Origin of the sequence: Pseudomonas sp. UBA5568, assembly GCF_002425525.1 — a bacterium.
Lineage (GTDB): Bacteria > Pseudomonadota > Gammaproteobacteria > Pseudomonadales > Pseudomonadaceae > Aquipseudomonas > Aquipseudomonas fulva.
Genome location: NZ_DIMK01000001.1, coordinates 177600 through 273254, shown reverse-complemented (window position 1 = coordinate 273254; position 95655 = coordinate 177600). Strand labels below are relative to the sequence as shown.

Annotated in this window: 87 protein-coding genes and 2 pseudogenes; 41 read left to right on the top strand and 48 right to left on the bottom strand. The window is 63.1% G+C overall.

Going from position 1 to position 95655, the window contains the following annotated elements; translation table 11 throughout:
• Positions 1-229: 229 nt before the first annotated feature.
• The 3 genes from recC to recD are packed head-to-tail and all read left to right on the top strand — an operon-like array spanning position 230 to position 9455.
• Positions 230-3709, top strand: a complete 3480-nt coding sequence (recC, locus tag B2S33_RS01295; protein WP_288649539.1) for an exodeoxyribonuclease V subunit gamma — start codon at positions 230-232, stop codon at positions 3707-3709.
• On the top strand, positions 3706-7383 hold the full coding sequence (gene recB, locus B2S33_RS01290) for an exodeoxyribonuclease V subunit beta (protein ID WP_288649538.1): 3678 nt from the start codon (positions 3706-3708) through the stop codon (positions 7381-7383). The genes recC and recB overlap by 4 nt, the downstream gene beginning before the upstream one ends.
• Complete coding sequence (gene recD, locus B2S33_RS01285; RefSeq protein ID WP_242810103.1) at positions 7380-9455, top strand: exodeoxyribonuclease V subunit alpha; 2076 nt, start codon at positions 7380-7382, stop codon at positions 9453-9455. Before recB ends, recD begins: the two co-directional genes overlap by 4 nt.
• Positions 9456-9476: 21 nt before the next feature.
• On the opposite strand, the gene B2S33_RS01280 is transcribed toward recD, so the two are convergent.
• The gene (locus B2S33_RS01280) at positions 9477-10439 is read right to left on the bottom strand and encodes a LysR family transcriptional regulator (protein ID WP_288649536.1); all 963 of its coding nucleotides are present in this window, start codon (positions 10437-10439) and stop codon (positions 9477-9479) included.
• A gap of 133 nt (positions 10440-10572) precedes the next feature.
• Between B2S33_RS01280 and B2S33_RS01275 the strand changes: the two genes are divergently transcribed.
• Positions 10573-12099 carry a CoA-acylating methylmalonate-semialdehyde dehydrogenase gene (locus tag B2S33_RS01275; RefSeq protein ID WP_027914371.1) on the top strand — a complete coding sequence of 509 codons (1527 nt, stop codon included), beginning with the start codon at positions 10573-10575 and terminating at the stop codon, positions 12097-12099.
• A 10-nt stretch (positions 12100-12109) separates the two neighbouring features.
• Complete coding sequence (mmsB, locus tag B2S33_RS01270; RefSeq protein WP_027914372.1) at positions 12110-12997, top strand: 3-hydroxyisobutyrate dehydrogenase; 888 nt, start codon at positions 12110-12112, stop codon at positions 12995-12997.
• 61 nt (positions 12998-13058) lie between these two features.
• Here mmsB and B2S33_RS01265 read toward each other — a convergent pair whose 3' ends face one another.
• The 7 genes and pseudogenes from B2S33_RS01265 to B2S33_RS01235 form a co-directional block, all read right to left on the bottom strand.
• Positions 13059-13403 (bottom strand): cupin domain-containing protein, encoded by a 345-nt coding sequence (locus B2S33_RS01265; protein ID WP_023534343.1) that lies wholly within the window; start codon positions 13401-13403, stop codon positions 13059-13061.
• 155 nt (positions 13404-13558) lie between these two features.
• On the bottom strand, positions 13559-14491 hold the full coding sequence (locus B2S33_RS01260) for a phosphatidate cytidylyltransferase (protein ID WP_023534414.1): 933 nt from the start codon (positions 14489-14491) through the stop codon (positions 13559-13561).
• Position 14492: 1 nt separating this feature from the next.
• A complete protein-coding gene (locus B2S33_RS01255) occupies positions 14493-15116 on the bottom strand; it encodes a lysophospholipid acyltransferase family protein (RefSeq protein ID WP_027914373.1) in 624 nt (207 codons plus the stop codon).
• Between the two features lie 10 nt (positions 15117-15126).
• A complete protein-coding gene (locus tag B2S33_RS01250; protein ID WP_028687611.1) occupies positions 15127-15558 on the bottom strand; it encodes a hypothetical protein in 432 nt (143 codons plus the stop codon).
• Positions 15559-17313, bottom strand: coding sequence for a bifunctional alpha/beta hydrolase/class I SAM-dependent methyltransferase (locus B2S33_RS01245; RefSeq protein ID WP_059183338.1), 1755 nt, complete (start codon positions 17311-17313; stop codon positions 15559-15561).
• Positions 17314-17343: 30 nt separating this feature from the next.
• Complete coding sequence (locus B2S33_RS01240) at positions 17344-17949, bottom strand: CDP-alcohol phosphatidyltransferase family protein (protein WP_088522887.1); 606 nt, start codon at positions 17947-17949, stop codon at positions 17344-17346.
• A gap of 113 nt (positions 17950-18062) precedes the next feature.
• A pseudogene (locus B2S33_RS01235) lies at positions 18063-18950 on the bottom strand (LysR substrate-binding domain-containing protein).
• A gap of 77 nt (positions 18951-19027) precedes the next feature.
• Between B2S33_RS01235 and B2S33_RS01230 the strand changes: the two are divergent.
• Positions 19028-19792, top strand: a complete 765-nt coding sequence (locus B2S33_RS01230; protein WP_288649532.1) for a sulfite exporter TauE/SafE family protein — start codon at positions 19028-19030, stop codon at positions 19790-19792.
• Here B2S33_RS01230 and B2S33_RS01225 read toward each other — a convergent pair.
• Positions 19782-20096: a putative quinol monooxygenase gene (locus B2S33_RS01225; RefSeq protein WP_288649530.1), complete on the bottom strand. Its 315-nt coding sequence runs from the start codon at positions 20094-20096 to the stop codon at positions 19782-19784. The two genes, B2S33_RS01230 and B2S33_RS01225, sit on opposite strands and share 11 nt — an antisense overlap.
• Before the next feature lie 155 nt (positions 20097-20251).
• Between B2S33_RS01225 and B2S33_RS01220 the strand changes: the two genes are divergently transcribed.
• The 3 genes from B2S33_RS01220 (at position 20252) to ggt (ending at position 23608) form a co-directional block, all read left to right on the top strand.
• Positions 20252-20842 carry an NAD(P)H-dependent oxidoreductase gene (locus B2S33_RS01220; protein WP_111475202.1) on the top strand — a complete coding sequence of 197 codons (591 nt, stop codon included), beginning with the start codon at positions 20252-20254 and terminating at the stop codon, positions 20840-20842.
• Positions 20843-20924: 82 nt separating this feature from the next.
• On the top strand, positions 20925-21830 hold the full coding sequence (locus tag B2S33_RS01215; protein ID WP_027914381.1) for a LysR family transcriptional regulator: 906 nt from the start codon (positions 20925-20927) through the stop codon (positions 21828-21830).
• Positions 21831-21940: 110 nt separating this feature from the next.
• Entirely contained in the window at positions 21941-23608 is a 1668-nt protein-coding gene (ggt, locus tag B2S33_RS01210; protein WP_104925841.1) for a gamma-glutamyltransferase, read from the top strand.
• 132 nt (positions 23609-23740) lie between these two features.
• Here ggt and B2S33_RS21505 read toward each other — a convergent pair whose 3' ends face one another.
• The 6 genes and pseudogenes from B2S33_RS21505 to B2S33_RS01185 all read right to left on the bottom strand — a co-directional run bounded on the left by B2S33_RS21505 (position 23741) and on the right by B2S33_RS01185 (position 30695).
• A complete protein-coding gene (locus tag B2S33_RS21505) occupies positions 23741-24604 on the bottom strand; it encodes a methyl-accepting chemotaxis protein (RefSeq protein ID WP_371259666.1) in 864 nt (287 codons plus the stop codon).
• A pseudogene (locus B2S33_RS21500) lies at positions 24596-25525 on the bottom strand (methyl-accepting chemotaxis protein); the annotation flags it as partial. The pseudogene B2S33_RS21500 and the gene B2S33_RS21505, both read right to left, overlap by 9 nt.
• Before the next feature lie 340 nt (positions 25526-25865).
• Entirely contained in the window at positions 25866-26747 is an 882-nt protein-coding gene (ypfJ, locus tag B2S33_RS01200) for a KPN_02809 family neutral zinc metallopeptidase (protein ID WP_027914384.1), read from the bottom strand.
• Positions 26748-26895: 148 nt separating this feature from the next.
• Positions 26896-27981 (bottom strand): tRNA (uridine(54)-C5)-methyltransferase TrmA, encoded by a 1086-nt coding sequence (gene trmA, locus B2S33_RS01195; RefSeq protein WP_197874396.1) that lies wholly within the window; start codon positions 27979-27981, stop codon positions 26896-26898.
• Positions 27978-29273 carry an NCS2 family permease gene (locus tag B2S33_RS01190; RefSeq protein ID WP_027914386.1) on the bottom strand — a complete coding sequence of 432 codons (1296 nt, stop codon included), beginning with the start codon at positions 29271-29273 and terminating at the stop codon, positions 27978-27980. Before B2S33_RS01190 ends, trmA begins: the two co-directional genes overlap by 4 nt.
• A gap of 201 nt (positions 29274-29474) precedes the next feature.
• A complete protein-coding gene (locus B2S33_RS01185; RefSeq protein WP_288649526.1) occupies positions 29475-30695 on the bottom strand; it encodes an MFS transporter in 1221 nt (406 codons plus the stop codon).
• A 355-nt stretch (positions 30696-31050) separates the two neighbouring features.
• Between B2S33_RS01185 and B2S33_RS01180 the strand changes: the two genes are divergently transcribed.
• From B2S33_RS01180 to B2S33_RS01170, 3 genes are read left to right on the top strand one after another with little or no spacing between them, the layout of a single operon-like run.
• Positions 31051-32487, top strand: a complete 1437-nt coding sequence (locus B2S33_RS01180) for a cytochrome ubiquinol oxidase subunit I (protein WP_027914388.1) — start codon at positions 31051-31053, stop codon at positions 32485-32487.
• Between the two features lie 3 nt (positions 32488-32490).
• Complete coding sequence (gene cydB, locus B2S33_RS01175; RefSeq protein WP_027914389.1) at positions 32491-33498, top strand: cytochrome d ubiquinol oxidase subunit II; 1008 nt, start codon at positions 32491-32493, stop codon at positions 33496-33498.
• Positions 33499-33509: 11 nt separating this feature from the next.
• Positions 33510-33662 (top strand): DUF2474 domain-containing protein, encoded by a 153-nt coding sequence (locus B2S33_RS01170; protein ID WP_033695023.1) that lies wholly within the window; start codon positions 33510-33512, stop codon positions 33660-33662.
• A 75-nt stretch (positions 33663-33737) separates the two neighbouring features.
• On the opposite strand, the gene B2S33_RS01165 is transcribed toward B2S33_RS01170, so the two are convergent.
• Together B2S33_RS01165 and B2S33_RS01160 are read right to left on the bottom strand one after the other, a co-directional pair.
• Positions 33738-34862 (bottom strand): methyltransferase, encoded by a 1125-nt coding sequence (locus B2S33_RS01165; RefSeq protein ID WP_288649524.1) that lies wholly within the window; start codon positions 34860-34862, stop codon positions 33738-33740.
• Positions 34863-34959: 97 nt separating this feature from the next.
• Entirely contained in the window at positions 34960-35667 is a 708-nt protein-coding gene (locus B2S33_RS01160; protein ID WP_288649544.1) for an autoinducer binding domain-containing protein, read from the bottom strand.
• Between the two features lie 205 nt (positions 35668-35872).
• Here B2S33_RS01160 and B2S33_RS01155 point away from each other — a divergent pair, with 205 nt between their 5' ends.
• The gene (locus B2S33_RS01155) at positions 35873-36649 is read left to right on the top strand and encodes a ferredoxin--NADP reductase (protein WP_027914392.1); all 777 of its coding nucleotides are present in this window, start codon (positions 35873-35875) and stop codon (positions 36647-36649) included.
• A gap of 78 nt (positions 36650-36727) precedes the next feature.
• Here B2S33_RS01155 and mscL read toward each other — a convergent pair whose 3' ends face one another.
• Positions 36728-37138: a large-conductance mechanosensitive channel protein MscL gene (gene mscL, locus B2S33_RS01150; protein WP_023534347.1), complete on the bottom strand. Its 411-nt coding sequence runs from the start codon at positions 37136-37138 to the stop codon at positions 36728-36730.
• 179 nt (positions 37139-37317) lie between these two features.
• On the opposite strand from mscL, the gene radA reads away from it, so the two are divergent.
• Positions 37318-38688: a DNA repair protein RadA gene (gene radA / locus B2S33_RS01145; RefSeq protein WP_023534442.1), complete on the top strand. Its 1371-nt coding sequence runs from the start codon at positions 37318-37320 to the stop codon at positions 38686-38688.
• 62 nt (positions 38689-38750) lie between these two features.
• Here radA and B2S33_RS01140 read toward each other — a convergent pair whose 3' ends face one another.
• The 3 genes from B2S33_RS01140 to B2S33_RS01130 all read right to left on the bottom strand — a co-directional run bounded on the left by B2S33_RS01140 (position 38751) and on the right by B2S33_RS01130 (position 41692).
• Complete coding sequence (locus B2S33_RS01140; protein ID WP_288649520.1) at positions 38751-40268, bottom strand: nucleobase:cation symporter-2 family protein; 1518 nt, start codon at positions 40266-40268, stop codon at positions 38751-38753.
• A 262-nt stretch (positions 40269-40530) separates the two neighbouring features.
• Positions 40531-40896 carry a PilZ domain-containing protein gene (locus B2S33_RS01135; RefSeq protein WP_027914394.1) on the bottom strand — a complete coding sequence of 122 codons (366 nt, stop codon included), beginning with the start codon at positions 40894-40896 and terminating at the stop codon, positions 40531-40533.
• A 61-nt stretch (positions 40897-40957) separates the two neighbouring features.
• Entirely contained in the window at positions 40958-41692 is a 735-nt protein-coding gene (locus B2S33_RS01130) for a lytic polysaccharide monooxygenase auxiliary activity family 9 protein (protein ID WP_206405974.1), read from the bottom strand.
• Between the two features lie 212 nt (positions 41693-41904).
• Between B2S33_RS01130 and B2S33_RS01125 the strand changes: the two genes are divergently transcribed.
• From B2S33_RS01125 to yjiA, 3 genes are all read left to right on the top strand, one after another.
• Positions 41905-43971 (top strand): carbon starvation CstA family protein, encoded by a 2067-nt coding sequence (locus tag B2S33_RS01125; RefSeq protein WP_288649518.1) that lies wholly within the window; start codon positions 41905-41907, stop codon positions 43969-43971.
• 13 nt (positions 43972-43984) lie between these two features.
• Entirely contained in the window at positions 43985-44182 is a 198-nt protein-coding gene (locus B2S33_RS01120) for a YbdD/YjiX family protein (RefSeq protein WP_023534469.1), read from the top strand.
• Between the two features lie 144 nt (positions 44183-44326).
• A complete protein-coding gene (gene yjiA / locus B2S33_RS01115; protein WP_028687618.1) occupies positions 44327-45304 on the top strand; it encodes a GTPase in 978 nt (325 codons plus the stop codon).
• On the opposite strand, the gene B2S33_RS01110 is transcribed toward yjiA, so the two are convergent.
• Positions 45264-46748, bottom strand: a complete 1485-nt coding sequence (locus B2S33_RS01110; protein ID WP_206405971.1) for a methylenetetrahydrofolate reductase C-terminal domain-containing protein — start codon at positions 46746-46748, stop codon at positions 45264-45266. The two genes, yjiA and B2S33_RS01110, sit on opposite strands and share 41 nt — an antisense overlap.
• A 228-nt stretch (positions 46749-46976) precedes the next feature.
• On the opposite strand from B2S33_RS01110, the gene B2S33_RS01105 reads away from it, so the two are divergent.
• Positions 46977-47849: a 5-methyltetrahydropteroyltriglutamate--homocysteine methyltransferase gene (locus B2S33_RS01105; protein ID WP_236165857.1), complete on the top strand. Its 873-nt coding sequence runs from the start codon at positions 46977-46979 to the stop codon at positions 47847-47849.
• A gap of 67 nt (positions 47850-47916) precedes the next feature.
• Here B2S33_RS01105 and B2S33_RS01100 read toward each other — a convergent pair whose 3' ends face one another.
• On the bottom strand, positions 47917-49095 hold the full coding sequence (locus B2S33_RS01100) for an acetyl-CoA C-acetyltransferase (protein ID WP_027914398.1): 1179 nt from the start codon (positions 49093-49095) through the stop codon (positions 47917-47919).
• 287 nt (positions 49096-49382) lie between these two features.
• Here B2S33_RS01100 and fabV point away from each other — a divergent pair, with 287 nt between their 5' ends.
• Complete coding sequence (gene fabV, locus B2S33_RS01095) at positions 49383-50594, top strand: enoyl-ACP reductase FabV (protein WP_027914399.1); 1212 nt, start codon at positions 49383-49385, stop codon at positions 50592-50594.
• Positions 50595-50696: 102 nt separating this feature from the next.
• On the opposite strand, the gene B2S33_RS01090 is transcribed toward fabV, so the two are convergent.
• From B2S33_RS01090 to B2S33_RS01065, 6 genes are all read right to left on the bottom strand, one after another.
• A complete protein-coding gene (locus B2S33_RS01090) occupies positions 50697-51038 on the bottom strand; it encodes a HopJ type III effector protein (RefSeq protein WP_027914400.1) in 342 nt (113 codons plus the stop codon).
• Positions 51031-51327: a DUF1244 domain-containing protein gene (locus B2S33_RS01085; RefSeq protein WP_027914401.1), complete on the bottom strand. Its 297-nt coding sequence runs from the start codon at positions 51325-51327 to the stop codon at positions 51031-51033. The genes B2S33_RS01090 and B2S33_RS01085 overlap by 8 nt, the downstream gene beginning before the upstream one ends.
• A 9-nt stretch (positions 51328-51336) precedes the next feature.
• Complete coding sequence (gene folM, locus B2S33_RS01080; RefSeq protein ID WP_027914402.1) at positions 51337-52074, bottom strand: dihydromonapterin reductase; 738 nt, start codon at positions 52072-52074, stop codon at positions 51337-51339.
• A 33-nt stretch (positions 52075-52107) separates the two neighbouring features.
• Positions 52108-52668 carry an antibiotic biosynthesis monooxygenase gene (locus tag B2S33_RS01075; RefSeq protein WP_059183330.1) on the bottom strand — a complete coding sequence of 187 codons (561 nt, stop codon included), beginning with the start codon at positions 52666-52668 and terminating at the stop codon, positions 52108-52110.
• Positions 52669-52840: 172 nt separating this feature from the next.
• Positions 52841-53458 (bottom strand): hypothetical protein, encoded by a 618-nt coding sequence (locus B2S33_RS01070; protein ID WP_023534363.1) that lies wholly within the window; start codon positions 53456-53458, stop codon positions 52841-52843.
• A gap of 58 nt (positions 53459-53516) precedes the next feature.
• Complete coding sequence (locus B2S33_RS01065; protein ID WP_288649542.1) at positions 53517-53945, bottom strand: PAS domain S-box protein; 429 nt, start codon at positions 53943-53945, stop codon at positions 53517-53519.
• 111 nt (positions 53946-54056) lie between these two features.
• On the opposite strand from B2S33_RS01065, the gene B2S33_RS01060 reads away from it, so the two are divergent.
• Positions 54057-54512, top strand: a complete 456-nt coding sequence (locus B2S33_RS01060; RefSeq protein WP_028687624.1) for a flavodoxin — start codon at positions 54057-54059, stop codon at positions 54510-54512.
• 224 nt (positions 54513-54736) lie between these two features.
• Positions 54737-55639, top strand: coding sequence for an alpha/beta fold hydrolase (locus tag B2S33_RS01055; protein ID WP_288649513.1), 903 nt, complete (start codon positions 54737-54739; stop codon positions 55637-55639).
• A gap of 250 nt (positions 55640-55889) precedes the next feature.
• On the opposite strand, the gene B2S33_RS01050 is transcribed toward B2S33_RS01055, so the two are convergent.
• Positions 55890-56672: an IclR family transcriptional regulator gene (locus tag B2S33_RS01050; RefSeq protein WP_206405980.1), complete on the bottom strand. Its 783-nt coding sequence runs from the start codon at positions 56670-56672 to the stop codon at positions 55890-55892.
• Positions 56673-56841: 169 nt separating this feature from the next.
• Between B2S33_RS01050 and hmgA the strand changes: the two genes are divergently transcribed.
• The 3 genes from hmgA to maiA are packed head-to-tail and all read left to right on the top strand — an operon-like array spanning position 56842 to position 60081.
• A complete protein-coding gene (hmgA, locus tag B2S33_RS01045) occupies positions 56842-58143 on the top strand; it encodes a homogentisate 1,2-dioxygenase (RefSeq protein ID WP_242810114.1) in 1302 nt (433 codons plus the stop codon).
• A 3-nt stretch (positions 58144-58146) separates the two neighbouring features.
• Positions 58147-59439 carry a fumarylacetoacetase gene (gene fahA / locus B2S33_RS01040; protein ID WP_028687626.1) on the top strand — a complete coding sequence of 431 codons (1293 nt, stop codon included), beginning with the start codon at positions 58147-58149 and terminating at the stop codon, positions 59437-59439.
• Between the two features lie 12 nt (positions 59440-59451).
• Positions 59452-60081: a maleylacetoacetate isomerase gene (gene maiA, locus B2S33_RS01035; RefSeq protein ID WP_280077773.1), complete on the top strand. Its 630-nt coding sequence runs from the start codon at positions 59452-59454 to the stop codon at positions 60079-60081.
• 40 nt (positions 60082-60121) lie between these two features.
• Here the strand turns inward: maiA and B2S33_RS01030 are convergent, their stop codons facing one another.
• Positions 60122-60463 carry a hypothetical protein gene (locus B2S33_RS01030; protein ID WP_027914411.1) on the bottom strand — a complete coding sequence of 114 codons (342 nt, stop codon included), beginning with the start codon at positions 60461-60463 and terminating at the stop codon, positions 60122-60124.
• Between the two features lie 159 nt (positions 60464-60622).
• A complete protein-coding gene (locus B2S33_RS01025) occupies positions 60623-61429 on the bottom strand; it encodes a SirB1 family protein (protein WP_288649509.1) in 807 nt (268 codons plus the stop codon).
• 122 nt (positions 61430-61551) lie between these two features.
• Here B2S33_RS01025 and B2S33_RS01020 point away from each other — a divergent pair, with 122 nt between their 5' ends.
• A complete protein-coding gene (locus B2S33_RS01020) occupies positions 61552-62571 on the top strand; it encodes a Glu/Leu/Phe/Val dehydrogenase family protein (protein WP_027914413.1) in 1020 nt (339 codons plus the stop codon).
• A gap of 37 nt (positions 62572-62608) precedes the next feature.
• On the opposite strand, the gene B2S33_RS01015 is transcribed toward B2S33_RS01020, so the two are convergent.
• Positions 62609-62872 carry a YebG family protein gene (locus B2S33_RS01015; protein ID WP_058604888.1) on the bottom strand — a complete coding sequence of 88 codons (264 nt, stop codon included), beginning with the start codon at positions 62870-62872 and terminating at the stop codon, positions 62609-62611.
• Between the two features lie 218 nt (positions 62873-63090).
• On the opposite strand from B2S33_RS01015, the gene B2S33_RS01010 reads away from it, so the two are divergent.
• Entirely contained in the window at positions 63091-63561 is a 471-nt protein-coding gene (locus B2S33_RS01010; RefSeq protein WP_027914415.1) for a phosphate-starvation-inducible protein PsiE, read from the top strand.
• A 3-nt stretch (positions 63562-63564) separates the two neighbouring features.
• Here B2S33_RS01010 and B2S33_RS01005 read toward each other — a convergent pair whose 3' ends face one another.
• Complete coding sequence (locus B2S33_RS01005; protein WP_027914416.1) at positions 63565-63855, bottom strand: DUF3509 domain-containing protein; 291 nt, start codon at positions 63853-63855, stop codon at positions 63565-63567.
• Positions 63856-64013: 158 nt separating this feature from the next.
• Entirely contained in the window at positions 64014-64361 is a 348-nt protein-coding gene (locus B2S33_RS01000) for an HPF/RaiA family ribosome-associated protein (RefSeq protein ID WP_288649507.1), read from the bottom strand.
• A 239-nt stretch (positions 64362-64600) separates the two neighbouring features.
• Here B2S33_RS01000 and B2S33_RS00995 point away from each other — a divergent pair, with 239 nt between their 5' ends.
• The 6 genes from B2S33_RS00995 to B2S33_RS00970 all read left to right on the top strand — a co-directional run bounded on the left by B2S33_RS00995 (position 64601) and on the right by B2S33_RS00970 (position 70891).
• Positions 64601-64906, top strand: coding sequence for a DUF3649 domain-containing protein (locus B2S33_RS00995; RefSeq protein ID WP_027914418.1), 306 nt, complete (start codon positions 64601-64603; stop codon positions 64904-64906).
• Positions 64903-66480 carry a PepSY-associated TM helix domain-containing protein gene (locus B2S33_RS00990; protein WP_027914419.1) on the top strand — a complete coding sequence of 526 codons (1578 nt, stop codon included), beginning with the start codon at positions 64903-64905 and terminating at the stop codon, positions 66478-66480. The genes B2S33_RS00995 and B2S33_RS00990 overlap by 4 nt, the downstream gene beginning before the upstream one ends.
• Complete coding sequence (locus tag B2S33_RS00985; RefSeq protein WP_088522899.1) at positions 66480-66806, top strand: DUF3325 domain-containing protein; 327 nt, start codon at positions 66480-66482, stop codon at positions 66804-66806. Before B2S33_RS00990 ends, B2S33_RS00985 begins: the two co-directional genes overlap by 1 nt.
• Before the next feature lie 4 nt (positions 66807-66810).
• Positions 66811-67380 carry an RNA polymerase sigma factor gene (locus tag B2S33_RS00980; protein WP_028687631.1) on the top strand — a complete coding sequence of 190 codons (570 nt, stop codon included), beginning with the start codon at positions 66811-66813 and terminating at the stop codon, positions 67378-67380.
• Positions 67377-68363 (top strand): FecR family protein, encoded by a 987-nt coding sequence (locus B2S33_RS00975; RefSeq protein ID WP_242810117.1) that lies wholly within the window; start codon positions 67377-67379, stop codon positions 68361-68363. Before B2S33_RS00980 ends, B2S33_RS00975 begins: the two co-directional genes overlap by 4 nt.
• A gap of 137 nt (positions 68364-68500) precedes the next feature.
• Complete coding sequence (locus tag B2S33_RS00970) at positions 68501-70891, top strand: TonB-dependent siderophore receptor (protein WP_288649502.1); 2391 nt, start codon at positions 68501-68503, stop codon at positions 70889-70891.
• Here the strand turns inward: B2S33_RS00970 and B2S33_RS00965 are convergent.
• Positions 70888-71775 (bottom strand): helix-turn-helix domain-containing protein, encoded by an 888-nt coding sequence (locus tag B2S33_RS00965; RefSeq protein WP_288649500.1) that lies wholly within the window; start codon positions 71773-71775, stop codon positions 70888-70890. The two genes, B2S33_RS00970 and B2S33_RS00965, sit on opposite strands and share 4 nt — an antisense overlap.
• A 181-nt stretch (positions 71776-71956) precedes the next feature.
• Between B2S33_RS00965 and B2S33_RS00960 the strand changes: the two genes are divergently transcribed.
• The gene (locus B2S33_RS00960; RefSeq protein WP_288649498.1) at positions 71957-72859 is read left to right on the top strand and encodes a DMT family transporter; all 903 of its coding nucleotides are present in this window, start codon (positions 71957-71959) and stop codon (positions 72857-72859) included.
• A gap of 59 nt (positions 72860-72918) precedes the next feature.
• Here B2S33_RS00960 and B2S33_RS00955 read toward each other — a convergent pair whose 3' ends face one another.
• Both B2S33_RS00955 and B2S33_RS00950 read right to left on the bottom strand, forming a co-directional pair.
• Entirely contained in the window at positions 72919-73893 is a 975-nt protein-coding gene (locus B2S33_RS00955; protein ID WP_023534454.1) for a 2-hydroxyacid dehydrogenase, read from the bottom strand.
• A gap of 71 nt (positions 73894-73964) precedes the next feature.
• Positions 73965-74894 carry a LysR family transcriptional regulator gene (locus tag B2S33_RS00950; RefSeq protein ID WP_027914427.1) on the bottom strand — a complete coding sequence of 310 codons (930 nt, stop codon included), beginning with the start codon at positions 74892-74894 and terminating at the stop codon, positions 73965-73967.
• A gap of 191 nt (positions 74895-75085) precedes the next feature.
• Between B2S33_RS00950 and B2S33_RS00945 the strand changes: the two genes are divergently transcribed.
• From B2S33_RS00945 to B2S33_RS00930, 4 genes are read left to right on the top strand one after another with little or no spacing between them, the layout of a single operon-like run.
• On the top strand, positions 75086-76615 hold the full coding sequence (locus tag B2S33_RS00945) for an efflux transporter outer membrane subunit (RefSeq protein WP_288649497.1): 1530 nt from the start codon (positions 75086-75088) through the stop codon (positions 76613-76615).
• A complete protein-coding gene (locus tag B2S33_RS00940) occupies positions 76612-78789 on the top strand; it encodes an FUSC family protein (protein ID WP_059183326.1) in 2178 nt (725 codons plus the stop codon). Before B2S33_RS00945 ends, B2S33_RS00940 begins: the two co-directional genes overlap by 4 nt.
• Entirely contained in the window at positions 78779-78979 is a 201-nt protein-coding gene (locus B2S33_RS00935; protein WP_027914430.1) for a DUF1656 domain-containing protein, read from the top strand. Before B2S33_RS00940 ends, B2S33_RS00935 begins: the two co-directional genes overlap by 11 nt.
• Positions 78980-78989: 10 nt before the next feature.
• Positions 78990-79844: an HlyD family secretion protein gene (locus B2S33_RS00930; RefSeq protein ID WP_027914431.1), complete on the top strand. Its 855-nt coding sequence runs from the start codon at positions 78990-78992 to the stop codon at positions 79842-79844.
• 85 nt (positions 79845-79929) lie between these two features.
• On the opposite strand, the gene B2S33_RS00925 is transcribed toward B2S33_RS00930, so the two are convergent.
• Positions 79930-80388, bottom strand: a complete 459-nt coding sequence (locus B2S33_RS00925; RefSeq protein ID WP_028687636.1) for a universal stress protein — start codon at positions 80386-80388, stop codon at positions 79930-79932.
• 179 nt (positions 80389-80567) lie between these two features.
• Between B2S33_RS00925 and B2S33_RS00920 the strand changes: the two genes are divergently transcribed.
• From B2S33_RS00920 to B2S33_RS00905, 4 genes are all read left to right on the top strand, one after another.
• The gene (locus B2S33_RS00920; RefSeq protein WP_023534365.1) at positions 80568-81473 is read left to right on the top strand and encodes a LysR family transcriptional regulator; all 906 of its coding nucleotides are present in this window, start codon (positions 80568-80570) and stop codon (positions 81471-81473) included.
• Positions 81474-81588: 115 nt separating this feature from the next.
• The gene (locus B2S33_RS00915) at positions 81589-83130 is read left to right on the top strand and encodes an MFS transporter (protein WP_028687637.1); all 1542 of its coding nucleotides are present in this window, start codon (positions 81589-81591) and stop codon (positions 83128-83130) included.
• Between the two features lie 27 nt (positions 83131-83157).
• A complete protein-coding gene (locus B2S33_RS00910) occupies positions 83158-84231 on the top strand; it encodes an HlyD family secretion protein (RefSeq protein ID WP_288649494.1) in 1074 nt (357 codons plus the stop codon).
• Complete coding sequence (locus B2S33_RS00905; RefSeq protein WP_081783964.1) at positions 84228-85736, top strand: efflux transporter outer membrane subunit; 1509 nt, start codon at positions 84228-84230, stop codon at positions 85734-85736. The genes B2S33_RS00910 and B2S33_RS00905 overlap by 4 nt, the downstream gene beginning before the upstream one ends.
• A 21-nt stretch (positions 85737-85757) precedes the next feature.
• Here the strand turns inward: B2S33_RS00905 and B2S33_RS00900 are convergent, their stop codons facing one another.
• The 9 genes from B2S33_RS00900 to B2S33_RS00860 form a co-directional block, all read right to left on the bottom strand.
• Positions 85758-86570 carry an SDR family oxidoreductase gene (locus B2S33_RS00900; RefSeq protein WP_288649492.1) on the bottom strand — a complete coding sequence of 271 codons (813 nt, stop codon included), beginning with the start codon at positions 86568-86570 and terminating at the stop codon, positions 85758-85760.
• A gap of 87 nt (positions 86571-86657) precedes the next feature.
• Positions 86658-87122, bottom strand: a complete 465-nt coding sequence (locus B2S33_RS00895; RefSeq protein ID WP_027914437.1) for a hypothetical protein — start codon at positions 87120-87122, stop codon at positions 86658-86660.
• Positions 87123-87291: 169 nt separating this feature from the next.
• Positions 87292-88746 (bottom strand): mannose-1-phosphate guanylyltransferase/mannose-6-phosphate isomerase, encoded by a 1455-nt coding sequence (locus B2S33_RS00890; RefSeq protein ID WP_288649490.1) that lies wholly within the window; start codon positions 88744-88746, stop codon positions 87292-87294.
• Positions 88747-88780: 34 nt separating this feature from the next.
• Positions 88781-89428 carry an alginate O-acetyltransferase AlgF gene (locus B2S33_RS00885; RefSeq protein ID WP_288501326.1) on the bottom strand — a complete coding sequence of 216 codons (648 nt, stop codon included), beginning with the start codon at positions 89426-89428 and terminating at the stop codon, positions 88781-88783.
• An 18-nt stretch (positions 89429-89446) separates the two neighbouring features.
• Positions 89447-90604, bottom strand: coding sequence for an alginate O-acetyltransferase (locus B2S33_RS00880; RefSeq protein ID WP_027914440.1), 1158 nt, complete (start codon positions 90602-90604; stop codon positions 89447-89449).
• Positions 90605-90614: 10 nt separating this feature from the next.
• The gene (locus B2S33_RS00875; protein ID WP_059183321.1) at positions 90615-92084 is read right to left on the bottom strand and encodes an MBOAT family O-acyltransferase; all 1470 of its coding nucleotides are present in this window, start codon (positions 92082-92084) and stop codon (positions 90615-90617) included.
• A 132-nt stretch (positions 92085-92216) separates the two neighbouring features.
• Positions 92217-93320 (bottom strand): mannuronate-specific alginate lyase, encoded by a 1104-nt coding sequence (locus B2S33_RS00870; protein WP_242810124.1) that lies wholly within the window; start codon positions 93318-93320, stop codon positions 92217-92219.
• A 7-nt stretch (positions 93321-93327) separates the two neighbouring features.
• On the bottom strand, positions 93328-94770 hold the full coding sequence (locus B2S33_RS00865; RefSeq protein WP_288649488.1) for an alginate O-acetyltransferase: 1443 nt from the start codon (positions 94768-94770) through the stop codon (positions 93328-93330).
• A gap of 13 nt (positions 94771-94783) precedes the next feature.
• Positions 94784-95655, bottom strand: an 872-nt coding sequence (locus B2S33_RS00860; protein WP_288649487.1) for a NosD domain-containing protein, incomplete at its 5' end; no start/stop codon positions are given.

Genomic DNA, 95655 nt, shown 5'->3' with positions numbered 1-95655 from the left:
TTCGCAAAACCCCTATCTGCGTATGCAGGTAGGGGTTTTGTCTTTAGGCTGGAAAAAATGACGTACTCGTGTTTGTACCGTCAAACGAGCAACCGCCGTGGGCGAGCCGGGGCAGGCGCGCGACTGCCTACCCCACACCAACGCCTCGAAACATCTCTACAACCCCGCCCTCGACCCGCTCCGTGATATCGTTCCTCCCCAAGTAAACGCGCCCGAAAGAGACCTGCCGATGTCCAGTACCCACCTCCAGCCTGGCTTCATGATCGTGCACGGCAATCGCCCAGACGACCTGCGCAGCCTGGTGGTGAGCTGGATGCGCCGTTACCCTCTGGCGCCTTTGGAGAATGAAATCGCGCTGGTCCAGAGCAATGGTATCGCCCAATGGCTCAAGCTCGCCTTGGCCGAGGATCCTCTAGAAGATGACCAGGGCGGTTGTGGCATTGCCGCTGCCATCGAGATGCAGCTGCCGGGTAGCTTCATGTGGCAGTTGTACCGCACCGTGCTGGGCCGCGATCAGATACCGGAAGTGTCGCTGCTCGACAAGGCGCCGCTCACCTGGCGCCTGATGCGCCTGTTACCCGAACTGGTCGAGCGGCCGCACTTCGAGCCCTTGCGGCGTTTTTTGACTGACGACAGCGATCTACGCAAACGCTACCAGCTCGCCGAGCGCCTGGCCGATCTGTTCGACCAATATCAGGTGTACCGCGCCGACTGGTTGAAAGAGTGGGCCACAGGGCGGCATGTGCTCAACACTGCCCGCGGCGAACGCAAGCCATTGCCTGTCGACAACTGCTGGCAGGCAGAACTGTGGCGTGCCCTGCTGGAGGATGTAGGCGAGGAAGGCATGGCCCAGAGCCGTGCCGGCGTACACCAGCGGTTCATGGCCTGCATCGACGACCTGGAGCAGGCTCCGGCAAACCTGCCCGCACGGGTGATCGTGTTCGGTATCTCCTCGCTGCCTGCCCAGACGCTCGAAGCGCTGGCCGGTCTCGCCCGTTTCAGCCAGGTCCTGTTATGCGTGCACAACCCTTGCCGCCATCACTGGGCCGACATTGTGGCCGACAAGGACTTGCTGCGGCACCAGTACAAGCGTCAGCAACGCCGGCCCGGCATGCCATTGGAACTGGATGACCAGTCGCTGCACCAACATGCGCATCCCCTGCTGGCAGCCTGGGGCAAGCAAGGCCGCGACTACATCAACCTGCTCGACAGCTACGACGACCCAGGCAGTTACCAGGGTGTCTTCAGTGATGGACGAATCGACCTGTTTACCGAAGGTTCACCCATCACGCTGCTCAACCAGCTACAGGACGATATCCTTCAATTGCGTCCGCTGGCCGAATCCCGTGAGCAATGGCCGCCGGTCAATGCACGCCGCGACCGTTCGGTGCGCTTCCACGTTGCGCACAGCCCGCAACGGGAAGTCGAGATTCTCCACGACCAGTTGTTGGCCCGCTTCAGCGCAGATCCCACGCTGCGCCCACGTGACGTCATCGTCATGTTGCCCGACGTCGATAGCTACGCACCGCACATACGGGCCGTCTTCGGCCAATTGCAGCGCAAAGACCCTCGCTACATCCCGTTCACCTTGACCGACCAGGGCCAACGTGGCCGCGAGCCGCTGCTGATCGCCCTGGAGCACCTGCTCAAACTCCCCGAAAGTCGTTTTGCCGTCAGCGAAGTGCTGGACCTGCTGGACGTACCGGCAGTGCGGGCTCGGTTCGGCATTCGCGAAGGTGACTTGCCAACCCTGCACCGCTGGATCGAAGGTGCCGGCATTCGCTGGGGGCTCAATGCCGAGCAACGGGCCAGCCTGGGCTTGCCGGACGGGCTCGAGCAGAACTCCTGGCGCTTTGGTTTGCGGCGGATGCTGCTGGGTTATGCCGTGGGTGTGGGTGATGCCTGCGATGGCATCGAGCCTTATGACGAGATAGGCGGGCTGGACGCTGCACTGATTGGGCCGCTTGTCGCGTTGCTCGATGCGCTTGAAGTGGCGTGCCAAACCTTGTCTTGCCCGGCCAACGCCGGCGAATGGAGCGAACGCCTCAATGCCCTGCTGCACGTCTTCTTCCTGGCCGAGGATGAGCAGGATGAGTTTCTGCTGATCCAGTTGCAGGACCTGCGCGAATCTTGGCTGGATGTCTGCGAAACCGTGGACCTGCAAGACCCACTGCCGCTAACGGTGGTGCGCGAAGCCTGGCTGTCGGGCCTGGACCAAGGCAAATTGTCCCAGCGCTTCCTGGCCGGCTCGGTGAACTTCTGTACGCTCATGCCCATGCGCGCCATCCCGTTTCGCGTGGTCTGCCTGCTCGGCATGAACGACGGTGATTATCCACGCGCGCAGCCACCGCTGGATTTCGACCTGATGGCCACCGATTACCGCCCAGGTGATCGTTCGCGTCGGGAAGATGATCGTTACCTGTTGCTCGAAGCCGTACTGTCGGCCCAGGACCAGCTCTACGTGAGTTGGGTGGGGCGCAGTATCCGCGACAACAGCGAGCGGCCTGCCTCGGTACTGATCGGCCAGCTTCGCGATCACATCGCTGCGGGGTGGCAACTGGCCGATGCGCAAGCTGATGTCAAACACGATCCGGGCCAGCAACTGCTTCATTCCTTGACCCAGGAACACCCCTTGCAGCCCTTCAGCCTGCGCTATTTCGAACAGGGCAGCGCGCTGTTCAGCTACGCACACGAGTGGCAAGTGCTGCACCAGGCCCACAGCGATGTCCCTCACGACCTGGCCGAGCTGCCGCCCTATCAGGATGATGAGCCGCTGACATTGAATCAGCTGGCCGATTTTCTCAGGCATCCGGTGCGGCATTTCTTCAGTCAGCGGCTCAAGGTCTATTTCGAAGCGCTCGAAGCGCCCACGCCGGACGAAGAGCCTTTCGTACTCGACGCCTTGCAGCGTTATGGTGCAAGTGAGGCGTTACTCAGCGCAGCCTTGAGCACACCCGAGGATGTTCCGCGCGCCCTGCATCAGCAGGCACGTCGCCTGCAGGCCCAGGGCTTGCTGCCCTTGGCCGGTTTTGGCGAACTCTTGCAGCATGACCTGATCGAGCCGCTGCCCGACTTGCTGCAACGCCATGGGCAGTTGCTCGAGCGCTGGCCGCGGCAGGTTGAGGGTGCACTGCCTGTGCATTTCGAGCACGGCCCCCATCGGCTGGAGGGCTGGCTGGGTCGCGTGTTCCAAGGCGATGACCAGAGCGTGCTGAGCATCAACACGGTCCCCAACACCATCAGTGCAGGGCGCAACAGCCTAAAATGGCATCGCCTCATCGCGCCGTGGGTGACACACCTTGCCGCCTGCGCGGCAGGTTACGCCTATCACAGTGCGCTGGTGGCCAGTGACGTGACCCTGCTACTGGCGCCTGTTGACCAGCAAGCGGCAGCGGACCTGTTGGGAGAACTGCTGGTGGCACGACAGGCGGGCATGTGTGCACCGCTCCCGGTGGCGCCCAAGACGGCATTCGCCTGGCTCGCCCAGGACGATCCGGACAAAGCCATGGCTGCGGCCGCCCGTGCTTACGAAGGCGACGAACGCACCAGTGCCGGCGAGCGCGGTGAAAGCGTTGCCCTGGCCCGACAGTTCCGCGATTTCGCCGCGCTCACGGCCGACGAAACCTTCGAGGGGTGGTGTGAGGCCTTGTACCGCCCCCTGTTCGACGCCCCCTGGCAAACCCTGGGCAACCCGGAGAAAAGCGCATGACCCAGGCTCGGCCACTGGCCCTGAATTTTCCCTTGCACGGCAGCCAGCTGATCGAGGCCAGCGCGGGAACGGGCAAGACGTTCACCATTTCAGCGTTGTACCTGCGCCTTATCCTCGGCCACGGTGGCGAGCAGGGTTTCGAACGAGAGCTGCTGCCGCCGCAGATTCTGGTAGTGACGTTCACAGACGCTGCCACCAAGGAGTTGCGCGAGCGTATCCGGACTCGGCTGGCTGAGGCGGCGCGGTTTTTCCGCGGCGAACTCGAAGCCGTCGACCCGCTGCTGGCGCAATTGCGTGACGATTATCCACAGCACGCGTGGGCCAGCAGTGCCGCCCGGCTGGAAACCGCTGTGCAGTGGATGGACGAAGCAGCCGTATCGACCATTCACGGCTGGTGCCAGCGCATGTTGCGTGAGCACGCATTCGACAGCGGCAGCCTGTTTACCCAGACCCTCGAAACCGACCACAGTGAACTGCTGGGGCAGGTGGTGCGCGATTACTGGCGACGTTTCTGCTACGGCATGCAAAGCCAGGCCCTGACGTGGGTGCGTAGCCACTGGGTCAGCCCTGCCGCGCTCTTGCCCCGCATTCGCCCGCTGTTTGGCAGGGTGCGTGCCGCCCACCAAGGGCCCGAGCCCGAGGCACTGATCCTTGAGGCGTTGCAGGCCCGCGACGAGCAGCTGGCCCGGCTCAAGGGGCCCTGGGCGGTCTGGGTCCAGGAGCTGCGACAGCTCTGTCATGACGCCGTGGCCGCCAAACAGGTAGACGGCAGGAAGATGCAGGCCCGCTACTTCGAACCCTGGTTCGACAAATTATCCCAGTGGTGCAACGACGAACAGTGCGGGGAACTTGACCTGGGTACAGGCTTCACCCGTCTGACCCCTGCGGGCCTCGCCGAGGCCTGGAAAGTCGGCGAGCCGCCAGCGCACCCTGCACTCGATGCCATGCAAACATTGCAACAAGACCTGCAGGCCCTGGCCAGCCCGGACGCAGCGCTGCTCGAACATGCCGCCAGCTGGGTTTCGGCGCAGTTCGAAGTGGAGAAGCGGCGCCGCGCGGAGATGGGGTTCGATGACATGCTCCTGCGGTTGCAGCAGGCACTGTACAGCGAGGCAGGCGAGCGATTGGCCGGATTGATCCGTGAGCAGTTCCCGGTGGCGATGATCGATGAGTTCCAGGACACCGACCCGATCCAGTACGGCATTTTCGAACGCATCTACCGCATCAGCGAGAACCACGGCGACACCGGCCTGTTCATGATCGGCGACCCCAAGCAGGCGATTTACGCCTTCCGGGGCGCCGATATCTACACCTACCTCGCGGCCCGTCGCGCGACCCAAGGCCGCTTGCACAGCCTGGACACCAACTACCGCTCCAGCGAAGGCATGGTCGCGGCGGTCAACCAGGTATTCCAGCAGGCCGAGGCGCGTCCCAGCGGGCGTGGCGCCTTCCTCTTTCGGGAGGCGGACGACAACCCTCTGCCCTTCGTTGCCGTGCGCGCCCAGGGCCGCAGCGAACAACTGATGCTCCAGGGTCAGCCCAGCGCCGCACTCCAGTGCTGGCAACTCCCCAGCGACGAGCCGGTTTCGATGGGCGTTTACCGGCAGCGGATGGCCACCAGTTGCGCGAGTCACATCGTGGGCCTGCTCAACGCCAGTCAACACGGCACGGCAGGCTTTGCGCACGCCAATGGCCATTTGCGCCCGTGCCTGCCATCGGACATCGCCATCCTGGTGCGCGATGGCCACGAGGCGCAACGTATCCGCGCAGAGCTCGCTGCCCGAGGCGTGCGCAGCGTCTACCTCTCCGACAAGGACTCGGTGTTCGCCGCCCAGGAGGCTCATGACCTGCTGGCCTGGCTCAAAGCCTGCGCAGAGCCGGACTCCGAGCGCCTGCTCAAGGCGGCGTTGGCCAGCTTGACGCTTGACCTGTCGCTGCCGGCGCTTGATCGCCTGAACCAGGACGAACGGGTGTGGGAAAGCTGGGTGATGCGGTTTCGCGCCTACCGCGACACGTGGCAGCGCCAGGGCGTGCTGCCCATGCTGCGTCAGTTGCTGCATGACTTCGAGCTGCCGCGAACGCTCATTCGTCGCACGGACGGCGAGCGCGTGCTCACCAACCTGTTGCACCTGGCCGAGTTGCTCCAGCAGGCCGCAGGCGAGTTGGACGGTGAGCAGGCGCTGATCCGCCACCTGGCCGATCATCTGGCCAGTTCAGGCCAGGCCGGCGAGGAGCAGATCCTGCGCCTGGAGAGCGACGAGCAACTGGTCAAGGTGGTCACCATCCACAAGTCCAAGGGCCTGGAGTACCCATTGGTCTATCTTCCGTTCATCTGCTCCAGCAAACCGGTGGACGGCAGCCGCCTGCCGCTCGCCTGGCACGACAGCCAGGGCAATGCGCACCTGACCCTGACGCCGGACGCCACGCAGGTCGAGCGCGCCGATGACGAACGCCTGGCCGAAGACTTGCGCCTTTTGTATGTGGCGCTCACCCGTGCCCAGCATGCCTGCTGGCTAGGGGTGGCCGACCTCAAGCGCGGTAATCACAAGCGCTCGAGCCTGCATCGCTCGGCCCTCGGCTACCTGCTAGGCGGCGGCGCCGAACTTGCCGATTCCAAGCAACTGACAGGCTGGTTGCAAGCACTGGCCGATACCAGCGCGCACATAACCTGCTCTGGGCTTCCGGAAGAGGACCGAGCGCTCTACCACACCCCGCAGTTGCAGCACCAACTGGTCCCAGCCCGTATGCCCCGGCGCGCGGCGGCCGAACAGTGGTGGATCGCCTCCTACAGCGCGCTGCGGATCGGTGAGCAGGCACTGGGCGTCGACAGCTCGCTGGCGCAACAACTGCTCGACGATGAGCCCGTCGATACCCAGGTACTGCGCGAGGTCCCCGCGGACAGCGGAGACATCCACCGCTTCCCGCGCGGCCCGAACCCCGGCACGTTCCTTCACGGGTTGCTGGAGTGGGCCGGGCGTGAAGGCTTTGCCCAGGTACACGATAACCCGCAAGCGCTGGCCCGCACCGTGGGCCAGCGCTGTAACCGGCGCGGCTGGGAAGGCTGGATACCGACGCTGACCCAGTGGCTCACAGGCCTGCTCGACACACCGATGCCCCTGGCACAAAACGGCCTGACCGTGACCCTCAGCCAGCTCACCCGCTACCAGGTCGAAATGGAGTTCTGGTTTGCCAGTCACCAGGTCGATGCCCAACAGCTCGACCGCCTGGTGGCCCACTACACCCATCCAGGGCTACTGCGCCCAGCCGCGCAGCCGACGCTGCTCAACGGCATGTTCAAGGGTTTCATCGACCTGGCGTTCGAGCTGGAGGGGCGCTACTACGTGACCGATTACAAATCCAATTGGCTGGGCCCCGACATTCAGGCGTATGACCCTGCCGCGATGCAGCGGGCCATCCTTGAGCATCGTTATGACCTGCAATACGTGCTGTACCTGTTGGCCCTGCACCGACAGCTGCGCGCCCGCCTGGCGGACTATGACTATGACCTGCATGTCGGCGGGGCCCTTTTCATTTTCCTGCGAGGGGCCAACAGCAGCGGGCATGGTATTTATCACGCCAAGCCCCCGCGCGAGCTGATCGAAACCCTCGATGCCCTGTTTCGCGGCGAGCACGCACCTGTTGCGCATGACCTGTTTGCCGGAGACGCCCCATGAGCCGAAGCCTCGTCGACCTGCTGCCCACCCCCCTGCAGGCCGAGCACCTGCTGGCCCTGGCCCCTCAACACCGCAGCAGTGACCTGCTGCAACTGCTCGATCGCTGGGTCGAACGCGGCTGGTTGCGGGCGCTGGACCGTGCTTTCGTATCCTTTCTGGAGACGCTTGCGCCGGGCAGTGACCCGCTGTTGCTGTTGGCAGCCGCCCTTGCCAGCCATCAACTGGGGCATGGGCACGTCTGCCTGGACTTGCAGCAGACCTTGGCCGAACCTGACTTCGCGCTCTCGTTACCGCCTGAGGGGGATGCGCTGACCGGCCCGCTGCTGTTGCCCTCCCAACTGCTGGCCGGCCTTGACCTGGACGCCTGGCGCCAGCGCATCGCCGCAAGCCCGCTGGTGGCAGCCGCCGATACGCCAGGGCAGCACACCCGGCCCTTGGTCCTCAGCGGCGAACGCCTTTACCTGCGCCGCTACTGGAGTTATGAGCGGCGCATCGACCGCACCCTGCGCCAACGCCTGACCCAGGCCGACGCCGTACCGTCAGACCTGACGAAGCGTCTGGATGCCCTGTTCGAGGGCGGCAGCCTCGCAGGGCAGGTGGACTGGCAGAAGCTTGCCTGCGCCCTGGCCACTCGCGCCGGGTTCAGCATCATCACCGGTGGGCCTGGCACCGGCAAGACCACCACCGTGGTACGCCTGCTTGCCTTGCTCCAGGCCCCGGCAGTGGAAGCGGGCAGGCCGTTGCGCATTCGCCTGGCGGCGCCCACGGGCAAGGCAGCTGCTCGCCTGACCGAATCCATTGGCCAGCAAGTCGAACGCCTGCATGTCAGCAGCGACGTGCGTGGCCATATCCCCACCGAAGTCAGTACCGTGCACCGCCTGCTCGGTAGCCGTCCAGGCTCGCGACACTTCCGTCACAATGCCGCCAACCCCCTGCCTCTGGATGTACTGGTGGTCGACGAAGCTTCGATGATCGACCTGGAGATGATGGCCAACCTGCTCGATGCCATGCCGCCAAAAGCACGCCTGGTGCTGCTCGGTGACAAGGACCAGCTGGCCTCGGTGGAGGCCGGGGCGGTGCTGGGTGATTTGTGCCGGGATGCCGAGCAGGGCCGCTACTCCCCAGCGACCCAGGCATGGCTGGAGCATATCGGCGGGCAATCGCTGTCTGAAAGCGGTCTTGAGCCTGGTGATGAACAGCGCCATCCGCTGGCTCAGCAAGTGGTCATGCTGCGTTTTTCCCGACGCTTCGGCGAAGGCAGCGGCATCGGTCAGCTCGCCCGATTGGTCAACCGTCAGCAAAGCCATGCGGCGCGCGACTTATTGGCCATGCCGCCGCCCGACGTCCACAGCCTGGCCCTGAAACAGGAGCATGACCGCGCCTTCGATCGCCTGCTGCTCGACGGCCTGGACCGCGGCGCGGAAGGCCCCCAGGGCTATCGCAGCTACTTGCGTACCTTGGGCAGTCAGCGTCCGGCACTAGACACTCCATTCGACGACCCTGCCTGGGAACGCTGGGCCGCCAAGGTCCTGCACCGTTTCGAGGATTTCCAGCTGTTGTGCGCCGTGCGCCGTGGCGCCTGGGGTGTAGAGGGGTTGAACGAGCGGGTGGCGCGGGTGCTGCACAGCGCCGGCCTGATCGACAGCCAGCAGCCTTGGTACGAGGGCCGGCCGGTGTTGGTCACCCGCAACGACTATGGGCTGGGTTTGATGAACGGCGACATCGGTATCGCCCTGTGCCTGCCGGATGAGCAGGGCAAGCCATTGCTGCGCGTGGCCTTTCCCCGCAACGATGGCAAGGGTGGCGTACGCTTCGTGCTCCCCAGCCGCCTGAACGAGGTGGAAACCGTGTTCGCTATGACCGTGCACAAGTCCCAGGGCTCGGAATTCGGCCATACCGCACTGGTCCTGCCCGACGCGCTCAACCCGGTCCTGACCAAGGAACTGGTCTACACCGGCATCACCCGTGCCAAGCACTGCTTCAGCCTGGTGGAACCTCGCCAGGGCATTTTCGAGGAAGCCGTGGGGCGCAAGGTTCGACGTATTTCGGGGTTGATGCTCGAGCAGGTGTGAGGGCGACGCTCGCCAGCGCCGTCAGGCCTGGTTGCAGGCCTTGGTAAAGCGCATCACCGTGTCCTGCCCCATCATCAGTGGGACATTGGCTTCGGTCACCTCGCGGATGTAGTCCCACAACAAGGTGATGCGCTTGAGCTTGCGCAGGTCTTCGCGGCAATACATCCAGAATTGCCGCGTCACTTCCACCTGCTCGGGCAGCACCGTCACCAGCCGCGGGTCCTGCGCGGCCAGGAAACACGGCAAAATCGCCAGCCCGCGGCCTTGAAGCGCAGCGGTGTACTGGGCAATCACACTGGTACTGCGCAGGTGGGCCGTGGCCCCAGGGATCAGGTTGGCCAGATACAGCAGCTCGGAGCTGAAGGCCAGATCGTCGACATAGCTGATAAAGGGATGCCCGGCCAGGTCGGCCACGGCCTGGATCGGCGCATGGCTGTCCAGGTATGCCTGCGTGGCGTACAGGCGCAGTCGGTAGTCGCACAGCTTGCAGCATACGTAGGGCCCGTGTTCCGGGCGTTCCAGGGCGATGACGATGTCCGCCTCGCGTTTGGAAAGGCTGATGAAATGCGGCAGCGGCAGGATATCCACTGAAATCGCCGGGTAGGCATCGACGAAGTGGCTCAGCTGCGGGGTGATGAAGAAACTACCGAAGCCCTCGGTGCAGCCCATGCGCACATGCCCCGACAGCGCCACCCCCGAGCCGGATACCTGCTCGCACGCCATGTGCAGCGTGCTTTCAATGGCCTCGGCATAACTGAGCAGACGTTGACCTTCTGCTGTCAGCACGAAGCCGCTGGTGCGCGATTTTTCGAACAGCAAGGTGCCAAGCGCGCCTTCCAGCGAAGTGATGCGCCGCGAGACGGTGGTGTAGTCCACGCTCAGCCGTTTGGCCGCGCTGCTGGCCTTGCGCGTGCGGGCCACTTCGAGAAAGAACTTCAAGTCGTCCCAGTTGAGCGCGCTCAGGGATGTGAGGTCTTTTTGCATGATGATCCGGAATTTTTATGCGTTCTTGTAGGATGTTTGCACATCTATACTCGAAACATGCCCTCTTACGCCACCCCGCGTTAGCGACGGCGCTGGCGATCTCGTCCTGACAATAATTCCAAGGAGAACGCAGATGAACGCACCCCAGTCCCCTGACCAGACCAAGGTCGAGCAGGCCAAGCTGCTGATCGATGGTCAATGGGTGGAGTCCCGAACGAGCGAGTGGCGCGATATCGTCAACCCGGCCACCCAGGCCGTGCTGGCGCGTGTTCCGTTCGCCACCGCCGAGGAGGTGGACGCCGCCGTGGCGGCGGCCCAGCGTGCCTTTCTGACCTGGCGCCATACGCCGATTGGCGCGCGCATGCGCATCATGCTCAAGCTCCAGGCGCTGATCCGTGAACACAGCAAGCGCATTGCCCAGGTGCTGAGCGCCGAACAGGGCAAGACCCTGGCCGACGCCGAGGGCGATATCTTCCGTGGCCTGGAAGTGGTCGAGCACGCGGCTTCCATCGGCACCCTGCAAATGGGCGAATTCGCCGAAAACGTGGCAGGCGGTGTCGATACCTATACCTTGCGTCAGCCGATTGGGGTATGCGCTGGCATCACGCCGTTCAACTTCCCCGCGATGATCCCGCTGTGGATGTTCCCCATGGCCATCGTCTGCGGCAACACCTTCGTGCTCAAGCCCTCCGAGCAGGACCCGTTGTCGACCTTGTTGCTGGTCGAGCTGGCCGTGGAGGCCGGGGTGCCCGCCGGTGTGCTCAATGTGGTCCATGGGGGCAAGGCCGTGGTCGATGCCCTGTGCACACACCAGGACATCAAGGCGATTTCCTTCGTCGGCTCGACCGAGGTAGGTACCCATGTCTACAACCTGGCCAGCCAGCATGGCAAGCGCGTGCAGTCGATGATGGGCGCCAAGAACCATGCCGTGGTGCTGCCGGACGCCAACCGTACGCAAACCGTGAATGCCCTTGTAGGGGCGGCCTTTGGCGCTGCAGGCCAGCGCTGCATGGCCACCTCGGTTGCGGTGCTGGTGGGCAAGGCCCGCGAATGGCTGCCAGACATCAAGCAAGCGGCGAGCAAGCTCAGCGTGAACGCCGGCAGCGAGCCAGGTACCGATGTGGGGCCGGTGGTGTCCAAGCGGGCCAAGGAGCGTGTACTGAGCCTGATCGAGAGCGGCATCCGAGAGGGCGCCACCCTGGAACTCGATGGCCGCGACGTCAAGGTGCCGGGCTATGAGCACGGCAACTTCGTCGGCCCCACGTTGTTCTCGGGCGTGACCACCGACATGCAGGTCTATACCCAGGAAATCTTCGGTCCGGTTCTGGTCACGCTCGAGGTCGACACCCTCGATGAGGCCATCGCCCTGGTCAACGCCAATCCGTTCGGCAACGGCACCGGTCTGTTCACCCAGAGCGGCGCGGCGGCACGCAAGTTCCAGAGCGAGATCGACGTCGGGCAGGTGGGCATCAACATCCCGATCCCGGTGCCCGTACCGTTCTTCAGCTTCACCGGCTCGCGCGGCTCCAAGCTGGGAGATCTGGGGCCGTACGGCAAGCAGGTGGTGCAGTTCTACACTCAGACCAAGACGGTTACCGCCCGCTGGTTCGATGACGACAGTATCAACGACGGCGTGAACACCACCATCAGCCTGCGCTAAGGAGCACGTCATGCGTATCGCATTCATTGGCTTGGGCAACATGGGCGCCCCCATGGCCCGCAACCTGATCAAGGCCGGTCACGCGCTTGCCCTGTTTGACTTGAACAAGGAGGTACTGGCAGAACTCGGCGCCCTGGGTGGGCAGGTCAGCGCCTCACCCCGCGAGGCGGTAGCCGAAAGCGACCTGGTCATCACCATGTTGCCGGCAGCCGCGCACGTGCGCAGCGTCTACCTCGATGACGATGGGGTACTGGCCGGGATCCGAGCTGGCACGCCCACCGTCGATTGCAGCACCATCGACCCACAGACCGCGCGCGAGGTGTCCAAGGCGGCGGCCGCCAAGGGCGTGGACATGGGCGATGCGCCTGTCTCCGGAGGCACGGGTGGGGCGGCGGCCGGTACGCTGACCTTCATGGTTGGAGCCAGCGACGAACTGTTCGCAGCGCTCAAGCCGGTGCTCGAGCACATGGGCCGCAATATCGTGCACTGCGGCGAAGTGGGGACGGGGCAGATCGCCAAGATCTGCAACAACCTGCTGTTGGGCATTTCGATGATCGGTGTGTCCGAAGCCATGGCGCTGGGCAATGCTCTGGGTATCGACACTCAGGTGCTGGCAGGCATCATCAACAGCTCCACCGGCCGCTGCTGGAGCTCCGACACCTACAACCCCTGGCCTGGCGTGATCGAGACGGCGCCGTCCTCGCGTGGCTACACCGGCGGCTTCGGCGCCGAATTGATGCTCAAGGACCTGGGGCTGGCCACCGAAGCTGCGCGTCAGGCCCGCCAGCCCGTGATCCTCGGCGCCCTCGCGCAACAGCTGTACCAGGCCATGAGCCTGCGCGGGGAGGGTGGCAAGGACTTCTCGGCCATCATCGAGGCCTACCGCAAGCCACAATGATCAAAGGCTGCACGTCATCGTTGTACAGGGGGCGGCTCATTGCGCCCCCTGCGTCTGCCAATCAGGCGAAGACGAAGTATTTGCGCACCGTCTCGACCACCTCCCAGGTGCCCTTCATCCCTGGCTCGATCACGAACACGTCACCTGCCTTGAGGTGTTTCGGTTCCTCCCCTTCCGGGGTGACGATGCAGTAGCCATCGAGGAAGTGGCAGTATTCCCACTTGTCGTAGTTGACTTCGAACTTGCCCGGGGTGCAGATCCAGGTGCCCATGATCTTGCTGCCGTCGGCCGACAGGTAGGCGTTCAGGTTCACGGTGTGCGGGTCGCCGCCGATGCGTTTCCACTTGGTCGCGTCCACGACCGGGGTGGGGCAGGTTTCACGCAGCACGGTGATGAAATCGGACATGGCACAACTCCTGTGACTGGTTGAATGACCCGTCACCATAGGCGTTGAAGCGCCCGCGCAGTTGCCTGAAGTCGACGTCCAGGTGTCTGGCCGCGCTGTTCGCGCAGGGTCAGCCCAAACTACCGGCTAACGCGCTACCAGGCCTTGGCGCCGTTTCAAGCCCACCAGTAGCGCACGAAGTGGAAAAACACCGGTGCAGCGAAGCAGACCGAGTCGATGCGATCGAGCATGCCGCCATGGCCTTCGATCATGTGCCCCCAGTCCTTGACGCCACGGTCGCGCTTGATCGCCGACATCACCAGCCCACCAAAGAAGCCCATGGTATTGACCGCCAGGGCCATCAAGGCGGCCTGCCAGAAGCTGAACGGCGTGATCCAGCACAGCAGCGCGCCGATCAGCGTGGCCAGTGCCACGCCGCCGACCAGGCCCTCGAGGGTTTTGGAAGGCGACAAGTTGGGCGCCACCTTGCGCTTGCCGAACAGCTTGCCGCACACGTATTGCAGCACATCGCTGAGCTGCACCACCACGATCAGCCAGGCGATGAGCAACAGGTTGCGCCCCTCGAAGCCGGGGATCTCCAAGGTCATCAGCGCCGGCACCGACGATACGCAGTACACCGCGATCATCAAGCCCCACTGGACCTTCGAAGCCCGCTCCAGAAAGCGCGTGGTGTCGCCCCCAAGGCTGGCGAGGATCGGCAGCAACAGGAACAGGTAGACCGGAATGAAGATGCTGAACAGGCCATACCAGTCCATGGCGATGAGCACGTACTGGACGGGCAGCGCGATGTAGAACGCCGCCGCCAGGGCGGGGTAGTCACTGCGCCGGGTGGGCGTGAGGGTCATGAACTCGCGCAAGGCATAGAACGACACACCATAAAACAGCACGATCACGCCGTATTTGCCGAAGACGAAGGCGATGCCGATTACCAGCACCATGACCCACCAGGCATTGATGCGGGCGTTGAGGTTGTCGATCACCGCATGGGGCCCGGGGCCTGCGCGCCACTTCAGCACACGGCCGATCACACTGGCGAGCAGCAGCAGGGCGCCGATGCCGGCGAACAGCGCGAGGGTATTGTCGTGCATGTCAAACGTCCTTGGGGGCTAGATCGAGCAGGGCTTGGCCAGCCCGCTCCAGAAAGGCTTGCTTGCTTTCGTCGGCCTGCAGGTGCAAGGGTTCGCCGAAACTCAGGGTGCATAGCAACGGCAACGGCAAGGCGCGTCCCTTGGGCATCACCCGATTGAGGTTGGCGATCCATACCGGCACCAGCTCGACCTGCGGGTGGGCCGCCGCCAGGTGATACAGGCCACTTCGCAACGGCAACAAGGGCTCATCGCTGAGGTTGCGCGTGCCTTCCGGAAAGAAGATCAGCGAATCGCCCTGGGCCACGGCGTCGAGTACCGGTTGCAAGGGGTGGCCCTGGCCTTCGTCGCGATGTCGCTGGATCAGCACGCCATTGAATACCTTGCGGATGAGAAAATCGCGAATCCCCGGCTTGGCCCAGTAGTCGGCACCGGCTACCGGCCGAGTGCGACGCCGAAGCGTCTGGGGCAGCGATGCCCATAGCAGGACGAAATCGCCGTGGCTGCTGTGATTGGCAAAGTACAGGCGCTGCACCGGAAGGGGCGTGCACCCCAGCCAGAGGGCTCGCGCCCCGGTAATCAGGCGCGCGGCCGAGGTGATCAGGTAGGCGGTCAGGTTGGCGAGCATGGAACGTTCATCATCCTTTGATAGACAGTATCAGCAGGGTAGCCAAGGCCACCGTGAGTTGCAGGCCCAGGCACAGGCCCTGGCGACGCAGCAGAGCAAGCGCAGCCCGGCTGCGGACCGGCCAGGTGCGCGCATCGACTGGCTGCGGCTTGAGCCCGTGATCGAACAACGCGCGGTCCAGTGCCTGGGTGTCTGCTGCCAGGTCCTGGCTGTTGGCCAGGTGCGCGAACAGGTCGGCATCGAGTGCAACGCGGATGGCCCAGTACTTGTGCAGCATGCCCAGGCCGATGAGCAGCAGGCACGGCACAAGCGACCAGGGTGACAGCGCCGCGCCAAGCAGCGGCACCAGGCCGAACCCGAGCGCCAGCAGGGTCATGCCGTCCGAGAGCCCTGCCAGTTGCCGGCCCCGGCGCAGCAGGCTAGCGACCAACACAAGGTCCACTCAGCGCACCCGTTGAGCGAGGCTGACACTGAAAATCCCCCACTCGTCGATGCGCTGGGTCACCTTGCGAAAGCCTGCCGCCTCCACCAGCTGGTCCATTTCTGCCTGGCTGCGACGACGCATCACCCAGGCCTCGCCACCCCGGTGGCTGGTCAAGGCACGCGCAATCATCTCCAGTTGCGGGTGCCACGGTTGACCGGTGTAGACCAGGTAACCGCCATCCTCCATTGCCTGTGCCAGGCCAGCCAATGAGTTGCTCACCAGGGTGTTGCTGGCGAACAGTTCGTACAGGCCTGATACCACTGCCAGCGTCGGAGGCTGTTCCAGCGTCGCCAGGCTAGGGCGGTCGAAGGCATCGCCCTGGACGAAACGGGCAATGTCCCCCAGGCCCTTTTCCTGGATCAGCGCGGTGCCTTGTTGCACGTTGAGCGGGCTGTAATCGCGCAGCAGGATTGATTCTGGGCGTTGATCGACCTGTTGCAGGGCTTCGAGAATGTAGCGGCCATGGCCGGCTGCGATATCCACGATGTGCACGGGTCGGCCGGCCTCGCGTAGACGATCCATGGCCAGGCGCAGCAGTGCTTCCACATTCAGCTTGCGCTGGCGAATGCCACGCCAGCCGATGGCATTGAGGTAGTTCTGGTCGACCAGGCGGCCCAGCGCGCCTTTGCCTGCAGGCTGGTTGCGGTACACGTAGTCCAGTGTGCTGCCCGAATCGAAACCCGTGTCGAAGCCTAGCCGCACGCCGTCCGCTACCTTGCTGCCCAGGCGCAGACCGGCTCGGGTGGCGCGCCAGTAAAGCCCGCGCAGCGAGTGGCGGGGCAAAGGCGCGGCCAAGCTTTCGGCCTCGGCGCAACTGGCGCCGGTCTTGTCCGCATCGAGCAGCGAAGGCCGCTCGGCAGGGCAGGCGAAGCAGTGCTCGACGAAACGCTCGATACGCCGTAAAGCGTGTGCTCGCTCACGCTCGCCCAAGGTGTCGTGGAAGAACCCCGGCAGCACGTGCATCTCCTTGCGCGCACTGCCCAGACGGTCGAAGAAGCGCTGCTGGGGTGCTCGCTCGACCACCAGGTCTGTACCGGAGACCAGCAGTTGCGTCGGTAGCTGGATGGCCTGGGCGTCGGCCACCACACGATCGGCGGCTTCGTACAGCCCTAGCAGCATGGTCACCGAAATGGGCCGGCTGATCAGCGGGTCTGCCTTGTACGACATGACCCGTTCCGGGTCATGGGTCAGCAGTTGTGGCTTGACGTAGCTGTTGACGAAGAAATTGCCGCGCACGGCCTTGAGCAGCTTCAGGCCAGGGCGTGCCAAGGGGACGTACAGCTTGACCTTGAACGCCGGAGACGCCAGTACCAGGCAACGCACCTTGGGTGCATAGTCATGCGCCCAGGTGGCCACCAGCACCGCGCCGACGCTCTGCGCCAGCACCACCAGGTCCTGTTCGGCCAGCCCGTGACGGGCCTGAATGTGCTCGATGAACGTCTGCACGTCGCGCACGCTGGTCGCGAAGCTCGGGCTGTCCCCGCGTGCGCCGGGCGACAGGCCATGACCGCGGGCATCCCAGGCGAAAAAGTCATAGCCCGGCATGTCCAGCTCATCGGCCAAGTGGGCGATTCGCCCGCCGTGTTCATGGCCACGGTGGAACATCACCACCGCCCGACGCGGCTGGTGTTCGTTGCGCGTGGCGGGCCAGTGGCGGTAATGCAGCTCGACACCGTCATGGGTGGAAAAATGCAGGCTTTGCGCTTGGCGCATGGTCGATATCCTTATGCGACGGGCGAAGACTCAGCGGGTTTCAGCCAGCCCGCGACGCACCCGGTTGTAGAGGGTATAGAGGCAGAGCGCCAGGACCACAAGCAGCAAACCATTGATCCAGGTACCGTCAAGCACATCCAGGGCGACACCGGTACCCAGTACACCAAAGGCGAAGGCGCGGTCGCTCTTGCCCATGGGCCCGTCATAGCGGCGCGAGGCACCTGCCAAGGGCCCCATCACGCCAGCGTATTCGCTGATCGTCGCCAGTAGCACCACCATCACCACCAGCGGCGGCCACACGCCTACCAAGAGGGCGAACGGCAGGTACAGGGCGGCATCGGCGATCACGTCGCACAGCTCGTTCAGATAGGCGCCAAGGGTGGATTGCTGGCCAAATTCCCGTGCCAGCATGCCGTCGATGGCGTTGAGCGCCATGCGCAGCAGCATCCATATGGGCACCAGGATGAACAACCCGTGAAGGTGGGGCAGGGCCGCCAGCATCAGCCCTAGCGCAACGGAGATGACGGCAGCGGTGAGCGTGACCTGGTTGGCCGTCACGCCCCTGTCGTACAGACGCTGCACCAGAGGCCGCAGCAGGGCCTGGAAACGGGGTTTGAGCTGGTAGATCGAGGCCACTGGCAAGTCCTTTTTGGTGGGGCGTTGTCGCGCATTCTGTTGCAGTCTTGGTGGCCGGTAAAGCCGCAGGCACCGGCGCTCTTGCCACTGACCTGGCTGCGCGACAAGAAGTTTCAGGCACACCCGGCGAATACGCTGACCAATGCCGCTGCGTAGCCTGGCAGGGCCGCAAAGTCGCGCGCGCACAACAGCAACTTCCGGTTAGCCCAGGGTTCCTGCAGTGCCATGGCCCGCAGCGGCAACACCCCTTGCCAGCGCCGCACCGCCGCCAAGGGCACGACCCCGACGCCGGCACCGCCTGCGACCATGCGCAACACGCCTTCGAAGCCCTCGGCACGAACCCTGACGCGCATGCGCTGGCCTGCACGCAGCGCCTGCTCTTCCAGGTAAAGCGCCAGGGCACTGGCCGGCCCGAGGCCGACGTGACCATGGGCCAGGCTGTCGACGAAGCGCGGCGAGGGAAGGTTGACGAGCGGGTGATCCGTTGGCGTCACCAGTACCAACGGGTCGTCGCGAAAGGGCTGCGTCTGTAGATGCTCGCCAGGTGCTGCGCTGGAGATGATGCCCAGGTCGGCCATGCCCTGGGTGATGGCCTGCACGATGCGCAAGCTCGGGTACTCCTGCACATCCACGCTCATGCCTGGGTTCTGGGCAAGGTAGGCCGCCAGCAGTTCGGGCAGGTATTGGGTCAGGGCCGCGGTGTTGCACAGCAAGCGCACCTGGCCTTAATGCCCCTGCGCGTACTGACCCAGGTCGAATTGCAAGCGCTCGACCTGCTGGGCGATGAGCCGGGCATGTTGCAGCAATGCCTGCCCGGCGGGCGTGGGGCTGACACCTCGGCGATTGCGCAGCAGGAGTGCAACGCCCAGGGACGCCTCCATGGCACGAATCCGGGCGCTGGCTGCTGGCAGCGACAAGTGGCTACGCCCAGCACCGGCGGTGATGTTTCCACACTCGACGGCGTGCCGGAATAGGGTCAGGTCAACAAGATCAAAATGCACGTGGCTCTGTCCAGGCAAGAGGCTGACCACGAATATGACAGATGTTCAGCGCGTCATGCATTGGCCATGATGGGCACATGATGACATTTACAGCGTTTTACCAAGACCTTGGCCTACTGCTGACTGCGCTGGTGTTTGCCACCTTTGTTCTGGCAGGTGCCGTCAAGGGCGTGATCGGGCTCGGCCTGCCGACCGTGGCCATGGGGCTGCTGGGCCTGGCTCTGCCGCCCGCGCAGGCTGCTGCGTTACTGATCGTCCCATCCACCGTGACCAATCTCTGGCAATTGGCGGCGGGAGGGCATTTGCGAGCGTTGCTACGCAGGCTGGGCCCGATGCTGGCCATGATCTTTATCGGCACCTTGCTGGGCAGTGCGTGGCTGGGCATCAGCAGTGGCCCCTGGGCCGCGCATGCACTGGGAGGCGCACTGATTCTCTATGCCGTTTATGGACTGGCTGGGCCGGCCTTGCGCATTGCCCGGAAACGCGAAGGGTGGCTCGGCCCTGTCTGCGGCCTGGCTACCGGAGTGATCAGTGCGGCCACGGGTGTGTTCGTGATGCCGGCAGTGCCGTACCTGCAAAGCCTTGGGCTTAGCCGTGACGAGATGATTCAGGCCCTTGGGCTGGCATTTACGGTGTCCACCCTGGCGCTGGCTGTGGGCCTTGCCGGGCAGGGCGCACTCGGCGGCCCGGCGCTGGGTGCTTCTTTACTGCTGGTGGTGCCCGCCCTGCTTGGCATGCAGGCGGGCCAGTGGCTGCGTCGACGCGTCAGCGCACAGGTGTTCCGCCGCTGTTTCTTCGTGGGCCTGATGCTGCTGGGCGTGCATTTGCTGATCAACGGGTAGCGGATGAGCCGCTGAGCATGTCGACCCGTTGGACCTCGAAGTCGCGCTCCAGGTAATCCATGCGCCGGTCGAAAAAAGCAGCCATGTGCGGCAGGGCCGAGTGCACATCCAGTGCCGCCTTGTTCGCCCAGACTTCGAAGAACACGAACAGGCTCGGGTCCTGCTGATCGCGCAGCATGTGGTATTCGACACAGCCGGGTTCTTGCCGGCTGGGCTCGACATAGGGCCGGAACAGTTGCTCGAAGGCATCTGCCATTTCCGGGCGTGTCTTGGCTTTGAGAATGAAGGCGTATTGCTCGTTCATAAGGGTCTCCTGCTTCGTAAGTGCCAAAGATTAAAGCAATAATCCCGGTCGATTCGTGATCTTGAGTCAAATGTATTTTGCTGTTGATTGGCTGTTTCCCAACTGCGCCTGACCTTAACCTGCCTGCAATCAGTGATCAGGTCCGGGAGGCCCCCATGAAAAACATCTTGCTACTCAACGGCGGCAAACAGTTTGCCCATTCCGCAGGCCAGCTCAATAGCACCCTGCATGAGGCCGCACTGGCGCACCTTGACCGTGCAGGTTTCGACGTGCGCCAGACCTTCATCGACGGGGGCTATGACGTCCAGGAGGAGGTGGAGAAATTCCTCTGGGCTGACGTGGTGATCTACCAGATGCCAGGCTGGTGGATGGGCGCGCCCTGGACCGTCAAGAAGTACATCGATGAGGTCTTCACTGCCGGGCACGGCAGCCTGTATGCCAGCGATGGTCGTACCCGCTCGGATCACACGCAGAAGTACGGCAGTGGTGGGCTCATTCAAGGCAAACAGTACATGCTGTCGCTCACGTGGAATGCACCGCAGCAGGCGTTCGACGAGGCTGACGACTTCTTCGAGGGCAAAGGTGTGGATGCGGTGTACTTCCCCTTCCACAAGGCGCAGCAGTTCCTGGGCATGAGCGGCTTGCCGACCTTCCTGGCCACCGACGTCATGAAGCGCCCGGATGTCCCGGCAGCGCTGGCGGCCTATCAAGTGCACCTGGAGCGGGTTTTTGGCAGGGCTCGGTAGACCTCTGCCTTGATGGCTCTGCTGGACTTCCCTTGCGCAAGCGGCTATCTAGACCCTGGCAACTCTACCCGCAGGCCTTGATGTGAAAACCCGATCCGAAGAACTCCAGGTGTTCGTCGCCGTCATCGACTGTGGGTCGATCTCTGCAGCGGCCGCGCAAATGGGCCAGACGCCCTCGGCGGTCAGCCGAACCCTGGCGCGCCTTGAGGCCAAGCTGGGCACCACGCTGGTCAACCGCACCACCCGGCGCATGGACCTGACCGAGGAGGGGCGGTTCTTTCTCGAACAGGCAAGGCAGGTGCTGCGGCAGATGGACGAGCTGGAAGAGCGCCTGGCGATGAACCGGCAGACGCCCATCGGTCGCCTGCGGGTCAACGCGGCCACGCCATTCATGCTTCACGCCATCGTGCCCTGGATAGGCGAGTTCCGGCAGCAGTACCCCGGCATCGACCTGGAGCTCAACACCGACGATTTGATCATCGACCTGCTTGAGCACAGTACCGACGTGGCCATCCGCATCGGTGAGCTGGCCGATTCCAGCCTGCACGCGCGCAACCTGGGTTGCAGCCCGGTGCAGGTGCTCGCCAGCCCGGCTTATCTGGCGCGTCACGGCACCCCCCAGCGGGTCGAGGATCTGGCCGATCACTGCCTGCTTGGCTTCAGTCAACCCGAAACGCTGAACCAGTGGCCCCTGCGCCATGCCCAGGGCGAACACTGGACCATTCGGCCTACGCTGGTCGCTTCCAGCGGCGAGACGCTGCGACAACTGGCGCTGGCCGGGGAGGGCATCGTCAGCCTGTCGCACTTCATGACCCACGAAGACATTCGCAGCGGCCGCCTTCAGGTCGTGCTGCCCCAGGCCAACAACGGCCATCGTCAGCCCATCCATGCGGTGTACTACCGCAATACCCAGCTGGCCCTGCGCATTCAATGCTTCCTGGATTTCATCCAGCGCAAGTTGGCCATCTACGCCTGTTCAGTTGCCTGAACGCGACATCTGCTGCCTAGGGGCGGCGCGTCATGGACGATGAGATTGCACAGGCCTGACGCTTGGGTCTTACTGACGGTCCCACAAGAACAACACCCAAGGAATGTGTCATGCGTAGCGTCCCTTTCCAGTACCTGGCTCTGGCAGCCGCGCTGTTGGGCAGCTCATCGGTGTACGCCGTTGCCCTGGAGGGCGGGGCTGTCGCCGCGCCTGATCAGTATGGCGCCCAGGTAGCCGCTGATATCCTGAAAAAAGGCGGCAACGCGGTCGATGCCGCGGTAGCCACCGCATTCACGCTGGCAGTGACTTACCCCGAAGCCGGCAACATTGGCGGTGGGGGCTTCATGACGTTGTTCGTGGACGGCAAGCCCTACTTCCTTGACTACCGTGAAGTGGCGCCCAAGGCGGCCACGCGCAACATGTACCTGGATGACAAAGGCGAAGTGATCGAGAACCTGAGCCTGGTGGGTGCCCGTGCTGCAGGCGTGCCAGGCACGGTGATGGGCTTGTGGGAGGCCCATCGCAAGTTCGGCAAGCTGCCCTGGAGCGAGCTGCTGACACCGGCCATCGGCTACGCCAAAAACGGCTTCAAGGTCGCCGACAAGCAGTATCAGTACCGCAACGATGCCCAAGGCATGTTCAAGACCGCTACCAACTTCAACGACTACTTCGGCAGCATGAAGGTGGGCGAGCTGTTCAAGCAACCCGAGATGGCCCAGACCCTCGAGCGCATCGCCGACAAGGGCGTGAGCGAGTTCTACCAGGGCAAGACCGCCGACCTGCTGGTGGCGCAGATGCAGGCCGACAAGGGGCTGATCACCAAGCAGGACCTCAAGGACTACAAGGCCGTGTGGCGTGAGCCCATGGCCGTCAGCTGGCGCGGCAATGTCGTGTACACCGCGCCCCCGCCAAGTTCCGGTGGCGTTGCCCTGGCCCAGCTGCTGGGCATCAAGGAGGACCGTGCCGCCGATTTCAAGGGTGTGGCGCACAACTCTGCGCAGTACATCCACCTGTTGGCCGAGATTGAAAAACGCGTTTTCGCCGACCGGGCCGACTACCTCGGTGACCCGGCTTTCACAAAAGTGCCCGTGGATCAGTTGGTGGCCAAGGATTACCTGGCCAAGCGTGCGGCTCAGGTCAATCCCAAGGCCATTTCCGCTACCGATCAGGTCAAGCCCGGGCTGGAGCCGCACCAGACCACGCATTTTTCCATCGTCGACAAGGCCGGCAATGCGGTCAGCAACACCTACACGCTCAACCTCGACTACGGCAGTGGCGTGGTGGTCAAAGGTGCCGGGTTCCTGCTCAATGACGAGATGGACGACTTCAGCGCCAAGCCGGGTGCCGCCAATGCGTTCGGCGTGATCGGTGGCGATGCCAATGCCATCGAGCCGGGCAAGCGCATGCTGTCTTCCATGAGCCCCAGCCTCATGACCCGTGACGGCAAAGTGGAGCTGGTGATCGGCACACCGGGTGGGTCGCGCATTTTCACCTCGATCTTCCAGGTGATGAACAACCTGTATGACTACGGCATGCCGCTGGACAAGGCAGTGGCTGCGCAGCGGGTCCACCACCAGTTGCTGCCCAAGGACACGATCTATTTCGACAGCTATGCGCCGCTAACCGGGCAGGTGGCTGCTGATCTGAAAAAGATGGGTTACGTGCTGGAGGACCAAGGCTGGGAGATGGGCGACATCCAGGCCATTCGGGTCAACGGACAGGCGCTTGAGACCGCGTCCGACCCGCGTGGCCGTGGGGTAGGGATGGTGGTGAAGTGAAGGGCTGATGGCGCGCCGGTTGCTGGCGCGCCGAAGTGCGAGCACTCAGCCAATGGCTGAGGCTTGCGGCAACAGCAGAGGCCGTTGTGCGGCCTCTGCTACGGGCCACCCCGCCCAACCCACTGCCTCAGGTCAAACGCGGAACCGGCTGACCAGCATCTGCAACTCGCCCCCCAGGCGCGCCAGCTCAACGCTCGACGCCGCCGTCTCGTCGCTGGCCGAGGCCGTCTGCTCCGACACATCACGCACATTCAGAATGCTGCGGCTGATCTCTTCGGCAACCGCGCTCTGCTGCTCGGCTGCGGCGGCAATCTGCTGGTTCATCGACTGGATGCTCGACACGGTGCCCGTGATGTTCTCCAGCGACTCACCGGCCTTGCGCGCCAGGTCGACACTGCTGTCGGTCAAGGCGCGGCTGCCCTGCATGGCATTGGCTACCTGCTGGGTGCCGTGCTGCAGGCTGGCGATCAGCTCCTCGATTTCCTCGGTCGACTTCTGCGTGCGCTGAGCCAGCCCGCGCACTTCGTCTGCCACCACGGCAAAACCGCGTCCGGCTTCGCCTGCACGTGCCGCCTCGATGGCCGCGTTGAGGGCCAGCAGGTTGGTCTGCTCGGCCACCGATTTGATCACGTCCATGACGCTGCCGATCTTCTGGCTTTCCTGCTGCAACGCAGTCATGGCCTCGGTGGAGCGGTGCATGTCCTGCGCCAGGCGCTCGATCTGGCTGATCGCCTCGCCTACCACCCGATCCCCGGCCCGCGCCTCGCCATCGGCACCTGTCGCCGCCTGCGAAGCCTGTTCGGCATTGCGTGCCACCTCCTGAACCGTGGCGGCCATCTCATGCATTGCGGTGGCCACTTGGTCGGTCTCGACTTTCTGGCTATTGGCACCGGCACTGGTCTGTTCGGTCACGGCCGACAGCTCCTCGGCAGCGCTGGCGATCTGGGTCACACTATCGCGAATGCCGCCGATCAGCTCGCGCAGGGTCGTGCCCATGCGGGCAATGCCTTGCTGCAGCACCCCCAACTCGTCGCGGCGGGTGACATGCAACTGTTGGGTCAGGTCGCCGCTGGCGATTTTCTCGACCGCCGCCAAGGTGTCCTGCAACGGCCGGGTGATCTGCCGTGTGATCAGGACGGCGGCCACGATACCCACCAGCAACGCCAGCAGGGTAGCGATGGTCTGCAAGGTGCGCGCCTGGCTGCTTTCGACATCGCGACGCTCCAGCTGGATCTTGTACAGCGCATCGCTGTGCTTGACGATGTCCGCGCCCTGGACCGTCATCTCGGCGCGAGCACCGGTAATGGTGGCCACGGCATCGCGGAATTGACGCGTAGCTTCACGGTAGTCGGTGACTGCGCGCTCGAGCTGTTGCACCCGGTCGCTCGGGCCGGACAGCTCGCGCTTGAGGCTATCGACCACCGCGAGCGCCGCATCGAGCTGGCGCAGAGCCGCCTGTTCATTGTCCGCCGTGTTGTCGGCGATGTAGCCGCGCACATCGATGCGCACCTGCATCAATTGCTGGCGGGCCTTGCTGATCAGTTGGTACTGCGCAAGGCGCACGCTGTCGGCCTCGGGCCGAGCCATGACTTCCTGGCTCAAGACCTCCATGGCCTGGTCGGCCTGGCTACCGGCGCGGGTCATGGCGGCGCGTGCGGCACGACTGGCGTCGTAACCCTGGCGCATCTTGGACAGCGACACCTTGTAGGCACTGATGATGTCGCCCAGTTCGCCCAGCAGCTTGACGTTTTCGGGGCTCTTGAACGTGTGCTCCAGGTAAGCTTGCTGCTTGCTGAAGGTATCGAGCTTGGCCAGGGTATTGGCAGCCGCGGCATCATCGCCGTTGGCGATCATGTATTGCAGGCGGGCAATACGCAGGTCGGTAAGGTCCTTGTTCAACTGGCCGATGTCGCTCATCCAGTTGCTGCGGTCGATGAGACCGCCCAGGCTCGTCCAGCCCACCAAGGCCAGCAGGCCGGTCAGGATCAGCACCAGGGCGAAGCCCAGGCCGAGTTTGAGGTTGACGCTGATATTGGCAAACCAGCTGTTCATGCACGCACTCCAGAAGTTGTTTTCGCTCTCTTGATCTCCGATCGCAAGGCGTTGTTATTCTGGCTGCCCGCTCAATCGTGCTGGAGTTATCGGCCGTTGGCGAGGAAGCTGAAACGCTTTTTCAGCCGTAGGGGCGATACGGCGCGTTTCAGCGACCACAGGTGCTGCAATGGACGAATCAATCAGGGCGCAACGCTGAGCACCTTCAGAGAGTACGCGCGCTGAAGGTGTCGCAGCTGTCGACGTCGCCTTCGGCGAACCCGGCCTTGAACCAGCGCACGCGTTGGGCCGAGGTGCCATGGGTGAACGAGTCCGGCACCACGCGCCCTTGACCCTGCTGCTGCAGTCGGTCGTCACCGATGGCGTTGGCGGCATTGAGCGCTTCCTCCACATCGCCAGGTTCCAACCAGTTCAGGCGTTTCTGTGCCTGGTAGGCCCACACGCCAGCAAAGCAGTCGGCTTGCAGTTCCTGGCGCACCAGTAGGCCATTGCTGCCTTCCATGCGCTGGCCGCTACGCCGTGCCGCGTCCACCTTGGCCGACACGCCAAGCAGCGTCTGCACATGGTGGCCGATTTCATGGGCGATCACGTACGCCTGGGCGAAGTCGCCAGCAGCCGAGAAGCGTGTTTCCATTTCACGGAAGAACGACATGTCCAGGTACACCTGCTGATCCGCCGGGCAGTAGAACGGCCCGACCGCCGCTGTGGCAAAGCCGCACGCAGAATTCACCTGACCGTTGAACAGCACCAGCTTGGGGTCCTTGTACTGTTTGCCGGACTGGGCGAACAATGCTTGCCAGGTGTCTTCGGTGTCGCCCAATACGGAGGCGACGAATTCCGCCTGCTGGTCATTGGCCGGAGGCGCCTTGCCATCGGTCACGGCAGGCGCTTGCTGCTGCATCTGGCCGGTCAATTGACCAAGGATCTGCAAAGGGTCCTGGCCCGTCAGCCAGCCGATCCCGACAATCAGCAAGATGGCGCCAAGTCCCAGTCCTTTGCCACCGCCAAAGCGCATACCACCGCCACCGCCACCTGCACCCCGTGCATCGACCACATTGTCGCTACGCCGGCCTTTTCGCCATTCCATGAGTGCTCTCCAGAGCGTGAAACAAGAAGACAAATATTAGTTCAACACAGCCTCAGGTGTCAGGGCACCTGCGGCTGTCTAGCGCATTGGAGATGGCCGGGGCGCCTGAATTCAATTTCATCGTCCCCGGCCTGCACAGGGTCCAGGCTCAGCGCCGCACCAGCAGCACACCGCTTTCCATGTGGTGGGTGTAGGGGAATTGATCGAACAACGCGCAGCGTTCGATCCGGTGGGTGTCGTGGAGCTGGGCAATGTTCGCCGCGAGTGTTTCCGGGTTGCACGAAATGTACAGGATCCGCTCGAAACGTCGGGTCAGCTCGCAGGTGTCCGGGTCCATGCCGGCGCGCGGCGGATCAACGAAGACCGTGCCGAATGCGTAGCTTTTCAGATCGATGCCTTCGAGGCGGCGGAAAGGGCGCACTTCGTTCAGCGCCTGGGTCAGCTCTTCAGCCGACAAGCGCACCAGGCGCACGTTATCCACAGCGTTCTCGGCCAGGTTGCTCAGTGCGGCGTTGACCGAGGTCTTGCTGATCTCGGTAGCCAGCACCTGGCGCACGCGGGTGGCCAGCGGCAAGGTGAAGTTGCCGTTGCCGCAGTACAGTTCCAGCAGGTCGTCATCGCGATCGCCCATGGCCTCGAAGGCCCAGCTCAGCATCTTCTGGTTCACGGCGCCGTTGGGCTGGGTGAATGCGCCTTCAGGCTGGCGATAGCTGAACACACGGCCGGCCACGTCGAGCTTTTCAACCGCATAGTCACGGCCGATGACCAGGCGCTTGCCCTTGGAGCGGCCGATTAGGCTCACGCCCAGATCTTGGGCCAGTTGCCGCGCGGCCACTTCCCACGCTTCGTCCAGTGGGCGGTGGTAGCACAGCGTGACCATCGCATCACCCGCCAGGGTGGTGAGGAATTCCACCTGGAACAGGCGATTGCTCAAAGCCTCGCTGGCCTGCCAGGCCGCCTTCAGGCGCGGCATCAGGTCGTTGATGCGCTGGCTGGCAATCGGGAAGTCGTCGATCAAGATAGCCTTGTGCTTCTCGCCCGGGGCGAACATCGCATAGTGGCGCTGGCCGTCCTCGCGCCAGAGGCGGAATTCCGCACGCAGGCGATAGTGCACGCGCGGCGAGTCGAAGACGGCGGGCTCCGGCGCACCGAAAGGTGCGAGCAGCTCGCGCAGGCGGGTGGTCTTATCCTGCAGTTGCGCGTCATAGGCGCTAGGGTCGAATGCAGCACTCATGCGTTGAACCAACCCAGTTTGATGACGAACAGGATGGAAAGAATCACCAGGGCCGCGTTCAGGTCATGGCGACGCCCGGAAATGAGTTTCACGGCGGTCCAGGCAATGAAGCCGAAGGCAATGCCGTTGGCGATCGAATAGGTCAGCGGCATGGCCAACGCGGTGACCACCACTGGGGCTGCTTCGGTGACGTCGTCCCAATTGATTTCCGCCAGGCCCGAAGCCATCAGCACGGCGACGAACAGCAACGCCGGCGCGGTGGCGAAGGCCGGTACGCTGCCAGCCAGCGGTGCGAAGAACAGGGCCAGCAGGAACAGCACGGCGACCACGATGGCCGTAAGGCCCGTACGGCCCCCGGCGCTCACGCCAGCCGCCGACTCGATATAGCTGGTGGTGGTCGAGGTGCCCAGCAGCGAGCCGGCCATGGCGGCGGTGCTGTCGGCAATCAGGGCACGGCCCATCTTCGGCATGTGGCCATCCTTGCCCATCAGCCCTGCACGTTTGGCCACGCCGATCAGGGTGCCGGAGTTATCGAACAGGTCGACGAACAGGAAGGCGAAGATGACGCTCACCAGGCCCACGTCCAGCGCGCCGGCGATGTCCAGTTGCAGGAAGGTCGGCGCCAGCGAAGGCGGCATGGACACGATGCCCCCGAATGGCGTGACGCCCATGGCAATGGCTGCCACGGTCACGGCCAGGATGCCGATCAACACGGCGCCGCGCACCTTCAACGCTTCCAGGCCAACGATCAGGAAGAAGCCCAGTGTGGCCAGAATCGGTGCCGGCTGACGCAAGTCGCCCATGCCCACTAGGGTTGCAGGGTTATCGACGACGATGCCCGCATTGTGCAGCGCGATCAGCGCTAAGAACAGCCCGATGCCCGCAGCAATGGCCGAGCGCAGGGGCAGGGGAATGCTGTTCACGATCCATTCCCGGATTCGGAAGATCGACAGCAGGAAGAACATCACCGCCGACAGGAATACCGCACCCAGGGCTACTTGCCAGGTGTGCCCCATGTGCAGCACCACGGTGTAGGTGAAGAACGCGTTCAGGCCCATGCCCGGCGCCAAGGCGATCGGGTAGTTGGCGATCAGGCCCATGGTGGTCGAGCCAATGGCCGCCGCCAGGCAGGTGGCGACGAACAGCGCACCCTTGTCCATGCCCGTCTCGCCGAGGATGCTCGGGTTGACGAAGAGAATGTAGGCCATGGCCAGGAAGGTGGTGACGCCCGCCAGTATCTCGGTGCGCACATTGGTGTTGTGTGCTTTTAGTTGAAACAGCCTTTCCAGCATGCCCGCTCCCCGAGGCGCCCCCGGCGCCATGAATATGTCGACCCCATCAGCAAAGCACAGACCGTACCGGCTGCCGTGATTTCTATGGGGCAGAAAAAAGCCGCGCATCATACCAGCATGCCGGGCAGGGGCCTATGGCCGTCTGGGAATAGGCTGGCCGCGCCCGGTGCGCCTGGCGTACAGGGCCGCTGGGGCGGCCTTTCAGTCTTCGTGCAAACGGTCCCGGTTGGCCAACGTGGGGAACAGTTTTATCCACACTCCCGTCACCACCAAGGTGCCCACCCCACCCATGACGACGGCTGGCACCGTACCAAACCAGTGCGCGGTGACCCCCGATTCGAATTCGCCGAGCTGATTGGAGGCACCGATGAACAGCCCGTTGACGGCGCTGACGCGCCCGCGCATTTCGTCCGGGGTATGCAACTGCACGAAAGCGCCTCGAATGACCATGCTGATCATGTCGGCAGCGCCCAGTACCACAAGGACCGCCAGGGAAAACCAGAAGGATGTGGACAGGCCGAACGCGATAGTGGCCACACCAAAGATGCCCACCGCCGTGAACATGGTTCGGCCCACCTTGCGCTCGAAGGGAAAGCGCGCCAACCACACCGACATCAGTAACGCGCCTACTGCGGGCGCCGAACGCAGCAGCCCGAGGCCCAGCGGCCCTGTCAGCAGGATGTCCTTGGCAAATACCGGCAGCAGCGCTGTGGCTCCGCCCAGCAGCACGGCGAACAGGTCCAGCGAGATGGCGCCCAGGATATCCGGCCGGCTGCGAATGAAGCGAATGCCGGCCAGCAGCGACTCGACGGTGGCACGGCCCCGTTGAACGACTTGTCCTCGCGCCTGCAGGCTCAGGGTCAGCACACAGGCTATGGCATACAACGCCACGGTCGGGCCGTAGACCCAGCCGCTGCCGAATGCGTACAGGAAGCCGCCCACGGCGGGCGCCACAATGGTAGCCGACTGGGTCGCAGAGGCCGACGCGGCGACCGCCCGTGGAAACAGGCCCGCGGGCACGACGTTGGGCAGCAGCGCCTGGGTCGCCGGCATCTCGAACGAACGGGTGGCGCCGAGCAGAAACGCCAGCACGAAAATCAGTTCGCGGCTGACCTGATCCGTGGCGCTGCCCAGCGCCAGGGCCAGTGCGATCAGCCCTTGCAGGCATTGGCACAGGGCGGCAACCTTGCGCCGGTCATAGCGGTCTGCCACATGGCCGGTGTGCAGCATGAACAGCACACGGGGTGCGAACTCCACCAGTCCGACAAGTCCCAGGTCCAGCACGTTGCCGGTCAGCTGATACAGGTGCCAGCCAATCGCCACGGTCAACATCTGGAATCCGCTGGCGGTGAAGACCCGTGCCAGCCAGAACGCCAGAAAAGGGCGATGGTGACGCAACAGCGGCGGTTCAGTCTCGGACATCGGACACCTGTGACCTCGATGCAGGGGAAGCTCCGCAGCCTATCATCTGCATGTAACAAATAGTTGCTGTTTACCGTGTCCGACACCGTTTCGGTGCCGCTGAACAGGGGGTGGGGCAACCGGTCACGCGGCAAACAACCACACCTCGCACCGGGCTATTCGGGGCTATGCTTGATTCATATCGTTGACCTGGATCAATCGTTGCGTTTGCAACGATCCCCGACGATTTCGGCCTTTGGCCGCAATCCCTGCACATCGAACAGAACAATTCCAACACGCCGTACTCGACTATGTGGGGGCAGTGGGCGACAGGGCCGAGTGCCCGACCGCCGGATTATCTGATGAGGTAGCACCTATGTTCGGTCTGGAGGCACTGGATCTTGCCCGGATCCAGTTCGCGTTTACCGTATCCTTCCATATCCTGTTCCCTGCCATCACTATCGGCCTGGCCAGTTACCTGGCGGTGCTCGAAGGGTTGTGGCTCAAGACAGACAGGCAGGTCTATCGGGACCTGTACCACTTCTGGTCGAAAATCTTCGCAGTCAACTTCGGCATGGGCGTGGTCTCGGGCCTGGTCATGGCCTATCAGTTCGGCACCAACTGGAGCCGTTTTTCCGAGTTCGCAGGTTCGGTCACCGGGCCCCTGTTGACCTACGAGGTGCTGACCGCCTTCTTCCTCGAGGCAGGTTTCCTGGGGGTGATGCTCTTTGGCTGGAACCGCGTAGGCCGTGGCCTGCATTTCTTCGCCACCTGCATGGTGGCGCTCGGAACGCTGATTTCCACTTTCTGGATTCTGGCCTCGAACAGCTGGATGCATACCCCGCAAGGTCACGAAATCATCGATGGTCGCGTGATTCCGGTCGACTGGTTCGCGGTCATCTTCAACCCTTCGTTCCCGTTCCGCCTGATGCACATGGCCACGGCGGCATTCGTCGCCACCGCCTTCTTCGTGGGGGCATCGGCTGCCTGGCACCTGCTGCGTGGACGCGACAACCCCTCGGTGCGCAAGATGCTTTCCATGGCCATGTGGATGGCGCTGATCGTCGCGCCCATCCAGGCAGTGATCGGCGACTTCCACGGGCTCAATACCCTCAAGCATCAACCGGCGAAAATCGCTGCCATCGAAGGGCATTGGGAGAACCCTCCTGGCGAGCCTACCCCGTTGATCCTCTTTGGCATCCCGGACATGCAAGCTGAAACGACACGGTTCAAGATCGAGATCCCAGTGCTCGGGAGCCTCATTCTCACCCACAGCCTGGACAAGCAGGTGCCGGCATTGAAGGAGTTCCCGCCTGAAGACCGGCCCAACTCCACCATCATCTTCTGGTCCTTCCGCATCATGGTGGCGCTGGGCATGTTGATGATCGCCGCTGGCGTGTGGAGCCTTGTATTGCGCAAAGGCGGCAAGCTGTACACCTCGCGGCCGTTCCTGCATTTCGTGACCTGGATGGGGCCTTCAGGATTGCTGGCAATCCTCGCCGGCTGGTTCACCACCGAAATCGGCCGCCAGCCCTGGGTGGTCTACGGGCTGATGCGCACGGCCGACGGCGTCTCCAACCACAGCTATGCCCAACTGGGGTTCACCCTGGTGGCGTTCGTGGTGGTGTACTTCGCCCTGTTCGGCACAGGGTTCGCCTACATGATGCGCCTGGTGCGCAAGGGCCCGCATACCGGTGAAGGCGATCAGCAGCGTCCGGGCGGTCCTGGCCGCAAACGCACGCCGGCGCGGCCATTGTCCGCCGCCGACGAAGGCAGCGATGCCACCACTGCAGACCTGAGCAAGGGGAACTGAGCCATGGGTATCGATCTTCCACTGATCTGGGCCGGCATCATCATCTTCGGCGTCATGATGTACGTGGTGATGGACGGCTTCGACCTGGGCATTGGCATGCTCTTCCCCTTCGTCAAACACGAGCGCGACCGCGACGTGATGATGAACACGGTCGCACCGGTCTGGGACGGCAACGAGACCTGGCTCGTGCTGGGTGGCGCGGGGCTGTTCGGCGCGTTCCCGATGGCGTATGCCGTCGTGCTCGAGGCGCTCTATCTGCCACTGATTCTGATGCTGATCGGTCTGATCTTCCGGGGCGTGGCCTTCGAGTTCCGCTTCAAGGCCACCGACGCTGGTCGCCATCTGTGGGACAAGGCGTTCATCTGGGGCTCTCTGGTGGCAACGTTCTTCCAGGGCGTGGCGCTGGGCGCCTTCATCGAAGGCTTCAAGGTCGTGGATCGGCATTACGCCGGTGGCTCGCTGGACTGGCTGACACCCTTCAGCCTGTTCTGCGGCTTGGGGCTGATCGTGGCCTACGCGCTGCTAGGGTGTACCTGGCTGATCATGAAGACCGAGGGGCCGCTTCAGGAACAGATGCACAAGCTTGGACGGCCGCTGGCGCTTGTGCTGCTGGCTGTAATGGGTGTGGTCAGCCTGTGGACGCCAATCGCCTATCCGCAGATTGCCGATCGCTGGTTCAGCATGCCCAACCTGGTGTGGTTCATGCCGGTGCCGATCCTGGTGCTGTTGACCTTCTACAACCTGTTCAAGGCAGTAGCCCGTAGCGCGAACTACATGCCGTTTTTGCTGACGCTGGGGCTGATCTTCCTGGGTTACAGCGGCTTGGGCATCAGCCTGTGGCCCAATATCATCCCGCCATCGATCTCGATCTGGGAGGCTGCCGCGCCGCCGCAAAGCCAGGGCTTCATGTTGGTGGGAACGCTGTTCATTCTTCCGCTGATCCTGGGTTACACCTTCTGGAGCTACTACGTGTTCCGCGGCAAGGTCACCCATGACCAGGGCTATCACTAGGAGGCTGCACCATGACCCATGAGCAGGACGTGGCAGGCAAGAAACCGCTGTGGCAGCGCCTGGGCTGGTTGGTGTTGATCTGGGCGTTGAGTGTGGCCGCGCTGGGTGTGGCGGCCTGGTTGATGCGCCTGTTCATGAGCGCAGCCGGGTTGACTACCCACTGAGCCCTGGCATCGACAGGTAGCGCGCTATACGCGTCTGCTGACCCTGACGCCGTGCGGTGCGCCACCTGTGGACAGTTACTTGCGTGCCTTGAGCACCACGAACTTGGGCGTTGCCGCCACCTGCTCCACGCCTCGGAACAGGCGGGCAAGCTTGCTGTGATAGCCCAGGTGGCGGTTGCCCACGATATACAAGGCGCCACCGACCACCAGCGCCTCGCGGGCCTGCTGGAACATGCGCCAGGCCAGCACATCACCCACCACTTGCTGCTGGTGGAAGGGCGGGTTGCACAGCACTACGTCCAGTGACTGTTTTTCGATGCCGGCCAAGCCGTCTGCGGCCAGAAAATCGGCTGGCCGATCGCCCAGCGCACGCTGCCAGTTTTCCCGTGCCGACTGTACGGCCATGTAAGACTCGTCCACCAGGGTGTACTGGGCGTCTGGATTTTTCAGGGCGCTGGCAATGGCCAGCACGCCGTTGCCGCAACCCAGGTCTGCGACCCGGGCATTGCCCAGGTTGTCCGGCAAATGCGGAAGAAACGCCCGCGTACCAATGTCCAGGCCTTCACGGCAGAAGACATTGGCATGGTTGAGCAGTTCCAGCGGTGGCGATTCCAGGCGATAGCGGCTGGGGTAGGGCGAGGTGAAGGCGGGACGCGCCTCCACCGCGGCGGTCAGCAGCCGGGCTTTTTTACGTGCCAGCGAGGCTTGCATAGGCCCGACATACTTCTCCAGCAGGTCGCCGGCGGCATGGGGAAGGTGCTTGATCATGGCCCCGGCGATCACCAGCGCTTCTGGGGCCAGGTGCCCTTGCAGCCGAATGAGTTGCTCTTCGAGCAAGGCAAGCGTCTTGGGCACTCTGATCACTACCCGATCGAAGGGGCCTTGCCAGGTGTGGCAGGCAGGCACGAACGAAACGCTGTCCGCAGGCAGGCCGTTACGTGCCAGGTTCTTGCCTAGCGCGAGTTGGGCAAGGTAGGAGTCGCCGCTGCTGGTCACCTGCATGTGCCCGGCAAGGCTCACCGCCAGCGCTCCGAAACTGTCGTTGAGCACCAGCACACGGCTGCCGCCTGGCAATGCCTGGGCATGCAATTGTTCAAGCAGGTACTCATCGGCGGCGTCAAAGGCCTGCAAGGGGTCGTTGGCCTGGTCTGGCTGGCGGATCAGATCGAGTTCGGCGAAGGGCGTGGTCAACAGGGGCATGGCAATCTGGCTCGGGTACAAAGCTGCCCGCAACCGTTCGCTGCAGGCCTGGTCGAGCGATTCTACAGGGCTTTGGCTGGGCTCGCAGGCCCTGGCGTCAGATCCAGCCGCGCAACGCGGCAATGGCGACGGCGCCTGCCTTGTTGGCGGCATTGGTCTTGGTGATCACGCTGCGAATATGAAAGTTCACCGTACTCTGCGACAGAGACAGGATGCAGGCGACATCGGCAGCCGTCTTGCCGGCCGCAGACCACTTCAGCACTTCCAGTTCCCGTTCGCTCATCTTGGGTTGGGATGGGCACAGTGCATCGAGGTGATGGGCGCTCAGCACCGCATGTACGGTATGGCACAACCACTGGATGGCACCGGCTTTTTCGAACAGCTCGGCGGTCTCGACCTTGCGTAGCGGCCGGGACACACTCATTTGGCTTTCGTTGTGCTGCAGATCATGCAAGGACTGGGTCCAGCCATGACGCAGGCCATGCTCGCAGGCCGCTTCGCGAAAATGCGGTGCCTCGCGGTAGACCTCGTCGCTCCATACCACAGGATTGGTCGAGTTGTGGCTGAGCGCAGCTGCGGCGTCCTGCTTGTAGAACTCTTCGTGCTGGTAGCGTTCGATCCAGGCCTTGGGATAATTGCTGTACAAGTAATGGCGAGGTGTCTGGGTGGCGATCTGGATGCGAAGCTTGAGGCCCAAAAATTCGAAATCCATGTCCTGAGCGAGATGCACCGCGATGTCGAACTGCTTCCGAGGACTACGCTCGCTCACCAGGGCGTGCAGGTGCTCGGGGTTCCAGTGAAACATGGCAATCTCCAAGGGCGACGCGGCCCAGTCCATATGGGTACGTGACCAGTGTAGATAGATCCAGATAACTGTGTTCATCTTTTTCGCTATAACTGTGCTGTATTTCTGATTACCTTTGTACAGCTTTCGAAGCCGCAAAAACCCAGTGGTTTTTATCCCGGGCGCTTTGCGCGACACTGTAGGGACCCAAGACATGGAGCCCGACATGACCGCCAGCGACGAAAAATTCACCCGCCAGACCTTGCTCGATGTTCAGCCGCTCACGCCGAACCTCTTCAGCCTGCGGGTTACCCGGGATGCGGGTTTTCGCTTTCGCTCCGGTCAATTTGCACGCCTGGGCGTGGCCAAGGCGGATGGCAGTGTGGTTTGGCGCGCCTATTCCATGGTCAGCGCACCCCACGATGAATACCTGGATTTCTTTTCAATCGTAGTGCCGGGCGGTGAGTTCACCAGTGAGCTTAGCCGACTGGGTGAGGGCGATACGCTATTGGTGGAGCGTCAGGCCTTCGGCTTTCTCACCCTTGACCGCTTTGTCGACGGACGCGACCTGTGGTTGCTGGCCACGGGTACAGGCATTGCGCCTTTCATGTCGATTCTGCAGGACTTCGAAGCCTGGGAACGCTTCGACAACATCAAACTGGTGTATTCGGTGCGAGAGGCCAGGGAGTTGGCCTATCTGAATGAAATCGCTGGCTTGGAACAGCGTGAGTACCTGGCCGAGCATGCCGGCAAGTTGCAGTTCATCCCGGTCGTGACGCGTGAGCGACATCCAGGCGCCCTGAATCAGCGCATCACCACATTGATCGAAAACGGCGAGCTGGAAAAAGCCGCGGGGCTTGAGCTGTCACCCGAGCACTCGCGAATCATGCTGTGCGGCAACCCTGAGATGATCGATGAAACGCGCAAGGTGCTCAAGGCCCGCGACCTGCAGTTGAGCCTTAGCAAACGGCCGGGCCAGGTGGCCGTCGAGACGTACTGGTAGCCGACGTGCCGCTACAGGCTACAGGGGTGAAGCGGTGCATGGAGGTTCGCCGCTTCCTGCAGCCTGTAACGGTGAGCTTCAGGGCCGGTTCTGAGCCTTGAGCAGGTCGCGGATCTCGGTGAGCAGGGTCTGCTCGGGCGACGGCGCCGGCGGCACGCTTGGCGCCACGGCCTCTTCGCGCTTGAGCCGATTGATGGCTTTGACGCCCATGAAGATCGCAAAGGCGATGATCACGAAATCGATCACGGTCTGGATGAACTTGCCATAGGCCAGCACCACGGCCGGGACGTCGCCTTGCGCCGCCTTCAAGGTGATGGCCAGGTCGCTGAAGTCAACGCCGCCGATCAGCAGGCCCAGTGGTGGCATGACCACGTCGCCGACGAAGGACGAGACGATCTTGCCGAAGGCCGCGCCGATGATGATACCTACCGCCATGTCGACGACATTGCCTTTGACCGCGAAGGCCTTGAACTCACTGATCATGCCCATGTTTCGATTCCTTTGTAACAAATGGTGAGGTAAACGCAGTGTAAGCCACTTAAACGCTTCATGCGCTGCATTCAGGGGTAGTGACTTCTGTCGCACCGAATAGTTTTGTCGCATCCCAAGGCATTCGGGACACGGTCAGGCTCGGGTATCATGCAGGTTTTGCCCGGAGGCACTCACCCATGGCCAAGGCCAAGCGCTTGTATGGCTGCACCGAGTGCGGCGCGACTTTTCCGAAATGGGCTGGCCAGTGTGGCGAGTGTGGCGCCTGGAACACGCTGGTCGAAACCATGATCGAGAGCGGCGGCGCCGCAGCCCCCAGCACGGGCCGCGCCGGCTGGACGGGGCAGCAGGCGCAGATCAAGACCCTGGCTGAGGTCAGCGTCGAGGAGATACCGCGCTTCACCACCAGCAGCACCGAGCTCGACCGTGTGCTGGGCGGTGGCCTGGTCGATGGCTCCGTGGTCTTGATCGGTGGCGACCCTGGGATCGGCAAATCGACGATTCTGCTGCAGACCCTGTGCAATATCGCCGTCGGCATGCCGGCGTTGTACGTCACTGGCGAGGAATCCCAGCAGCAGGTGGCTATGCGCTCCCGGCGTCTGGGCCTTCCCCAGGACCAGCTCAAGGTCATGACCGAAACCTGCATCGAAACCATCATCGCCACCGCCCGTCAGGAAAAGCCACGGGTAATGGTGATCGACTCCATCCAGACCATTTTCACCGAACAGTTGCAATCCGCCCCGGGCGGGGTGGCGCAGGTGCGTGAAAGTACGGCGCTGCTGGTGCGTTATGCCAAGCAAAGTGGCACAGCGATCTTCCTGGTGGGCCACGTGACCAAGGAGGGCTCGCTGGCAGGCCCGCGGGTGCTGGAGCACATGGTCGATACCGTGTTGTATTTCGAGGGCGAATCCGACGGTCGCCTGCGGCTGCTGCGAGCGGTGAAGAACCGCTTCGGCGCGGTAAACGAGCTGGGCGTGTTCGGCATGACCGACCGGGGTTTGAAAGAGGTCTCCAACCCCTCGGCGATCTTTCTCAATCGCACCCAGGAAGAAGTCCCTGGCAGCGTCGTGATGGCCACTTGGGAAGGTACCCGGCCGATGCTGGTCGAGGTCCAGGCCCTGGTCGATGACAGCCACCTGGCCAACCCGCGCCGCGTCACCCTGGGCCTGGATCAGAACCGTCTGGCCATGCTGCTGGCCGTTCTGCACCGGCACGGGGGCATCCCGACCCACGATCAGGATGTGTTCCTGAACGTGGTGGGCGGTGTGAAAGTGTTGGAAACGGCTTCGGACCTGGCGTTACTCGCTGCGGTCATGTCCAGCCTGCGCAATCGGCCGCTGGCCCATGGCCTGCTGGTGTTCGGGGAAATCGGCCTGTCGGGTGAGGTGCGGCCTGTACCCAGTGGCCAGGAGCGGCTCAAGGAGGCTGCCAAGCACGGCTTCAAGCGTGCCATCGTGCCCAAGGGCAATGCACCCAAGGAGGCGCCTGCAGGGTTGCAGGTCATCGCTGTGACGCGCCTTGAGCAGGCGCTGGATGCCTTGTTCGAATAGTTCACAGACGAAAAAAAGGGCCGACGATGCGCATCGGCCCGGTACAACACCCACGTGATAGGTCAGTGCTCGGCGACTGCTGCGCGCTTGACCGGCTCACTGCCATGCTCGTCCTGGCCCCTCATGGGCACCTCGTGGCCTTCGGCATCGAACAGCCTGCCATCCTTGAAATAGTCACCGTCGCGCAGTGCGGAGATATCCGAATAGCGAATGGTGCGTTCGTAGCCGGCAGCGAACACCGACTGCTGGTCCGAATTGCCTGCCGTGAAATGGTTGAAGATCAGGTTCAGCAGGATGGCCATGATCGCCGCCGAACTGATGCCTGAGTGGAAGATGGTTTCGAACCAGGTGGGGAACTGGTGATAGAAGGCCGGTGCGGCGATCGGAATCATGCCAAAGCCCAGGGAAGCGGCAACGATGATCAGGTTGACATTGTTCTGGTAGCTGACCTTGGACAAGGTGCGGATGCCGCTGGCTGCCACCGTGCCGAACAACACGATGCCCGCGCCGCCCAGCACGGGGGTAGGCACTGCGGCGATGATGCGCCCCATGATTGGCAGCAAGCCCAGTACAACCAGGATCAGACCGCCGGTGGCCACCACGTAGCGGCTGCGCACGCCAGTAACCGCCACCAGGCCGACGTTTTGGGCGAACGCACTTTGCGTGAACGAGCCGAACACCGGTGCCAGTATGCTTGAGGCCATGTCGGCGCGCAGGCCATTGCCCAGGCGCTTGGAGTCGACCTTGGTACCGATGATCTCACCCACGGCCAGGATGTCGGCCGAGGTTTCGACCAGCGTCACCATGATGACGATGCACATCGACAGGATGGCCGCGATGTGGAACTCCGGCATGCCGAAGTGAAAGGGCGTGGGGAAGGCGAAAACAGGGCCTTCGGTAACCTTGCTGAAGTTGGTCATGCCCAGTGCCCAGGCGATCAGCGTACCGACCACCATCGCCAGCAGGATGGACAACCGGGATATGGTCGCGCTACCCAGTTTGCTCAGCAGCAGCACGATGGCAAAGGTAAGCGCCGCCAAGCCGATGTTGGCCATGCTGCCGAAATCAGGTGAGGCGCTGTTGCCACCCATTACCCAACGCGCGGCTACCGGCATCAGCGTCAGGCCGATGGTGGTGATCACGATGCCGGTTACCAGCGGTGGGAAGAACTTGGTGATGCGCGAGAATACCGGGGTGATCAGCAGCCCTATCAGCGAGGCGGCCATTACCGCGCCGAGCACTCCCGGCAGCCCGCCCCCACTTTCACTGCTGAGAATGGCGCCCATGGTGGCGACACCGGCAAACGACACCCCCTGTACCAAAGGGAGCTGGCAGCCGAAAAATGGCAGACCCAGGGTCTGAAGCAAGGTCGCCAAGCCACCTGCAAACAGCGAAGCGGCGATAAGCATGCCGATTTCTGCGCCATTGAGGCCTGCGGCCTGCCCCAGAATCAAGGGTACGGCGACAATTCCCCCATACATGGTCAACACATGCTGCAGGCCATAGGCCAGGTTGGCACCCAGGCCGAGGTTTTCGTCCTCTGGTCGCTGGGCGGGAGACGTGCTTGTGGACGTAGTCATGGCGCAGGCTCTCTGTTTATTGTTGTGGAGCTACTGTAGTCAGTTATTGCCTACAGGTACTACACAAATTGTATACAATATTTTGATCCAAGCGCCGCAGGGTAAAGCCTCAGGGCGTATGCATCCTTGTTGCAGGAGGCATACCAACCCGAAGCGCTTATGAGAAAAGGGTGTATACAACGATGCCTGCACTAGGCAGGAAGCTGTCTAGATGGACAGGAAAGCACTAACGGTCAAGAAGATAGCCAGCTAATAGATCCTGTTATTCGATCAATTCGCGCAGCTCACGCATCATTTCGGTGCTGTCGGCAATGTTCAGTTCCACAAGACGGTGCAGGTGGCTCATGGAGTCGATGTCGATGTACAGGCACACGAAGCCCAGCCGCGTGGGTTCTTCATGGCGCAGTTCGACCTGCATTTTCACCCAGGTATCGGCGTCGAGCTGAATAACGGCCTCGTAGTTCTGGGTAGGGTCCGGGGTCCAGTCGGTCGGGCGCTCGACCAACAGGCCTTTGAGGGAGAGATCGATGAGTCTGGCAGGCCAGCGCTGTTCGCCTTGGCGAAGTTCGGCAGGTGCGTCGAAATCGATGCGTTGGAAGCGGCGGCGTTCGGAAGGTGGCGGGGTCATGGCGAGTCCTCATCTGATGTTCAGACTATAGACCAGCCATGATCCCGCACTCGTCCTTACGCTACTTGACGATATTCACGTCGCTGCAGTTGTAGAAACCCTCACCTGCAGCGTCATCGCGTTGCCAACGAGTGTAGACCACACGTCGGCCAGTGTGCTCTTTGAGATCGACATCGAACTCGTAATAACCATTGACAGGCTGGACATCTCCGATTTCCTGTACTAGCTCCAAGTCATCCCATTTCAAAGGCTGCTGGGTGGGGTTGTAGTCCGGCTTGGACACATAGATTTCCCAGTAGCTAGGGTTGTGCGGCGCCATGATTTTGTAGCGCATGTGGGCTTTGTTGTCGTCATCTTTTTTCCAGTCCTGGACGTGCCAATCGGCAGGGACGTCCAGGCCGCTCTTGTCATTGACCTGCGCAGCCTTCGTTTCCGTGTCCGTCAGGCTATTGCCTGCCGAGCACAGCTGACCATCTGGAATGGCTTTTTTGACAGCCTCCTTATTGCGGAAATCAACGACGTTCTTCGACACCTCATGCCATTGATTGAACTGGTAAACAGCCTGTTGCGCATTGTTGCCAAACTTTTTATAGACATGTTGGTAAGCAGCCTTGCACCCAGGGCTCTTGATGTTGGAACCGTCGACTGGCCAGTTGTAGTCACCCTGTTGATAACAGTAGTACTGCCTGGAAACAGGCATCTCCACTGCGCCATGCATCGGCTCCACAGGTGCGGCATTGACGTGCACACTGCCCGCCGCAAGGCTGGCTGCGATGATGAGATGAAGTGAGTTCATGGCGACTTCCTCGCTAGAGTTGGAAGTACCAAGGTCGGCCAATCGGCCCTGGCTCGACAACTGGCAGAACTACCAGGTAGTCGGTGGTGCAGTACCGCTCTACCACGTGAAGTTGCGCTGTAGATCGGCATGCAATTGGAGATGGTAAAGGCGACCAGCAGGCCCTAGACTCAGTGTGCTGACCATTCCAACCTCTCAGCTGGAAGCCAACTATGAACAATAACAACAGCCTGCTACGCCACCTCCCGTGGCTGGTGCTGGCAGTCCTGGGAGCCTGCGCGCTGGGTGTCGTCGCCCTGCGCCGTGGCGAAGCGATCAATGCCTTGTGGATCGTGGTCGCGGCAGTGGCCATTTACCTGGTCGCCTACCGCTATTACAGCCTGTTCATCGCCACCAAGGTGATGCAACTCGATCCACGCCGCGCCACCCCTGCGGTGCTCAACAATGACGGTCTGGACTATGTTCCAACCAACAAGCACATCCTCTTCGGCCACCACTTCGCGGCCATCGCCGGCGCAGGTCCCTTGGTCGGGCCAGTACTGGCGGCGCAGATGGGCTACCTGCCCGGCACCCTGTGGCTGATTGCCGGTGTGGTACTGGCAGGTGCCGTCCAGGACTTCATGGTCCTGTTCCTGTCCCCCCGCCGCAACGGCCGTTCACTGGGCGACATGGTGCGTGAAGAGATGGGCCGCATACCGGGCACCATCGCCCTGTTCGGCTGTTTCCTGATCATGATCATCATCCTCGCGGTGCTGGCGCTGATCGTGGTCAAGGCCTTGGCCGAGAGCCCCTGGGGCATGTTCACGGTGATGGCGACCATCCCGATCGCCATGTTCATGGGTGTCTACATGCGCTATATCCGCCCCGGCCGCATTGGTGAGATTTCCATCATCGGCGTAGTGCTGCTGCTTGCTTCCATCTGGCTGGGCGGCCAGATTGCTGCGGATCCGGTCTGGGGCCCAGCTTTCACCTTTACCGGTGTACAGATCACCTGGATGCTGGTGGGCTACGGCTTCGTCGCCGCCGTGCTGCCGGTCTGGCTGGTGTTGGCCCCGCGTGACTACCTGTCGACCTTCCTCAAGATCGGCACCATCGTGGGCCTTGCCATCGGCATCCTGATCATCGCCCCTGAGCTCAAGATGCCAGCGTTGACCCAGTTCACCGATGGCACCGGCCCGGTCTGGAAGGGCACGCTGTTCCCGTTCCTGTTCATCACCATCGCTTGTGGCGCGGTATCGGGGTTCCATGCCCTGATCTCGTCGGGCACCACGCCCAAGCTGCTGGATAACGAAACCAACGCCCGCTACATCGGCTACGGTGGCATGCTGATGGAATCGTTCGTGGCGATCATGGCCATGGTCGCGGCTTCGGTGATCGAGCCGGGCGTGTATTTCGCCATGAACAGCCCGGCTGCCGTGGTAGGTGCAGACACGGTTTCGGTGGCGCAGACGGTCAGCAGCTGGGGCTTCTTGATTACGCCTGAGCAGCTTGAGGCGGTTGCCCGTGACATTGGCGAGCACACCATTCTGGCCCGCGCCGGCGGTGCGCCGACATTGGCCGTGGGTATCGCGCAGATTCTTCACCAAGTGTTGCCAGGCGAGAACACCATGGCGTTCTGGTACCACTTCGCCATTTTGTTCGAGGCCTTGTTCATCCTCACCGCCGTGGACGCCGGTACTCGTGCCGGGCGCTTCATGTTGCAGGATTTGCTGGGCAGTTTCGTGCCGGCGCTCAAGCGCACCGAGTCGTGGGGCGCGAACCTGCTGGCTACTGCCGGTTGCGTGGCCATGTGGGGCTACTTGCTCTATCAAGGCGTGATCGACCCACTCGGGGGTATCAACACCCTGTGGCCGCTGTTCGGCATTTCCAACCAGATGCTGGCCGGTATCGCATTGATGCTGGGCACCGTGGTGCTGATCAAGATGAAGCGCCAGCGCTACATCTGGGTCACCCTGCTGCCAGCCACCTGGTTGCTGATCTGCACCACGGCGGCCGGCCTGATCAAGCTGTTCGATCCCAACCCAGCCGTGGGTTTCCTGGCCTTGGCCAAGAAATACAGCACCGCGCTGGACGCTGGGCAGGTACTGGCACCGGCCAAGGACATCGGGCAGATGCAGCACGTGATCTACAACGCTTATACCAACGCCGGGCTGACCATCCTGTTCCTGCTGGTGGTGTTCAGCATTCTGTTCTTCGCGATCAAGGTGGGTTACGCCGCCTGGGGTCGCAAAGAGCGGACCGACAAGGAAACCCCGTTCCAGGCACTGCCTGACGCTTGAGAGGACTGCTGCGATGTTCAATGACCTGGGTCGGCTGGGCAAATACCTGGGGCAGGCTGCACGCCTTATGGTGGGCATGCCTGATTACGACAATTACGTCGAACACATGAACAAAACGCATCCGGACAAACCGGTCATGACGTACGAAGCGTTCTTCCGAGAGCGCCAGGAAGCGCGTTATGGTGGCAAGTCCGGGCCCAAATGCTGTTAAGCCACAAGCGTTGAGCTGTACCGGCCTCACTGTCGGCAGCCTGCGTTCATCGACCAGCCTGCTCCCCTTGGGGGCAGCCACTGGCGGTCAACGCAGGCCTGTCGCGGTGGGGCCTGTGTTTTTTCCGAACAGGAGATGTTCTGCGTGCAGACCCCGATTCCCGTAACCGTACTGACCGGCTTTCTCGGTGCCGGCAAAACCACGCTGCTCAAGCACATGCTCAAGGCCGAGCATGGCCTGCGGCTGGCCGTGATCGAAAACGAGTTCAGCGAAGCAGGCATCGACAGCCAGTTGCTCGGCGACGAGCCGGTGCAGGTCATGACCCTGGCCAACGGCTGTGTGTGCTGCAGCATTCATGGCGACCTTACCCGTGCTCTGTTCCTGCTGCTGGAGCGGCTCGACGCCGGCGAAATCGCCTTTGATCGGCTGGTGATCGAGTGCACAGGGTTGGCCGACCCTGCGCCAGTGGCACAAACGTTCTTCATCGACGAAGAGCTGCGCGAGCGGTACATCCTGGACGGCATCATCACCCTGGTCGACGCCGCCCATGCCGACGTCCATCTGACCCAGACCATCGCCCAGGCCCAGGTGGGCTTTGCCGATCGCCTGTTGCTGAGCAAGACCGACCTGGTGGAGCCGGCCACCGTGCAAGCCCTGCGCGAGCGCCTGGCCCGCATCAATGGGCGGGCAGCCCTGCATGTGGTCGAACAAGGCTGCATCGACCTGGGTGCACTGCTCGATGTACGCGGCTTCAACCTCAACCCAGACCTGGGCGTCAACTTCAAACCCACCCTGCGTCCAGTGCTCAAACCCGCCACCCCGGACCGTATCGCCACCTTGGTGTTGCGCACCGACAAGGCGCTGGATATCGACCGCCTCAGCGACTTCATGAACGGCTTGTTGGAAACCCATGGCACGCAGCTGTTGCGTTACAAGGGCGTGCTCAATATCGCGGGCGAGGGCCGCAAGCTGGTGTTTCAGGGCGTGCTCAAGCTCTACGGGTTCGATTGGGATGCTGAATGGGCAGAGGCCGAACCGCGCGAGAGCGTCATGGTGTTCATTGCCGACGACCTTCCCGAAGCTACGATTCGGGCCGGCTTCGAGGCGCTGACGGCCGAGTGACGGGCTGAGCCTGGGCGCCGAACCAACCCGGCCAGGAGCTTCGATGGCGGGTGTGCTGCTCCACGCAAGGGATCAGGCGCTGGGCCAGCACGTCGGTTTGCCGCACCGCCTTGGCCGTGCGGTACTTGGCACTGTGGATGCACTCACGATCGCCAAACTCGCACCGGTTCAACGTGGTACCGCCGCAGGGCCCGTTCGCCAGGCCCTTGGGGCAGGTCTCGGGGCAGGTGTACAAGGTGTCTTCAAGGCGGCAACGACCGCAGGTGTCGCAGCCAAGCAGAGGCCGCTTTACGGCCCGCTCCAGGCTGTGCAGCACCTGGGCGCCCAGGCCTGTCGTCCACATCGGCTGGCGAACCGCCCACCCGAACAGCTGACTCACCGGATTGCTACGGCTGAACAGCAGGCCATGCATGCCATGCATGGCGTGGTAGCGGGCTTTCTGCGCAAACGTGGCCACGACACGTGACTCTCCCTCGCGCCACGCCGCCTGCGGTGGATGAAACGTCACCGCCGGTAGGCCAGGCATTTGCCAGCTGGCCTGCCAGGCAGGCGCCCATTGCTCCAGCGTGGTCACGTGCGCCTGCCAGTGCTCAAGGCGTGCCTCCAAGGCAAGCAGCTGGCTGGGCTCATGAATGCCCGACAGGTGCACGCCGGCGTAGCCCATCAGCTTCACCCCAATGACCTGCAGGGCCAGGCGGTCGATGCTGCGCGCCTGGGCAAAAGCCTTGGATTGCGCCGTCTCGGCTGCCAGCATTTGCCGCATCGACGGGGTGACGGTCACGCCTGCGACATGATCGAGCATGCCCGCGCGGCCTTGGGTAAGGCTCATGAGACAGGCCAGCAGGGGTTTAGGCGCGCGTTGGCGGCGCATCCAGTGCATGGCCTCCTGATGCTTGGCGGCATCGAAACCTAGCTGCAGGATGAAAAAGTCGGCACCGGCTGCCAATTTCTTTTCAGCCTTCAGGTACTGAGCGGCACCTTCCTCCTCTCGGTACTTGAACGGGTTGAGTGCTGCGCCCAGCCACCAGTGTGGATAGGCCTGGCGGGCGATCTGCAACGCTGCGACCGATTCCAGGTACCGCACCGGGCGCTCGCCTGGCGTATGGCCTGGCAGGCGATCCCCTGTGAGCATCAGCAGCTGGTGCTGGCCTGCAGCGTCCATGCGCCGCATCTGGGCGAGCAAATGGTGGCGCTCCCGGTCCTTGCCGGAGAAGTGAGGCAGGGCGGGCACCGGGTGCTCGAAACAGGCCAAGGCGTCCAGGGGAGACATGTCCAGCGGGCTGCTCACTCGGTCACCGATGGCAAGTGTCATCGGCCAGCCACACACTTGCCCTCGGGCCATTATTGCGTCCATCGCCGCAAAACGCTCTGCTGACGGTTTGGGAACGAACTCCATGACGCAAGCGAATTGCTGCTCTTGCAGGGCGGTTTTGAGCACGCTCATGACGGACACCGGGTGTGGGCAGGCTGGCATTGTGCGCCAGCCCTGCGAGCGGGTCATGCCCGGGTGCGCAGGGCACTGATCTGATCAAGACATGGCAATGAGCTGCGGGCGCGCCCAATGTGAGTGAACATGAGAAAAACTTGGGTTGATCTCAAATTTATTGAGTTTGTTTCAAACGCCAATCGATCTGAAAATGCCGCCATCATTTCTGCACACTGGGGAACACACATGGCACTGGCGCACAACCTGGGCTTTCCACGCACTGGCAACGACCACGCGCTGCGCGCACGTCATTGGCAAATGCAGAAAGACGCCGGGATCGAGCTGTTGCCTGTGGGCGATGTGGACTGGCAGGGTGGGGCCGTGCGCGACCCTTGCACGCCAGTGACGCAGCCTTTCACCCAGCTTGCCGATCAGCTGCTGAAGGAAGTGGCCCAGGCCAGTGCGCTTGGCCACACCGTCAAACCTGTTCTTGTCGGCCCTTTGACCTATTTGTGGCAAAGCGCGGCGCAAGACGGGCACAGCCTGGTGCTGGAATGTGTAGACGAACTGCTTCCGCACTATGACGACGTTCTCAATCGTCTGGCCGAACTAGGCGTGCAGTGGGTGCAGATCGATGAACCGATCCTTGCCCAGGCGCTGCCGCAGGACTGGAAAAACGCCTACGAGCGGGTTTACAACATTCTGCAGCGTGCCCCGTTGAAGAAGCTGATCGCGACATGGGCCGGTGGCTTGCAGGGCAACCTTGGCCTGGCCGCGAACTTGCCAGTGGACGGCTTGCACATCGACCTGGTGAGTGACCCTGAACAGCTGACGACCACCCTGGACCGTCTGCCTGCCTACAAGGTGCTGTCGCTGGGCCTGGTCGATGCAGAAAACGATGCCCAGCATGCCCTGGACAGCAAGTGGCACTGGCTGTGTGAAGCCAATGAGCGTCTGGGGGAGCGACTGTGGATCGGTACGGCCTGTTCACTGCTGCACAGCCCGCTGGGCGTCGCCGTGCAGGCCTGTGAGGATGTCGCCCGGCTGGCCAAGGCGCTCAATGACCCGATCAAGGCGACGCCACCCACGTTCGATGCCCTGCAGGTGGCCAGCGCCTGATCGTGCATGGCAGGTGCCGCTGCGCACTGGCGTGCTTAGCGGCCCCGGGTGCCCGTGGCTCGGTTGATCAGCGCTCGATCGCCAGGGCCACGCCTTGTCCACCACCGATACACAGCGTGGCCAGGCCTTTCTTGGCATCGCGCTTGATCATCTCGTGCAGCAAGGTGACCAGCACGCGGCATCCGGATGCACCGATGGGATGACCCAGCGCAATCGCCCCACCGTTCACGTTGACCCGCGAAGCATCCCACGCAAGCGCCTTGCCAACCGCCAGCGCCTGGGCCGCAAACGCCTCGTTGGCTTCGATCAGATCCAGGTCGGCCAAGTGCCAGCCTGCCTTGCCCAGGCAGCGTTCAGTCGCAGAGACAGGGGCGATCCCCATTACGGCAGGGTCGACTCCAGCGCTGGCATAGGCCGTGATCCTGGCCAGCACGGGCAAGCCCAATGCCTGGGCCTTTTCAGCGTTCATCAGCAGCACTGCCGCAGCCCCATCGTTGAGGCTGGAGGCATTCCCTGCCGTCACGCTGCCATCCTTCTTGAAGGCAGGACGCAGTTTGGCGAGGGATTCGACCGTGGTGTCCGAGCGTGGCTGTTCGTCTTGGGCGAAAACCTTGGGCTCGCCTTTTTTCTGGGGCAGCAGGATCGGGGTGATTTCAGCCTCGAAGCGGCCAGCGGCGATGGCTGCCACCGCCTTGCGCTGCGACTCGGCCGCAAAAGCGTCCTGCTGTTCGCGGCTCAGCCCGTATTCTTGCACCAGGTTTTCGGCAGTGATGCCCATGTGGTAATCGTTGAACGCGTCCCACAGGCCGTCGCTGATCATGCTGTCGATCAACTGACCATGGCCCATGCGCTGGCCGGTGCGGGCAGAAGGCATGACATAAGGGGCGAGGCTCATGTTTTCCTGGCCGCCGGCGATCACCACCTCGGCATCGCCGCAGCGAATGGCCTGGGCGCCCAGGTGCAGTGCCTTGAGCCCCGAGCCGCAGACCTTGTTCAGGGTCAAGGCAGGCACGCTGAACGGCAGGCCTGCCTTGATGGCTGCCTGACGAGCAGGGTTCTGCCCGGCGCCGGCCGTCAGCACCTGGCCCATGATCACCTCGTCGACCTGCGCCGGATCCAGCCCGGTTTGCTCCAACAGACGCTTGATCACGGCTGCCCCCAGGTCGACGGCCGGGACGCCAGCCAGGGCGCCCTGGAAGCTGCCGATGGCGGTGCGGGTCGCGGCGACGATCACCACTTCGTTCATGTTGTTGTTCTCCGTCTGAAGGTGAGGGCACCCAGCATCGGCGCATTTTGCTCATTTGTTAAGTTTGTTTTTGTTGCCTATTGATAGGAAAACCGAATCAATGCCTAGGCGCAGGAAGAGGGCGTCCGGACAGGGCGCTCTGTCGCCAGTCGGCCACCGATTTTGCATCGCTGCGCTCAACCCTTAAGATGTGTCGCCTGACCTGCGGGGTGAGTCTTACCCCTCAGTCCACTTTTGAAAACGCCCTGCGTGGCGTTATCGTGCATAAACCAGACGAGGTACAGACATTGGCCATCATTCATCCTAAGGTCCGCGGTTTCATCTGCACCACGACTCATCCCAAGGGCTGCGAGCTCAACGTCCGTGACCAGATCGAAGCCACCCGCAAACGGGGCGTACGCGAGGATGGTCCGAAGAAGGTGTTGGTCATCGGTGCCTCCAGTGGCTACGGCCTGGCGGCGCGCATCACTGCCGCCTTCGGTTTCAAGGCCGACACCCTGGGCGTGTTCTTCGAAAAGCCAGGCACCGAAACCAAAGCCGGCACCGCCGGCTGGTACAACGCGGCGGCGTTCGACAAGTTCGCCAAGGCCGAGGGCCTGTACAGCAAGTCGATCAACGGTGACGCCTTCTCCGACGAAGCGCGGGCCAAGGTCATCGAGCTGATCAAGAACGACATGGGCGGCAAGGTCGACCTGGTCATCTATTCGCTCGCCTCACCGGTGCGCAAGCTGCCACAGACAGGCGAACTGGTGCGCTCGGCGCTCAAGCCGATTGGCCAGCCGTACAAGTCGACGGCCATCGACACCAACAAGGACGCCATCATCGAGGCCAGCATCGAGCCGGCCACCGAGCAGGAAATCGCTGACACCGTGACCGTCATGGGTGGCCAGGACTGGCAGCTGTGGATCGATGCCCTGGCCGGTGCCGATGTGCTGGCCGAAGGCGCCCGCACCGTCGCCTTCAGCTACATCGGCACCGAAATCACCTGGCCCATCTACTGGCACGGCGCCCTGGGCAAGGCCAAGCAGGACTTGGACGACACTGCTCTGCGCCTGGACCAGAAGCTGGCGGCTGACGTGAAGGGCGGCGCCAATGTGGCTGTGCTCAAGTCGGTCGTGACCCAGGCCAGCTCGGCCATCCCGGTGATGCCGCTGTACCTGTCGATGGTGTTCAAGATCATGCAGGAGAAGGGCGTCCACGAAGGTACCCAGGATCAGCTCGATCGCATGTTCCGTGACCGTATGTATCGCACCGACGGCGCGCCAGCGCAGGTCGACGAGAAAGGCCGTCTGCGCCTGGACGACTGGGAACTGCGCGATGACGTGCAGGACGCCTGCAAGGCCATGTGGCCACAGGTGACTACCGAGAACCTGTTCGAGCTGACCGACTATGCCGGTTACAAGAAGCAGTTCCTGAACCTGTTCGGCTTCGAGCGCACTGACGTCGACTACGACGCAGATGTGGCGACCGACGTGCAGTTCGATTGCGTCCAGCTGTAATCGAGCGCTCTGGGTTCAGATTACCGGGGCTGCCAGGCAGCCCCGGTATTCATGCTGCGTTGCCGACCTCCAGGGCGCAGTCCACTGGATGGCAGCCCCTCATTAAGCCTTGCGCGACAGCGGGAGTGTCTCGAACTTGACGCCTGCCAGGCCATACGCGATCAGCGCACGGATATTCCCATGGTCATGGCCCTCGGGTGTGGCCTGCACATCTCGATAATGCTCGCCAAAAGCCAGCAGCGCTTCACGATCACTCAATCCCTCGAGCAACGCCAGGCCCAAGGTCTTGCATGAACCTTCGTTCTGCCCGGCTGCGTTTTCGACGTCACCGTTGCTGAAGGCCCGGGGCTGATAGGCGTAGTGTTCGGCAATGAATGCCAGGGTGTCAGCGAACACATGTTCACCACTGTCCAGGCTGGCGCGCAGGGTAGTCAGATCAGTCACGGGGTTTTCCTTGTTCGAATGCGGCCTGCTGCTGGGGGCTGGCCTCTTTCTGGTACTGGGCCTTCCACTCGCCGTAAGGCATGCCGTAGACGGCTTCGCGCGCCTCGTCCAGGCTCAGGTCCAGCTGGCGCTCGTCGGCTGCCGCCTTGTACCACTTGGACAGGCAGTTGCGGCAGAACCCGGACAGGTTCATCAGGTCGATGTTCTGCACGTCGGTGCGTGAACGCAGGTGTTCCACGAGCCGGCGGAAAGCGGCGGCTTCCAGTTCGAGCTGTTGCTGTGGGGTCATGGGCTTCTCTCAAATGATGCGGTTTTTCAGGTGGCGGCCACCATTGATGACCACTTGGCTGCCGGTGCTGTACTGACTGGCAAGCAGGTACTTGACCGTCTCGATCAGCGGCCCGGCGCCCGGTTCAAATTCCAGCAGTGCCTTCTTCAGTGTCTGTTGGCGATAGGCTTCGTCGCCGCCCTCCTTGAGGATCAGCAGCCCAGGCAGAATACCGTTGACGTGCACCGTGGGCGCGTACTTTTCGGCGAACGACAACACCATGTTCTGCAGCGCGGCCTTGGTGGCGGCATAGCCGATGTGGCTTTTGCTGCCGCGCGAGGATGTCTCGTCGCAGACGTGGATGATGTCAGCCTTGTCGACCTTGGCCAACAGCTCGCCCAAGGCCAGGTTGAGATGATAGGGCGCTTCGACATGAAGGCGGAACATGGTCTCGAGGTTGGCCAGGCCATCGTCGAGCCACAGCGAAGCGTTGTGGATGACGGCGCGCAGGCCATCGTAATGGCTGTAGAGGTAGTCGACCAATGCCTGGCGATCGGCCACCTGGCACAAGTCTGCCGTGAACGGGATGATGTTGGGGTGTGGCGATTGCGGCTGGACGCTGCGGCTGGCACTGACCACCGTATGGCCGGCCTGGGCCAGTTCCATGGCCAGGGCCAGCCCGACGCGTTGGCTGGCTCCGGTTATCAGGATAGGGCTGTTCATGTTCGGGGCGGTCAACTGTATCTGTCGAGGGTTGCCGCCCAGCATACCCCAACTGCCCAGCGCGTGTGAGGCCTGCGCCTACCGGCTACGCCAGGCGTGTTCACGTGTTGACGAACCCTGCAGCCAGCCCGCCAGCAGGTGCGTTGAAAGGGGGATGAACAGGTACACCATCAGGGGGGTGAGCGCCAGGGTGCTCACAAGCACGCGTGGCAACAGGTCCATGCCTGCCAACCAGTGACCGAACAGCATATTGAAAGCCAGTGACACCGGAAAGAACGCCAGCCAGATCGCCGTGGCCTGCTTCCAACGGGGTGGTTTACGCACCAAGGCAGTGCCGAACCAGTCGTTTATGCCACTGACCCGTGCCTCTCTGGGGCGCTCGAACAGCCCGTTGCCCCGCTTGAGCCAAGCGCGCCGGGAAGCCGAATGTTCCCAGGCATGCAGGGTCGGCTCATCACTGAAGCGGAAGATGATCTGAAACTCATCGCCGTCGCGCGGCGGTGCGAGAATCCCTGAGCCCAGGTAGCCGGGGAAGTCGGTGGCCAGCTGTTCGCCCTCATGGAGCCAGGCCAGCAATTCTTCGTAGCGGCCGTCGGCGGCGCGCCGCGACACCATCAAGGTGACGGGGGATCTAGACATCGTGTATCTCCTGACGACGAGGCTGGCGGGTAGCTGGCCCCTTGGCTGTGTCGGCCGGGGTGGTGGTCGACTCAGTTAGGCATGCAAGAAGTGGGCGCGGATTATGGCGTATCGCCCGGGCAGGCGTAAGTCATAGGGTGGGTAAACACGGCGCGTTCGTCGGGTGTGGGCTTCAGCCGGGCATTTGCGTATGCAACTCAGGGTGAGCCAGCCGGTGCTTGTGGAGAATGAAATCGCGCAGGCGTTCGATGTCTTCCTGGGCAGTGCCACTCAGGTCATAAGCGGCCTTCGATCCGTCGATACGCCGGCCGAGCTTGCCGTGAAGCTCGATTGGGCAGACCCCGTCCGGGGCGAATCGGAGCGTGAAGACATCAGGGGCGTCAGGTAGGTCGCGCACTTGCACAAGCACACCTTTGACAGAAATGTCACACACCCAGAGCCCGCTGTCGTCACCATGGGCGTCGAGCAGCGCACAGGGCGGATCAAGGGTCAGTCGCCAGGGTCGCAGCCTGGGGCCTATCTCGAAAATGTCGGGCGCGCCCAGTTGCAATTGCAGCGTATGGAACTCGTCTTCGATCAGCTGCAGCGGAATGCTGATTTGCTGGTTGTCGACATGGGCCTGCAAGGTGACTTGCTCATGCGCGACCAGGCGCGTCAACAGGCCCTGGATGCGGCTGTCCCCATTGACCAGGAGGCTCGTCATGGCTTCGGCCATGTCGAACTGCGGGGAGTGCTGGACATCCTGGATATAGTCCAGCTCATCCTGGGTCAAAAGCGTGTCGGGGGGCATCTCGAAACTCGATGTGGAGGGTTCTACAACTCAGTTGACTCCAAAAAACAACCGGGGTTCAGGTCTGGTCACCGGCTTTCTGACGAACGCGCAGCTCGGCCAATTCGCGTTCCATTTCCACTTGCCGGGTAACGTCCTTCTGAATGCCGATGAAGTACAGGCGCTGGTCAGCCGCATGCCTTAACGGGGTAATCGAAAGCTCGTTCCAGAACGCGGTGCCATCCTTTCGGTAGTTACGCAGCACTTCACGGCAGGCCTGGCCTTCTGCCAACGCCTTGCGGATGCGCGCGCGGCCCAGTTGGTCGCGGTCGTCTCCCTGCAGGAATCGGCAGTCCTGGTACAGGATTTCATCTCGGCTGTAGCCGGTGAGGCGCTCGAAAGCCGCATTCACGTAGATGAGGATGGTGTCGTCGCCTTCCTGTTCGGCGACCACGATACCGTCGTCCGAGGCATCGACCATCGATTGCAGCAACTGCGCAGTGATCATGTGTAGGTCATGCAGTGAAGGGATGAGGGCCACGGGCATTACCACGGCCTTGTGCCAGCGCTGGGTGCTAGTATCCTACGATTTCACTCAGTATCGGAAACCTTTTCCCTGATGAAAGTCGTCATTATTTCCGGATCGGTGTACGGCACCGCCGAAGAAGTCGCCCGTCACGCCGAATCGCTGCTCAAGGCTGCTGGCCTGGAGGCCTGGCACGCCAACCGAGCCTCTTTGCCCGACCTGCAGGCGTTCGGCCCGCAGGCAGTGCTGGCGGTGACCTCCACCACCGGCATGGGCGAGCTGCCCGACAACCTCATGCCCCTCTATAGCGCTATTCGCGACACCCTGCCGGCCGCCTGGCGTGGCCTGCCGGGTGCAGTCATCGCCTTGGGCGATTCCAGTTATGGCGATACGTATTGCGGCGGCGGCGAACAGATGCGCGAACTGTTTGCCGAACTTGGCGTGCACGAGGTGGTGCCCATGCTGCGGCTCGATGCCAGCGAGAGCGTGACACCGGAAACCGATGCCGAGCCGTGGCTGGCTGAACTGGCCCAGGCACTGAACGCCTGACGTTTTGCAGGACGGGAACGCAGCCGGCAACCAGACGGGCTGCGCCTACCGCTGGTGCAGGTGACTCGCTCAGTCATCAAGCTGGCTGGCAACGCAAGTTCAAGCGCCTCGGCCGCTGGCTAGACTGTGTCTCGACATAGAGAGCACATGCAAGTGCCGAGGTGACATGCAATGACAGCAGCCTTGCCCTATCGCGTCCATATTCCTTAACCCGGTGCCTTCCGATGCCCATGGCCGAAATTCCATTGTGCGTCTGGCGTACCCGGGGACAGAGTTTCACATTCCGGGGTCAGAGCATCCGCTACTGGACCGCAGGGCAAGGAACGCCCCTGCTTTTGCTACATGGTTTTCCTACAGGGAGCTGGGACTGGCATTACCTGTGGGGGCCTCTGGCCCAGCGCTATCGGGTGGTGGCCTGCGACATGCTAGGGTTCGGCGATTCGGCCAAACCGGTTGATCACGTCTATAGCCTGATGGAGCAGGCCGACTTGCAGCAGGCCTTGCTGGCTTACCTGCAGATCGAGCAGCCGGTGGATGTGCTGGCTCATGACTACGGCGGTAACGTGGCTCAGGAACTGCTGGCTCGGCATCATGAACAGCGTGCCAGTATCGCCAGCTGCGTCTTTCTCAACAGCGGCCTGTTTCCTGAAGGCTGTCGCATGCTGCTGCTGCAGAAGCTGCTGCTAAGCCACCTGGGGTGGTTGGTGGCGCGTTCGTTCAGCCGTGATGACTTGGTGCGTCACCTGACCCGTGTCTACGGGCCGTGTACCCACCCGAGCGAAAGCGTGCTCGACGACTTCTGGAGCATGCTGGCTGCCAATCGCGGCACGCGCGTGCTGCACAGGCTTGCCGGTTACGTGCCTGAACGCATGCGCCACCGTGATCGCTGGATACAGGCGCTGCAAGGGACGGTGCCGTTGCGTCTGATCGCGGGCGCAGTCGATCCCCTTTATGGCGCGCACATGGTCGAACACTACCGTCGGCACGTACCGACCGCCGATGCCGTGCTGTTGCAGGGTATTGGTCATCATCCGCATACCGAAGCGCCGCAACAGGTGTTGCGTCATTACCTGGCGTTCAGGGAGCCCGCCCAGGCGTTCGGCTCGCTCAAGGTGGCCCAGTCCTGACCCGTTGAAGCGGCAACCAGGCCCTTGAGCACTAAATCGCAGGCAAAAAAAACCGCTGCCTTTCGCAGCGGTCAATCGAGACGTCAGATCAAGGAGCTTCAAAATCTACGTCGATACACCTGGCTGACACCGCGAGCGGGGGGAGAGCCCTCGGTGGCAGCCAGTGATCCGATAATAAGCAATTGAATCCGCTGGAAAAACCGCATACGGCGACATTCACCGTTACATACCAGGCAACAGTCTGCAGTACTCAAGGCGCTGGGCAGTGCCCCATGCGCCAGCTTGTCTCGCGCGTGGCAGCCAGTAGCCGCTGCGCCGCAGGGCCTTGTTCATCGGCCTGGAACATCGACGTGGGCCCCACCACCGTCATCACCGCAGCGATCTGCCCCATGGCGTTGAAGATCGGTGCTGACAGCGCATCCACACCCGGCATCAGCAGCCCGTGGATGTGGTGCAGGCCGCGTTCACGTATACCTGCCAGTACCTGCTGATAATCATCAGGCCGCTGCTTGAGCTGGGTCAGCTCGCGCGCCATCAGGTCCACGGTTTCCCGCTCAGGCAAATGGGCCGCGAACACCAGCCCGGTGGACGAGGTCAGCAGCGGCAATACCGAGCCGATCTGCGTCACCACGGTGACGGCGCGCACGGCCGGTTCGATGCTTACCACGGTCGCCCCCTGGTTGCCCCACACCGCAATGAAGCAACTCTCGTTCAATTCATCACGCAGATGGGAGAGCGGCAACGCGGCGACTTTCAGTACATCGATGCTGCCCAGCGCGGCCATGCCCACGCGCAATGCTTCGCGCCCCAGACCGTAATGATTGGTGGCCGCATTCTGTTCGGCGAACCCGCTGGCAATCAAGGCTTGCAGGTAACGATGCACCTTGCTCGCCGGCATCTGGACATGCTCTGCGAGCCTGGACAGTGACGTAGAAGGCGAGAGTTCGGCCAATGCCTTGAGGATGTCGGTGCCCACCTCGGCTGAGCGGACCTTCTGCTTGCCGTTGTCGGTAGGGGAGCTGGCTTTGGCCATCGGTAGGGTCATCCGCGAGTCATCGAGTCGCGCCTTTATAGCTTGACGCCTGGCGCAGAGCAAATTACGTTATTCGTAATCTGATTACGATAAAAACAATGCAGATGCGCCGCCGTTCCCTCGGGCAGCGGCAACTGCTCCCACAGGCCGCCCCGGCCCGGAGGCATCGATGAATCGCGACCCTGCACCTGACCCTCACTACCTCAGCGGTTTCGGCAACGAATTCACCAGCGAAGCGTTGCCAGGCGCATTGCCGGTCGGGCAGAACTCGCCTCAGAAAACTCCCTATGGGCTCTATGCCGAGCTGCTCTCTGGCACAGCGTTCACCATGGCCCGTCATGAGCTGCGCCGCACCTGGATGTACCGCATCCGGCCGTCGGCCGCTCACCCGCGTTTCGAGCGCCTTGCGCGCCAGCCTCTGAGCGAGGCGTTGGGTACGATTACGCCCAACCGCCTGCGCTGGAACCCGCAGCCCATCCCGCAAACCCCGACCGACTTCATCGAGGGTTGGGTGCCTATGGCGGCCAATGGCCCTGCTCATGCGCCTGGCGGTGTGAGCATCTACATCTACTGCACCAACCGCTCCATGGAGCGCGTGTTCTTCAACGCCGACGGCGAGCTGTTGCTGGTGCCTGAGCAAGGTCGCCTGCGCATCGCCACCGAGCTGGGTGTCATGCAGGTCGGCCCGCTTGAAATTGCAGTGATTCCCCGCGGCATGAAATTTCGCGTCGAGCTGGTCGATGCCCAGGCGCGTGGCTACCTTGCCGAAAACCACGGCGCGCCCCTGCGCCTGCCGGACCTGGGGCCCATCGGCAGCAATGGCCTGGCCAACCCTCGCGATTTCGAAACGCCGGTGGCCGCTTATGAACAAACCACCGGGCCGGTGCAGCTGGTACAGAAATTCCTGGGGGAGCACTGGGCATGTGAACTCCAGCATTCGCCGCTGGACGTGGTGGCCTGGCACGGCAGCAACGTGCCTTACAAATACGACCTGCGCCGCTTCAATACTTTGGGCACCGTCAGCTTCGACCACCCGGACCCCTCGATCTTCACCGTGCTCACCTCACCGACCAGTGTGCACGGCCTTGCCAACATGGACTTCGTGATCTTCCCGCCGCGCTGGATGGTGGCCGAGAACACCTTCCGTCCACCGTGGTTCCACCGCAATCTGATGAACGAGTTCATGGGGCTGATCGACGGTGCCTACGATGCCAAGGCCGAAGGCTTCGTGCCCGGTGGCGCCTCCCTGCACAGCGTCATGAGCGCCCATGGCCCGGATGCCGAGACGTGCGACAGGGCCATCGCCGCCGAGCTTGCCCCGCACAAGATCGAGAACACCATGGCGTTCATGTTCGAGACCAGCCAGGTGCTGCGCCCGAGCCAGTACGCCATGGCCTGCCCGCAGTTGCAGACCGACTACGACAGCTGCTGGGCCACCTTGCCCAGCACCTTCAACCCGAACCGGAGATAACCCATGAACCAACACGCTATCGCCCGCAGTTGGGTGAGCCATGCCAATGGGCACAGTGACTTCCCGCTGCAGAACCTGCCCTTGGGTATCTTCAGTCGTGGCAGCGAGGCCAGACGCTGTGGCGTGGCCATCGGCGATGCCATCCTCGACCTTGAGGCGGTGCTGGGCTTGGGTTTGTTCGAAGGTCAGGCCAAGGCGGCGGTACTCGCTACGCAGGGCGGCACCTTGAATGGGTTCTTCGCACTGGGGCGCGGAGCGCGCGTGGCGCTGCGTGAACGGCTGCTCGAGTTGCTCGGTGAGCAGTCCGAGCACCAGGCAATGCTGGAAGGGGCGCTTTACCCCGCCAGCACTTGCCAGATGCACGTGCCGGCCCAGATCGGCGATTACACCGACTTCTACGTGGGCATCGAGCACGCCCGCAACATCGGAAAGTTATTCCGCCCCGACAACCCCTTGCTTCCCAACTACAAGTACGTGCCCATCGGCTATCACGGCCGTGCATCGACCATTCGCCCCTCCGGGACGGATGTTCGCCGGCCCAAGGGCCAGACATTGCCCGCCGGGCAGAGCGAACCGAGCTTCGGCCCGTGTGCGCGGCTGGACTACGAGCTGGAGCTGGGCATCTGGATCGGGCAGGGCAATGACATGGGCCAGGCCATCCCCATCGGCGATGCCGCCGAGCACATCGCGGGCCTGTGCCTGCTCAACGACTGGTCGGCGCGAGACATCCAGGCGTGGGAATACCAGCCACTGGGGCCGTTCCTGTCCAAAAGCTTCGTGACCACGATTTCGCCCTGGGTCGTCACGGCCGAGGCGCTGGCGCCCCTGCGCTGCGCTCAGCCGGCCAGGCCGCAAGGGGATCCCCAGCCGCTGTCCTACCTGCTCGACAAGCGTGATCAGGCAGCCGGTGCATTCGACATCGAACTGGAGGTGCTGCTGCTCACCGAACGCATGCGGGAGGAGGGGGCTACGCCGCACCGCCTGGCCCTGAGCAACACCCGCAGCATGTACTGGACGGTGGCCCAGCTGGTGGCGCACCACAGTGTCAACGGTTGCCAGTTGCAACCCGGCGACCTGTTCGGTTCCGGCACCCTGTCAGGTGCCACCCCAGGGTCCTATGGCAGCTTGCTGGAAATCACCGAGGGCGGTAAGCACCCGGTGGAGCTGCCCAATGGCGAAGTGCGCAAGTTTCTGGAGGACGGCGACGAAGTCATCCTGCGGGCACGGGGTGTGTGCGACGGCGAGGTGAGCATCGGGTTCGGCGAGTGCCGTGGCCGGGTCATCGCGGCCAACTGAGGAGACGCAGGCATGGAGCTGTATACCTATTACCGTTCCACCTCGTCCTACCGGGTGCGGATTGCCTTGGCCCTCAAAGGGCTGAGCTTCCGTGCACTGCCCGTCAACCTGCTGAAAGGCGAGCATCGGCAAGCCGGTTACCTGGGTATCAATGCCCAGGGCCGGGTACCCACCCTGCGTATAGACGGTGGAGAGCTGCTGGTGCAATCCCCAGCGATCATCGAGTACCTGGAAGAGGCTTACCCGCAGCCCGCCCTGCTACCGGAAGGTGCAGCGCAGCGCGCCCAGGCCCGCGGGGTGGCGGCGATCATCGGCTGCGACATCCACCCCCTGCACAACGTCAGCGTGCTCAACCGCCTGCGTGAAGCGGGCCAGGATGAAGTGCAGATCAACCAATGGATCGGTCATTGGATAAGCCAGGGGCTGGGGGCTGTCGAGCAGGTGATCGGCGAGGATGGCTACTGCCTGGGCGATACGCCCGGCCTGGCGGATGTCTATCTGATACCGCAGCTTTATGCCGCCGAGCGATTCGGGATCGACCTGGGGCGTTACCCGCGCATCCGCAGAGTGGCGGCGTTGGCGGAGCAGCATCCGGCGTTCATGCAGGCTCATCCTTCGCGTCAGTCCGATACACCGCGGTGAGCGCACCAAGCCGCGGTTGATCTGAGAAGTCGTTCATTGCCTAGCGTGGCTTGGATGACTGCTCAGGCGCCTCATCATGCGCATCGGCTTTGCGTTCCTTGGTTGCGCTCCTGTAGGCCCTGTCGTTGAGCGACTGCAGGAGGATTTGGTTAAGCGATAGCTGAGCTGCAAGCTGAGCCTGTTGCATAACCATGCTTTGAGCCTGTATTTCCTTGAGCTCCTTGAGTGTGGCATTGGCTTCCACAAGTTGACTGGCGATCTTTCTGAGTTGAACGTTAGACACTTTCGGCTGTTCGCTCTGTGTCGTCTGTCCGCACCCTGGCAATCCCATGAAAGTCAGCGTCAAAGTGGTTATGGCAGTTATGCGAGTCGGTATGTTCAAAGCTTGCTTTCCTTGCTAATGGGTGCGCTGAGCCTGTGAGGTTGCGCATTGCAGATAGTCCGTTGTGCCAGATCATCACTAATTCTGGTGATCCAATCCAGTTACTTGTGCCCCTGCGCCATTACTTTTAGAAAGACGTTAGCCCCCGCTCATCTGCCGTCAGTGAATCGAGCGATTGATCGAAGGCAGCTGACCCAGTCGCTCGCTCACTGCCAGTCGCTGCACAGGGTCTTCCGTGAGCAGCAACGCATGTTCCAGGTCGAAGCGTTCGGCGTGCGGGCAATCGAGTTGCCTGTACAGGCTTGCCCGGGCCAGGTAGTCGCCAACCTGGGCGGGCCCCAGTTGCATGACGCGCTCGGCATCGATCAGCGCCGCGAGTGGGGCATCATTACTGGTGTGCAGGTGGCGCAAGTTGCGTGACAGCCGTTGCAGCATCTGCATCGCGCTGGCCGGGCGCAGGAGCTCGGCGCTCAACGCGGTGCCAGGGCCGTACTGGCGGATCAGCAGCTCCCGGCAATCATTGGGGTAAAGACGCCGACCGCCGCAGGGGTCGAGCAAATGGTCGGCACCCGGCACGCGCAATAGGAAGTGCCCCGGGAAGCTGACACCTTCGAGTGGAATGGACAAACGTTGCGCAAACTCCAGTGCCAGGATGGCCAAGGCCAACGGTTGGCCGCGTCGCCTTGTCAGCACATGGTTCATCAAGGCAGCGTGCGGACGCAGCGGCAGGTATTCATCCTGTTGGAAACCCAACGCGTTGAGCTGGCGCAAAAGCGGCTGGGCAAGTTCAGTGGCCGCCACCATGGGCAGGTGAATGCTGATGGTGTGCTGCATGTTCTGGCAGATGGCCTGGCAGGCATCAGGGTCGACGCTTGGGTCATGTTCGACGGCGATCCACAGCGCAGCTTGCAGCAGGGCGGCAGGCTTGTTTTCAAGGCAGGCCAGGCAGGCTTGACGTGGCTTCATGGGCTTCTCCACTCACCCTTGAGTAATAGCCGGCCAGAGCGGTTTCGTCCAGTTGTCCGGTAGCCCGGCCTGCCCGGTTCAGGTGCCTATACTGGATGCTGCACCTCATGGGGAGCCAGGCCATGTTCGCACTGATGCAAAGCACCCGTACTCAGTCACTGCATGTGTTCAACGATCCGCAGACAGGCCTAGAAGCCGTCGTGGTCATTCACAGCGAGCGGTTCGGGCCGGCCATGGGCGGTTGTCGCTACCTGGCCTACACCGATCATGAGAGTGCCATCACCGATGCAGTCACCCTGGCCCAGGGCATGAGCTACAAAGCGGCAATGGCGGGCCTGCCGTTCGGGGGCGGCATGGCGGTCATTTTGCGCAGTCCGCATGTGAACGACCGCGCCGCCCTGTTCGAGGCACTCGGCCGCTGCATCGATAGCTTGCAAGGGCGACTGCTCATTGCCCTGGACAGCGGCACCTCGACGCTGGACATGGATTGCCTGGCGCAGGGCACCCCCCATGTTGTCAGCACGACGGCGCTGGGTGACCCTGCCCCACATGCGGCGATGGGGGTATTCGCGGGCCTGCGCGCCACCGCCCATGCACGGCTGGGCAGCCACAACCTGGAAGGGCTGCGTGTTGCCGTTCAGGGACTGGGGAGCGTGGGGTATGCGCTGGCCGAACATCTGCATGCATCCGGTGCAGACCTGCTGGTCAGCGACCTGGAGCCAGGCCGGGTGCGACTTGCAGTGGAGCAGTTCGACGCACAACCGATTGCCCACGATGCGCTACCCAGTACACCGTGCGACATCTTCGCCCCATGCGGCGTAGGCCCGGGATTGAATGGGCAAAGTGTGATGCAGTTGAGGTGCGCGGCGGTGGCAGGCGCTGCGAATAATCAGCTGGCATCGCTGCATGTTGCCGATCAGTTGGAGGGGCGAGGAATTCTCTATGCGCCTGATTACGTGATCAACGCAGGCGCCCTGATCTACTCGGCGTTGGCTCACAAGGGCGAAAGAGCGGAGGCGATCACCGCCCATATTGCCCGTATACCTGCCCGACTCACCGAAGTGTTCGGCCATGCCCAGGCTGAAAAGCGTTCACCTGCACGTGTGGCGCAGGCGCTGGCGGAACGTTTGCTGTACGCGTGATTTCCGCGCCCTTAGGCAATCAAGGCACCAGCGATCGCTATTGAGCAGCATCGCCCTCGAGCAGTTCACCCAGCGCGTCAGGCTGGCTCTTGAACGCCCTGGCAAACACGTCGCGGTTCTTCGCCATGTAGATACCAGCTTCTTCTACCTGCTGCTCGCTCAATGATGGCACGGCCTTGTGCAGCACCTCTGCCAGGCGCTCAGCCAGTTCGAGCATCTTGTCGTGACGGTCTGCTTCGGCTTTATCCATGAACAAGCGCTCCGGGTCGCGGCTGCTGCGATACACCACTTCGACGGCCATTCATCACCTCTATGCCTTTTTGCTGTTAACGATTTACTGTATCTATATACAGTAATGGCATTCTCCGAATCGCGCAACCCTGAATTTCCCGGGTGCTGCGCGTGTCCTGCGTCACTCGACCACCTTCCAAGCCCCTGTGCCTGGCCCTTTAACTGCATGGCACAAGCGTCATACGGGTAGCGCATCATTTTTTGGATAGCTTTGGGGAGTCGTTGATCGTGAACATCAAATGGGCAGAAAAACTGCGCAAAGGCTTGCATGGTTCAGCCGATTCGCTGGGCAACCTGTGCGTCGAAGGCTTTCACTACCTGGCCTTGTTCGGCATCGGTGCGATAACCGCCTATGCCGCTGTGGTGACCTTCCTGGACATGCTCGGCAAGGGTGGGATCAGTGTGGATGACATCCTGCTGCTGTTCATCTACCTGGAGTTGGGCGCCATGGTAGGCATCTATTTCAAGACCAACCACATGCCCATCCGCTTTCTACTGTACGTGGCCATCACGGCGCTCACCCGCCTGTTGATTGGCGACGTGTCGCACCACAAGGCGCCGGATGTAGGCTTGCTGTACGTGTGCGGGGGCATTCTGCTGCTGGCATTGGCCATTCTGGTGGTGCGCTACGCGTCGTATCGCTATCCGTCGACCAAGGCCCTGGATGCCAGCGGCAAGGATGTGGAAGAGGGCAAGTAACCCTCAGTTGGCCACGACGTTGCGTGCTTGGCCGCCACCGGGGCGCGTGAGGGCGGCGAGCACTTGCATGGGGTTCTGGCTGCGGTCTATCGCCAGACCCAGGCGGATGCTGTCGATGACCCGTTGCAAACGAGCAGGGTCGTTGCGTTGCGCCTGGCTGATCAAGCGTTTGGCGGCAATGCCCGCCTCGTCAGACAAGGTGAGCATGATGCTCCCGTCTAGCGCCTCTATGCTCAGGTTGACCCGGTACTGGGGGCTGAACGCTGCACTGATTTGATCGAATGGGTTGGTCATGATGGCGCTTCTGCAACGTGATGATGCAGAAATTGACTGGCGGGGGCGGGAGCAGGTTCCAACCGTTTATCGGTCGTGACAGGCGCAGTAGTGCAAGGCTGAGCCCCTGCGGCTGGATAAGGCAAGGGCCGCTGCGCGGCCCTATTCTGGTCAGGTGATCAAGCCTCCGGATCGCTCAGCTCCAGCACGCCACGCTTGCTGCGCAACTTGCCGTACAGATGCTCCAGCGCGTGGGTCAGCTTAATAGCCGCGCCTTCCACCGCCTGGTCAAGCGAATTGCCCGTATGGGTCACCGAGATCGGCTGATGGCCTTTGGGGCGAGCCTCCATCTGGCAGCGCTTGTCCTGTGGTCCGGGTTTGCCGCCGTTTTCATCGCGCAGGTGTACCTCAATACGGGTGAGGTCTTCCTCGTAGCGCTCCAGCGTGTCTTGCACCGTGTTGCGGACCCACTCGTCGAGCCGGGCATTGCCATTGATGTGGTTGCTGCTGTTGACCTGGATTTGCATGATTCAATCCTTATTCAGCTTGCTCGCGTGGAGACGCCAGGCCCTTGAGACCCTTGGAATTTCTGCGCCTCTTGACTCTAAGGTCAGGCAAGCGAACAGCGAATTCAACCCCCTCGAAAAAATAAATGTCTTGTAGCAAAGCCGATTGCTCACTTTTGCCCGGCATGCTGTCGGCCAGGCTTTGCATATGAGAATCCATATCATTATTATTGCTTGCCTGACCCTTTCCGGACTTCGTCATGACCCGTAAACCCGCCAGCCTCACGCCCAGCTATCGCCTGGCCGTGGCTTCACGCAGCCTGGCGGCGTTACTCGGCGGTTACCTGTTGGCGTCTACGGCCAGTTTCTGCGTGGCAGTGTCGCTGCCCGTGGCGCCGGTCGACGCCACGCTGATCGGCCTGATGCTGTCGTTCGTGTTCTACGTGCTGGCATTCATCGGTTGCTTTGCCTGCCGTGATGCCTGGCGAGCGTGGCTGGGCGTGTTGATACCGAGCCTGGTGCTCGGGCTGCTTGGCGCACTGGTCCATTGGATGAAATTGCCATGAAAGAAGGCTTCCGCCAGGCGATGGCCTGGCTGCATACCTGGACGGGCCTGCTGTTCGGCTGGCTGCTCTTTGCCATCTTCCTCACCGGCACCCTGTCGTACTTCAAGGAAGAAATCACCCACTGGATGCAGCCTGAGATAAGCCATCACGCCGCCAGCCCGCAGGCCGCACTGGAGGCGGCGCAGCGCTACCTGCAACGTCAGGCGCCCGCTTCGCAAAGCTGGTTCATTCGCCTGCCCAATGAGCGCGAAGCAGGTGTGAAGGTCGGGTATCGGGATGCGAACGGCGGGCCGCGCGGTTTCGTCACCCAGACCCTCGATGCCAAGACCGGCGAGCCCGTCACGGCGCGCGACAGTCGTGGCGGTGAGTTCTTCTACCGGTTCCACTTCCAGCTGCAAATGCCTTATCCGTATGGCCGCTGGCTGTCGACATTCTGCGCCCTGATCATGCTGCTGGGCCTGGTCACCGGCATCATCACCCACAAGAAGCTCTTCAAGGAATTCTTCACCTTTCGTCCCGGCAAAGGCCAGCGTTCCTGGCTGGACGGTCACAACGCCATTGGCGTGCTGGTGCTGCCGTTTCACCTGATGATCAGCTACAGCAGCCTGGTGCTGTTCATGTACCTGGTCATGCCCGCAGGGCTGATGGCGCATTACGGCGATGACACCTCGAAGTATTTCAATGATCTGTTTGGGGGAGGGGAGGCGCCCAAGGCAGCCCAGGTCGCCGCGCCGCTTGCACCACTGCCGGGTCTGTATGCCCAGGTCCAGGCGCTGCAACCAGGGGCGCGGGTGGGCAACATTCGGGTCGAGAACCCGGGCGACAGCAACGCCCGGGTCACCTTCACTCAATCTGCCGCCGACCACGTTGCCTATCGTCGCAGTGCCAACTGGACCTTCGACGGCGCCACAGGCGCGCTGCTCGAACAAGGCAAACCCGAAAGTGGCGCCATGCTGACGGCATTCAGTTTCGCCGGGTTGCACATGGGCAATTTTGCTGGCCCTTGGCTGCGATGGCTGTATTTCTGCTTCGGGCTGGCGGGCACCGCTGTAATCGGGACCGGCCTGGTGATGTGGTTGGACAAGCGCCAGCTCAAGCATGCCAAAGCCCCACGCGTTCCACGTGAGCTGCGTCTGGTGGAAGTGCTCAATATCGTCAGCATGAGTGGGCTGCTGTTGGCAGTGGCCAGCTTTTTCTGGGCTAACCGGCTGCTGCCGGTGGCGCTTGAAGCCCGTGCCGACTGGGAGGTCAACGCGTTTTTCATCACGTGGGGCCTGGCGCTGGCGCATGCCATTGCGCGTAGCGGTCGCCGGGCCTGGGGTGAGCAATTGGCACTCGGGGCGCTGGCCTTCATGCTGTTGCCCCTGCTCAACGCGCTGACCACGGCGCACGGGCTCGACCACGCCATCATCGATGGCGACTGGAGTATGGCGGGGTTCGACCTCACCGCACTGGGCTGCGGCGTATTCCTGGCCTGGCTGGCAAGCAAGAAGCTGCGCCCTGCGGTGGCCTCGGCCAAGCTTTCCCGTTCACGCGCCAGCCAGGTTGGCCATGAAACGGCGCAGGCCCGATGATGTTCGGTATCGCCTTGATCGCCTTTGCGGGTTTCGCCGCCTTGTGCCTGGCCATGTCCAAGCACTTCGAAACGCTGTTGGGGCGCACGCCTGGTCCAGGACAACCGCAGCTATTACGCGTGACCGGCTGGCTCATGCTGCTGGTCTCGTTGGTCCTTGCTGTGCAGTCGCGGGGCTGGGCTCACGGCCTGGTGGAGTGGACGGCCGTGGTGATGGCAGGTGTGACCTTGTGGGTGTTCGCGTTGCCGTATCTGCCGCGCTTGCTGGTCGGCATGGCCGCCGTCAGCGCATTGCTGGGGCCGTTGCTGGTCCTGTCAGCCGGGTGATGCCATGAGCCCCACGACGCAGAACGATGGCTCGGACGGTGAATCGAGCGCTCGTGCCCGCTTTATCCAGGTCTTCATGGCCCAGCGCGCGCGCATGGAGGCGCTGGTCAGTCGCCGGGTAGGCTGCCGGGCCACCGCGTCCGACCTGGTCCAGGAACTGTTCTTGCGCTTCTGGGGGCGTGCGCAGGTCAAGGTCGAAGCCCTGGACACCTACTTAATGCGCTGCGCCGGCAACCTGGCCATCGATCACTTGCGCAGCGAGAGCAGCCGACAGCGTGCTGTCGCTGATGCTTCACAGGACAGCGCGCACCTTGTGAGCCAGACGCTGGAGCAGACCCTGGAGGTGGATGACGATCTGCAACGTATCGAAAACGCCTTGCGTGCGTTACCCGAGCGTACCCGGCAGATCTTTCTGCTCAACCGTGTCCACGGTTGCACGTACAGCGAAATAGCACTCGCCATGCAACTGTCCCAAAGCGCCGTGGAAAAACATATGATGCGTGCCCTGCAAGCCTGCAAGGCCAGTGTCGCCCTGGCCGCGCCCATTCCACGACGACCACGGGGCACGCCGTGACGACCACGTTAGCTGCTGTCACCCAGGCACAATCCGATGCCGCCCTGCAGTGGCTTGTACGCATCAACGGGCAGCCCGAGCAGGCCCGCTGCGCGGCGTTCAGGCGTTGGCTGCTGGCCGATCCCCGGCACCCGGTTGCGTACGAGCAGGCGCAGGCGCTGTGGAACCACAGTGCTCCCGCTGCCGCGACCCTGGCCGATGAAGACCGGCTGGCCCTGCAACACTACCTCGACCGGATGACGCCGCCTGCTACGAGGCGCCCCAGGCGTTGGCGTGCAGGGGCGCTGGCCATGGCCGCTTGCCTGATCATGGCCATTGGCATGCTCGTTGGGTGGCAGCCCGGGCACTGGCTGCTGGATCTGCGCGCCGACTACAGTACGTCGGCCGAACGGCGCGAAGTGACCTTGCCGGACCACTCGGCGGTCACGCTGGACGCCCACAGTGCAATTGCCGTGCATTTCGACAAAGGCCAGCGACGCGTGCGGTTGCTGCACGGCGCCGCGTTCTTCAAGGTCACCCACACTGGCGAGCCCTTTGTGGTGCAGGCCGCGGATGGGCAGGTGCGAGTGCTGGGCACCGAGTTCGAAGTACGCGAGCAGGGCGCCGCCACCCAGGTCACCGTACGCGCCGGTCGCGTAGCGGTCCGCCCATCCAAGGGAGCCGTGGCCCGTGAGCTGATTGCCAACCAGCAGGTGAGCTACAGCGCGGGGCAGGTCAGCCACACGTTGTCGGTCGACAGCGAGCAGCGTCTGGCATGGCGCGAGGGTTGGCTGACCTACTCCCAGGCGCCGCTGGCGCAAGTGGTCGAGGAGCTGGGTCGCTATTACCCCGGTCACATCGTGCTGCTCAACGAAGCATTGGGGCACCGTGAAGTCAGTGGTAGTTTCCCCATTGCCGAACCGCTGCAGGCGCTGGACTCACTGGGTGCAGTGTTGGGCTTTTCGCGTCAGACGGTGCTTGGGCGGTTCACGGTTATCCGTTGAATGCTGGTCGTTATGCACCTGATGCCATGCCCTCAAAAAAACTTCATCCCGCAGGTGAGGTATCACCACCCCTCAACCGTGTAGTGCGTGGAAGTGCGATTCATTCGCACTCAACACCCTCTCTCAGGTCAGCGTCCATGAAGTCTACCTTGCGTTGCGTTCCCCTCTGGCTCGGTCTTGCAGTACTCCCGCCGTTCGTCTACACCCCAGCGGTGAGTGCGGCGCAACGCGCGCAAGCTTACACCTTCGACCAACCCGCCCAGCCACTGCTCCAGGCCCTGGACGCCTTCAGCCGCGTCACCGGTCAGAGCGTGGTCCATACCCTGACGCTGCCTGCCGTGCAGGCGCCTGCGCTGCGCGGGGCCTTGAGCGCCGAGCGAGCGTTGCAACGCTTGTTGGGTAATGCCGGGCTGATCTGGCGACGGGTCGATGCCCATACCTTCACCCTGGAGGCGCTGGACACCGCAGGTGCCTTGAACCTGCAGGCCACCACCGTGACTTCGCAGCTCGACAGCTCAAGCTATCAGCCGCCGGCCACCACCTCGATCATGCGTGGCCAGGGCCCCACTCAGGACATCCCCCAGGCGATCAACGTGGTGCCTGCCCAAGTGCTGCGCGACCAGGCGCCGCGCAACCTTGACGATGCCCTGGCCAATGTCAGCGGCATTACCCAAGGCAACAATTTCGGCGGTACCTCCGACACCGTCATGAAGCGCGGCTTTGGCGACAACCGCGACGGCTCGATCATGCGCGATGGCATGCCGTTGGTGCAGGGCCGCAGCCTCAGTGCCAGCACTGAGCGGGTCGAGGTGCTCAAGGGGCCGGCTTCGCTGCTGTACGGCATCCAGGATCCAGGCGGCGTGATCAACGTGGTCAGCAAGCGGCCGCAGTTGCAGGCCTACAACGCCCTGACTGCACGCGGCTCGACCTATGGCGATGGCAAGAACGGCAGCGGTGGCGGGTTCGATAGCACCGGCGCGCTGGGGGACAGCAACATGGCCTACCGCCTGATTGCCGACCATACGGACGAAGACTACTGGCGCAACTATGGCGTGCGCCGCGAGACGCTGCTGGCCCCCTCGCTGGCCTGGCTGGGCGAGGATACCCAAGTGGTGGTGGCCTACGAGCACCGTGAGTTTCTCTACCCGTTCGACCGCGGCACGGCCTTCGGTAACGACGGTCATCCGCTTGACATCCCAGCCACTCGGCGCCTGGATGAGCCGTTCAACGATATGCAGGGCCGCTCCGACCTCTACAGCCTGCAACTGGACCATCAGCTTGCCGACGACTGGAAACTGCACCTGGGCTACAGCTTCAACCGGGAAACCTATGACGCCAGCCAGGTACGCGTGACCGGGGTCAACCCGCGCACCGGAACACTGTCGCGCAGCATCGATGGCACGCGCGGTGCCATGAGCCGGGACCAGTTCGTCACGGCGAGCCTGGCTGGCACGGTCCAGTTGGCAGGCCTGCAGCATGACCTGCTGGTGGGCCTGGACCATGAAGACCGCAAGGTGTACCGCGCCGACTTGATCCGCCAGACGCCGCGCACCTCCTTCAACTACCTGAACCCTGTGTATGGGCGTGAAGTGGAAGGCAGCACGGTACGCGCCTCCGACAGTGACCAGACCGACAAGCTGCGCACCGACGCCCTGTTCATGCAGGATGCGCTGCACCTGGACGATCACTGGATCTTGGTGGCCGGTGGGCGCTTCCAGCAATATGACCAGTACGCCGGTCGCGGGCGCCCGTTCAATGCCAACACCGACATCAGTGGGCAAACCTGGGTCCCCCATGCGGGGGTGGTGTACAAGGTCGATGAGCAACTCTCGTTCTACGGCAGCTACAGCGAGTCGTTCAAGCCCAACTCGACCATCGCGCCACTGGCCGGCAACGTGGTGCTCGACGGCGCCATCGCCCCGGAAGAGGGTAAGTCGTGGGAGCTTGGGGCCAAGCTCGACGTGCCGGGGCGTATCACGGGTACCCTGGCCTTGTTCGACATCACCAAGCGCAACGTTCTGGTGTCCAACTTCGATTCGAGTACCCGCGAGACGGTTTACAGCAATGCCGGTGAAGTGAACTCCCGGGGCGTCGAGCTGGACCTGACCGGCCAGTTGAGCGAGCGCTGGAGCCTGATCGGCAGCTACGCCTTCACCGATGCCAAGGTCACCCAGGACCCGGCCCTCAAGGGCAACCGCCTGCAGAACGTGGCGCGGCACGGCGCTTCGTTGTCCGCCGTCTACGATTTCGGCAGCCTGTTCGGTGGCGACAACCTGCGCGCCGGTGCCGGGGCTCGTTATGTGGGCGAGCGTACCGGCAATGCGACCAACACCTTCGACCTGCCGTCCTACACGGTGGCCGACGCCTTCGCCAGCTACGAGATCCAGCTGGACGAGCACACCGTTCGCCTGCAACTGAACGTGAAGAACCTGTTCGACAAGGTGTACTACAGCTCGTCGGTGAACCAGTACTTCGTGGCGGTGGGCGATGCGCGGCAGGTGAGCGTATCGGGCACCTTCGAATTCTAGCGATCGGCCCTTCGGCCCAGGGCTTGGCGATACTCCCCAGGCGTGGCCGCCAGCACCTGGCGGAAGCGATTGCTGAAATGGCTGGCACTGGCGAACCCGCAGGCCAGGGCCACCTCGCCCAAGGGCGCATGGCCCAGCCGCAGCAGCAGGCACGCCCGGTGCAGGCGCCGGGCCAGCAGGTATTGATGGGGTGGCAAGCCGAAGCTCACGCGAAACATGCGTGCGAAATGGTACTCGGACAGGTTGCACCGCACGGCCAGCTCGCCAAGGGTAAGGGCATGCTCCAGGTGTGCCTCGATGTAGTCGATCAACTGGCGGCGCTGGCTGGGCGCCAGCCCGCCCTTCAGGCGCAGACCTTGGCGCAGGCCCACCTGGCTGAGCACGGCATGGTCGACGATCTCGTGCGCCAGGCTGCTGGCCAGCAAACGCTCGGCCGGCTCGTTCCAGTCAAGGCCTGACAACTGGCGAAAGCGCAGGGCCTGCCCGGGGTCGTCCAGGAAGGTCGCCTCCTGCAGTTGCAGCGCCCGCGGTTCCCGGTCGAGCAGGCGTACGCACCCCAGCGCAAACTGCGCTGGGCTCACATACAAGTGGGCCATGCGGATGGCCCCGTTGATCACCCAGTTCGACTCGTGCTCGGCCGGCAATACGCACAGCTTGTCCGGAGCACCTTTGTCGGCCGGGCGTTGGCGTCGAAAGGTGCCGGTACCGTCGGCCAGGTAGCAGGACAGGGTGTGGTGGCTGGGTGCCTGGTAGTCGCGGGCATCGTCGCGGTTGCGCCACAGCGCAGCCGCCAGCCCATCGCCCAGGTGCGCGCTGAGCTCCAGCCGGGCGTTGGGTGATGCGTGCATGACATTGAACACTTGCAGCTGGGTGAATGGCGTCATCGGGGCCTACCTCTGCTGCACATGCTACTGCGGCCAAGGACTGGTGACAGCGCCCTGATGCGCAAAAGCGCAAGTTTATGCAAGCAGGGCAGGGACACCGAGCGAAATACTGGCGTTGCCCGGTACCCAGGCACGCCTGCCTTGGCCGGGACACCCGTGGACGGCCCAAAGGAAACACACCATGAACCTGTCGCTCTACCTGCTCACCGTGCTGATCTGGGGTACGACCTGGATTGCCCTGAAATTCCAGCTGGGTGGGGTCGCCATCCCGGTATCCATCGTCTATCGCTTTGCCTTGGCAGCGCTGATCCTGTTTGCCGTGCTGTTGCTCACCCGGCGCCTGCAGCCCATGGGGCGGCGCGGCCACCAGATTTGCCTGGCCCAGGGGTTGTGCCTGTTCTGCATCAACTTCATCTGCTTTCTCAGCGCCAGCCAATGGATCGCCAGCGGCCTCATTGCCGTGGTGTTCTCCACCGCCACCTTGTGGAACGCGATCAATGCCCGGCTGTTTTTTGGCCGGCAGGTAGCCCCGCATGTACTTGGCGGTGGGGCCCTGGGTTTGCTGGGCCTGGGCCTGCTCTTCTGGCCGGAGCTGTCGCACCATGCGGCCAGCCGCCAGACCCTCTATGGGCTTGGCCTGGCACTGCTCGGCACCTTGTGTTTTTCGGCAGGCAACATGCTCTCGAGCGTGCAGCAGGCGGCCGGGCTCAAGCCCATGACCACCAACGCCTGGGGCATGGCGTATGGGGCAGGCATGCTGGCGATCGCCTGCCTGTTGGGTGGGATTCCCTTCGAGATGGAGTGGAGCACACGCTACGTGGGCTCACTGCTCTACCTGGCGGTGCCGGGCTCGGTGATCGCGTTCACGGCGTATCTGACCTTGGTCGGTCGCATGGGGCCGGAACGCGCGGCCTACTGCACGGTGCTTTTCCCGCTGGTGGCCCTGAACGTGTCGGCGGCCGTCGAAGGCTATCAATGGACGCCCACCGCCTTGCTTGGCCTGGTGGCGGTGATGGCGGGCAATGTGCTGGTGTTTCGCAAACCCAAGGCTGCGAGTAGTTCCGAGGTGCCACGGCCTGCCTAGGCCTGGTCATGAAGCCGGGCCGCACTGGTGGCGGCCCGTGCGCTCAGCAACGCCCGTGCTCAGCCTTTCCACACCTGAGGGTTGACCAGGTCCCTCGGCCGCTCGCCCAGCAGCGCCGCGCGCAAGTTGTCGATGGCGCGGTTGGCCATCGCCTCGCGCGTCTCGGCGGTCGCCGAACCAATGTGGGGCAGGGTCAGGGCATTGGGCAGGCTGAACAGCGGGGAGTCGGCCAGGGGTTCCTTTTCATACACGTCCAAGCCGGCACCTCGGATCGTGCCGTCCTGCAGGGCCTGGATCAATGCCGCTTCGTCCACCACTGGCCCGCGGGCGATGTTGATCAGAAACGCCGAGGGCTTCATCAGCTTCAGCTCGCGGGCGCCGATCAACTGGCGCGTGGCATCGGACAGCGGCACCACGATGCAGACGAAGTCGGCTTCGCCCAGCAGTTGCTCGAGGCTGCGCATCTGCGCACCCAGTTCCTGCTCCAGGGCCGTCTTGCGGCTGTTGCCGCTGTAGATGACCGACATGTTGAAGCCCAGACGACCCCGCCGCGCGATGGCGGCGCCGATGTTGCCCATGCCGACGATGCCCAGGGTCTTGCCATGTACGTCACTGCCGAACAGCGCAGGCCCTACGCTGGCCTGCCAATGGCCGGCCTTGGTCCAGGCGTCGAGCTCTGCGGTCCGCCTGGCGCAGCCCATGATCAAGGAAAAGCCCAGGTCGGCCGTACTTTCAGTGAGCACGTCCGGTGTATTGGTGAGGGCGATGCCCCGTTCGTTGAAGTAGTCCAGGTCGTAGTTGTCGTAGCCCACTGACACGCTGGACACCACTTCGAGCTTGCCAGCCCCTTCGAGCTGGGCACGCCCCAGCTTGCGGCCCACCCCAATCAGGCCGTGGGCATGCGGCAGGGCTTCGTTGAATTGCGCGTTGACGTCACCGCGTTTGGGATCGGGCATGATCACGGTGAAATCGTGCTGCAAGCGCTCGGCCATGGCCGGGGTGATCCGGCTGAAGGCAAGGACGGTCTTTTTCATCGTTCACCTGAAGGCAAAACCCTGAAGCTACAGGTTGTGCGCAGCAGGCTGCAACCCTTGCCGGTGGTGGCTCAATGCGCTTTCAGGTCGGCTTCATGGGCCGCGAGGATTTCCGGCAGCGAGTTGCGCAGGTACTCCACCCAGGTCTTGATCTTGGCGTCCAGGTACTGGCGCGACGGGTAAATGGCATACAGGTTGAGTTCCTGCAGCCGGTATTGCGGCAGGATTCGCACCAGGGTGCCGTTGCGCAAGCCTTCGATGGCCGAATAGATCGGCAATACCCCCACCCCCATGCCACTGCGAATGGCCGTGCGCATCGCATCGGCCGTGTTGACCATGAAGGGTGAGCTGGTGATGTTGACCATTTCCTGGCCTTCGGGGCCATCGAACAGCCATTTTTCAAGCGGTATCACCGGGCTGACCATGCGCAGGCAGGCATGCTTGAGCAGATCGGCCGGCTTCTGCGGCACGCCATGACGGGCAATGTAGGCCGGCGACGCGCAGACGATGCTGTAGGTGATGCCCAGCCGTTGTGACACGAAGCCTGAGTCCGGCAGCTCGGTGGCCAGCACGATGGACACGTCGTAACCTTCGTCGAGCAGGTCGGGCACGCGGTTGGCCATGGTCAGGTCGAAGGTCACGTCCGGGTGCGATTCGCGGTAGCGGGCGATCGCATCGACCACGAAATGCTGGCCCACCCCGGTCATCGAGTGCACCTTCAACTGCCCGGCAGGGCGGGCATGGGCGTCGCTGGCCTCGGCCTCGGCTTCTTCGACGTAGGTCAGAATCTGTTCGCAGCGCATCAGGTAGCGCTTGCCGGCTTCGGTCAGCGCGATGCGGCGGGTGGTGCGGTTGAGCAGGCGTGTTTGCAGATGCGCTTCCAGGTTGGAGACGGCCCGCGACACGTTGGCGGTGGTGGTATCCAGCTGGCCCGCTGCGGCCGTGAAGCTGCCGAGCTGGGCCACGCAACTGAAGGCACGCATGTTTTGCAGGGTGTCCATGGGTCACTCTCGATCTAGAGGACAAAATTGTGTCACGAAGTCGCGCAACCAGGATGAAAAGTTGCCTTCGACCAAAGGCTGATTATCGCCGTTTCAGTAACAAAGATTCGCAGGAATCAGCGCTTATCGCCAGTGTGGCCGCCCCCTAGAATTGCCCAGCCCCTCCACCTCTTCCTCGGGATATCGCAGCTGTGCCGCGTTGCATCATCGGAACGCTCCAAGCGTTCAGTGCCTGTGCCCTTGCCCTCACCTTGAGCGGCTGTATCGGAACCTGGGGCATTGCCCCGCAGACCCAAACGCTGCAAGCCAACACCCTGAGCCCCAGTGCAGCCATCGAGCAGGCCGCCGCCGATGCACACTGGCCCGACCAGCAATGGTGGCGCGCCTACCGCGACCCCCAACTCGATCACTGGATAGCACTGGCGCTGGCCGCCAACCCCAGCCTGGCCATCGCCGCAGCACGGGTGCGTCAAGCGCGGGCCCTGGCTGGCCTTGCCGAGTCGGCCGAACACCTGCAAGGTACCGGTCGGGCGACGCTCAACCGGCACAATTGGCCTGACGATCCCTTCTATGGCCCGGGTGATTTGTCCGGTGCCACCACCTGGGATAACAACGCAAGCCTTGGCCTGAGCTACGCCCTTGATCTGTGGGGGCGCGAGCGCAATGCCAGCGAGCAGGCCGTGGACCAGGCCCATCGACAGGCCGCAGAGGCCAGGCAGGCCCAGTTGGAGCTGCAGCACACGGTGGTGAGCGTGTACATCGAGCTGAGCCTGCACTACGCCCGGCGCGACATCATCAAGGCTCAACTGGCGCAGCAAGAGCAGATTCTGGACCTGGCCCAGCGTCGACTGGACGCTGGCATCGGTACTCATCTGGAGGTCAGCCAGGCTCGGGCGCCGCTGCCGGAAACCCATCGCCAGATCGACAGCTTGGACGAGGATATCGCCCTGGCCACTCATCAGCTGGCGGCCCTGGCGGGCAAGGGGCCAGGGGAGGGCGCGCAGCTGCAGCGCCCCAGCCTGACCCTTGCCGCACCCTTGACGCTGCCTTCCAGGCTACCCGCCGAACTGGTCGGCCAGCGCCCCGATGTGGTCGCCAGCCGCTGGCAGGTCGCGGCCCAAGCGCGGGGGATCGACATGGCCCATGCCGGCTTCTTCCCCAACGTGGACCTGGTCGGCAGCCTGGGTTTCGTGGCCACCGGCGGCGGCCCGCTGGCATTTCTCACCGGGCGCAAGTTCAACTACACCGTCGGCCCGGCCGTCACCCTGCCGATCTTCGATGGCGGGCGTCTGCGCGCGCAACTGGGGGCCGCCGCCGCCGACTATGATGTGGCCGTGGCGCGCTACAACCAGACGGTGATCGGCGCGCTCAAGGACATCTCCGATCAGCTGGTGCGTCGTGAGTCGATGCAGGCGCAGGCGCACTTTGCGGCCGAGTCGGTCGCCGCGGCGCAGAAAACCTACGACATCGCCATGGTCGCCTACCAGCGGGGCTTAACCGACTACCTGAACGTGCTCAACGCGCAGACGCTGCTGTTTCGTCAGCAGCAGGTTCAGCAGCAGGTGCAGGCCGCGCGCCTGATCGCTCACGCCGCGCTGGTGACTGCGCTGGGCGGCGGTCTGCAAGCCGGCTCGGATGTGCCGGACGAAGAACGCCAGGCGCCGCCAGCCACGCCAGCACCTCTCGCCCTACTCAACGCCAAGCCGAGTGAGCGCCCATGAATACCTGGGGTTTACCCCTGCGCTGGTTGCAGAGCCTGCAATGGCGGCGCGGTTTCCAGGCCTGGGTGCGGACCGATGGGGTCACCTGGGTGTACATCTTCAAGGTGCTGGCTGCAGCCTTCATCACCTTGTGGCTGGCCATGCGCCTTGAGTTGCCGCAGCCGCGCACCGCCATGATCACCGTGTTCATCGTCATGCAGCCGCAAAGCGGGCATGTGTTCGCCAAGAGCTTCTACCGGGTGCTGGGCACCTTGGCGGGTTCTGTGATGATGGTCGCATTGATGGCCGTGTTCCCGCAGAACACCGAACTGTTTCTGCCCAGCCTGGCCGTCTGGGTGGGCCTGTGCTCGGCAGGCGCCATGCGCTACCGCACTTTTCAGGCGTATGGCTTCGTGCTTGCCGGCTACACGGCGGCGATGATCGGCCTGCCGGTGTTGCAGCACCCGGACCAGGCGTTCATGGCGGCGGTGTGGCGAGTGCTGGAGATTGCCTTGGGCATCCTGGTGTCCACGTTCGTCAGCGCCGCCATCTTGCCGCAATCGGCCAGTGCTGCCATGCGCAACGCCCTGTACCAGCGTTTCGGTGCGTTCGCGGCCGTGGTGGTCGAAGCCTTGCGTGGCGACAGCCAGCGTGAGCGTTTTGAAAGCAGCAACGTGCGCTTCGTGGCCGAGGCGGTGGGGTTGGAAAGCCTGCGCAACGTCACTGCCTTCGAGGACCCGCACATGCGGCGGCGCAGTGGCCGGTTGGTACGCATGAACAGCGAATTCATGGCCATCACCACACGCTTCAACGCCCTGCACCGCCTGATCGAGCGGCTTCGCGCACGTGGGCCCGTGCAGATCGTCAGCGCCATCGAGCCTGGCCTGCACACCCTCGTCGACCTGCTCGAACCCTATGTGGGACGCGCGTTGACCGATGCCGACGCCTTGCGCCTGACCCTTGAGCTTGGTGCCTACCGCGAAGGGTTGCAGGCCCAGGTCCGCAGCTTGCGCGCCGAATACCTGGCCACCGCGCCCTGCGAAGCCGACCTGCTGGATTTTCACACGGCGTTCGAGTTGCTCTACCGCTTCGTGGACGAGATGTACAGCTACGCCGAAACCCACGCCTCCCTGGCGGTGCACAACCACGCGCGAGAGCAGTGGGACGAACCCTACGTGGCGCAGACCAGCACCCTGGTATGCCTGGCAGCCGGGCTGCGCTCGGCAGCGGTGCTGTTGCTGCTGGGCAGTTACTGGCTGATCAGCGACTGGCCAAGCGGCGCCATGATGACCTTGATCGCCACGGTCACCGCTGGGCTGTCGGCGGCTTCGCCCAACCCCAAGCGGCTGTCGTTCCAGATGGCGTGCGGCACGGCGATAGGCGCGGTGGTCGGGTTTTTCGAAACCTTTTTCGTGTTTCCCTGGATCGACGGCTTCCCTTTGCTGTGCATGGTCCTGGCCCCGGTGTTCGTGCTGGGTGCGTTTCTCTCGTCGCGCCCGGCCTACTCGGGCTACGGTATTGGCCTGCTGGTGTTCTTCGCCATCGGCTCGGTGCCCAACAACCTGACGGTGTATGACCCGTACAGCTTCATCAACGACTACATCGCCATGGTCGTTGGCATGTTCGTGTGCGCGGCTGCCGGCGCGATCATCCTGCCGCCCAATAGCCGCTGGTTGTGGAGCCGGCTGGAGCAGGCCCTGCGTGAACAAGTGCTGTTTGCTATCAGCGGGCGTCTGCGCGGCATCGGCACGGCCTTCGAAAGCCGCACGCGCGATTTGCTGCACCAGGCTTATGGCCTGGCGGCCGGCAAGCCGCAGGTGCAAAGCCAGTTGATGGGCTGGATGTTCAGCGTGCTTGAAATCGGCCATGCGGTCATCGAGCTGCGCAAGGAGCAGGCACGGGCACCCGTGCACCCGGCCTATGCCGAGTCCCAGCCGTGGCGCCAGGCTATCCGGGTCATGGGCCGCGCCCTGGCGCGGTTGTTCTTGCAGCCCAGCGCCGGGAATCATGAGCGTGCCCTTGTGGCGGTGGACCATGCCATTTCCCGGGTGCAGGCCACCGACGAGCCGTTTGCGCGGCACTTCGACACGTCGGTGTTACGCCGTGTCCAGAGCTACCTGCACTTTATCCGCTCATCCCTGCTCGACCCCCACTCACCGCTTGCGCCACCCAAAGGCTTGCCCCATGCCTCGTGAAATCGCCTTCCACGGCGTGTACATGCCCACCCTGACCGTGATGTTCCTGTTTGCGCTAGGCCTGGCCTGGGGGCTTGACCGGTTCATTGCCAGCGTTGATGGCTACCGTTTCTTCTGGCACCCGGCGCTGCTGCGCTTGAGCCTGTTCGTCTGCCTGTTCGGCGCCCTGGCGCTGTCGCTCTACTGGTGAGAATCCTTCGATGAAAAAGTTCTTCAGCCTTGTCGCTACGTTGCTGGTCCTGGCGGCCGCCGTGGTGATCGGTCGTCAGCTGTGGCTGCATTACATGACCACCCCCTGGACACGCGATGGCCGGGTGCGTGCCGACATCATCAACGTGGCGGCCGATGTGCCTGGCTACGTGGTCGATGTGCCAGTCAAGGACAACCAGCGGGTCAGCAAGGGCGACCTGTTGATCCAGATCGACCCGGAACACTACCGGTTGGCGGTCGAACAGGCCAAGGCCTTGGTGGCCGCCCGCAAGGCCACCTGGGAGATGCGTCGGGTCAATGCCAGACGCCGAGCCGACCTGGACAACCTGGTGATCTCCAAGGAAAACCGCGACGATGCCAGCAACATTGCCAGCGCTGCGCTGGCCGAGTACCAGCAGGCCCAGGCGGCGCTGGCGGCTGCCGAGTTGAACCTCAAGCGTACCCGGATCGTGGCCACGGTCGATGGCTATGTGACCAACCTGAACGTTCATAAGGGCGATTACGCACGTACCGGCGAGGCGGTGATGGCGGTGGTCGATGAGGCGTCATTCTGGGTGTACGGGTTTTTCGAAGAAACCAAGCTGCCCCATGTGAAGGTAGGCGACCCTGCCGAGCTGCAGATGATGAGCGGGGAACGCTTGCAGGGCCATGTGGAGAGCATCGCCCGGGGCATCTACGACCGCGACAACCCGCAGAGTCGCGAGCTGATTGCCGATGTGAACCCGACCTTCAACTGGGTGCGCCTGGCCCAGCGGGTGCCGGTGCGCATCCATATCGACCAGATGCCCGAAGGTTACTTCCTGGCAGCGGGGACTACCTGTACGGTGGTGGTCGATCCGCAGTGAAGCACTCGGCAGCCTGCCGCTGCAGCGCGTTGCGCCTGGGCGGCACGTTTCTGCAAGTCCCGCAATCACCTGAAGGTCCGGCTCCTCAAGCGGGACATTCAGCCGGCCCGACCAAAACCGGCACCTGCACCTGATCGATCACCTTGGCACTGATCGAAGGGTCCAGCAGTCGCCCCAATCGCGACAGATGACGGTGCCCCATGATGATCAGTTCGCAGTTCAGGGCCTGTGCCTTGGCCACGATGACCTCTACAGGCCGACCGGCCACCATGCTGCCCTGGCAGGCGAAACCCGCCTGCTGCAAGTCACGGACCGCCTCGCCCAGGGCATGGTCGGCCTGTTGCTGTTCCTCGCACGCGGCAGGGTACTGCGCTTGTTCGTCGGCCGTGTAGGGCGCCGGTTGTTCGTGCACGGCAAAGGAAGTATCGATGGCCAGCAGTACATGCAAGGTATGGTCTTCAGGACGACACCAGCGGCGGGTCAGGGCGAGCAGCGCTTGGGTAGCAGGGGAGGCGTCGATGGCGATGAGCACAGGGCTTGGCATACGGAATCCTTGATCGTGGGGGTGGCTGGGCTGCCGGCCAGGGCCGAGCCTGCTGCTGCCATTGTCGACCTCACCCAGGCTGCGAATAAAGGCCCTGCCACGCACGAGCACATTGCGTCGGGCGCAATCGAGCAACCTGCTAACATCGCCCTTTCCCAACGTCGTCTCGGAAAACGGCCATGCAACTGCCTGACATGAACCTGCTGGTCGCCCTCGACGTGCTGCTCGATGAGGGCAGCGTGGTGGGCGCGGCACAACGTATGAACCTCAGCCCAGCCGCCATGAGCCGCACGCTGGGGCGCATACGCGAGGCCATGGGCGACCCCATCCTGGTGCGCGCTGGCCGCGGGCTGGTGCCCACACCGCGCGCCCTGGCCCTGCGCGAGCAGGTGCATGGCCTGGTGGAGCAGGCCGGGCAGGTGTTTCGCAGCCGTGAAGGCGTCGACCTGTCCAAACTGCACCGTGCCTTCAACGTGCGTACCAACGACCTGTTCATTGCCCTCTACGGGGCCAAGCTGCTGCGCATGATGCTGGCCGACGCGCCCAATACCGTGCTGCGTTTCGTGCCCGAAGGCAGCAGTGACGACGATGCCATGCTGCGCAACGGCCACATCGACCTGATCGTCAGCTCCTCCGTGGAGCTGGGGCCGGAGATCAAGGTGCAGAGTTTGTTCAGCACCTACTTCGTCGGCCTGGCGCGCATGGAGCATCCGGTCTTCGACCAGGACATCACCCCACAACGCTTCGCCGCGTTCCCGCAGATCAGCGTGTCGCGCCGGGGCCGTGCCAACGGTCCGATCGATGTGGCCCTGGCCAACCATCGGGTCGAGCGCCGGGTGGCGCTGATTACCACCAGCTTCCACTCGGCGATGTTCTCGTTACCTGACTCGGACCTGATCCTGCCGATCCCGGCCAACATCCTGAACAGCGTCCAGCGTCTGAAGCTTCCCCTGCGCTCCTTCGAAATTCCCGTACCCCTTGAAAAAGTGAACGTGATGCAGGCCTGGCACCCACGTTTTGACAACGACCCGGCCCACCAGTGGCTGCGTCAGACGATCAAGGCCTGTACCCGAAGCGACCCTTGAACATGGGATCATTGCGTTTGACGCAATATAAAACTGCCAATAATTCAGTTTTCGTCAGCATTCACCCTGCCTAAAATCGCTCCAGTCGTAAAATTGTTGCTGGAGATGTCTCTAAATGAATGCCGTTTCTGCCTCAGCGAGTGGGCTGGCTGCCACGCCTGCACCGGCCGCCCCCGCACAGGGCGCGTTCGGCCTGCAGGTGGTGGTCGGGCTGTTCGGCGTGTTACTGGCGGTGCTCTGTGCGGGCCTCAACGAGTCCGTGACCAAGATTTCCCTGGCCGATATCCGCGGGGCCATGGGCATCGGTGCCGATGAAGGGGCCTGGCTGCTGGCGGTGTACAGCGCAGCCTCCGTCTCGGCAATGGCCTTTTCGCCCTGGTTGGCGACCACCTTTTCCTTGCGGCGCTTCACCTTGGCAGCCATTGGTACCTTCGCGGTGCTGGGTCTGCTGCAACCCTTCGCCCCCAACGTGCACAGCCTGATGCTGCTGCGGGTGCTGCAAGGGCTCGCCTCGGGTGCACTGCCGCCGATGCTGATGAGCGTGGCGCTGCGTTTCCTGCCTCCTGGCATCAAGGTCTACGGCCTGGCGTGCTACGCCTTGACGGCCACCTTCGGCCCCAACCTGGGTACACCGCTGGCTGGCCTGTGGACCGAATACGTCGGCTGGCGCTGGGCGTTCTGGCAGATCATCCTGCCGTCGCTGGTGGCCGGTGGCTGCGTGGCATGGGGGTTGCCGCAGGACCCATTGCGCCTGGAGCGTTTCAGGCAGTTCGACTGGCGTGGTGTGCTGCTTGGGTTGCCGGCGATCTGCGGTATCGTGCTGGGGCTGTCCTTGGGCGATCGCTGGGGCTGGTTCGATTCGCCGTTGATCTGCTGGCTGCTGGGCGGTGGGCTGCTGCTGTTGGTGCTGTTCATGTTCAACGAGTGGTCCGAGCCCCTGCCGTTTTTCCAGCTGCGCTTGCTGGGCCGGCGCAACCTGGCCTTTGCCCTGCTAACCGTCGCAGGCGTACTCATCGTGCTGTCGGGTGTGGGTAGCCTACCGTCCGCCTACCTGGCCCAGCTCCAGGGCTACCGGCCCGCCCAGACCAGCCCGCTGATGCTGCTGGTGGCCATGCCACAATTGATCGCCCTGCCGCTGACCGCCGCGCTTTGCAACATCCGCGCAGTCGACTGCCGCTGGGTGCTGGGTATCGGCTTGGCAATGCTGGCCGCGTCCTGCATCGGCAGCAGCCTGCTCACGAGCCAGTGGATCCGCACCGACTTCTACCCGTTCTACCTGTTGCAGGTGTTCGGCCAGCCGATGGCGGTCCTGCCGTTGCTGATGCTCTCGACCACGGGCATGAGCCCCCAGGAAGGCCCCTTCGCCTCGGCCTGGTTCAATACCGTCAAGGGCTTGTCCGCCGTCGTGGCGGGCGGGCTGCTGGATGCCCTGGGCACGCTGCGTCGGCATTTTCATTCCAATCACCTGGTCGACAGCCTTGGCAATGCCCCGTTGCTGGACGACCACGCTGCCAGCCTTGCCAAGCGTATTCATGACCAGGCGCTGGTACTGACCTCGGCCGACCTCTACCTGGTCCTGGCCGTCATTGCCGTGGCCCTGATCTGCCTGATCCCTGTCATGCCCACCCGGGTCTATCCGCCGCGCGCGGTGGCCTGACCCCCGTCTGAATTCGAGAAACGCCAAATGACCATCCACCGTAAAACCCTGTTCATCGGCGCTGTGCTGGCCGTGGCCGTGCTGGCCGCCCTCGTCGGCCCCTGGCTGGTGGGCAGCGATCACCGGCAGAGCACCAACGATGCCTACGTGACCGCCGACTACACCGTGGTCGCGCCCAAAGTCGCTGGCTTCATCACGCAGGTGCTGGTCGAGGACAACCAGCAGGTCAAGGCCGGCCAACTGTTGGCCACCATCGATGCCCGTGACTACCAGGCTGCCCTGGACGCTGCCCAGGCGCAGCTGCTGGTGGCCAAGGCCCAGAGCACCGATGCCCGCGCCACCCTCGACCGCCAGGACGCGCTGATTGCCCAGGCCCAGGCAGCGGTGAAAGCCGCCGAAGCCGAGGCGGCGTTCGCCGATCATGAGGTGCGCCGCTACGGGCGCCTGGCCGAGCACGGCGCCGGTACCGTGCAAAACGCTCAGCAAGCGCGCAGCGCCGTGGACCAGGCCCGTGCCCGCCTGGCCAATGCCCGCGCAGCTTCGGTGGCTGCACGCAAGCAGGTGGACATCCTCGCCGCCCAGGTCGCCAGCGCCGATGGACAGCTCAAGCGCGCCGAAGCCGGGGTGGAAAAGGCCCGGCTGGACCTCTCCTATACCCGCATCACGGCGCCGGTCGACGGCATGGTCGGTGAGCGTGCGTTGCGCATCGGGGCCTACGTCAACCCAGGGGCGCGACTGTTGTCGGTGGTGCCCCTGCAACAGGCCTATGTGGTGGGCAACTTCCAGGAAACCCAATTGACCCACGTGCAGCCTGGTCAGCCGGTCAGCATCAGAGTCGATACCTTTGCCGATGAACAACTCCATGGACACGTCGAAAGCATCGCTCCGGCCACAGGGGTGACGTTCTCCGCTGTGAAGCCGGACAACGCCACCGGCAATTTCACCAAGGTGGTTCAGCGTATTCCGGTGAAGATCGTCTTCGATGACGGGCAGCCGTTGTTGACCCGCCTGCGTGTCGGCATGTCGGTCGAAGCGACCATCGACACGACCCGCGATACCCAAGGCGATAAGCTGGCAGGCAGCGGGGTGACAGCCCGATGAACATCGCTCACGCGCAGAGCCCTGCACCCGCCCGCCCACAAGTAGTCAGTTCATCGCGGCCCGTCACGCGTTTCAGGACAAAGACCCCTGCAGCCGTACTGCTCGCTGCACTGCTCACGGGCTGTACCCTTGGCCCGGACTTCCAGCGCCCTGACGCCCAGGCGCCCCAGCAGTGGGACCCGTTGCAGGGTGAACACGCGCCCAGCCAACCTGTGGCCGAGCCCATCCAGTTGCGCTGGTGGGACAGCTTTCACGACCCACGACTCAGTGCACTGATCGAGCAGGTCGCCACGCGCAACCTCGATCTGCAGATCGCCAGTGCCCGCTTGCTGCAAAGCCGTGCGCTGCGCAGTACTGTGGCCGCCGACCAGCAGCCGTCGGTGGACGCCAATGCAGGCTACAGCCGTGCCCGCAACAGCGCCGAGGGGCTGAGCGACCCCTCGGGCAACGCGGGTAAATCGGCCTTCAACCTGTGGCAGGGTGACTTGGTGGCAGGTTGGGAGCTGGACGTCTGGGGGCGTGTGCGGCGTCAGGTCGAAGCGGCCGACGCCAGTGTCGAGGTCGCCGAGAACGACCGAAACGGCGTCCTGCTGGCCCTGCTCGCCGAAACAGCCGGTGATTACATCCAGCTGCGTGCGGTGCAGCATACGTTGCAGGTGACCGAGGACAACCTCAAGGTCGCGCGGCACAGCCTTGAATTGTCCGAAGACCGTCAGGCCGAAGGCGTGGCCACTCGGCTCGACGTGGCCCAGGCCAACGCCCAGGTCGCCTTGATCGAATCTCGCCTGCCCACTTTGCAGGCACGCCGTGACGATTTGATCAATGCCTTGAGTCTGCTGGCGGCCGAGCCCCCACGCAGTCTGCAGGACAGCCTGCTGCAAGCCGGTGAGCTACCCGACCCGCAGCAGACGTTCGCCATCGGCGTGCCTTCGGAACTGGCCGAGCGTCGTCCGGACATCCGCCAGGCCCAGGCGCGCCTGCATGCTGCCACGGCCAGCATCGGCGTGGCCAAGGCAGATTTTTATCCGCGTATCCGGCTGTCTGGCAACGTGGGCTTCCAGGCCATGCAACTGGCTGACTTCGGTGCCTGGGACTCTCGCCGCTTCGCCTTCGGACCGCAGCTGTCGCTGCCGATTTTCGAAGGCGGTCGCCTCAAGGGCACCTTGGCACTGCGCCAGGCGCAGCAGCAGGAAGCGGCCCTGAACTACCGCAAGGTGGTGCTGGGGGCCTGGCATGAAATCGATGATGTGCTGCGCCTTTACAACGCCAGCCAGCTGCGTCGCGATCGCCTCGCCGAAGCCGTGCGCCAGAACCGCATCGCCCTGGAAACGGCCCAGCGTCAATACGTGGAAGGCGCGGTGGATTTTCTCAATGTACTGACCGTGCAGTCGGCCTTGCTGGCCAGCGAAGAGCAGTGGATCGACAGCGCTGCCGCGGTATCCCAGGCCCTCGTGGGGCTGTACAAAGCGCTCGGCGGAGGGTGGCAGGCGTTCGACAAGGTCTGAGTGCGCAGCGCCGTCACCGACCTACAGCGTTCGTGACAAGCCAAACCGTTTGCGCAGCACCTTGTCCAGTAAACGCTGCGGCACCAGGCAGGCCATCAGTGGCAAGGCAGTGCTGCCGTTGCCCAGCCGCACCCGTGCTGGCACTGGTGAACGCTGGGTCGCTTTCAGCACGCCCTGGGCAAAGACCGCTGCCGGTGTTGGCCGGTCGAGCGAGGCGCGGGCCCGGGCTTGAATGTGTTCACGCAATGGCCACCACGGCGATTCCGGCGCCAGCACCTGCTGCGCCTGCTGCTGGGCGTGACTGGCGAACTGCGAGGCAATCGCTCCAGGCTGCACCTCCATCACGCGTATGCCCATCGGCGCAAGCTCCAGGCGCAAGGCGTCGCTCAAGGCCTTCACGGCGGCCTTGGAGGCGCAGTAGGCGCCGGCGAACGGCGTGACCAGCACCCCGGAGACACTGCCGATGTTCACCACCAGGCCTTTGGCGCGACGCAACTGGGGGAACAGTGCGCGTGTCACGCCGACCAGCGCGAACACGTTTGTCTGGAACTGGCGCTGCAGGGCGTCGACCCCGCCATCGAGCACCGGCCCCATGGCGCCGTAGCCGGCGTTGTTGATCAGGATGTCCAGTGCATCGAGCTCTTGCGCAAGCAGGGCCAGGGCGTGTAGGTCGTTGACATCCAGTTGTCGGGCAACGAAGCCCGCAGCGGCCAGGCGCGCCACATCTTCAGCCTGGCGGGCGGTGGCCCAGACCTGATGACCGGCATCGCGAAACGCATCGGCCAGGGCGCGGCCAATGCCGCTGGAGCAACCGGTGATCAGGACAGTCGACATGCAGAAGGCCTTTGGGTCTGGGTAGAGGGGCAGTGGGTGTGCGCCGAGTCGCCGATGCGTCGCCAGCAGTGGGGCATCGACAAGGATTCAGTTGGCAAAGCTGCCTTGCAGGTGCTCGGCCCTGAACGCCAACGTCTGTGCACGGTAGCCCGAGCGTAGCGCAGGCAACGGCAGGCAATCGGACCACTGCGCGCCGGGTTGCAATTCCCCAGGCCCACGGTAGCGCGGTGCATTGTAGGTGTTTTCTGCCAGGTTGACGGTGTCGCCAGGCGCATAGGCCGCCACACGCCAGCGCAGTTCGGTGAGCGGAACCTTGTTGTCGTTCTTCAGGGTGACCTGCAAGGGGCGGTCGGCGGGGCATTGGGTGGGGGCATAGGCCAGGCGCATGTCCAGGCGGGCCAGTTGCGAGGTTTCGCGAGTGTCCTGCCAGATGACGAACAAGGCCACCAGGCCCAGACCACCCACCGCAGCCAACGAAATCGGCAAGGCCTTGGCGGGGTAGCGCAGCAACAGCACCAGCCAGGTGAGGATAAGGAGAGCGCCGATGATCATGAGGCTTGCAGACCTTGGTTGCGCGAGGGTTGAAGCATCGTAGCGTGAAATGGGGGAAGGCTCAAAAGGGGAAGGCTTGGCCGGCTGTGGATTGAGCAAGGTGGGGTGGGGGCTGAAGCGCCGGAGCGCGAATCAGCCCCGGGGCTTGAGCCCCCCTATCACCGCGCAATCACTGCGAAGCAGCCTTGACCGGGCCGCCACATTGCGCCGACTCGGACGTACGCCCGTACACATCCTCAAACCGCTCGATGTCATCCTCGCCAAGGTAGCTGCCCGACTGCACCTCGATGATCTCAAGGGGGATCTTGCCGGGGTTGCGCAAGCGATGCACCGACGCGATCGGAATGTAGGTCGACTGGTTTTCGGTCAGCAGGAATACATTCTGATCGCACGTCACTTCAGCCGTACCCGATACCACGATCCAGTGCTCGGCGCGGTGATGGTGCATCTGCAACGACAGGCTGGCCCCCGGCTTGACCGTGATGTGCTTGACCTGGAAACGCCCGCCCATGTCCACCGAATCGTACGAGCCCCACGGGCGGTATACCTCCAAGTGGTTCTGGGTTTCGCTGCGACCCTGGGCGTCCAGGGTCTTGACCATCTGCTTGACGCCCTGGACCTTGTCCTTGTGGGCAATCATCATGGCGTCCTTGGTTTCGACCACCACGATGTTGTCCAGCCCGATCACCGACACCAGCTTGCCGTTGCCGTGAATCATGCAGTTGTGGCTGTCCTGCACCACCACGTCACCCTTGGTGACATTGCCGTGGTCATCCTTGTCGTGCACATCCCACAGTGACGACCAGCAACCCACATCGCTCCAGCCGGCCGACATGGGCACCACGCAGGCTCGCTGGGTCTTCTCCATCACGGCATAGTCGATGGAGTTGTCCGGGCAGCAGGCGAAGCTCGCTTCATCGATGATCAGCGTGGTGCCATCCACCTGGCTGCGCTCCAGCGCCAGCAAACAGGTGTCGTAAATGTCGGGGTCGTGCTTTTTCAGCTCTTCGAGAAAGCGGCTGGCACGGAACAGGAACATGCCGCTGTTCCAGAAATACCCCCCGGCCTGAACGAACTCGATCGCCCGCTGCTCGTCAGGCTTTTCGACGAACTGCGCCACTCGCGCCACGCCTTCGGGCAGCAAGGCATCCTGGCTCGAGCGAATGTAGCCGTAGCCGGTTTCAGGCTTGGTCGCCGGCACCCCAAACAGCACCATCTCGCCGCGCTCGGCGGCCACGGTGGCCAGCGCCAACGCCCGCTGCAGCGCCTTCTGGTCATCGATGACATGGTCAGCAGGCAGCACCAGCATCAACGCGTCACGCCCTTCGTTGACCAGTTTCATGGCGCTCATGGCCACTGCCGGCGCGGTGTTGCGCCCGAACGGTTCGAGCAGGATGCCCTGGGTTTGCAGGTCGAGCGCGGCCAGTTGCTCCTGCACGATGAAGGTGTGCTCCTTGTTACAGACCACAATGGGTGCGTCCATGCCTTCGAACACCAGACGTTCGAGTGTCTGCTGGAACAGCGTGTGCTCGCCGGTCAGGGCCAGGAACTGCTTGGGGAACTGCTTGCGCGACAAAGGCCACAAACGCGAACCGCTACCTCCAGAAAGAATTACCGGGATCATCGTGTTTCTCCAATCGTCATTGAGGGCAGGGCAATCAGTTGCTGCTCACAGGGCGGGTGACCCATACCGGCGACAGCGTGCTGCCGGAGCCGGTGACATACAGCACGGCCGCTTCGCCGCGCTCCAGGGCCACGGGTTTCACGTCACCGACTTTCCGGTCGCCCTGGAACAGCGCCAGGTCCACCTTCACAGGGTTGATTTCACGCTCGCCGCGGCCATTGGCGGCGACTGACTTGACCACTTCGGTCTTGCCATCGGCGGTTTTCAGCGCCAGCGTCTGGTTGCTCAGGTTCTGTACCCGTACCAGCGCTTTCTGCTTGTTCTTGAACGGCGGCTCTTCGATCAGTAGAGGCGTACCGGCAGGGCTGTTGACCAGGGTGTAGTACTGGTCCGAGGCCAGCTTGACCGGTACGCGCTGGCTGCCGACCTGAGCGGTGTAGTCACCGCCTGGCAGGAAACTGAAGTCACTGCTGGCCTGGGGGCCGACCGGCTTGATCTGCGTGTTGCCGACGGAGGCGCCAGCCGGTGCGCTGCTTGCGTTGTACAAGCGCACGAAGGTCGAGCCCTTCGGCGCGCTCGGGCCGTAAAGCGCCGCGTCGGCGCCGGCATAAGCCTGTACTGATGCCAGGGACAGGCCGGCTGCGAGGGTCAGGGCTTTGGCGATGGAAGATGGAGTCGTCATGGGCATTGCCTCTTTCGGTCAGTGGGTGGTTCGGGTGGCCGTCAAGGCCAGGTTTTTTTCGGCGTCGCGCGAGTGCTTGAGCTGAGCGACCCAGTGCGGATCGATGCCGTCGAGTTCAGGTTTCATGGGCAGGTAGCGCTCCGGGAATTCCCACACCACCACTTGTGGCGCGGCATGTTGGAAGGCATCGCTTTGCAGGTACTTGAGCATGGGTAGGAAGGGCCCGTGGCCGTCCTCGGCATAGTTGGCCACGTCGCTGTGCAGCGCCTGCTGCAGGGCGCCCACGAAGTTCCAGCGGGGGTTTGCGCTGTAGCTGGTGCCCACCAGCGCCACGGGGATCTGCTGGTCGGCGAACAACGCATCCCCTGCGTCGGCTTGAGCTGCAACAGGGCGGGTGGTGCGTTGCTGGAGGGTGTCCGGCGGCGGCAGCAGGTGGGAGAACAAAGGATCCAACGGCAGGAAGTTGGTCAGGTCGCCCTTGTACGGCGCACTGCCCTGGGCCTGGGTGACGAAGGCTTGTGGGCTCGCTTCGAGCAGACGCTGGCGGCTGACGGCCGCAGCCAGCGCTTGTGCTGCCACTTCGGCACCCAGGGGCGTCCAATGGGTATCGGTGCGCAGAAACACCTGGCCGCGGGCCTTGGCCTGTTCCAGCGGGGCCATCAGGTCCGGGGCGAACACATTGGCCTGGCGTGCCTTGGCATGAAACTGGTTGTACAGCTCCCCATGCAGGCTCGCCGGTCGTGTCTGGCCAAGGTGTTCGTCGTACACCCGCGCCTTGGCCGGCACGATCGCCAGCACCAGCTGGCTGCCGTGCCGTTGCAGGGTGTCGCGCACGCCGCGGATCAGCGCCAGGTTCTCCTGCACCAATGCCTCGGCACCGGCGGTGGGCTTGAACTCTTCGTCACTGAACAGCCACTGGTCGCGCCCCAGCACCACGCCTGGCCGCCCTTCGTGGAACAGCTTGAAATCCAGGGCGGCCCACACGTTGGTGCCCAGGCGCTTGATCGGAAACGCGGCGTCGTAATGTTGTTCGGTGGCCTTGGCCAGCTTGCCGTCGAGCAGGCTCATCTGTTCGGTGCGTTCAAAGCCGTGCAGGCTTGAGGTCGACCACAGGCCCATGCCCGTCAACAGGCCGAGGAAAGACAAGCAGTAGGTCATGCGAAGTGTCCGGGTCATCACATCGGCCTCAGAACTGGAAATAGAGAAACGGCGAATAGCTCTGCGCCGACAGCTTCAGGATCGACGCGACAAACAGCAGCAGCACCAGGGTTCGGGTCATCACGCGCGTCCAGCCAAGGCCGAGCGAGCCATCACGGTTGATCTGCACTGGCGTGGCGGTGGGTGATGCGGTGGGCGTGGTTCGGGCGTTACGGTAAACATCGCGCAGGCCGAAGAAGGCCAAGGCCAGGTAGGCGATCACCAGAGTCGCCACTTGCAGGCCGGTCAGCTGAGCGCGGTTGAGTTCGGAAAGCTGCCAGTGGCCGAAGCTGAACATGGCGCCGTACATGCGCGCTGCGACGTGCAGGTTCTCGGCCCGGAACACCACCCAGCCCACCACCACCAGCAGGAAGGTGAAGGCCCACTTGACCGGGTTGAAGCGCTGCGGGTGGGTGTCGATGCCCAATGCCCGTTCGATCGCCAGCCACACGCCATGCCAGGCGCCCCAGAGGATGTAGGTGACGTTGGCGCCATGCCAAAGCCCGCCCAGCAGCATGGTCAGGAACAGGTTGCGGTAGGTGTTGAGCGTGCCTTTGCGGTTACCGCCCAGGGTGATGTACAGGTAGTCGCGCAGCCAGGTGGACAGGCTGATGTGCCAGCGCCGCCAGAACTCGGTGATGGACTGGCTGATGTAGGGCTGGCGGAAGTTTTCCATGAAGCGAAAGCCCATCATCAGGCCCAGGCCGATGGCCATGTCGCTGTAGCCGCTGAAGTCGAAATACAACTGCGCGGTGTAGGCCAGCGCGCCCAGCCAGGCATCGCCGGTGGTGGGCTGCTGCAAGGCGAAGCAATGGTCTGCCACCACCGCCAGGGTATCGGCGATGAATACCTTCTTGACGAACCCTTGCATGAAGCGCGTGCAGCCTTCGGAAAATTTGTCCAGCGTATGCGTGCGGTGGTTGAACTGCTCGACCAGGTCCTTGAAGCGCAACACCGGCCCGGCGATCAGGTGCGGGAAGATCGCCACGAAGGCGGCGAAGTCGATCAGGTTGTCGGTGGCCGGGGTATCCCCGCGGTACACGTCGATGAGGTAGCTGATGGACTCGAAGATGTAGAACGAAATGCCGATTGGCAGCAGCACATGGGTGAGGATGAACGGCTCAAGGCCGAACGAGGTGATGATCGCATTGAGGCTTTCGACGCCGAAGTTGGCGTACTTGAAATAGCCCAGAATGGCCAGGTCCACGCCAACGCCCAGCAGCAGCCAGCGTTGCGCGGGCTTGCTGCGCACACCGGCGGCACCGACGTTCAGCCCGATCCAGTAGTTCCACAGGGTGACGCCGGCGAACAAGGCGAGGAAGTCCACGCGCCACCAGGCATAGAAGAGGTAGCTGGCGATCAGCAACAACGCGTTGCGATAGCGCTGCCCGCTCAGGTAGTACAAACCGAGGAAGATCGGCAGGAACAGGAACAGGAACACGTTGGACGAAAAGACCATCCCGGTTCTCCTAAAGACTCACAGCATCCAGGGCAAAGCGCCCCCCAAACCCCCCACAGATAATCGGGAGGCCACCTAGCTTTGTGCAGGCGGTGTGTCGTCACGACACGCCGCCCCTTGCACGGTCTTGCGTTAGTGCTTGCGCATTGCGCCTGGGTCATACACGCGCGTCATGTCCCCCCCCATGCGGAAGCTGTTGAACGGCTGCATGCCCTGCTTGCGCGCCAGGGTGTCGCCCACGCAGTGGTACAGGGCGCACCAGGGCTCCAGCCAGGCGTACTTGGTGTCGACCTTCAGGTCCTTCATGTCCTGTTTCTCGCCTGCGCGCTCGGCGAAATGACGCGGGTCGCGGGCGCCGGCCAGTACCCCTTCGCCCAGGCGCTGCAAGGCAAAATTGTTCTCGGCGCGCAGGTCCACGCCGTTGGCCTGGGCAAAGCTTGCGATCAATGCCAAGGGCGGCAGGGCATAGTTGTGATAGGCCAGCGCACGTTGCTTGCGTTTGATCTCGTTGGGCAGAAAGCCCTGGTCGTCGACTTGATTGACGCCGACCTTGTATTGCTTCACTGCCCAGTCGAACAGGTCACGGCGGTCGGTGGCCACGGCCGTGGCCATGACCGACCAGGCCGCCCAGTAGCTGTGATTGTTGATCTTCTGCAGCGGCAGGTCGCTCCAGTCGCTAACCGTCTGCTGGGCCAGGCGAGCGAACCATTTCTCGATCAGCTCGGCTTCGGCCTGATGCGCCGCCAATGGCCTGGCGTTGGAGAACTTCAGGCGCAGCCATGACCCGCTCAGGCTGCCCAAAGCCCATTTGCGCATCGATTTGCCGGTGTGGTTGTAGTTCGTGGACATCAGTGCGTCGGCCCGTGCCCAGGTGCCCAGCCACGTCAATGCGCAGTCCAGCTGCGCCGGTCGACCGTCGCGCATGTACTGGGTGACCAGTTTGCTTACCCCCTTTTCCAAGGCAGTGATGTCCTGGGTGGAGGTCCGAAAGGCGTGCTCGGAAGCCACATTGAGCGTGGCCCGCGCCTTGTCCGAGCCTTCGTACTTGCTGCGAAACTGCAGGGCACCGGTATACGGAGTGGGCGGGGCTTCGCAGCGAAAATCGCCGGTACCCGTCTTGAGTTTCTCGATGCCTTCGTAGTAACCCTGAGGTGGCACCAGCGAGGCCTGCGCGGCGCTTGCGAACAGAGCGAGGGCGAGCAGGGCCGGGCGCAGAATCAGTTTGTAATGGGTCATGTTCGCCTCACTGGCCGGCCTGCGCGGTCTGCGCAGGTCCGGCGAAGTCGTTACGTTTGCACAGCTTGGCTTCGAGCTTCTGGGTGCCTTTTTCCGGCCCCTGCACCTCGAAGGCCAGCAGCTTCTGATCGGCCCAGTCCTGGTCCTCGCGCATCTGGAACACGAACCGGCCATCGGTATCGGAGGTTTCGGGCTTTTCCAGCTTGATGTCCTCGTGCCGGCCGTTGAGGTACCAGAGGGTTGCCTGCAGCACCTTCACTGAGGGGTCGTCGAACTTCACGTCCATTTGCAGGTGGCGGTTGACCAGCGGCTTGATCACCCCACCCTTGCCATTGACCATCAGGGTGTTTTTGCCCGGCTTGAGCGTAGTCTTGGCGCTCATCAGCGCCGGGCGGTCGTCGCAGCCGTCGTCGAGCAGGCCGAGGATCTGTCGCCAGATGGTTTCCTGCTCCAGGCTGTAGAGGGGCGAGAATTCCCAGACCAGGATCTTGGGTGGATGCTTGCGGAACTCCTCGCTGCCCAGGTACTGAATCATCGAGCCCTCCAGACCGCCGCCGGGGAAGGCGACGTTGAGCACATCGGCGCCGATGTACTGCTCCAGAAACCCGGCGAAGTTGTAGTTCTTGCCGCTGTGGCTCGTGCCCACCAACGTGATCTGGGCATTGCCCTGGTCGCCGAACAGGTCGTCGTCATCGCCGCTGGCCCCTTTGGGTTCGGTGCTGAACTGGTCCATGTACTGCACCGCGTAGCTAGTGCCGCACAGCTGCCCGGCAACGTTGTGCAAGGTTCCGGTCTTGCCCATGCGCCCGGACTTGACGGTTTCGAATGCCTTGCGCGGGATGCCCTGGAATGCAGGCATCGTGTGCACGGTGTCGGCCACGATACGGGCAGCGCGCTCGGCGCCGTAGGGCGTCCAGTGCTGGTCGCCACGGAAGTAGAAATCCTTGCCCTGGTCGGCGGCAGGCAACTGCTCGTTGGTCAGCGGCGACAGGTCGGGCACGTTGTAGCCCATGGCGGCGAAGCGCTTGAGCATGGCCTGGTAGTTGCCCAGTGCCTTCTGGTAGTCGAACGCGGCTTTTTCTGCCGGCTCGAGCATGTTTCTGTTCACCAGGCCCCGGGTCGGCTGATACACCACTACCAGTTCCACACCGCGTTTCTTGAAGGCGTCGTGCACCTCCTGCAGGCGTTTGTACCCGGCAGGGGAGGTGTCGAATTCGGTGCGCAGGTCTTCACGGGTTCGGAACAACCAGTCGCCCTGGCCCTGCACCAGGGTGGTGAAGTTCTGCTGGTAGCGGGTGGTGTAGCGGCTGGCATCGTGTGCCTGCGGGCACAACTGGCAGCACGGCACCGCCGTGAAGGTAGGGGCCTGCACGGTGTCGGCGCGTGAGCCCTGACTGATGGCCAGGAGGGCGCAGGTGACGCCCAGCACGGTAATCGCTTGTGGAGTCATGGTCCGGGCTTCCTTATTGGATCAATTCGGTCTGGCGCTCGACCGGGTCGATCAGCACGGCTTTGCGCTGGCGTACCAGCAGGTCGAGGATTTCATCCTGGCGCTGGCCCAGCACACCGTTGAAGGTGATCCCGCTGGCTTTGCGCGGCGCCAGCATGGCCACGTCGTACAGCTCGACCGACAACGGCGAGTCGATCGACAGCGGGCCAGAGCCGTTGGCCGCCAGTTGCCCACCCACCAGGATCAACGACACCTTGGTGTCGAACGGGTCGAGGGCAATGTCGCGGTCGGTGTCGGACAGGTCCTTGATGTGGCCGTAAACGCCCACCAGACCGTTGGCCATGGCGATGTTGTCGTACAGCCGGATGTTCACGCTGTTGCGCACGCGAATGCCATGGCGTCGGTTGTTGACCAGCGTGTTGCCCCACAGCAAGTTATCGCCGCTTTCGTACAGGGTGATGCCGTCGGTGTGGTTGCGGTAGATCTGGTTGTAGGCCACCAGGTTGTTGACGCTGTTGCGATCGATCACGACGCCTGACAGCTTGTTGTCGAAGCTCTTGTTGTTGAAGATCCAGCTGTCGTTCACCTCCCGCGAAACGATGATGCCGTGCTTCTTGCGCGTGCCATGCACGCTGTTGCCGGCGATGATCAGCCCGTGGGAGCGGTCGTGCGGGTCGATGCCGTAGACGATGTTGTCGCGGTAGGTGTTGTCCTTGACCACGAAGTCGCGCGTCTCATAGCAGTAGAAGCCGTACCACAGGTCGCTGAACTGCGAACCGATGATCCAGCCGGTCGGCTCCGCCCGGCCCATGCGCTTGGCCAGGTTGGGGGTGTACTGGGAAATGCTCACGCCATAGGACTTGGACTTCGCATAGCCCAGGCTGG

What these genes read in the sequence shown, in the direction of transcription:
- B2S33_RS01070 (WP_023534363.1), bottom strand. Translation starts at nt 53,458, where the DNA reads ATGCCCCCCGACACGCTTTTGACCCAGGATGAGCTGGACTATATCCAG.
- B2S33_RS01225 (WP_288649530.1), bottom strand. Translation starts at nt 20,096, where the DNA reads ATGAACGAGCAATACGCCTTCATTCTCAAAGCCAAGACACGCCCGGAA.
- B2S33_RS01265 (WP_023534343.1), bottom strand. Translation starts at nt 13,403, where the DNA reads ATGTCCGATTTCATCACCGTGCTGCGTGAAACCTGCCCCACCCCGGTC.
- B2S33_RS01255 (WP_027914373.1), bottom strand. Translation starts at nt 15,116, where the DNA reads ATGCTCGCCAACCTGACCGCCTACCTGATCACCTCGGCCGCGCGCCTG.
- B2S33_RS00995 (WP_027914418.1), top strand. Translation starts at nt 64,601, where the DNA reads ATGACCCGTAAACCCGCCAGCCTCACGCCCAGCTATCGCCTGGCCGTG.
- B2S33_RS00920 (WP_023534365.1), top strand. Translation starts at nt 80,568, where the DNA reads ATGCAACTGCCTGACATGAACCTGCTGGTCGCCCTCGACGTGCTGCTC.
- recB (WP_288649538.1), top strand. Translation starts at nt 3,706, where the DNA reads ATGACCCAGGCTCGGCCACTGGCCCTGAATTTTCCCTTGCACGGCAGC.
- B2S33_RS01220 (WP_111475202.1), top strand. Translation starts at nt 20,252, where the DNA reads ATGAAAAACATCTTGCTACTCAACGGCGGCAAACAGTTTGCCCATTCC.
- B2S33_RS00935 (WP_027914430.1), top strand. Translation starts at nt 78,779, where the DNA reads ATGCCTCGTGAAATCGCCTTCCACGGCGTGTACATGCCCACCCTGACC.
- B2S33_RS01105 (WP_236165857.1), top strand. Translation starts at nt 46,977, where the DNA reads ATGGCACTGGCGCACAACCTGGGCTTTCCACGCACTGGCAACGACCAC.
- mscL (WP_023534347.1), bottom strand. Translation starts at nt 37,138, where the DNA reads ATGGGCATGATCAGTGAGTTCAAGGCCTTCGCGGTCAAAGGCAATGTC.
- mmsB (WP_027914372.1), top strand. Translation starts at nt 12,110, where the DNA reads ATGCGTATCGCATTCATTGGCTTGGGCAACATGGGCGCCCCCATGGCC.
- B2S33_RS00940 (WP_059183326.1), top strand. Translation starts at nt 76,612, where the DNA reads ATGAATACCTGGGGTTTACCCCTGCGCTGGTTGCAGAGCCTGCAATGG.
- B2S33_RS01065 (WP_288649542.1), bottom strand. Translation starts at nt 53,945, where the DNA reads ATGATCACTGCGCAGTTGCTGCAATCGATGGTCGATGCCTCGGACGAC.
- B2S33_RS01280 (WP_288649536.1), bottom strand. Translation starts at nt 10,439, where the DNA reads ATGCAAAAAGACCTCACATCCCTGAGCGCGCTCAACTGGGACGACTTG.
- B2S33_RS00985 (WP_088522899.1), top strand. Translation starts at nt 66,480, where the DNA reads ATGTTCGGTATCGCCTTGATCGCCTTTGCGGGTTTCGCCGCCTTGTGC.
- B2S33_RS00960 (WP_288649498.1), top strand. Translation starts at nt 71,957, where the DNA reads ATGAACCTGTCGCTCTACCTGCTCACCGTGCTGATCTGGGGTACGACC.
- B2S33_RS00990 (WP_027914419.1), top strand. Translation starts at nt 64,903, where the DNA reads ATGAAAGAAGGCTTCCGCCAGGCGATGGCCTGGCTGCATACCTGGACG.
- B2S33_RS01135 (WP_027914394.1), bottom strand. Translation starts at nt 40,896, where the DNA reads ATGACCCCGCCACCTTCCGAACGCCGCCGCTTCCAACGCATCGATTTC.
- recD (WP_242810103.1), top strand. Translation starts at nt 7,380, where the DNA reads ATGAGCCGAAGCCTCGTCGACCTGCTGCCCACCCCCCTGCAGGCCGAG.
- B2S33_RS00955 (WP_023534454.1), bottom strand. Translation starts at nt 73,893, where the DNA reads ATGAAAAAGACCGTCCTTGCCTTCAGCCGGATCACCCCGGCCATGGCC.
- maiA (WP_280077773.1), top strand. Translation starts at nt 59,452, where the DNA reads ATGGAGCTGTATACCTATTACCGTTCCACCTCGTCCTACCGGGTGCGG.
- B2S33_RS00865 (WP_288649488.1), bottom strand. Translation starts at nt 94,770, where the DNA reads ATGACTCCACAAGCGATTACCGTGCTGGGCGTCACCTGCGCCCTCCTG.
- B2S33_RS01185 (WP_288649526.1), bottom strand. Translation starts at nt 30,695, where the DNA reads ATGTCCGAGACTGAACCGCCGCTGTTGCGTCACCATCGCCCTTTTCTG.
- B2S33_RS01275 (WP_027914371.1), top strand. Translation starts at nt 10,573, where the DNA reads ATGAACGCACCCCAGTCCCCTGACCAGACCAAGGTCGAGCAGGCCAAG.
- B2S33_RS00890 (WP_288649490.1), bottom strand. Translation starts at nt 88,746, where the DNA reads ATGATCCCGGTAATTCTTTCTGGAGGTAGCGGTTCGCGTTTGTGGCCT.
- B2S33_RS00895 (WP_027914437.1), bottom strand. Translation starts at nt 87,122, where the DNA reads ATGATCATCGGCGCTCTCCTTATCCTCACCTGGCTGGTGCTGTTGCTG.
- folM (WP_027914402.1), bottom strand. Translation starts at nt 52,074, where the DNA reads ATGCTGGGCGGCAACCCTCGACAGATACAGTTGACCGCCCCGAACATG.
- B2S33_RS01000 (WP_288649507.1), bottom strand. Translation starts at nt 64,361, where the DNA reads ATGCAAATCCAGGTCAACAGCAGCAACCACATCAATGGCAATGCCCGG.
- B2S33_RS00910 (WP_288649494.1), top strand. Translation starts at nt 83,158, where the DNA reads ATGACCATCCACCGTAAAACCCTGTTCATCGGCGCTGTGCTGGCCGTG.
- B2S33_RS01025 (WP_288649509.1), bottom strand. Translation starts at nt 61,429, where the DNA reads ATGAAGCCACGTCAAGCCTGCCTGGCCTGCCTTGAAAACAAGCCTGCC.
- ypfJ (WP_027914384.1), bottom strand. Translation starts at nt 26,747, where the DNA reads ATGGAATGGCGAAAAGGCCGGCGTAGCGACAATGTGGTCGATGCACGG.
- B2S33_RS01230 (WP_288649532.1), top strand. Translation starts at nt 19,028, where the DNA reads ATGATGACATTTACAGCGTTTTACCAAGACCTTGGCCTACTGCTGACT.
- fahA (WP_028687626.1), top strand. Translation starts at nt 58,147, where the DNA reads ATGAACCAACACGCTATCGCCCGCAGTTGGGTGAGCCATGCCAATGGG.
- B2S33_RS01060 (WP_028687624.1), top strand. Translation starts at nt 54,057, where the DNA reads ATGAAAGTCGTCATTATTTCCGGATCGGTGTACGGCACCGCCGAAGAA.
- B2S33_RS00915 (WP_028687637.1), top strand. Translation starts at nt 81,589, where the DNA reads ATGAATGCCGTTTCTGCCTCAGCGAGTGGGCTGGCTGCCACGCCTGCA.
- B2S33_RS21505 (WP_371259666.1), bottom strand. Translation starts at nt 24,604, where the DNA reads ATGGGCACGACCCTGCGCGAGCTGATCGGCGGCATTCGCGATAGTGTG.
- ggt (WP_104925841.1), top strand. Translation starts at nt 21,941, where the DNA reads ATGCGTAGCGTCCCTTTCCAGTACCTGGCTCTGGCAGCCGCGCTGTTG.
- B2S33_RS01055 (WP_288649513.1), top strand. Translation starts at nt 54,737, where the DNA reads ATGCCCATGGCCGAAATTCCATTGTGCGTCTGGCGTACCCGGGGACAG.
- B2S33_RS01260 (WP_023534414.1), bottom strand. Translation starts at nt 14,491, where the DNA reads ATGCACGACAATACCCTCGCGCTGTTCGCCGGCATCGGCGCCCTGCTG.
- B2S33_RS01075 (WP_059183330.1), bottom strand. Translation starts at nt 52,668, where the DNA reads ATGTCTAGATCCCCCGTCACCTTGATGGTGTCGCGGCGCGCCGCCGAC.
- B2S33_RS01190 (WP_027914386.1), bottom strand. Translation starts at nt 29,273, where the DNA reads ATGCTGGAAAGGCTGTTTCAACTAAAAGCACACAACACCAATGTGCGC.
- B2S33_RS01110 (WP_206405971.1), bottom strand. Translation starts at nt 46,748, where the DNA reads ATGAGCGTGCTCAAAACCGCCCTGCAAGAGCAGCAATTCGCTTGCGTC.
- B2S33_RS00880 (WP_027914440.1), bottom strand. Translation starts at nt 90,604, where the DNA reads ATGACCCGGACACTTCGCATGACCTACTGCTTGTCTTTCCTCGGCCTG.
- B2S33_RS01125 (WP_288649518.1), top strand. Translation starts at nt 41,905, where the DNA reads ATGAACAATAACAACAGCCTGCTACGCCACCTCCCGTGGCTGGTGCTG.
- B2S33_RS01130 (WP_206405974.1), bottom strand. Translation starts at nt 41,692, where the DNA reads ATGAACTCACTTCATCTCATCATCGCAGCCAGCCTTGCGGCGGGCAGT.
- B2S33_RS01155 (WP_027914392.1), top strand. Translation starts at nt 35,873, where the DNA reads ATGACCGCCAGCGACGAAAAATTCACCCGCCAGACCTTGCTCGATGTT.
- B2S33_RS00970 (WP_288649502.1), top strand. Translation starts at nt 68,501, where the DNA reads ATGAAGTCTACCTTGCGTTGCGTTCCCCTCTGGCTCGGTCTTGCAGTA.
- B2S33_RS01165 (WP_288649524.1), bottom strand. Translation starts at nt 34,862, where the DNA reads ATGCCCCTGTTGACCACGCCCTTCGCCGAACTCGATCTGATCCGCCAG.
- B2S33_RS00965 (WP_288649500.1), bottom strand. Translation starts at nt 71,775, where the DNA reads ATGACGCCATTCACCCAGCTGCAAGTGTTCAATGTCATGCACGCATCA.
- B2S33_RS01085 (WP_027914401.1), bottom strand. Translation starts at nt 51,327, where the DNA reads ATGACCCCACAGCAACAGCTCGAACTGGAAGCCGCCGCTTTCCGCCGG.
- B2S33_RS01180 (WP_027914388.1), top strand. Translation starts at nt 31,051, where the DNA reads ATGTTCGGTCTGGAGGCACTGGATCTTGCCCGGATCCAGTTCGCGTTT.
- B2S33_RS01050 (WP_206405980.1), bottom strand. Translation starts at nt 56,672, where the DNA reads ATGGCCAAAGCCAGCTCCCCTACCGACAACGGCAAGCAGAAGGTCCGC.
- B2S33_RS01005 (WP_027914416.1), bottom strand. Translation starts at nt 63,855, where the DNA reads ATGACCAACCCATTCGATCAAATCAGTGCAGCGTTCAGCCCCCAGTAC.
- trmA (WP_197874396.1), bottom strand. Translation starts at nt 27,981, where the DNA reads ATGAGTGCTGCATTCGACCCTAGCGCCTATGACGCGCAACTGCAGGAT.
- B2S33_RS01020 (WP_027914413.1), top strand. Translation starts at nt 61,552, where the DNA reads ATGTTCGCACTGATGCAAAGCACCCGTACTCAGTCACTGCATGTGTTC.
- B2S33_RS00905 (WP_081783964.1), top strand. Translation starts at nt 84,228, where the DNA reads ATGAACATCGCTCACGCGCAGAGCCCTGCACCCGCCCGCCCACAAGTA.
- hmgA (WP_242810114.1), top strand. Translation starts at nt 56,842, where the DNA reads ATGAATCGCGACCCTGCACCTGACCCTCACTACCTCAGCGGTTTCGGC.
- cydB (WP_027914389.1), top strand. Translation starts at nt 32,491, where the DNA reads ATGGGTATCGATCTTCCACTGATCTGGGCCGGCATCATCATCTTCGGC.
- B2S33_RS00925 (WP_028687636.1), bottom strand. Translation starts at nt 80,388, where the DNA reads ATGCCAAGCCCTGTGCTCATCGCCATCGACGCCTCCCCTGCTACCCAA.
- B2S33_RS00875 (WP_059183321.1), bottom strand. Translation starts at nt 92,084, where the DNA reads ATGGTCTTTTCGTCCAACGTGTTCCTGTTCCTGTTCCTGCCGATCTTC.
- B2S33_RS01140 (WP_288649520.1), bottom strand. Translation starts at nt 40,268, where the DNA reads ATGACTACGTCCACAAGCACGTCTCCCGCCCAGCGACCAGAGGACGAA.
- B2S33_RS01170 (WP_033695023.1), top strand. Translation starts at nt 33,510, where the DNA reads ATGACCCATGAGCAGGACGTGGCAGGCAAGAAACCGCTGTGGCAGCGC.
- radA (WP_023534442.1), top strand. Translation starts at nt 37,318, where the DNA reads ATGGCCAAGGCCAAGCGCTTGTATGGCTGCACCGAGTGCGGCGCGACT.
- recC (WP_288649539.1), top strand. Translation starts at nt 230, where the DNA reads ATGTCCAGTACCCACCTCCAGCCTGGCTTCATGATCGTGCACGGCAAT.
- B2S33_RS00930 (WP_027914431.1), top strand. Translation starts at nt 78,990, where the DNA reads ATGAAAAAGTTCTTCAGCCTTGTCGCTACGTTGCTGGTCCTGGCGGCC.
- B2S33_RS01245 (WP_059183338.1), bottom strand. Translation starts at nt 17,313, where the DNA reads ATGCGCCAAGCGCAAAGCCTGCATTTTTCCACCCATGACGGTGTCGAG.
- B2S33_RS00950 (WP_027914427.1), bottom strand. Translation starts at nt 74,894, where the DNA reads ATGGACACCCTGCAAAACATGCGTGCCTTCAGTTGCGTGGCCCAGCTC.
- B2S33_RS01120 (WP_023534469.1), top strand. Translation starts at nt 43,985, where the DNA reads ATGTTCAATGACCTGGGTCGGCTGGGCAAATACCTGGGGCAGGCTGCA.
- B2S33_RS01100 (WP_027914398.1), bottom strand. Translation starts at nt 49,095, where the DNA reads ATGAACGAAGTGGTGATCGTCGCCGCGACCCGCACCGCCATCGGCAGC.
- B2S33_RS00980 (WP_028687631.1), top strand. Translation starts at nt 66,811, where the DNA reads ATGAGCCCCACGACGCAGAACGATGGCTCGGACGGTGAATCGAGCGCT.
- B2S33_RS00870 (WP_242810124.1), bottom strand. Translation starts at nt 93,320, where the DNA reads ATGACCCATTACAAACTGATTCTGCGCCCGGCCCTGCTCGCCCTCGCT.
- B2S33_RS01015 (WP_058604888.1), bottom strand. Translation starts at nt 62,872, where the DNA reads ATGGCCGTCGAAGTGGTGTATCGCAGCAGCCGCGACCCGGAGCGCTTG.
- B2S33_RS00885 (WP_288501326.1), bottom strand. Translation starts at nt 89,428, where the DNA reads ATGACGACTCCATCTTCCATCGCCAAAGCCCTGACCCTCGCAGCCGGC.
- B2S33_RS01160 (WP_288649544.1), bottom strand. Translation starts at nt 35,667, where the DNA reads ATGTTTCACTGGAACCCCGAGCACCTGCACGCCCTGGTGAGCGAGCGT.
- B2S33_RS00900 (WP_288649492.1), bottom strand. Translation starts at nt 86,570, where the DNA reads ATGTCGACTGTCCTGATCACCGGTTGCTCCAGCGGCATTGGCCGCGCC.